The following is a 110,033-nucleotide window of genomic DNA, read 5'->3' as shown; positions in this document are numbered from 1 at the left end:
CCGCGTCGGCATCCGCGTCGGCATCCGCGTCGGCATCCGCGTCGGCATCCGCGTCGGCATCCGCGTCGGCATCCGCGTCGGCATCCGCGTCGGCATCCGCGTCTCCATCATCGTCAGGCGGCATTTTGCAGTCTTTCTCAATATCGATGTCAATATCTACATCAAGATTTATCTCGCAGTCTTTTCCGCAATGGTCCGGGTCGTGATTTATCACTTTCTCGAAGTCGATATCGATATCTATATCTATATCGTACCCGTGTAGCGCCAGGTCATATTCGAAGTGCCAATCACTATCATGATCCGCATCGGCATCTGCGTCGGCATCTGCGTCGGCGTCGGCGTCGGCATCTGCGTCATTGTCATCTGACTTGCAGTCAATATCGATATCCACATCTACGTCGACATTAATATCGCATCCGTGATGGCAGTGCTTGTCACAGTCGGCATCTGCGTCGGCATCTGCGTCGGCGTCGGCGTCGGCGTCGGCGTCGGCGTCGGCGTCGGCGTCGGCATCAGCATCGGCGTCCGCATCAGCATCGGCATCCGCGTCGGCATCCGCGTCGGCATCGGCGTCCGCATCGGCGTCCGCATCGGCATCGGCATCCGCGTCGGCATCGGCGTCCGCATCAGCATCGGCATCCGCGTCGGCATCCGCGTCGGCATCCGCGTCGGCATCGGCGTCCGCATCGGCGTCCGCATCGGCATCGGCATCCGCGTCGGCATCCGCGTCCGCATCGGCATCGGCATCGGCATCGGCATCGGCATCGGCATCGGCATCGGCATCGGCATCGGCATCGGCATCAGCGTCAGCATCCGCGTCGGCATCTGCGTCGGCATCCGCATCGGCGTCCGCATCCGCATCGGCATCGGCATCTGCGTCGGCATCCGCATCGGCGTCCGCATCGGCATCCGCATCGGCGTCCGCATCCGTATCCGCATCCGCATCGGCGTCGGCGTCGGCGTCGGCGTCGGCATCAGCGTCGGCATCTGCATCTGCATCGGCATCAGCGTCGGCATCGGCGTCGGCATCCGCATCGGCGTCGGCATCCGCATCGGCGTCGGCATCTGCATCGGCATCTGCATCTGCATCGGCATCTGCATCGGCATCGGCATCGGCATCGGCATCGGCATCGGCATCAGAATCCGCATCAGCATCACCATCCGGCGGGGGTGGCGGTGCGGGCGGAGGCTCCTCTCCGGTAGGATTAATAACCGGAGGCTCCTCAGCGGGCGGAGGAGCGGGCGGTGGTGCCGGTGGAGGGGCAGAAAATGGGGTAGGTCTCAGGAAAGGCTCGAATGTGCCGCGGTCATTGTCATTGTCATCGTCATCAACCGCATGAGCGATGGCCGCGATTCCCAATGCGGCCAGCCCCGCCCAAACCCAAGGGCAAACGACTTCGCCAGTGGGCGGGACAACACCCGCCAAGTCAGTACTACTACTAACTTGAGCCATGGAAAATATGGAACCGTCAACGCCCTTTTGCGCCAGCAAAACGTTGCCGGATTCCGGATCCTCCAGAAACAAATCACTTTGAGTATCTGCCGCATCCGCGAGATAGAAATTCTCAATCGTGATGATTTCGCCAGTTGCTAGCTGGACTATCAGATCGTCCCCGGCTCTTGAGAGCGACCGTATTTCATCCTGCGCTAGCTGGAGCTTCACGAACCCTGGTGCATCTAAAACCACATGGGTGGAATCGAATGAACTCAAGGCGCCGCTAGACTTGTCGACTACCTGGGTTTGCATCCTGCATACCTTCTTTTTTCCATCATCCTCTGATGGACCCCAAAGAATCTGATGACTGCCACACCTTGAGGCGATCACCACCTGCACAATATGTGCATTTTTTAATCACACATACATTGGTATGGCTGAGTTATTCAGATTTATCAAGCTAAAGGGCGATGACTGTAAAAATGAATATATGCTCGTTTCAAAAAATTATGCGCCAGAAGAGTACTTTCAGCGCCGACACTTTTGATGCTGTTCACATTTTGTGCGGAACAACATCAGTGGGCAGTCGAGAGGCCCGCCAACCAGTTGAGTTGAGTGCCCGCGACTCCCCATTGTCACTTAAATAGTTGGAAGTTGGCTCGGACGGAAGAAGCTTGACCTTTTTGAGCGAGGAGGAAGTTTGATGAAAAAAAACGGCTTTCATAAACGAAAGCCGTAAGGGATTGAGACGGGAAGAAAATTGACTACAAATCAACATGCCGTATTAACACTAACCTCATCGTCCACCTCACCTGGTGAACGAGCTTCGGCGGTTCCTGGAACCGACGCTTCGCTCGGCGGTATTACCGTCAATTTCTCGGCAAAAACATAAAGCAGTATTACCACAAGAGACAACGCGAACATCGACAGATACAACACTTGACCGCCCCAATACTGAATCATAAACCCGCCGACCAATGGCGCGCTCGACCAGCCAAATGCGTACAAGCTGGTCGCGCCAAAGTAACTCCCACGCAGATTTGCAGGAGCCATGCGATCTATTTGAACACTCATGTTAGGAAACAGGATCGCTTCGGCCACACTGATCAGAAACGTTGCCCCCAGCCACCCGTAAAACCAGTGAATCGGATTGAATGCAAACCAGATCTGCCCCAGTGCCAACACCGCAAGCCCGATAAAAACTCGATGATTGACATCCAGGGTACGCATCAGCCGCAGTAATGGAAACTGCAGAAATACAATGGTCGATGCATTCACCAGAATCATGCTGGAAATAAGCGAAACCACGCCAGGCGCATCATTAACCGTCAAGTACTGTACCAAGCTTGAGTCCATATGCGCGTAAATAAATAACGCGAGGATGTTCGCCGACACGGTTACCATGAATACCTTATCTTGGGCGAGCACACGTAAGGTCGCAGAAAACCCTCCATTCGCACACTCACCTTTCCGTTTTTCAGACTCAGGCCTTAATCGAATGAACGCCCACAGGAAAGCGACGAAAAGCCCGAGGTAACTCAGCGCGGTTATATTGAACGTTGCCTGCTGAGCACTGATTCCGACCCATACTCCAATCATTGGTCCCAGAGCACTTCCCACATTGATCAGGAAATAACGAAATTGCAGCGCAAGCTCGCGTACGCCGGTGTCAGAAATAAGGTCACCAAACATCGCCATCGCAGGCGGCTCCCATACTGAGCGCCCGATAGCACTGAAGGTAATTGCCAAAGCAAAAGCTTCAATGCTGTCTGCCACAGCAAGCAACGCAAAGGCAATGACGTTGGTAAATGTGCCCGCTAACAATAAGAATTTTCGGCCAAATCGATCGGACAAAGCACCGGTGTAAAAGCCAAGAATCGCTGCGCACATAGCAGAGATACTGAGTACCGCACCAATAGTACCGGGACTGAGTGAGAACTTTTCATGCAGCATGACAGCAAGAAAAGGCCACACCATAAAGTAGGTGCCTCGGCCAAAGAAACTGCCAATCAATACGATCCAAATCAAAGGCGGTAAGCCATAAAGTGATTGCCACCACTGCCTGTCCATGCCGGTTTCTCCCAAATTAGCGGCAAAAAAAAACCCGGAGGCCAAGATCCTCCGGGTTTTCCGTGGAGGGTCTTGGGAAAACCCTCCAGCACAATTCAATTCGACTGTCAGGTTAACAAGTAACGGGCCTTACGCACTTTGCGCGCTTTACACGCAATAGCAGCCCACGCATGAGCCACTACGGACCAGGTGGTGTGGGCAGATTTAGCACATAGCAGACCACACAAGGAAACACCTGGCATAGCGCATACGCCAGTTCCACATAGAGTACTCCCCTGATCATCAGACACAGCAGTACCCGCGGACATCAGAAGACTCCGCAAGCACATCGGGACAGTGCCTAAAACATTGATCAGCATCAGGAAAATACTCTAGTTAGAAACCTGGTTAGAAACCGATCGCTCGATGGCGTGTACGCAAACAGCGAAAGTAAACAGGACAGTAACCTTTTAATAGTATCTCAACGAGACATCGATGCAACCGAATTCGCGAAATAAAACCTGGAAACATTCCAGTCATAAACGGCACTGAAAACGCTCTGAATATGACAGCTTCTATACTGAGAGAAGTGGCTCTGAAAATGGCTGTATGGCGGCCTTGTTCAGGGTCGACTCGATAACTTCACCGACTGAATTCGACCAGGCTCTATTGATTAGGATGTGAGTTAGATGCAAAACACCGGGAACCAACGCTTATTAGTAGAAGCCCCCTGTGGAGCGATAAATGGCAAACTCGACAGGCATCATTCGGTAAAGCAGTTCCTGGGAATCCCCTATGCGCAACCACCAGTGGGCGAACTCCGCTGGCACCCACCACGCCCACTACCGAGATGGAAAGGTGTACACGAGGCAACCCGATACGGCATGCCCGCACCGCAAAACCCATCACACCTGTTTGAAATCCGCGGCCCGAATGGGGAGGATCCTGACAGCGAGGACTGCCTCTATCTGAATATCTATGCGCCGGCGGAGCCCCGTCAAGCCAAACTGCCAGTTATGGTCTGGGTTCACGGTGGAGCCTTTTATCTGGGCTCCGGCAGCCAGGCGCTTTACGATGGAAAGTATCTCGCCGCAAGCGGACGCGCCATTGTTGTGACCTTCAACTATCGATTGGGCGCCTTTGGCTTCTTGCGGTTATGCGATATCAGCGACCTTCCCGCCAGCGGAAACGAGGGGCTGATGGATCAACTGGCGGCCCTTCGCTGGGTACAGAAAAATATTGATGCATTTGGGGGAGATCCAGGCAACATCACCCTATTTGGCGAATCCGCCGGCGCAATGAGCATCGCGTCCCTATTTTCTGCCTGCCCGCAACAACGCGAGCCCATCTGCGGCAATCTCTTTCACAAGGCCATTGTTCAGAGCGGTAACCCAGGCGTTTTTCATCAACCAGCGCGCGCCAGCCTGCTGGCAGAAGAGTTCATGTCAAACTTACAGAGAGACACCCGCACACCTGTAAGCGAGACCTCAGTTGCGGAGATTTTGAAAGCGCAAGCGGCAGTGCTGGATAGTCCGCAGACCGATACTCGGTGGGGACACCTTCCATTCAAGCCCGTGCAAGACGGGCAATTTTTGCTGCAATCCCCTGTGAATGCGCTCAAAAATCCGGCCGCGGCTCAGGTAGCCATGATGGTTGGCAGTAACAGTGACGAGTGGAACCTGTTCAGCGCCGCGCGCCCGGAAAGCTACACGCTCGATGACCAGCAAATTCGCGGACATCTGGAAGCTATTATCCCCAGCCCGCTGATATCCCCCCTTCTCGATCACTATCGGAACCGTGCGGAATCGATGCAGGACAACCCGTGGCCAATTTGGAGCCGCACCTGGAACCTGATGCTGACCGATATGGTATTTACCGTTCCGGGGCTGAGACTACTGGGTGCACACCAGGGCAAGCGCTACCACTACCACTTTACCCACCCCCTAAGCGCGCAGCCCCTGTTAGGGGCATGCCACGCAGCAGAGCTGGGATATGTGTTCGGGACACACAGTGCAGAAGATCTCGCACACTTTTATGGCGGAGAGCCTGAACCTCATATTCTCAGCGAGACAATGCGAGACGCGTGGCTGAACTTTGCCGAATCCGGCGAGCCCGGCAAAGACTGGCCGGAATATGAGCAGGGGCTTAGCCGCCAATTCGGAGACCAGCGCGATAGAGCACTCGACCCGAAAGCCTTGCAGGCGCTTTGGGAGGGCCTCGATGACCTGCAATTACGCGGTTTTCTGTAAAAGACGTAAAATCGGGGCTCATATCGCTAAATGGAGCACCTGACTTTGCACGAAATCATTTTGATCCGCCACGGCGAGGCAGCCAAATCACCGACTGACAGCGACCCGGGTCTCACCAGACTGGGTCAGCAACAAGCTGCAAAACTGGCAGAAGTCCTCCAGCAGCAATTTCCAGATGGCACGGGGATTCGACTTATCAGCAGCCCGAAGGCTCGTGCCCTGCAGACCGCGATACCGGTTTCCACCCTTTGGCAAAAGCCGATTGAACAGTCAGAGGAAGTTATCGAAATCCCTTCTCCACAGGGGGTACCTCTGGAACAACGCGGAAAATGGATTCAAACATTTCTGGACAAGAGGTGGGATAGCATGACGCCAGCACAGGCTGTGTGGCGTAGCGGAGTTATCGATTTTCTACGGCAATTGGGGGCTGACAGAGAGGTATCGACCACTCTGGTGTTCTGCCACTTCATGGTTATCAATACCGTGGTGGCAGCTATCCGAAATGACGAACGTGTCACTCAGTTTCTTGCCGATTACACATCGCAGACTCGCCTGGGCCTAAACCCGGACAATAAATTGCTGAACATCATCACCCTGGGGCACGAGCGGACATCCCGGAACCAGATCCAGTAGCCACCCGTCGCCGCTCACCCTTCATATCATCCCGCGAGGCTTTTGCTAACCACTTCGTAAAGATCCCGGGAGAGCTCCCCGCTGTCGCGAACCCGCTCTAGGGCACGTTGAATCTGCGAGGACTCTTCCGCGCGATACTTGCGCCAGCGGGTGAGTGGAGTCACGATTCGCGCCGCCACCTGTGGGTTCAGTTTATCCAAAGTAATTACCTGATCCGCAAGAAACTCATACCCACTTCCATCTTCAGCGTGAAACTGGGAAAAGTTGCGCATAGCAAAACCGCCAATTACCGCGCGCACTTTATTTGGATTCTTAAACTCAAAGGCATCGTGCTCCATCAAAGCGCGAACGCGATCCAGTGTGCCAAAAGTGGGGCTACTGCTCTGCAGGCCAAACCAGGTCTCCACAACCTGTGTGTCCTGCTGCCATTGCTCATAGAATGTATCCAGATGGTTCTGCGCACTCTCTGTTGTGCCGAACTCGACCAGCGCCGCCAACGCAGCAGCACTGTCAGTCATATTGTCGTCGCGCGCAAGCTGCGCCTCCGCAAGTGCCAGTGCTTCTGATTCCCCGGATGCACAGATATAGAATAAACAGGTATTTTTCAGGCTTCGCTCGGCGATGTCGGCGGCCGCGGGACAATAGGACTTGGCATGATTCAGAGACTTATAGAGTGCGAGGAACTTGGATTTGAGAGCCTTGGCTAGCGTGTCTCGCACAAATTTCCGGGCGACGATAATCGCCTGGGCATCAATTTCACTACCTTGCTCCGCCAACTCCTGAGCGCTGGGAAGGGCCAGCATTTTCGCCACCAGCGCAGGATCCAGTTGGGTGTTATCCAAGACCGCCGAATAGCCCTGAATCAGAGAGTCGGGGGCATCCAGCGATCGTCCTTCACGGTATGCTCGCTGTAAGTCAGTCAGTGCATCGAACGCGAGACGCTGACCGGCGTCCCATTGATTGAACGGGTCCGTATCGTGCTGCATTAAAAACAGCAATTGCTCGGTGGTGTACCCATAGCGCAACTTCACCGGTGCAGAGAAGCCTCGCAGCAGCGATGGTAGTGGTCGCTCGGGAATGTTGTTAAAAACAAAATCCTGTTTGGCTTCAGTGAGGTGCAAAACACGCTCTGTATCTCGAGCCTCCCCCAGAATCAACGCGTTGCCATCCTGGTCAAGCAGGCTAATCGTCACCGGGATATGCAACGGTAGTTTGTTTGCCTGTCCCGGTGTATCCGGCGTGTGTTGGCGAATGGTCAGGCGATACTCCTGGGTTTCTGTATTGTAGGCGTCTTCCACGTCCAGTATCGGCGTACCGGCCTGACTGTACCAGCGACGGAATTGCTTCAGGTCGGCCCCGTTTGCATCCTCCATAGCCACCACGAAGTCTTCACAGGTCACCGCCTGACCGTCATGACGATCAAAATACAGGTCGCTACCGCGACGGAATCCCTCCGCTCCAAGAATGGTGTGAATCATCCGCACAACCTCCGCACCTTTTTCGTAGACAGTCAGGGTGTAGAAATTGGAGATTTCCATATAGGAGTCCGGACGCACCGGATGGGCCATAGGGCCCGCATCTTCGGCAAACTGTGCAGTGCGAAGCAGGGTAACGTCTTCTATCCGCTTTACCGCACGGGAATTCATATCTGCGGAGAACTCTGCATCACGGAAAACGGTAAAGCCTTCTTTCAGGCTTAACTGAAACCAGTCTCGGCAGGTGACACGATTGCCGGACCAGTTGTGGAAATATTCGTGCGCGACAATCGCTTCGATACGCTGAAATGCCGCGTCTGTCGCTGTCTCCGGGCTAGCCAGGACACAGGCGGAGTTGAAAATATTCAGTCCCTTGTTTTCCATTGCCCCCATATTGAAGTGATCCACAGCCACGATCATAAAAATATCCAGATCGTACTCACGGCCATACGTCTCTTCATCCCACTTCATGGAGTGCTTCAGCGAGGTCATGGCATGTTCGCACTTACCGATATTTTTTGGCTCGGTATACAGTTGCAAGGTGACCTCTCGGCCACTACACGTCGTAAACCGGTCCTCTATATACTGCAAGTCCCCGGCGACCAGGGCAAAAAGATACGAGGGTTTGGCGAAAGGGTCTTCCCAGGTCACCCTCAGGCGGCCATCCTCCGTAGTGCCACTGTCCATTTTATTCCCGTTCGATAACAGCACCGGATAAGTCGCTGGTGCCACGATCGTGGTGGTAAACACACTCATCACATCCGGGCGGTCCGGATAAAAGGTAATTTTACGGAACCCCTCGGCCTCGCACTGAGTGCAGTACATGCCATTGGACAGGTACAGCCCCTCCAGTGAAGTATTGCTTTCCGGTGCAATTCTTGTCTGGACTTCGAGTTCAAACACTTCCCTGTCGACACTCAGCAACAAGCCACCAGGCTTTTCCGTGTAGCGCTGCGCAGGAAGCAGCTCACCATCGATAGCAATCGAGAGAAGGTCCAGGTCGACACCATCGAGCCACAAGGCAGGTAGTACCTCGCCCGTTCCCGCCTCTGGATTGCGACGGACACTCAGGCGGGACTTCACCAGTGTGGCGTGCGGGTCCAGGTCAAAGGTAAGTTCTGTACGATCGATCAGATACTCGGGAGCCTGGTAGTCCTTCAGGTAAATGGTTCGCGGCTGCGTGTCTTTCATTCCAGTCAATCTCTTGTAAAACCTGCGGGCAAACCGGGAGTGCTATCGCGCACCGGCGCCCGACTTCCATTTAGTGTTTTGTGCGCTCAATTAGGCCAGGGGATTAATAGCCAGCTGCATGGCCGTCTTTACGACTCTCCGACGCGCCATGATATACACCATTACCCGCCTTCAAAATTCCCTGGTATCCGCCGTAGGGGCCACTTTCAAAGCGAATTTGGTGGCCCATTTGCACCAACTTGCGCCGAGTCTCCATTGGAAAGCCGTCTTCCAGGCTGAGGTAGCCGCCATCTTCCATCAATTCATCTGTGGGCTGGCTGGAACCACTATGCAATATTCGCGGTGCATCCCCGGCCTCTTGCACGTTCAGGCCGAAGTCCACCATATTGATGACAATCTGCGCGTGCATTTGAGGCTGAGTGGCGCCACCCATAACGCCAAAACTCAGCCATGGTTTACCGTCTTTGGTAACGAAGGCGGGAATAATTGTATGAAATGGACGTTTACCGGGCTCGTACTGATTAAAATGCCCCTCTTTCAGACTGAACATCTCTCCCCGGTCCTGCAGGATGAAGCCGAGCTCTCCGGGCGTCATCCCAGAGCCCATCCCCCGGTAGTTACTCTGAATGAGGGAGACCATGTTTCCGTCTTTGTCCGCGGTAGTGAGGTAGATGGTATCGCCGTGGCGCAAAGCTACATTACCTGCATCATAGCGTTTTGCCGCTTTATCGGGGTTGATCAGTGTGCGACGCTCGTCCGCATAGGACTTGGAGATCAGCTCTTTTACTGGAAGCCGGTTGAAATCGGGGTCGGCGTAATATTTTGCGCGGTCCTCAAAGGCCAGTTTCTTTGCTTCGGCAAACAGGTGCACATACTCCGGGCTGGTGCGCCCCATTTTCTTCAGGTCAAACCCTTCCAGAATATTCAGTATCTGCAGCGCAGCGATACCCTGTCCGTTTGGCGGCAGCTCCCACACATCGTACCCCCGATAATTCGTGGAAACGGGCTCGATCCAATCAGATGTATGGCTGGCCATATCCTCATATGAAAGGAAACCGCCATTCTGTTTCATATAGCGGTCAATCTCTCGCGCAATATCCCCTTTGTAAAATGCGTCGCGCCCACCTTCGGAGATTTTCTCTAGCGTACTGGCCAATCGCGGATTGCGGAACAGATCGCCCTCCGCCGGCGCTTTGCCATCAGGCATATAGGTATCGCGGAATCCGGGGAATTTTTCCAAGATGGGAACTGAGCGATTCCAATAGTAGGCAACCAGCTGGGTGACCGGAAAACCCTCATTGGCGTAGCGGATCGCCGGTGCCAGCAGTGTCTCCATTGGCAATTTTCCGAATTTCGCGTGCAGTTCAAACCAACCGTCTACGGCACCGGGTACGGAAACCGGCAAGGGACCGTGAGAAGGTATTTTGTCCAGATTATTGTCGGCAAAATAACTGAATGGCAGTGACTTTGGCGATCGCCCGCTGGCGTTCAGGCCGTACAACTTTTTGTCTTTCGCATTCCAGACAATGGCGAAAAGATCGCCGCCAATTCCATTTCCTGTAGGCTCCATCAGCCCTTGTACTGCGTTGGCGGCAATGGCGGCATCGACTGCGCTGCCCCCTTGCTTCAGGATATCCAGCGCCACCTGAGTCGCCAGTGGCTGACTGGTCGCAGCCATCCCCTGTGTAGCCAACACCGGAGAGCGGCTTGCGAACCCCTCACCGTTAACGCGGTCATAGGCGTACGTAGTTGCAGTGAAAGCCAGGGTGGCGACAAAAGCACCAGAAGCCTGTATCACACCGGCATTATGGACGCGGCGACATGCCGCTGATACTGCGTCCACACAGCGGGAGAAAAAATCTGTCATCTCGAATTTCACAATTACAGCCCCTATCGTTATTCTCAGAGCAAGTCTCTCCGTAATAGCCAGGTCGGTCAACCGAGGTGTTTGTGCGCTTTGTCTCCCGCTTCCTTAGTATTGCAGCCATTTCACTGGCCGCGTTGATCATATTGGCAGCGAGCGCCTGGACAACCCGGCATTTTTGGCTTCCCCAGGTTGTGAGCGCCCAATCGGATACGTTCGACCTGACAGAGATTAGCGGATTGAATGTGTCGCGATCCGAACAGGGAATTCGTGTAGATATTGATCAGCTCAGGCTTGAGTCAGGCACACAATTCGCCGTCGATCTGAAGCAAATCCGCATCACCGATCTGGTTTCCCTTGCCCGCGGACTATTCAGCTCCCTTGCAATAGTGATACCTATTGAGTCTGAGCTATATGTGGAACAGGTTGCCATCACCAGAATGGCGCCTTCGATTGACGTGTCGGCAAGTGATCAAGGTAATCCAGCACCAGCGGTGCAAAAGAACAACGAAGAGACGAGCTCAGCCGAATCGGATAAGCCTGCTGTAAGTGACTTGTCTGAGGGACATGGGCTGGCGATCGGGCAGTTGCTGGACCGGCTGCGCCAGCTGCCCGTGGGCAAGCTCACGCTTGCAGATATCCAGTGGCAAGACATATCGGCGAGCCGCTTTTCATTTTCCGCAGATCAGCCGGCTAAGGGGGTAATCACCGGCACATTTCAGAGCTCACAATGTGTTGAGTGCAGGCTGGAAATGCGCATTGAGAATACCGCTGCGCCGACAGTCTTTACACTGGATTTGCGGAAAAGCAGTGATTCCATTGTGCGATTGAACGCGAGCCTTCGCCCGGCTGAACAGCCAGAGTCTGAAAACCGCGAGGCCCGTTGGCAAGTCGCCAGTCACCTTGAAGTTACCGCGGAGCGACTGCCCGAGCTGTTGCAGGAAACCGGTATATACAGCAGGAACCTACCCAGTTGGATCGCATACCCACTGGTAGCGGAAGGTGACATTTCCGTTCAACTGGCCAGCGAGGTGCCAGATCAGTTCGCAGAGATACGTGATTTCGGCCAGATTCAAGCATCCATTAGATCTTCCGGACTGTCATTTGAACTACCACAGGAAACGCTGGGTCTGCCCAGTAGGGTGCGTATTTCAACCGAGCAGCCCGTAGAAGTACGACTACATTCCATAACCCCTCTTTCCGTCGCCTCGGTGGATGGCGGAATGCAATTTCGAGCTTACTCGCAGCCCAATCCCATCGCTACCACACTGCCAATGGTGGATGGCAGGCTTGCTCTATCCACCAAAGAGGGAATTCCTCTGGTTCAATTTGACGCAAAGATGCGATTGGCTGAAGTATCACGCCTGCTTGAAGCGGAAAAATGGAAGAAGTTTCGAGCGCAGGTATCGTTATCTGACGTTCACGGTGATCAAAGTATTACGGGTGGCTTTTCTCTTCCTGGTATGGATAGCTTGATCTCCCAGACCGAAAAGCTGGAAATCCGTAACTTTTTCGCTGACGTAGAGTTGGATAACCCCGTCACTTTTCGCCTAGACCTACCGGATAGCCAGAATCCACTTCAGTCCATCCATTGGGAAAGTGCCTGGATACGGGCTCTCAGCGAAAATGCCATAAAAATTACAGCGCTAAAAATCCCCGGGTCGGTCGATCTTTCCATTCCTACACTATCGCTGCACGCGCAGGAAACTCGCTTCACAGGCTCGCCCCCACCTCAGGCAGCGCTTGCGAGTCAACTCACGGATGTCCGTTGCACCGGGCTTCCTTTACTAAATTGCTCGCTAAAAGCTGAGGCATACATCGGGCATGTCGAGCTGGGCGAACCAATGAATGCATTGCAGAATGCCCGTTTGTCACTGGATGAGTTGCGAGTTGCCTCAACAAAGGACGACGCGCTCACCATCGAGGTCAAAGCCTTTAACTTCGGTGCAGATCAGGCTTCAGCGGGTGAGCTTTCTGTCCGAAAGCCGGAGCTTTTCACCCAGCAGGCCAAATGTGAGCGGAGCAATGGCTTAACGAAATGCGCGGTCCCACAAATCGCACTCAGCCTGGCCCCACTGCAAGCAGAGGACAACAAGCTGGAAGGCGTTGTGATTTTCGACAATCTAACTTTGACGCACAAGCAGGATAATCCCCATGAACTCCACATCGCGTCCGCCTTTAGCAGTGAAAGCCTGAACATCCGCGCCCAGAATCAATATCAAGGAAGCCTCGGGGCAAAAGGACAGCTCTCTTTTGAGAATCAAACGATATCTGGAAGTAGCCAAGTCACTGCGGGCCCCCTGGCCATCAGTGCCAGCTGGCATCACGATGTCGGCGATGGGCGAGGAAGCCTGCAAGTGACCGTGCCGGAAACCGAATTTTCCCCACAGAACACCTTATCTAAGGCGATAAAAGGAATACCCGCAGATCTGGTCGGGGGCACAGTGAAGGCCGACGGAGTGCTGCACTGGCCAAAATCCGACAGTGACCAAATCAATATCGCGCTGAAAAATACATCGTTGCAGTATGACAGCAGTTTCGTCGTGGGCATCGATTCCAGGATCGCGCTGAAATCCGTCAATGGCCAGTGGGTTACCTTGCATCCCAGCCCACTTTCCATCGAACAGGTGGACGCAGGGATTGCGATCAAAAATTTGAATTTCGATGTATCGCTTGCCGACAATGGCGATTTGAAGCTGCAAAACTTTTCAGCCGAGCTGCTGGAGGGAGCGCTGACGTCCGACAATCTGGTATGGAATATCAACGGAAAGGAACACCGTTCACACCTTCAATTTACAGGGCTGGCCATTGGCGCTCTCGCCCGTGAAATGGAGTCGACCAATTTCGCCGCTAGCGGACTGCTGGACGCGAAAATTCCGATTACCAGTGACAGCCAGGGCATAACCGTCGAGGGAGGCTCGGTTCAGTCTCGCCCTCCCGGTGGCCGCTTGCGCTACTACGGAGCATTTTCCCCGGCCATACTGGGCAGCAACCCGCAACTCAAACTCCTGGCTGGCGCACTGGAAGATTACAATTACCGCGACATTCGTGGCACCATAAACTACCCGTTAAGTGGTGACCTGATGCTAAACCTGAAACTTACAGGCCGCAGTAGTGCCATTGACGCCAACCGGGACCTGATCATCAACCTGAATCTCGAAAACAACGTGCCCTCGATGCTCCGGTCGCTTCAGGCGAGCCGGGACCTCACCGATGTACTTGAGCGCCAGGTTCAATAGTTCAAGGTACAGAATATCGAACAGGGAGTGTATTCTGCGCCGGTTTGAGTCGGTTTATCGACCCGTTCAGGTACGGTTAATCGGGCAATATCTATAGTAATCATCAACTGCTCCCAGGTGACTCGGTTCGGGCCGAATTGCGGTACAGAAGCCTGGCGACACTTAACCTGAGAGACACAGGAGTTCATCAGTGAAGCAATCGGGAATGTTCAAGAGGGTCACCGTGTGTGTGATGCTACTGTTTGGTGGTGTGACACTGGCCGCCTGTACACCAACGGTAGCGGTTCAGGCACCCAGTGAGCCGATAACCGTAAATCTGAACGTAAAGATCGAGCATGAAATCCGTGTCAGAGTGGATAAAGAGCTCGATGACCTGTTTGAAGACAAGGAAGGGATTTTCTGAAGCCGGCTGGCTATAGAATCACCTGTATCGAATGAGAGAAGGAGTTGAGAGCATGTCCGGAAGCATATCCATGAAGAAGCTATTCAGCGGCCTGATTGGCCTGACCCTGTTGATTGCCCTGCCCGCCTTAGCCATATCACTGAAGGAGGCCCAATCCAAGGGGCTCGTTGGCGAGGCAAACAGTGGTTATATCGCCGTTGTCCAGGGCGGCACACCCGAAATAGATAAACTGGTCGCGGAGGTGAACAATAAACGCAAACAGGAATACGCCGCGATTGCCAAGCGCAATAATATTGACATCAATCAAGTAGCTGCCCGCGCCGCGGAGAAACTGGAAGCACGCCTTTCCAAAGGTGAGTACTACCAGGACAACCTCGGGCGCTGGAAGCAAAAATAGTCCGTACGATTCAGCACCCGTTACCCACTATCCGTTGGTATTGGAAACAAAAAAACCCGCAAACTGGTTTGCGGGTTTTTTTAATGGAGGGGGGTCTAGATTAGCCGTTACAAGTTGGCAAACAGAGACATACCATCCAGCCCCTGCCCCTCCATGACTTCGCGCAGCCGCTTCAGTGCATCCACCTGAATCTGACGTACACGTTCGCGGGTGAGGCCAATTTCACGTCCTACCTCTTCAAGAGTGCTGGCTTCGTAACCACGGAGACCGAAGCGACGGGATACTACCTCACACTGCTTGTCAGGCAGCTCACCCAACCAGCGGTTAATGCTGTCGAACAGATCTGAGTCCTGAAGCAGCTCTGCCGGGTCAGACTCCTGTTGGTCCGGAATAGTATCTACCAGTGTTTTTTCCGACGACGGACCGATAGGAGTGTCTACCGAAGTAACGCGTTCATTCAGACCAAGCATCCGCTCAACATCTTCTACCGGCTTTTCCAGCAGGTTTGCAATTTCTTCTGCCGTTGGCTCGTGATCCAGTTTCTGGGCCAACTCTCGGGAAGCGCGCAGGTATACATTGAGCTCTTTAACCACATGAATGGGCAGACGGATGGTCCGCGTTTGATTCATGATGGCGCGCTCGATGGTCTGACGAATCCACCAGGTGGCGTATGTAGAGAAGCGGAATCCACGCTCCGGATCGAATTTTTCTACGGCACGAATCAGGCCGAGGTTACCCTCTTCGATCAGGTCCAGCAGCGCCAGGCCACGGCTAACATAGCGGCGGGCGATCTTTACAACCAGTCGCAGGTTGCTTTCAATCATGCGCTTACGCGCAGCCGCGTCACCGCGCAGCGCTTTGCGTGCGTAGTAAACTTCTTCTTCTGCAGTCAGCAGAGGGGAAAAACCGATTTCGTTGAGATACAGCTGAGTAGCATCCAGATTCTTCTGTCCGTGAGAATCTTCGAGCTTACGGGTGGATGTTTTCTGTGAGGCGCTTTTTGCTGTTGTAGACGTGGATGATTTATGAGAGATCGTTTCGGAGCTTTTTTTTGCCGTTTTGCTCCGGCTACGGCTTGTTTTGGTTTCTTTAATGGATTCTTCCTGATCCATTGCTTCGGGTGATAGTTCCGCTCTTGCACCAATGTCCAGGTGATCGTGACGTTGTGCTTCCATTTCCCCAACTCCTTGTACTTTGCCTGTATCAGCCGCATGACAACTCGCGATCGCTGAATCGGTCGCTGTCTGTGCGACAGCCTCCGTTCCCGGCAACTCACCGACGTTACCCTCGTTTGGCAACCTATCGGTGAGTAGGGTCACTGCAGGGCAGTTACTGCCGATCCCGGTGACTACCTCAAGTGGTTATAAATAAAAGTCCATTTTTATTACACAACAGCTTAAAGACAGGGAGCTCAATGCGCCGACCAAGCAGGACAGTAAGCTCGGGAGATCAAGGTAAATAAACCAGTGGATCTTCCGGCTGACCATTCTTGCGAATCTCGAAGTGGAGCATATCGCGGTCGGTACCACTCGAACCCAGTTCCGCTATCCGTTGCCCCGCTTTGATTTTCGCTCCCTCGCCAACAAGTAACTTGTCGTTGTGGGCGTAAGCACTGAGGAACTCCTCGCTGTGCTTGATGATCAAAAGCTTGCCGTAACCTCTCAGTGCGCTTCCGGCGTAAATCACTGTGCCATCCGCTGCTGCCTGAACAGATTCCCCCTTTTTCCCGGCGATATCAACACCCTTTCGCAAGGGGTTGTTTGCCTGGTAGCGGGAAAGGATCCGCCCCCGCACTGGCCACTGCCACTTTATGTCAAATTTGTTTCTGTCCGAAATTGACGATGTCCTGATAACCTTGGGTGGTGCTTTGGGAGGGACAACCGCAGTCTTGCGCGTGACTTTTTTCGGTACTTGCACTTGCCGGTCTTGCGGCCCGCTTAGTGGTGTAGGTACCCGCCCAGTCAGAACCAGGCGTTGCCCCGGAAAAATTCTGTAAGGAGCGGCGATACGATTGATAGCCGCTAAGTCCTTGAAATCTCTACCATATCGCCACGCAATGGAATAAAGGGTCTCGCCTTTACTCACGGTATGGTGCTGAATCTTTTGGCTGGGTGGCTGGTTGAGAGATGACGTGGGAGCCAGGTTAGTGGCGCAGGAAACGATCAAAAGAGTAGCGAAAAGCAAGGGCAGTTTGGCCCCCTGAAAAAACGGACAAAGGCGCAAAATTCTTCCGCATGGAGAGAAAAAACAGTGTTCAGGTTGTCGATTATTGCGCCGTCTCATTATTCTCTTTTTACATCAAAGGTGGGCATTTATGGAAAAAGTGTCTAAAGAAAACTGATATTTCGTCGCCGGTTGAAGGCCATTAAATCTGCCTTTTTCCGCATCACCGAATAATTGGCGATCTTTACCCATTTCCCGTTATTTTGACCCCGAAGTCCGGTGGCAATTCCCTGTAATCTGCGGCTGTTCCCACGGTAAGAAATTGCCACTTAGCCCTGTAAGCCTTTTCCTACATGGCGGTGATTGAACCACTCGATCGACAGCACGAGTACCACCGCGGTAAGCGCAGCCAGGGTACTGCCGGCCAGATATGCAGGCAGCCCACTGGCGGCAGCAAAGTCCCAGGGCAAAACATTGGAAAGTGTCGGCGCCAGTTTAGCGTTCCCGAGGCCTCCGGCGACACTGTCTGCGAGCTTCCAGGGCCATACGATTTTCAGGCTGCCCAGTAACACTCCTACAAGGAATGACAGGGTGACGGAGGGAAATCGGTGCATCAACCATGACAACAGGCGACTGAACAACAGGAGACCACAACCAGCGCCGGCAGCGAACCAGACCAGCGCATTGACCTGTAGCTGGTGCACCGCAGCGATGACCTGGGGGTAGATACCGATCATCAACAGAATAAAAGAACCAGAGATGCCCGGCAGAATCATGGCGCAGATCGCCAGGGCACCGGAAAAGAAAAGGGTATAGGGGGTTGCAGCAATCTCAGTAGGCCGCATTTCACTGACCAATACCGCAAGAGCAATACCAAGCGCCAAAGCAACCCAACTGGGCCAGTGCCAATCCGATACGCGGCGCGCAATGGGTACTGTTGAAGCGAGTATCAAACCAAAAAAGAACGCCCATACCATGATGGGATAATTTTCCAGCAGAAAACTGATCAGCTTGGCGAGGCTAAAGATACTGACGAGAATGCCGGCGAACAGCGCGAGCAGGAAGCTGCCATTCATTTGCCGCCAGGTCGCGGCGATTCCTTCCTTATATAGTGTGGCTACCGATTGGGGACCGATTTTGCTCAGGCTGTCGAGTAACTCCTGATAGATGCCCGTAATAAAGGCAATCGTGCCTCCAGAAACCCCGGGCACAACATCCGCAGCACCCATCGCAAGGCCTCGCGCACCAATACCCCAATAGCGGCTTTGCCAAATTGAGCCGCGATGATGAGTCTCGCTGCCCGGTTTCATATCTTGCGCATCTTCACGCATCAACGCACCACTCCACTCAATAACGGAACAAAGCGCACAGGCTCGGCCTTTTCGACGTCGTACCGGTCACCCTCTTCCCGACGGGTAACAATTGTGAGGTATTGGCTTTCACTACCGACGGGCATCACCAGTACACCACCGGGAGCGAGTTGCTCGCGCAGCTCATCGGGAACTGTTGCCGGAGCTGCAGCGCACAGAATGGCGTCAAACGGGCCCTGCTCCGGCCAGCCGAATCCACCACTACTCAGGCGCATCTCGACGTTAAAGATTCCCAGCTCGCGCATGCGCTGGCGGGCTTTAACCAGGAGAGGCTCAACCCGTTCCACGGAATAGAGCTTGTCCACCAGGCGCGCGAGAATGGCGGTCTGGTACCCCGAACCGGCCCCCACTTCCAATACCCGCGCCCTTGACGGCGCACGGCTCATCAGCAACTCGGTCATACGAGCGACGATATAGGGTTGGGAGATGGTCTGCCCGTACCCGATTGGTAGAGCGGTATCTTCGTAGGCGCGTATGGCCAGGGCCTCGTCCAGAAACAGATGACGGGGTGTGGATGCCATCACATCCAGCACTTCTTCGCTACTGATCCCCTCTTCCCGCAGACGCTGAATCAGGCGATTGCGGGTACGCTGGGATGTCATGCCCAGGCCTTCGTGTCTAAATCGATCCATAAGGACGGTAAGTCTCCCTACAAGCGGATCGCCGGCCCCCAAATACTGCTTTTTCCGGCGATTGACTGGTGAATGGCAAGCCAGACCCGGTCACTTTTGTTGTCGTTAAACTGTGTTTTATTTTATGGCCACGGCTACTTGATTGGCCAGATCCGCCAGTTCCCGCAGAAGAGCGGTGGCAAAGGTGCCAGGCGGTAGCGCGAAGGAGAGAACCAGATCCTTGCGCCCCTCCTGCTGCTGCCATTCCCACGTGAATCCCTGAGGCACGAGCACCAGCGAGCGCCGTTCCTGGCTTAGTCCGCCGTGTTCCAACCAATCCTGCCACGGCTTCCAGGGAAACATGGCGCCCTCTTCCAGTGCCAACTGCTCACCGGCGGCTGTATTTCGTCCCCGCCCCCACAGCGGGCCACTGGGTTCAGCCTCCGGCTCACCATCAATGGAATCGAGCCAGTTGCCCTGCCCGATTCTGGCCGCCAGCACCTGATTGAACAGCCAACTGCGTGCTGCAGACAATGCAAAGGCCTTCTGGTTGCGCGGCATGCGCCGGCGCTGGCCAGTTTGCTGATCGGCGACCGCCTTTTCTACCAGATCCAGGTTGCCGCCATTGTGGCCAAAGCGCTGCTCACCAAAATAGTTGGGCACGCCATTGGGAACCTGATTTAACACCTGCTCCGCGGCCGCGGTATCCCCGGTGACATTGCGCAGGCGAATCTGGAATCGGTTTCCCAGGTGCTCGCCGCGACGCAGTTTGCGGGCACCGCGAAAGTGATTCAGTACCTGGAACTCCTCGTTATCCAGTTGCTTCCAGTCTGGCTCCGGCTTTTGCGCAAGCCATACACTGAACCATTGGGTAGTGACCGCGTGGCGATCCTTGAGACCGAAGAATCCGACATCGTTACTCTGCACACCCGCCATTTGGGCGAGCTGTTGGGCGACAAAGCCAGTATTGGCGCCGCGTTTGCGGATATGTAGATAGACATGTTCACCCTCGCCGGCCTCAGGGGCGGCAAGCTCGTCCACTACGAAATCTTCTGGCTCTGTGCGGAATTCGGCCTGAATCGGAGTGCCGCCGAGAGCGCGGGGCCAGTTCAGGTCCCAGCTTTGTGGTAATTCAGTCACGACAAGGCTTCCAACAATACAACCGCCTGCGCGGCGATACCTTCTTTTCGACCGGTGAAACCCAGCTTTTCGCTGGTGGTGGCTTTGACACTGATGGCGTCGGCGCTCACCTGACAATCTTCCGCGATTCTTGTGCGCATGGCGTCGATATGGGGGGCCATTTTCGGGGCCTGGGCAATCAGGGTGGCGTCGGCGTTGACGAGCCGATACCCCTTCTCGTGGATCAGGTTGACCACGTGGCGCAACAGCACGCGGCTGTCGGCACCAGAGTAGGCTTCGTCAGTATCCGGAAAATGTTTGCCGATATCGCCCAACGCCAGGGCACCGAGCAATGCGTCTGCGAGAGCGTGTAACAGGACATCACCGTCGGAGTGGGCTACGAGGCCCTTCTCATGGGGGATGGTGACGCCGCCGAGGACGACGTGATCGCCGGGGCCGAAGGCGTGTACGTCGATGCCCTGGCCAATTCTGAGGCTCATAGTGTGTTTCCAGAGGTGGATTCAGTGGCCCTGTCCCGAAGTCGGTGCTTTAACAGGGCCTCCGCCAGAATCAGGTCGGCGGGATGGGTAACTTTAAAATTGCTGCGGCAGGCGGCTACCAGTTCGGGGGTGTGGCCTGCCAGTTCCAGTGCGCTGGCTTCGTCGGTGATGGCGCTGGGGTTTTCCTGCAGGCCACGCTGCAGGGCTTGCAGCAAAATGCCTAACGGCGCTTTTTGTGGTGTCTGCGCGAGCCAGATTTTCTCTCTGGGCAGGGTTTGCTGGACGGTGCTCTTTCCTTCGCATTGCGCGCCCTGCTTAACCGTATCGCTGGCGGGTTGCGCGAGCAGGGCCATGGGGGACGCGGCGAGAAGTTGCTGAATATCGTCAGTGCTTACTAACGGTCTGGCGGCGTCGTGGACTAATACGGGGGTTTCCGCGGGTTCACGCTCGCTCAGAAATTTAAGGGCGGCGAGTACCGAGTCTGCGCGTTCGGCGCCGCCGGTGACGGTGTGGATTCTTGGGTCTTGTGCGCAGTTCAGTGTTTTGAATTCTGTGTCGTCGGCGGCGATGGCGACGACGATGCCTTTCATGCCCGGCCATTGGAGGATATTTTCCAGGGTGTGGGCAATGAGGGGTTTGCCGTTTAATGGCAGGTATTGTTTGGGCTTTTCGGCGCCCATACGTTTGCCGGAACCGGCTGCGGGGACGATGACCCAGTAATTTGATTCAACTGGGTTACTGGCGGTGGTCATTCTTTTTCCCGTTGTGACTGCGCAGGATTTTTGTGCTTATCCTGGTCGAGAAAAATAAACAGGGTTTCGCCTTCTTTGATAAGGCCGAGATCATAGCGGGCTTTGGCTTCGACGCCGTCGGTGCCTTCTTTCAAGCTGCGGACTTCCCGCAGGAGGTGGCGGTTTTCCCGCTCCAGTGCAGCGTTTTTTTGCTGCTGGTCTTCGAGCTGGCGTTCAAGTCTGGTCACATCGGCAAAACTGCCCTCGCCCACCCATAATCGATATTGGGTGACCAGCAGCATTACGGTGAGGATTACCAGCAGCCATTTCATTTGTTTTGTTCTCTATCTGGCTTTCGGGGTTCGCACGAATGACCTTTCGTGGCGGCCCTGCTGCCGATGCCCCTTCCCGGGACACGCCGTGAACCCATCCGTGGGGGCTCTTCCGCGACGTCCCTGTCGCAGAAGGTCCCGAGAAGGGGCATCGGCATCAGTGCCTTCGCATCGAAGTTCAGTGTTAGAGCTCCGATACGACTTCTAGCCAGTTTACCGGGCTAACTGAATTACTTGAACTCAGCGATGCCGCGGTAAGGCGCCTTGCCTTCCAGCTCGGCTTCGATGCGCAGTAGGCGGTTGTACTTGGCTACGCGGTCGGAACGGCACAGGGAGCCGGTTTTGATCTGACCAGCAGCGGTGGCAACGGCCAGGTCGGCGATGGTGGTGTCTTCGGTTTCACCGGAGCGGTGAGAGATAACCGCGGTGAAGCCGGCGTCTTTGGCCATTTTGATCGCGTCCAGGGTTTCGCTCAGGGAGCCGATCTGGTTGAACTTGATCAGGATGGAGTTGCCCACGCCTTTTTCGATGCCTTCTTTGAGGATCTTGGTGTTGGTTACGAACAGGTCGTCGCCCACCAGCTGTACTTTCTCGCCGATTTTGTCGGTGAGGATTTTCCAGCCGTCCCAGTCGCTTTCGTCCATGCCGTCTTCGATAGAGATGATCGGGTAGTTTTCGGACAGTTGCTGCAGGTAGGAAGCAAAGCCTTCGCTGTCGAATTCTTTGCCTTCGCCAGACAGGTTGTACTTGCCGTCTTTGTAGAATTCGGAGGACGCGCAGTCCAGGGCCAGGGTGATGTCGTCGCCCAGTTTGTAGCCTGCGGCTTCAACGGCTTCGGCGATGACTTTCAGTGCACCTTCGTTGGACGGCAGATTGGGGGCGAAGCCACCTTCGTCACCGACGGCGGTGTTCAGGCCTTGGGAAGACAGTACTTTTTTCAGGGCGTGGAAGATTTCAGCACCCTGGCGCAGGGCTTCGGCGAAGGTTTTGGCTTTCACCGGCTGGATCATGAACTCCTGGATATCGACGTTGTTGTCGGCGTGCTCACCACCATTGATGATGTTCATCATCGGTACCGGCAGGGTGTATTCGCCGGCGGTGCCGTTGATTTCCGCAATGTGCTGATACAGTGGGATGCCCTTGGAGATGGCAGCAGCTTTGGCAGCAGCCAGGGAGACGGCGAGGATGGCGTTGGCACCCAGTTTGGCTTTGTTGTCGGTGCCGTCGGCGTCGATCATGATCTGGTCGAGGGCGCGCTGGTCGGTGGCGTCTTTGCCTACCAGCAGGCTGGCGATTTCTCCGTTGATGTTTTCAACGGCCTTCAGTACGCCTTTACCCAGGTAACGGCTTTTGTCGCCGTCGCGCAGTTCCAGGGCTTCGCGGGAGCCGGTGGAGGCGCCGGACGGTGCGCAGGCGGAACCTACCGCGCCGCATTCCAGAATCACGTCGGCGTTTACGGTGGGGTTACCGCGAGAATCCAATACTTCAAAAGCTTTAACAGCAACAATCTTGCTCATGTTTACAACGGGCTCCTTGTTAGTCGGAATTTATTTCTGTGAGGTTTGGGGTTGGCGGCCGCCTTCTCTGGGCCGCTCTTTGTAGTTATTCAGTCTTTACTTCGTATCCAGCGGCTCGAAGTTTTTCACCAGGTCGTCCACCGCTTTCATCTGCGCCAGGAACGGTTCCAGCTTTTCCAGCGGCAGGGCACTCGGGCCATCGCACAGGGCCTTGTCCGGATTCGGGTGCGACTCCAGGAACAGGCCGGCAATGCCGATGGCGAGGCCGGCGCGGCCCAGTTCGGTGACCTGGGAACGGCGACCGCCAGAGGCTGCGCCACCCGGGTCGCGCATCTGCAGCGAGTGGGTCACGTCAAAGATCAACGGGGCACCACCGGTGGAATCGATCATGGTGCGGAAGCCGAGCATGTCGACGACGAGGTTGTCGTAGCCAAAGCAGGCACCGCGCTCGCACAAAATAATATTTTCGTTACCACCTTCCGCGAACTTCTCCACCACATTTTTCATTTGCGGCGGGCTCATAAACTGCGGTTTTTTCACGTTGATCACCGCACCGGTAGCGGCCATGGCAGAAACCAGGTCGGTCTGGCGGGCGAGGAACGCGGGCAGCTGAATCACGTCCACCACCTCCGCAACCGGTGCAGCCTGATGAGGCTCGTGCACGTCGGTGATCAGCGGCACGCCGAAGGTCTTTTTGATTTCTTCAAAAACCTTCAGCCCCTCTTCCATCCCCGGACCACGGTAGCTGTGAATGGAGGAGCGGTTGGCCTTGTCAAAAGAGGCTTTGAAAACGTAAGGAATACCCAGCTTGTCCGTCACATTGACGTAGTGCTCGGCCACTTTCATGGCCATATCGCGGGATTCCAGAACGTTCATGCCACCGAAGAGGGTGAACGGTTTGTCGTTGGCAACCTGCAGGTTGCCCACAGCAATTGTCTTCATATTGTATTCAGCCTGCTTCCTTAGGCCCGCTTGTGCTTGAGCGCAGCGGCAACAAAGCTTTCAAACAACGGATGGCCGTCGCGGGGGGTGGAGGTGAACTCCGGGTGGAACTGACAGGCTACAAACCAGTTGTGCTCCGGCAGTTCAACCATTTCCACCAGGGTGTCATCCGCGGACCAGCCACCGATTTTCAGGCCGGCTTTCTGCAAACGGTCGACGTAGTTGTTGTTGACTTCGTAGCGGTGACGGTGACGCTCGACAATCACGTCTTTGCCGTAAATATCGCGGGCTTTGGAATCTTTCGCCAGGCGACACTCCTGGCCACCGAGGCGCATGGTACCGCCGAGGTCGGATTTCTCATCGCGCTTCTCGACTTTGCCTTCAGCGTCGATCCACTCGGTGATCAGGCCGATTACCGGGTGCGGGCTCTTGGCGTCGAACTCGGTGCTGTTGGCGCCTTCCAGGTTCAGCACATTGCGCGCGTATTCGATCACCACAGACTGCAGGCCGAGACAGATGCCGAGGAAGGGCACATTGTTTTCACGGGCGTAGCGCACAGATTCCAGCTTGCCTTCCAGGCCGCGCTCGCCAAAGCCGCCCGGCACCAGAATCGCGTCGGCACCCTTGATCAGATCGAGGCCGTTCTCGCCCTCTACATCTTCCGCGTTGATAAAGTCGATGTTGACCTTGGTGCGATTTTTAATCCCTGCATGCACCAGGGATTCGATCAGGGATTTGTAGGCGTCCAGCAGCTCCATGTATTTGCCGACCATGGCAATCTTGATTTCGTGCTGCGGATTCAGTTTTCCATCCACCACTTCGTCCCACTCGGACAGATCCGGGGCATCGGTTTCCAGCTGGAGTTTTTCCACCACAATCTCATCCAGACCGTATTCGTGCAGCATGCGCGGCACGCCGTAAATGGTCTTGGCGTCGGGCAATGGCACTACCGCGCGCTCTTCCACATTGGTGAACAGGGCGATTTTGCGGCGGGAGTCGTCGTCGATGGCGCGCTCGGAGCGGCACAGCAGGATATCCGGCTGCAGGCCGATAGAGCGGAGCTCTTTTACCGAGTGCTGGGTGGGTTTGGTTTTGGTTTCACCAGCGGTGGCGATGTAGGGCACGTAGCTCAGATGCATCAGCAGCGCGCGGTTGGTGCCCATTTCCACACGCAGCTGGCGCACAGATTCCAGGAATGGCTGGGATTCGATATCACCCACGGTACCGCCGATCTCGACAATGGCGACATCCACATCGCGGCCGCCTTCGATCACGCGGCGCTTGATCTCGTCGGTGATGTGCGGGATCACCTGTACGGTGCCACCCAGGTAGTCACCACGGCGCTCTTTGCGCAGTACGGTTTCGTACACACGGCCGGTGGTGAAGTTGTTGCGCTTGGACATGCGCGTGCGAATGAAGCGCTCGTAGTGCCCCAGATCCAGATCCGTCTCGGCGCCATCTTCGGTCACATAGACCTCGCCGTGCTGGAAGGGGCTCATGGTGCCCGGGTCAACGTTGATATAAGGGTCTAGCTTCAGGATGGTGACCTTGAGGCCACGGGCTTCGAGAATAGCAGCCAGAGAAGCGGAGGCGATACCTTTCCCCAATGAGGAAACCACGCCGCCAGTGACAAATATATAGCGCGTCATGCAAAACCTTGGTCAGTTGAATGCCCGACGGGTACGGGCGTGCGGGACTGGCTCTGGGGGCGCAGCTCGCGCAACCCGGTGCCTTTGAGATGGGACGCCAGACTACCAGAAAGGCCGTTTCTGCTCAATCTAAAAACCGCCAGATTGGCGGTTGCGGCGGCCCTTCCCCCGTGGCGAAAAGATCGCCCACGGACACCAGGGTCTCGCCCCGATAGACCAGCGGCACCCGATCTCGCAGCCACGGAGGAAGGCCATACTCCTGCAGCAGCTTTTTCAGGGTCTGGGAGTGATGGCGTTCTCGCGGTTTGGCCCTTTCGCCACCTACCCGGAAACGAACCCGATAGTCTGCCACTGGCCAGCCCGGGCTTGGCAGCAAGCTCCAGCTCCCCGGCAAGTTCAGCTCGCCAGATCCATCCCACGTGATCTCGCCCCCATCAGTACCACGGAAAGGTTGCAATTGTGGTGTGAGAAACAGGCGATCGCGATAGCGGCGCAGTACCCATTCACCAAGCACAACTTCTGGAGCGGCATCATCGACCGCCCCAACCTGTTGCAGTGCCTGAACCAGGTGCAAGGCTTCCGGCATTCTGGATCCCAGCAGTGCCAGCCAGCCCCGCAACAGGTTCTTGCGACGCACCTCGGTGAGTGAAGAGAAGCTAACCAGGTCGACACTGTGACCAAATGGCTCCTGGCGGTATCCACCCCGCTGCAAATCCTCATTTGCCAGGTCCTGTAAGAGATCTGCGGCCTCGCGCAGGTGTTCCGACGCCTGCGCCACACGGGCCTGAACGGGCCAGCGTTCATTAATAAAGGGAAGCACCCGGTTTCGAAGGTAATTTCGGTCGATTGCGAGGTCTGTATTACTCTCGTCCTCGATCCAGGTCAGCTCGTGCGCGCGGGCGTAAGATTCCAGTTCCGATCGCGTCGCCTTCAGTAGTGGCCGCAATAGGCTCTTCTCCGTCGACCGGTCACCAAAGACACGGTATTCCGGCATGGCACCCAGCCCCCGCACCCCGGCGCCGCGCAACAGGCGCAATAAAAAAGTTTCCGCTTGATCATCACTGTGGTGTGCCAGCAAAAGCTGATCACCCGCGCCCATCAACTGGTCAAATGCGCGGTAGCGGGCATTCCGTGCACCCTGCTCCAGCCCACCGTCTCCGTGATCCACCTCCACATGGTGGGCAACAAATGGCACCCCCAGTTGGGCCGCCACAGCCTGGCAATGATTTTGCCAGGCACCCGCCTCCGGACTCAGGCCGTGATGAATGTACACCGCCGTCACCGGCACCTGTGCTCCTGCCAGCAGGTGCAGCAATACGGACGAATCCAGGCCACCGGAATATCCCAGCCACAACTGCCCCGAAGCGGGATATCGCTTCAGGGAGCGGTTCAGCAGGTCGTTCAATCGCTCAGAGGGCGGTGTCACTCAAGGATTCCAGACGAGATTTGCGGCAATTATACCCAGCCAAACCACACCTTGCCCGCACCCGTCTGGCACCGCCAGTACTGCCAGGAAAAGATACCGCAGGCGACCAATCAGAGATCTGGTGCACAAAACCGGTACCGCGGGCGGCCCGAGCCACGTTATTCACACGTCACCAGCATGTGTCCAGCGTTCCCGGGCACAGCCAATCAACCGGCTAAATCGAGATCGACAATACCGAGAGAACACCAAGAGAAAACCAAGAGAACAGAATAGCGATGCAGATACATAAAGAAGCAGGCAGCGTGCGTAACACCTCCCAACCGGGTCGCCATCGCCATACCCACCGGATCCGGCGGCTTGCGCCACTGTTGCTGGCGGTTTGCACCAGCGCAGCGGGCAATGCGTTTGCGGGCTGTGAATACAGCGTCAGCAACGACTGGGGATCCGGCTTTGTCGCACATGTGCGTGTCACCAACGATTCCTCCGTTCCAGTGCAGGACTGGCAGGTGCAGTGGCAGTACTCTGGAGACAATCGAGTGACCAATGCCTGGAATGCCGAAGTCCAGGGTGACAACCCCTATACCGCCAGCAATGTCTCGTGGAACGGCAGCCTGCAGCCGGGGCAGACGGTGGAATTCGGCTTTCAGGGAACCTCTAGCAGTTTCGCTGAAACCCCTGCGGTGAGTGGCGCCCTGTGCGATGGCGGTTCGTCATCGGGCGGTTCTTCCAGCAGCTCTTCGTCCAGCTCCGGCGGCTCGTCCAGCTCCGGCGGTTCTTCCAGTTCCAGTGGCTCATCCAGCTCGGGCGGGTCGTCCAGCTCCAGTAGCTCGTCCAGTTCCGGCGGCACCACGGAACACCTGTACAGCCTGGCGTCTTTTCCGATCGGCGTCGCGGTCGCCGCCGGCGACAGTGCGCGCAGCTTTCTGAAAATCCCTCAGCAAGAAATCACCATTCGCCAGCACTTCAGCCAGATCACTGCGGAAAACATCATGAAAATGCGTTTTCTGCACCCGGCGGAAAATACCTACGACTTTACCGATGCCGATCAGATGGTGGACTGGGCACTCACCAATGGTCTGAGCGTGCACGGTCATACATTCATCTGGCATCACGAGTACCAGGTACCCGGCTGGATGAAAAGCTACAGCGGCGATTTCCAGTCCATGCTCAATACCCACGTGGCCACCATTGCCGACCATTTCGCGGGCCGCGTGGTGAGCTGGGACGTGGTAAATGAAGTACTGGATGAGACCCAGTCCAATTGCTACCGGGATACGCTGTTTTACCAGCGGCTGGGGCGGGACTACGTCAGTGAGGCATTTATTGCTGCAGAGAGTGCAGACCCGGCTGCGGATCTCTACTACAACGATTACAGCATTTCCGGTGGCAACAGCGCCAAGTTCAACTGCCTGCTGACCATGCTGGACGAATTGCAGGCAGATGGTGCACCCATCGACGGAGTCGGCCTGCAGATGCATATACAGATCGACTGGCCCACCACCGATCATTTACGCAGTGCCTTCCAGGCTATCGTGGAACGTGGACTCAAGGTCAAAATCACCGAACTGGATGTACCAGTGAACAATCCTTACTCCTCCGCGCCATTCCCGCAACATACCGAGTTCACGCCGGAAGTCGCGGCCTTACAGAAAGCCCGTTACAAGGCCATCGTACAGACCTACCTCGAGGAAGTGCCGCCGGCATTGCGTGGGGGCATCTCTGTCTGGGGGCTCTGGGACGGTGACAGCTGGATACTGGACTTCGAAAACTGGCAGGGTGCGGATGATTGGCCACTGCTATTCAGCGGCCCCGCCAATGGCCCCTATGAAGAAAAACCCGCACTGGAGGGAGTTGCGGAAGCACTGCTGGGGCAATAGCCGGGGGCAGCGCAGCACAACACCCATAAAAGTGGGCAGGGTAAGATTCCCTGCTCGCTTTCCCGGCTCCAGTCCCACCTCCGGTGTTAAAACTGGGACACTCGCTCAGGCATCTCGGCGTCCAACTTTAGGTATTTTCCTAAAGTAGGACGCTTTTACGCCACCCACACGTCACTATTAAGACTGCCCCCTTGCGGGTGCATCGATTACAAGAAGAACCACTTACTCACAGACTCGGGCGGATACCCGCTACCCGATCACCGAAAATAAAAAATGCAGGAAGTAACTATGCAAGCGATTGAGAACTCCGTCGATGGCATTCAGGGCGCCGCCCAGAGCCGTCAAGACGCACCTCCCCTACCCTTTATCGTGCTGATCTGTGGTGTCGCCACAATCGGTGGTTTTCTGTTCGGTTTCGACAGTGGCGTGATCAACGGCACCGTCACCGGACTGCAGCAGGCATTCAACTCCAATACCGCTGGGACCGGCTTCAATGTGGCATCCATGCTGCTCGGCTGCGCGGTGGGTGCCTTTTTTGCCGGTCGCCTGGCGGACCGCTGGGGGCGCAAAACCCTGCTGCTGATTTCCGCGGTATTTTTTATTTTAAGCGCCTGGGGTTCTGGTATCGCCACCAGTTCGCAGGAGTTCGTGGTTTATCGCATTCTGGGCGGCCTGGCGGTGGGCGCCGCGAGCGTTATGTCGCCGGCCTATATCAGTGAGATAGCCCCGGCGGCGATTCGTGGACGCCTGATCACTATCAACCAGATCGCCATTATTTCCGGGTTGTTCGCTGCATTTGTCAGCAACTACTGGCTGGCCAATACTGCCGGTTCAGCCGTGAACGAGTGGTGGATGGGCTTTACCGCCTGGCGCTGGATGTTCTGGATCGAAATCGCCCCCGCCACCCTGTTCTTCCTCGCGCTTCTGATGATTCCGGAAAGCCCGCGCTACCTGGTGCTGTCGAAGCAGACGGCCCGTGCCCGCGAGGTACTGAGCAAACTGTATGGCGAAGCCGCTGTGAACGAAAAGCTGGAGAGTATTCGCCAGTCTGTCGCAGCGGATCACCGCCCGCGTATGTCTGATCTGCTGGAAAGTGCCGGTCAACGGGTCGGCAAGGTCCGCAAAATCGTCTGGGTGGGTATTGGCCTGGCGGTATTCCAGCAGCTGGTGGGCATCAACGTGGTGTTCTACTACGGCGCCGTGCTGTGGCAGGCGGTGGGCTTCTCCGAGTCCGACGCACTGCTGATCAATATCATTTCCGGCGGCGTGAGTATCGCGGCCTGCCTGATCACCATGGCACTGATCGACAGAATCGGCCGCAAACCGCTGCTGCTGGTGGGCTCCATCGGTATGGCGGTTACCCTCGGACTGGTGGCCTTTGCTTTCGCCAACTCTTCCCTGGTGGACGGCAAATTGCAGCTTTCCCAGAGTATGGGCCTGCTGGCACTGATCGCGGCCAACGCCTACGTGTTCTTCTTCAACGGTTCCTGGGGCCCAGCCATGTGGACCATGCTCGGTGAAATGTTCCCCAACCAGATTCGCGGTTCCGGCCTGGCGGTTTCCGGTCTGGCGCAGTGGGTGGCCAACTTTGCCATCACCATGAGCTTCCCGATTATGCTGACCGGCATCGGCCTTGCGGGCGCCTACGGCATCTACACCCTGTTCGCCCTGCTTTCGGTGGCCTTTGTACTGTATATGGTGCACGAGACCAAAGGTTTGGAACTGGAACAGATGCGCGGCTAACCCGCATCGCAAAAAACCCGCTGCACGGGTATCCGGGCAGCGGGTCTCTGATTACGCAATCGACAGCTTTATCTCCCTCCATCCGACACTGGATGACACCTTGGCTGAATCGGCAGGGAAGCCGCCTTACTCACTGCACGGATGCAGTTTTTTCCGGCAGGCTCTGCCCGCGGAGCGCGTTCTTCCGATATTCCGTCGGCGTCATACCCACCAACTTCTTGAAGAAAGCATTGAATGTGGCCTTGGTGTTGAAGCCACTGTCCAGCAGGATATCCATGACTGTGAGATCCGCGCAGTCCGGATCACCCAGCTTGTTTTTGGCCTCTTCGATCCGATACTGATTCACGAACTCAAAGAAATTCCGCTCAAAATGGCGGTTGATGGTGCTGGATACGCTGCGTTTGGGCACGTCCAGCTTGCTGGCCAACTGCTCCAGAGTCAGCGAAGGTTCCAGGTAAGGCTTTTCTGACTCCATAAATCCGGCGATACGATTTGCCAACGCGGTGTCCACCGCCGGCTTGACCTCTTCCGCTATCTCCCCGGCATCGTTGTCTGGAACAGGTGCCTCGCTCCCGTCCTGCTTGCGATCGATCCCCTCGAACATGGACGCGTAGCTGAGGCTGAAGAAGATCATCGCGCTGATCAGGATAAATACCGTGTAATTGCTGGCCAGCCCCATGATCCGGAAGTCCACCGGCAGGTCAGTTTGTGCAGCCAGAGTCAGGGCAACATTGACCAGCACCGCCCAACCACGCAGCAGCACAAAGCCCCACACCAGAATCAGCAGCCATTTGAAGTCGATGCGCTCCACATTGGAGTAAGTATCGCGCATCTGGCGTCGGCAGTTGCGAATCTCGATCAGGCAGAAGACCCCGAACAGCAGGCGCAAAGACTCGCGGCCAAAGCCGATTATCAGGTTCACCAGGGTTTCGCCGTAGGGGGTATATCCCTCCAGCATGGCAATTTTGGTGGCGCTATCGAAGCGGAAGTAGGTGCAGTACTCGTACAGGGCGTAGCCGAGAAACGGAAGCAGATACACCAGGTCCGAACGGGCCAGACGGTAGTCCTTATAGATCAGCGAGCGGGTGTACCACAGCAGTACCGGCCCCTCCAGCCAGTAGGCGAAGCCGAACACGTAAAACAGGTTTGGCGAGGTATCGATCGCCCATTGACGCACACCGGCCCCATAGCTGATCAGCGTATCCATCGGAATCATGGCCTGGGTCACCAGAAACGCGGCCAACAGCAGGAAGCTGAATTTTTGCTCACTGCGCACCGCCGTTAGCAGCAATGCGAAAAGCAGGCACTGGTAACTCGTCATCATCAGGACGATGTCGTGGACATTAAACAGGAGGATATCCATGGGAGGGGCGCTTCTCTCGGTATTGTTATTGTCTGCTTTGAACGCAGAAGCGATTGTCCCATAAGCCCAGGAGACAGCCGCAGTATTTTAAGGGGAGACTACCAGAATGTTTAAATAACAGCCAGAATGGCGCCATAACCAACGTATGACTTTATGCACACCCGATATCTGGACGTTCAATTTTGTGCAAATGTCTTAAGTGAGACGACTCGCAGTGCGCTCGGCAGTCAGTATTCTCGGGAGACTGAGAAGTACTCAATCTGACGACCAAGAAATAATCACAAACATAAAAAGGAGTGCCAGCGATGGTGCGATTCAAGCGAGATCAACTGGCTGCGGCTGTGACCGCAGTTCTGGCTGGGTTTATCAGCAACGGGGTTTTAGCCCAATCCGACGAAGAAGCCACCACGTCACAAGTGCTGGAGGAAGTGGTAGTCACCGTTGAACGCCGCGAGCAGACCTTGCAAAGCGTCGCCGGTGTCGCGCAGTCCTTCGATCAGGACAGCCTCGACCGTCTCGGTGTAGGTACCAACTTCCAGAACCTGCAAAACGTGGTTCCCGGCCTCAATATTGCCGATCAGGAAGGCAATATGGAGATCTACATCCGCGGTGTAGGTTCCAGTAACAATACCGAGCTGGGTGATCCGGCCGCCGCCACTCACCTCAACGGCGTGTACATCCCCCGCCCCCGCGGTGTTGGCGCCATGTTCTACGATATTGCACGGGTCGAAGTGAAAAAAGGCCCTCAGGGCACCCTGCGCGGACGCAACGCCACCGCTGGTACCCTCAACATTGTGGCCAACCGTCCGGACCTGGATGGCACCAGTGCAGACCTGGAAGTCTCCGCTGGCAACTTCAACAACTTCGGCGCTCGCGGTGCCGTGAACCTGCCGGTCACCGATACCTTCGCCCTGCGCTTTGCCGGCTACACCGAGCAACACGACCCCTACTTCAGCAATGCCAGCGCCAACAGCACATTGGATGCCGCCGGCAGTGAAGACGTCCAGTCCTTCCGTCTCTCCGCCCTGTGGGAAGTGAGCGAAGACACCACCCTTTACGTGGTGGCAGACCAGACCCAGGAAGCTGGCACCGGCTACCCAGGCGCCCAGATCAAGCAGGCGCTGCAGTCCGGCTACGATTTCGATGACCTGGACGATCCGCGTGCGGTGCTCTATCGCGGCACCGAGGGCGACCTGGATTCCACCCACACCGGTATCATGGCGGTGCTGACCCACAACTTTGACGGCTTCTCCGTAGAACTGTCGAGCAGCTACCGGGATCTGGATTTCAAACAGACCAATGCGTCCAACGACGGTGTCTACTTCCCGGGTCACAATGAAGTGAACCAGGAGAACTACAGCAGCCAGTACTGGAACACCCAGTCGGAGTCCATGGTGAACGAGCTGCGCCTTTTCTCCAACGGCGACGGCCCCCTGTCCTGGACCACCGGTATTTTCCAGTTTGAGGAAGACCAGCAGGCCGCGCTGTTCAGCCTGACCGACGGCGGCACCTGGTACACCGGCACCGAGTGGGTAATGCCCGATGTGGACGGTGCTTCTGTGGCCGGGTACGTGGATGTTTCCTATGACTTCACCGACAAACTGACCGCTTTTGCGGGCTACCGTCACACCAGTGAAGAAAAAGCGCGCTTCGGTACCGGTGGCAACTGGGCCTTTGCTTTCTTTGAAGCCGGCGACGAATGGGGCACCGCACTCCCCTCCCGCATCGGTACCCCGGGCTTCAAATACGATGGTCTCGGCCGCAGCAATTACGATATCGTCGGCGCCACTCCCGAGCAGCTATACGCTTACCTGCTGGACGGCATCGGCAGCTGGGGTGTGGATGACAACCTCGACGATCAGATTGCGTGCGTGACCAGTCCCGACTGCACCGACATCACCATGCCCTGGACGGTCGGCGCGCCGGTACAACAAAAGGGTGACTACGAAGATACCTACAGCGACTTCCGTATCGGCGGTACTTACCAGCTGACCGAAGACAATATGCTGTTTGCCAGTATCGCCACCGGCCATAAATCCGGTGGTTTCAACGACACCCTCGTCGATCCAGATGGGAACCTTGTTGCAGCGCCGTACGCACCGGAAAAACTGGTGATGTATGAAGTGGGCAGCAAGAACGAACTCACCCTCGGCAATGTCCCCACTCGCCTCAACGCCTCCGCCTTTTTCTACGACTACACCGATCAGGTGTTCCAGATGATTGTGGCCACTGGTGAAGACGACAGCGCGAGCTCCCTGCAGAACCGCAATATTGCCGACAGTGCCATTACCGGCCTGGAGCTGGAAAGCAAATTCCTGCTGCCCGCAGACCTGATGCTGGATATGACCGCTCTGTGGCTCAACGCGGAAATTGAAGAAGGGACCATGGCGGATACCCGCCAGGGCTGGGGCACTGACCTGCCGATTGTGGATATCTCCGGTAAGCAGCTGCCGCTTTCTTCTGATTTCACCATGACCATGGCTCTGTCTCAGCAGCTGGATACCTCTGCGGGTACTTTCGACTGGTCTGTTTCCGCCATGTACCGCAGCGATTACTACCTGAGCATCTGGAACAACACCGACTACGACCTGGTAGATGGTGAAACCGTCATTGGTAGCGATCCGGATTACGCCGATCAGGTAGACGGCTATGTGAACGTCGACGCGGGTATCGGCTTCACCGACAACTCAGGCAAGTACCGCGTCGAACTTTATGGGGCGAATTTGACCGACGTAACCGTCTCTAATAAGGGAATCATTGATCACGGCAACAACTTGCGGTTTACCAACCTGCCGCGCACCTACGGCGCGCGCTTCAAGGTGAACTTCTAAGCGGTTGCTGTAAGCCGGGCACGCTTTCATTGCGCGGCGGGCCCGGTAAATGACTCCCCTGCTCTCTCGACGTGTAAGAAACACACGTTTCACATGTAGTGATTGCGGGGGCCTTGATCACCCTTTCTCAAGGCCCCCGCCTTTTTTGAATTAGCGACGTTCCGCACCGGACCCGTTACGGAGTGCCCATGTCTTACCTGAAATCCCTGTCAGCAAGCATCATGCTGGCAACGGCCCTTACTGCCTGCAGCGAGCCTGAAAACAGCTCCGATAACGCCACCCATTCACCGCAGGCAACGGAAAATCAGCCGATACAAACCGAACAGTATTCCCTGGAAAACTGGCCCAAACTGGCGCCGGCGTTCCCCAAAGACGAAAAACTCGAAGCCCGTATTGCCGACCTGCTGTCTCAGATGACACTGGAAGAAAAAGTCGGCCAGATGATGCAGGCAGAAATCAAATCCATCACGCCGGAAGAAGTCAAAAAATACCATATCGGCTCCATTCTCAACGGCGGTGGTACCTTTCCGAACAATGACAAGTTCGCCACACCCGACGATTGGCGACAGCTGGCCGACGCCTACTTTGCCGCATCCATGGACACCTCTGACGGCGGCGTTGCGATTCCGATCATCTGGGGCAGTGACGCGGTCCACGGCCACAACAATGTGATCGGCGCAACCCTGTTCCCGCACAATATCGGCCTCGGCGCCGCGCGCGATCCAGAACTGATCCGCCGCATAGGTGAAGCCACCGCCCGCGAAGTGGCGGTCACCGGTGTCGACTGGACCTTTGCGCCCACCATTGCCGTGGTGCGCGACGACCGCTGGGGGCGCACCTTTGAAAGCTACTCCGAAGACCCGGAAATCGTCGCCGCTTACGCCCGGGAGATGATCAAGGGAATCCAGGGAGATAAAAACACCGAAGAATTTCTCGACGGCCGCCACCTGGTTTCCGCCGCCAAACATTTTGTTGGCGACGGCGGCACCACCCGCGGAATTGACCGGGGCGATACCCAGGTCAGTGAAAAAGAACTGGCCGAGATCCACGCCGCCGGTTACTTCACCGCACTGGAATCCGGCGTGCAATCGGTGATGGCCTCCTTCAACAGCTGGAACGGCAAACGTCTGCACGGACATAAATACCTACTCACCGACGTACTCAAAGAGCGCCTCGGGTTTGACGGCTTTGTGGTGGGCGACTGGAACGGCCACCGCTTCGTGGATGGCTGCTCCATCGACAGCTGTGCCGCGGCGGTCAATGCCGGTCTGGATATGTTCATGATCACTTCCGAGTGGAAGGCGCTGTTGGAAAACACCCTCGCCCAGGTCAAGAGTGGGGAGATTCCCATGAGCCGCATCGACGATGCGGTCAGCCGTATCCTGCGGGTAAAAATCCGCGCGGGGCTGTTTGAGCGGGATCGCCCGCTGGCGGGTAAAAACGGTATTCTCGGCAGTCCGGAGCACCGTGCCATCGCCCGCGAGGCCGTGCGCAAGTCCCTGGTATTGCTCAAAAACAATGATCAACTGCTGCCGGTGGATGCGCGTCAGAAAATTCTGGTGGCCGGTGACGGTGCCGACAACATCTCCAAACAGAGCGGCGGCTGGACCATCTCCTGGCAGGGAACCGGCAACACCGCCGAAGACTTCCCCGGTGCCACCTCCATTTATACCGGTATCAAACAGGCGGTGGATGCCGCCGGTGGCCAGGTTGTCTTGAGAGAAAATGGCGCGCTGGCACCAGAAGACTTTGCGGGCGAGAAGCCCGACGTGGCCATCGTGGTATTTGGCGAAGATCCCTACGCCGAGTGGCACGGGGACCTGGCCAGCATCGAATTCCAGCTGGGCAGTAAACAGGATCAGGAATTGCTGCAGAAAATCAAAGCGCAAAATATTCCGGTCATCAGTGTATTCCTATCCGGCCGCCCCCTGTGGGTCAACAAGGAGCTGAACCTGTCGGATGCCTTCGTGGCGGCCTGGCTGCCGGGCTCGGAAGGCGCCGGGGTTGCCGATGTGCTGCTGACCGATGCCGAGGGCAACAAGCGCTACGACTTCACCGGCCGCCTCTCGTTCAGCTGGCCGGACCTGGTACACCAGACCGTTATCAACCGTGACGACGATGAATATGCGCCGCTGTTCAGCTATGGCTACGGTCTCGACTACGCCAGCGATGTGCAACTGGCCAACAATCTCAACGAAGATGGTGAGTCCTACGTAGATGGTGCACTGGAAGACGCCTGGCTGATGGTCTCGCGCCCACAGGCACCGTGGAAACTGTTTATTGCCGACGGCGAACAGGATCCGGTCTGGGTCAGCGGCAACCTCGCCAGCAGCGCCGATGACAATATCACCGTGGCCTCCATCGATATGCTGTCTCAGGAAGATGCCCGCGCCCTCACCTGGAAAGGACTGCGCGCCGGTAGCGTGGTACTGGAAACCCAGAAGCCCCAGGACCTCAGCCGTTACCTGAATGAAGGCGCCGCACTGACCATGGATATCCGTATGGACCAGGCTCCAGATGCCCCGGTCTTCGCACAGATTTCCTGCGCCGGCGAGGAGTGCAATGGTGCCTTGCCTCTGCAAAGTACGCTTCAGGCCCTGCCACAGGGCGACTGGTCCCAGGTCACCATCGACCTGCAATGCTTTGCCAAGGCCGGAGCGGATTTCTCGAAAGTTTCCCAGGGCCTGTCTTTGCACAGTGAGGGCAAACTGGCCATGGCTGTGGCCAACATCAAGTTTGTGCCCGGCGCGGCGGAACAGGCACAGATTCGCTGCGGGAGCTGACAACCATGTCGTTGAACAGTCTGAAAAAAACGTCGGCAATTCTCGGCTTCGGTGCTCTGCTGGCCAGTGCCAGCAGTAGCGCCGCAGATGACGGCGGCATTCGGTTCACTAAAGACAAACTCAAGTTAACACTGAATCCGAGTTACGGAGGCCGGATTACCGAGCTGCGCTACGGCGATAGCGACCTCCTGTCGTTGCCTCAACCCAGTGGCAATAATTTTGGTTCCACATTTTGGCTCAGCCCTCAATCTCTCTGGCATTGGCCGCCTGTTCCGGAGCATGATCACGCACCGTACGCGGTAACAGCCCGGGACACGGACTCCATCACTATGTCCAGTGCCTTCGGCGCTGGCGCCAGGGTGAGCAAAACCATCTCGATCGAAAGCGCCCATCGTGTCGCGATGCACTACCGCATTGAGGCACAAAAAGATTTCCCGGAGGTCGCTGCCTGGGAAATCACCCGGGTTCCCAACCGCGGGCTGGCGTTTGCACCGGTCAATGCGGAAACCGTCGAAACCGTGCGCGGAAAAATTTCCTACACCCTGGGCCAAAGTGCAATTTGGCTACCATTGGATGACTCCACGCCCCTGGTGGAAGGCAAGGTTATTGCCAACGGCAGTGAAGGATGGCTGGCCTACGCGGTGGATCAGCTTCTGTACCTGAAGGTTTACCCCCCCGTCGCAGCTGAACAGATGGCCACTAACGAGGGGGATATCGAACTCTATTTAAGTGGTGAGTCTCCCTACCTGGAACTGGAAGTGCAAAGTGCGGCCCGCCCCCTGCGCCAAGGGGAGCAGCTCCAATGGGGCGTTGACTGGCTGATTATCCCGATCCCGAGCACTATTGATGTTAAAGCGGAATCAGCGGCGCTGCTGGCCTTTGCCCGCGACCAGTTGAATGCGTTCACCAGCGACTGATCCCTTCGGCGATTCGATTTGAATGGCTAATTTGTTCACCTCGTCTACACATCCTGAGTAACATTTCGCCGCGGTCTTCTGCGGCGTTTTTCTGCCAGCTGTCTACTAGTGGTCCATGCGGAAAGTTGTGTAACTGTTCGCTTCGCCAAAGTGCCCAGCTCTGCGTTGAGAAAGCTTGAAATAGAACCACTATTCCTGCGCTTTCTCGCCTTGATCTGAACACTTTGGCTGTGCTCCTTAGTTACCGAACTTTCCGCATGGACCACTAGCGGCACTTCTTCCGCACACCCCACCTGAAACTAAATAGTCACAAATAGTCAGGTGATTTGTAGTGAGTAAAACTGTGCGAACTTGTGACAAAGTGCTAGATTTGGCGGCCAATTGCCCTCGGCAGTGGACCAGACAATAAGAGGTACCCCATCATGGTTCAGTTAGTCGTCGATTCCGGCTGCGATTTACCCGATGAATTTCTGCGCAAATACAATGTTCCGGTTCTGCCGCACAGCGTAAGCGTGGGCAAAGACTCCTTTGGTGACCAGCGCAACCCAGCGCAAATGAGCCACTTTTACTCCCGCTCACTGGTAGACCGATCCCGCATCGTGAATTCCGGGCCCGCCGGAGAGCATGAAATCGAGCAGGTGATCGCCAAACTGGTCCGTCAGGGTAAGACAGACATTGTGGTGCAGACTATCAACGGCGCCAACAGCCCCACCTATGCCAATGCCCTCAAGGTCGCGCGCAAATTGAGTGGCGACACTGTCCAGGTCCACACCGTGGACTCCCACACCCTGTTCTCCGGGCAGGGGCTGCTGGCACTCTACACACTGTCGCTGATCCAGAAAGGTCTTACCGGCGCACAGGTCAAATCCCGCACCGAAGAGTTCGGGCGCAAAATTGTCGGCTACGCCGCCATTCAGGATGTTTACTATCTGCGCGAACGCGGCCGTCAGAAAAATGAAAAGAGTGTGAGCTGGCTGAAGGCCTTTATGGCGCGCTCGCTGAATCTGCACCCCATCATTTCCATGACGTATCAGGGCTCCGCCGTGGCCGACACGGTAAAAACCTACGATGGTTGTACCCGCCGCCTTTTCCAGCTGGCAGAAGAAAAGATGGCCGACAATGCACTGCTGATGCCCGCCGTGGTGGTCAGTATTGCCGGTCCATTGAGCGATCTGGAAAAAGTCCCCGGATTCAAGGCGTTTATCGAAACAGCGACCAGGCACAAAGTAAAAGTGTACCGCTCGGTGATGAGCCTCTCCGGCGGCATCAATCTCGGACCCGGCACTGTCGCACTGGCGGTGGCAGCCAAATAGACTCCAGTATCAACCTTCGATATCAATCTGCACGGGCGGCGCTTATTTCACGATAAGCGCCGCCCGAGTGCATTGAAACATCACCTTTTTCTTGCCGGGGTGGTCCCTCACGACCCAACAAAACAAATATCGCCAGGTGCATCTAGACTGAGGAAAGCTGTTTTACAACTGACCTGAATTGGTGAAAAAGATGTACCGCTGTTTCGTCCCCTTACTAGCGCTTATCCTAACGCCTTTTGTATCCCTCAATAGCAGCGATGCCCGAGGTGACACCGAGCTCGCCAAAAAGTTGAGCAATCCAATCTCCAGTCTGATCAGCGTTCCCTTCCAGAACAACTGGGATAACCAAGTTGGTCCGGTAGATGGCGGTCGGAAATACACTTTGAACATACAACCGGTAATCCCAATCTCCATCAGTGATGACTGGAACCTGATCAGTCGCACCATTCTACCGGTAATGAATCAGGAAAATATTTTTCCAGGTAGTGGTGACCAAAGTGGACTCGGCGACACCACGCAAAGCCTGTTTTTCTCGCCAAAGAAACCAACCGCGAGCGGCGTCACCTGGGGGGTTGGACCTGTTTTCCTACTTCCTACCGGTACGGAGCCTTTACTCGGCACCGAAAAATGGGGAGCCGGCCCAACGGCCGTGGTTCTGAGACAAACCGGGCCCTGGACCATCGGAACTCTCGCGAATCAAATCTGGTCCTTTGCCGGCAGCGACAATCGCGCAGATGTAAATAGCTCTTTCATTCAGCCATTTCTCGCCTATAACACGCCCAAAGCCTGGACTTTCACACTGCAGTCAGAGTCCACCTATGACTGGGAAACGGAACAATGGAATGTGCCAATCCATTTCCTGGTCGCCAAAGTTTTCAAAGTTGGAAAGCAGTCATACCAGATACAGGCAGGTCCGCGCTATTACGCTGATAGCCCTGCAGGTGGCGGTCACAATTGGGGCTTCCGCCTTAACTGGGTGATGCTATTCCCTGAAAAAGGCAAGTGAGCACTGAGTGCTGCCCCACCCGTTGATAACTTCTGCCTCGTGACACCGAGAGGAACCCGGTCATGAAGTGCCAGTGTGCGCACACCAAATACCTCACGCTAAAAATTTTACCAATACTGATCGTAGTGATGTCCCCTCTGGTGCGGGCGGGAGGGCTCTTGGTATCTGAAATTGGCACACCTGCGCTAGGTACCGCAGGTGCAGGCTGGGCAGCTATGCCCGAAGATGCATCCACTGCGTTCACCAATCCTGCGGGCACAGTATGGCGGGACACCCCCGAGCTGCGCGTAGCCGGCCAGGTACTCTACGGCGACATTGGATTCTCCAATGGGGGAGAAAGCAATGTGCCCGGTAACGATGGCGGCAACCCGGTGGAATGGTTTCCGGGCGCCGGGGCCCACGCCGCTGGTGTTTTTTCCGATCAACTTGGCTGGGGAGTAGCCATGACTGGCAACTTCGGCCTTGGGCTGGACTACGACGACGACTGGGCCGGTCGGCGTTTCGTACAGGAAACCGACCTGATCGGGATGAGTATCATCCCTTCCCTCAGCTGGAAAGTGAACGATTGCCTTTCGATTGGTGCGGGCGTCAATATTATGGGCACATATTTCAAATATGTTTCCGCACCGAGAGCGGGAATCAATCCCGACGACGCGCGCCTCAAGTACAAAGATATCGACGTGGGATACGGCGGTAATGTAGGTATTATCTACCGCCCGGTAGAAACCACAACCTTTGGCATTTCCTACACCTCTAAAGTGGATCTGACATTCACAGACAATTTACGCCTGAATGGATTTGGCCCCTTTTTTGAACCAGCAGTCGAAAGACTCAATGGCGCTCGCACAAAAATAGACATGACAGTGCCAGCAACGATGACCGCGAGTCTACAGCAAAGACTAAGCCCGGCTACGACGCTATACGCGAATCTGGGCTGGCAGGACTGGTCTGAGTTTGCCGGAATGAGACTGGCCCTGGATAACCCAAATCAGATATCCGTATTTGTCGATCAGGGGTATAAGGATACTGGCCATTTCGCCCTCGGTATAAGGCATACCTTTTCACAGGGGGTTTTGCAGGGGTGGAGTCTTTCTACAGGTTTAGCATTTGACAGTTCAATGCAAAATGAATCCAACCTCACTGCCAATCTGGTAACCGGAAAAGCCTACCGGTTCGGTCTCGGGGCCGGAAAGACATTGTGCCCCGGTGTGACCATGGATGTCGGCTATACACTGCTATGGTCTGGCGACATTGATATCGACCAGACCGGGCGCCCGCCCTTCAGCCCGCGGCTCGAAGGCAGTTACAAGGATACCAACCTGCAATTCCTCGGCGGCTCCGTACAGTTTGAGTTTTGAGCTCTAAAGTCATCCCGGTCCAGCGGACGCGACAGCGGAACACAGGGAAGTAAAAGGGAATATCATGAAACTGAATCAGCCATTTATCGTGTTTATCAGCGCCTGTACTATTGCGCTCGCGACACCATCTGCACTGTCACAGAACGCAGCGACGGACACAACCAGGAAGTCCAATGCTGCGGTAAAGTCGCAGTTACCCTTTAACGACAAGCAGGACTTTCAAGACGTCAAAAAAGGCTTTATTGCTCCGCTTCCGGACAACGGTATCATCAAGAATGACAAAGGTGAGCCAGTATGGGATCTGGGTGCCTACGGCTTTGCCAAAGGCAAGGAAGCACCCGATACCGTCAACCCAAGCCTATGGCGGCAATTACAGCTGCTCTCAGAGGGTGGCCTCTACGAGGTATCCCCTCGCATTTATCAGGTGCGCAGTGCCGACCTGTCCAACATCACCTTTATTGAAGGTGATAACGGCATCATCGTGATGGACCCGCTTATTTCTGCGGAGACCGCCAAAGCTTCACTGGATTTGTACCGCAAGCACCGAGGTGATAAACCAGTAGTCGCAGTGATCTATACCCACAGCCACGTGGATCACTACGGTGGTGTCCGCGGTGTGGTGGACGAGAGAGATGTCAAATCCGGCAAGGTGAAGATTATTGCGCCGGAAGGATTTCTCGAGGAGGCGGTCAGTGAGAACGTGTTCGCCGGAAACACCATGGGCCGCCGGGCATCGTATATGTATGGCAACCTGTTACCCAAAGATCCTAAGGGCACCCTAGGTACCGGCCTCGGTCTCGGCACTTCGCCGGGCACCGTCACTATCATTCCCCCTACTGATGTCGTCACCAAAACCGGCCAGCAGATCAAAGTGGACGGGCTTACGTTTGAATTCCTGATGGCACCAGGCTCCGAAGCACCCGCCGAAATGCATTTTTATATCCCGGAACTGAAAGCGCTTACCGCAGCGGAAAATGCATCGCACACACTGCACAACCTGTATACCCTACGCGGTGCTAAAGTGCGCAATGCCAAGGCTTGGGCAAATTATCTGCACGAGACCCTGCAACGCTGGGGCGACAAATCAGAAGTTTTATATGGACCCCACCACTGGCCGACCTGGGGCAACGAAAATGTTGTCAACCACCTGAAAAAGCAACGCGACCTGTACAAATACCTGAATGACCAGACCCTGCGCATGGCCAATCAGGGTTACAACATGGTCGAGACTGCGGAGATGATGGAACTCCCGGAGGAACTGGACCAGTACTGGGCCAACCGCGGCTACTACGGCAGCGTCAGCCACGATACCCGCGCAGTGTGGAATTATTACCTGGGTTTTTTCGATGGAAACCCCGCCCGTCTTTATCCACTCCCCCCCACCGAAGCCGGTAAAAAATTTGTGGAGTATATGGGCGGCGCAGATAGCCTTCTCCAAAAAGCCCAGAAAGACTACGAAGCAGGGAACTACCGTTGGGTGGCGCAGGTACTGGACAATCTGGTATCCGCCCAGCCGGACAACCAGAAAGCCAAAAACCTGCTGGCCAATGCGCTGGAGCAATTGGGCTATCAGCAGGAAAACGGCCCCTGGCGCAACTTCTTTCTGAGCGGCGCAAAAGAACTGCGTGAAGGGGTGAAGAAGTTACCCGTGCCGGTTACCGCCAGCCCGGACACCATTGCCAATATGCCCATCGAGATGTTCTTCGATTTTTTGGGGATTCGACTGAATGGTCCCAAGGCCGCCGGCAAGAAAATGGCTTTCAATATTTCGCTACCTGACATCAAGGGCAATTACTCGCTGGTTCTTGAAAACGGCGTACTGAATTATGGCCCGCCGGTAGACAAACCCGACGCTACCATTTCGGTCAATCGCAGTGCGCTGGATGATGTGATCATGGGCACCGCGAAATTCGATGAAAAAGTAAAAGACGGTTCGGCCAAGATCGATGGTAACGGAGACAAGTTCAACGAATTGCTGGGAATGCTGGATACTTTCGAGTTCTGGTGGAATATCTCCACCCCCAATCCACGTCCATCGAAGTAGCGATTAACAAATTATATGGCTGCAGCGGACAGGCAAAGATACTTGAGAACTACTTGAGAACTATTTAAGAGACTCTCGAGAGTACATTGAGAACTGCTCGCGGCCTTTATTTTCTATATCTGCGACTCGATGGGCAGCCAGGACAAGAGCCAGCTCAGAGTACGTTGCCAACAGGTGGTTTCCGGATCGGTGGCGGTCTCTATTGGGTTTCCGTCGGTGTCCCGCGCCCTCCAGCGCAACTTCCCCTGCTCGTTCAATGCCAGTTGCCAGGCGGAGTCCGGAGCCACCCATTCATCAAACAGCGCTCGCAGCTGTGCATTGATTTCAACGTGCTCCATTAGCAGGCCAATCTCGGTGTTCTGGATAATGGAGCGGCTGTCGAGATTGATAGAGCCGACAAATCCCAGCTCCCGGTCAATGACAAAGGTCTTGGCATGTAACGTGGCCCGGGAATCGCCGTGAAACCAGTGGCGACGCTTTTCCTGCCCCGCTTCCGTGCGCAGTTCAAACAGATTCACACCACTTTGCAGTAAGCGTTTCCGGTAGCGGGAGTAGGCGCCGTGCACGATTGCCACGTCGTTACTTGAAAGCGAGTTGGTCAGAATATTCACATCAACACCGCTCTGTTGCACTCCGGTGAACAATTCCGTACCGACGCTACCGGGAATAAAATAGGCCGCAGTGATACACAGCCGCTCGCGAGCGCCGCGAATAATCTTTTCCAGTTGATAGCCGGGATACTCGCTCACCGGCACCCGGTCTCTGTGCAACGCTTTATCCGGTGGGTCTGCATACAGTGTCGCGGGCCCCCAGTGAAAAGGTATGTCCCCGGCCAGGAGTTCTCCGGCCAACTTCGAATGCCTGAGCGCCTCGGTAAATTCCGACTTGGCCTCGAAGGCGAGAAACTCACTGACCTCACTGCGCAATTGATCCAGTGACTGATCTTCGCTCGCACTTAGGGGCAGTTCAACGACGGGCACCGAGGCTTTGTTGTTCCAGTATTCATCAAATATTCTGGTGGCATCCGACAACACCGCTCCAATTGCCAGAACATCGACATCCAGAAATTCCACATCCGCGCGGGAAAAATAACCATCTCCGATGTTGCGTCCACCGGTGATCATAGCCAGGCCATCGGCCACAAACAATTTATTGTGCATGCGGTGATTGATACGACCGAAGTTCAACGCCTGCTCCAATGCCCGACCGATACCCGAGCGCCCTTCCACCGGGTTGAAAACACGAATGGCAATTTTCGGATGTTGGTCCAGGGTCGCAATCCAGGGATTTTCCAATCGCGTTCCCAGATCATCGACCAGCAGACGTACTCGTACACCGCGATCTGCCGCCTGTAAAAGTAGACTGGTAAGGATGCGACCTACGGTATCGCCTTCGAAGATGTAGTACTGCAGATCCAGCGATACCCGGGCTTCCTCGATCAGTGCCGCGCGTGCAACAAATGCGGAGAGGCCATCCTCCAGTAAATGGAATCCCGTATCCGCTGGATTGTGCTGTGCTGAATCCCGATGCACGGCGTGCGCCAGACGGGATTCGGTGGCCGGAGGCAGGCTTTTGGATATGCTGGGTGCTTGCATATACGAGTGTTGGGTATCCCCCATCATGGCTTCCCAAAGAATCACCAGGGCGATGGCGAGAACCGCGCACAACAGAAATGGGCGAACGGTGCGCGCATCGGGCATTGTGACGTCATCTCACGGTACATTGATGACTACTAGACTAGTCGATGTCCGACAACTCCAGAATTCCGTCTTCGATCGGCGCCTCTGTCATTATTTTGCGGTCTTTGGGATAGTCGTTCAGAAGCTTCCATGGGTACCGTGTACCCTGCCGCGGCAACAGTGCATCAGCCCGTGCCACATAACCGGATTGCAGGGCCGCCATCACCGATTCCTCTGCCACGCTATTGTGCTTGTCGAGAGCAATAAACTGCCGCAGCCCACGCTCCCGCAGATGGTTCAGCAAGCGACAGATATACATTGCCGCAAGATCCGCCTTCAGTGTCCAGGCCGCATTGGTATAGCCGAACACCCAGGCCATATTCGGCACACCCTCCATTAACACCCCCTTATACGTCAGGCGGTTGCGGGTATCGACAGGTTCGCCATCCATTTTAAGGGTCAGACCGCCGAGTATTTGCAGCTTCAGGCCGGTGGCGGACACAATGATATCCGCTTCCAGCTGATCTCCGGACTTCAGTGTAACGCCCCGTTCATTTATCTCCGCAATTTCACCGGTAACCACCGAAGCGCTTCCCTCATTGATGGCATTGAACAGGTCTCCATCGGGAATGGCACACAGCCGCTGATCCCAGGGATTGTAGGTCGGTGTAAAGTGCGGCATGACCTCGGCACTAGCCAGGGATTTGCGCGCGCCGCGCAACATCAATTTGCGCATCAGCCCCGGCCAACGTTTGGAGGCCTTGAACATCCAGCGGTGTAACGTAACGTTGCGGCGTCGGGCCAGGCCGTACGCGACTCTTTCGGGAATCCAACGTTTCAACCAGTTGGTCAGTTTGTCTTCCGCGGGTACCGACAGAACATAGGTGGGCGAGCGCTGCAGCATGGTGACATGGGCGGCCTTCTGAGCCATGGCCGGCACCAGGGTTACCGCGGTGGCCCCGCTGCCAATCACCACAACAGTCTTGCCTTGATAGTCCAGATCCCGAGGCCAGTGTTGCGGGTGAATCCATTGCCCGTGGAAACGCGCCCTGCCGGGAAAATCAGGCTGGTAACCCTCGGCATAGTCGTAATACCCGGTGCAGGAGATCAACACATTGCAGGTGTAGGACACCGGCTTGCACCCCTGGTCATCGGTGTATTCGCCCTGCAGTTGCCACACTCCGCGCGCGCTGTCCCAATTGGCTTCCTGGAGATCGACACCGAACTGTACCCGGTCGCTGACCTGATACTCCGCAGCAGTTTCCTGAATATATTGCCGAATCGACTCCCCGTCCGCCATTGTCTTGAGTCCGTTCCACGGGCGAAAACGAAAACCAAAGCTGAACATGTCTGAGTCCGAACGGACGCCGGGATAGCGGAACAGGTCCCAGGTGCCACCGATGCGCTGACGACGCTCGAGAATCGCGAAATCGGCATGCGGACACTCCCGTACAAGATGACAGGCGGTACCAATACCGGACAGCCCCGCGCCGATAATCAGGGTGTGAAAATGCTGGTTGCTCATAGCCGCTGACTGCTGTTTTTATTGTTGAAGGCACAGTGTACCGGTATTGCCCCGGGGAAGGGCCAGAACTTTCAGGACAGCATTCGAGGAAACCTCAAACGCTAGCGCTCCGTAGGGCTGTCACGCCACTTCCCCCGTGGATCACTAGTGCATCATCCCCTGGTACTGCTCCGCAATTTCCGTATTGCCCGCCTCCCGGTGCAGAGATACCAGAGCAGACAGAATTTCCCGGTCACCGGGGTAGCGCTTCAGTGCCTGCTCGAGATAGGCGATGGCACCCGCACTATCGCCATGGGAATTGAGCGCAATACCGTAGACGTACGCGTAGCGCGGGGGCGCCCCCTGGGAATCGGCGGCGGCCTGCAGCAGGGGCATGGCCTCGGGAAGCTTCTGCTGACGCACCAGCGACAGCCCCAGGGCATGCTGAAGCGGCCCCTTCTCAAATGCGTTGTCCAGTGCATTGCGCAATACGGCCTCGCTTTCGCGCTCGCGATTGGAGCTGCGGTAAAGATCTGCCAGATTGATGGTTGCGGGTAAATAGTGTGGCGCCAGCCGCTGTGCCTGCTTCAACAGAGACTCTGCCTCTTGCGGCTTGCCTTCACGCAAGCGAACACCGGCCAGGTTTACCAGCGATTCGGGACGGTCTGCGTTAAAGCGCGCCGTCTCTTCATATTCCTGCAGTCCCTGCCGGAAGCGCTGCCCCACTTCTGCCGGGTAGGCATCCATGGGCGCGCCCACCATCGCATTGGCGGCGAGCGCGCGAATTACGCGGTCGTCTTCGTACAACAGCGGTATGGCCAGCGCCGGTCGCACCTGCTGCGGTATGCTATCGAGGTTTTGCGCAAGGCCGAGATGCAGGAGCGCGTCATCCCCCTGGGCAATTACCTGTAACATTTGCGCAGAGGCGCGAGAAAGGTAGCGAGGCAATAGCGACACCGCCGTGGCCCGTACGATTGCCGGCTGCGAATCATCCAGGGCCAGTGCCTGCAGTGGCCGATCTGCGCCGGGGTAGCCCTGGCGGGCAGCAAAAATAATTTCGCCGTAGTGGGGATCCGGTTCGTCAAACTTCTTCAGCAGAGTATCCGCGGCCCATTGATTGGACTTATCCGTGTGGCAGCCCACACAGGCGTTGGGCGAGCCAATCTTGTCGGACAGGTCCGGCCGCGGAACCCGGAAACTGTGATCGCGGCGGGCGTCCACCTGCATATAGGTTTTGCTGGGCATATGGCAACTGACACACTGGGCGCCCTCACTGCCCTCGGGATGCAGGTGATGCTCTGCCGTATCGAATTTCGAGGGCAAGTGACACTGGGCACAGAGCCCATTCCCCTCAATACGCGTCTCCAGGCTGTGGGGATTGTGGCAGTTACTGCAGGTGACGCCGGCACCGTGCATCTTGCTCTGAACAAAGGAGCCCCACACATACACCTCGTCATCGATCTGACCGTCCGCGTGGTACAGGTTTTCATCCAGCAGTGCCGGGTGGAAAAAGTCCAGGAAATTACTGTCAGGCTGCGCCCCCGGAAACTGGGTGCCACGACGCGAGTGGCACTGGGCACAGGTAGAAATTTCCTGCTGGGTGTTTACCGCCTTGTTCTCGAGGTACGCGATACCCGTGTCCGCATCCATCTTCCAGTGGGCCTGTAAACGCTCACCATAGCGCACTTCAAAGCCGCTATTTTTCCAGGCGGATTTTTCACCTTCCGCCAAGTTCGCCCACTGTACATGCTTAGCCCCCGGTCCGTGGCAGGCTTCGCATCCCACGTTGATTTCCGACCATTGTGTGGCAAAGGTCCGGGATTCCGGATCGTAATTTTTGTGCAGATTGGTGGAGTGACAATCGGCGCACTGAAAATTCCAGTTTTGATTGATTCCGGTCCAGTGCAGCGGGTCACCCGCTTTGATTTCCTCGTCCGGGTACAGGTGGAACCAGCGTTGTCCGCCCTCTTCTTGCGGACGGGAATCCCAGGACAGGCTCAGCGCCTGCAGGCGGCCACCGGGTAACTCCACCAGATACTGTTGCAGCGGATAGACACCAAAGGTGTAGGCAATTGGGAACTCCTGTAACTCGCCCTCCGCGTTGTCGGTGCGCACGACATATTTGTCGTCGCGCCGGTAAAAACTGGACTCGGTACCGAAATAGTCGAAAGTGGCATTATCGAAATTTCCGACCACCGTATCAGCGCCCGGGGTCTTCATGGCGAGATCGTGGTGGGACTTGTGCCAGTCGTCATATTCCTGCTGGTGGCAACCGGCACAGGTTTCAGCACCCACATAATTCTTACTGTCATCGGCTGCCGGTGTATGGCCAGATTTTTTCTGTACCTGGCCTTCAACGGCTTCGGAAGACCCCACAGATGACAGTTCCACGTCCGTACCTCCACCGGAGGAAGACGCCGCGCCTTTTACGGATTCAGCACCCTTTTCTCTCTCGCTATTACCACAGCCGCTGAGCCCGCTGGTCAGCAGGACAATCAACAGAGGGATGATCAGGGTTCGCATGGTTGCTCCGGATTATGCTTGTAATTGGCACCGAGTATAGCTTTTCACGCGTTCTTCCTCAGCCTCGAATCTGCTAGCGTTATTAGAGCAGTAATAATTCGGGGCACCTATGTCGGCACGGGAACAGATCAACGCACTGGAGCAGGGCATGGGCCGTGCCATTGTCGGCCAGCGAGAAGTAATCCGGCGCCTGATTATCGGTTTGCTGGCCAACGGCAATTTGCTTGTGGAAGGGTTGCCCGGGCTTGCGAAAACCCGCGCCATTAAAGCCTTGGCGAAAAATCTGGAGGCGGACTTCAGTCGCATCCAGTTCACCCCGGATCTGCTGCCCGCGGACGTCACCGGCACCGATATGCTGTATCGCGACGAACAACAATCGGAGTTCCGTTTTCACCCGGGTCCTATCTTCGCCAATATTGTCCTGGCCGATGAGATCAACCGCGCGCCCGCCAAGGTACAGTCGGCACTGCTGGAGGCGATGGAGGAGCGTCAGGTCACCGTAGCCGGCAAGACCCACAAGATGCCACCGCTGTTTATGGTGATGGCCACCCAGAACCCCATCGAACAGGAAGGCACTTATCCACTGCCGGAAGCACAGATGGACCGCTTCCTGATGCATGTACTGATCACCTACCCTCCGGTGGAGGATGAGGTGGAAGTGATTGAAATGGTACGCGGCGAGGAAATTGCTGCGGCCGAGGCTACCGTTGCAGAACCGACCCCCTCAGCGCCGCAACAGTCGATAGAGGTTATTCCTCAGCAGGCGGTATTCGACGCCCGCCGGGAGATCGCTGCCATTCACGTTTCCGATGCAATGGCGCGCTATATGGCTGACCTGATCGACGCCAGCCGCCATCCGGCAAAACTATCCGAAGAACTTGCGCGCTGGATCGAGATTGGCGCAAGTCCACGGGGCTCCATTGCACTGGACAAGGCCGGACGCGCCAACGCATGGCTGGAAGGACGCGACTATGTGGATCCGCAGGATATCCACGCGATCATTCACGACTGCCTGCGCCACCGGCTGGGTCTGAGTTTTGAGGCCCAGGGCGAGGGCATCAGTGCCAACCAGGTCATCGACCTGCTACTGAAAAACGTCGCCCTGCCGTGATTCACCACTGACACGCCATGTTCAATTTCTTCACACGCCGCCGCAACCGAAGCCGGGCAGACGTCAGTGACAAAAGCGCACCCACAACCAGCGTTGACTCGCGTATTCACGTGGACCTCGCTCACCTGCAATCCCTGGAAGGTCCCGCGCAAACCCTGAACCTGCTGCCGCGACAGCCGGCCCGCAGTGTGCTGGCTGGACATCACGCCTCGCGCCTGCGTGGGCGCGGGCTCAATTTTGAAGAGCTGCGAGAATACCGGCCGTCCGATGACGTTCGCGCAATCGATTGGAAGGTCACCGCACGAACCGGTGAGCCTCACGTGCGCGTCTACACCGAGGAGCGCGACCGCCCCACACTGATTGTGGTGGACCAGCGCATGTCGATGTTCTTCGGTACCCGGTATTCAATGAAATCCGTCACCGCCGCCGAGGTGGCTGCCCTCGCCGCCTTTGCGGTGCTGAATCAGGATGACCGCGTGGGCGGTATAGTGATAAAAGATGACGGACTCTATACCCAGCGCCCAAAGCGCAGTCGCCAGGCACTGACCCGGTTTCTCACCGAAGTTGCCCGCGCAAACTGCGCACTGCACGCGGATGCTCCCCCTACCGCCCCCACCTCACTGGATAAAGTGCTACAGGCCGTGGCAAATATCGCGCGTCGCGATCACCTGATTCTGCTGATCAGCGATTTTGACGTGATTGGCCCGTCCTCTGACCGCCTGCTGGCCGGCCTTGCCCGCCACAATGATGTGATCCTGATGCCGGTGACAGATCCCAGCGGCGTCGTTATGCCCAAAGGATTTGTCAGCGCAATTTCCGATGGCGACCAGCAGGCAACCCTCGATACGGGAATTGGCGAAATTCACACCGCGCTCAATCATTTCAATCGTGAACGACGCGAGGCCATTGAGCGCTGGCACCGCCGCTACGGCATTCCCCTCGCGCCACTCTCGGCAAGTGCGCCCGCACTGTCGCAAGTGTGCCGGCTGCTGGGACTCGCCGCTCCCGCCAAAGAGGCGACACTCGATGCAGACTGAGAACTCGCCCCAGACGGAAACCACACTGCCAGGCCTGATTGCAGAACTGGTACCACCGCCGGTGCCGGAGGCCGTGTCCCTTTGGCCGCAGACACCACTGGCAAAAGCGCTCCTCTCCCTGTTTTTTTTGCTGCTGTTGTTCATTGCATGGCGTGCCTACCGTCACTATCGGGCAAATGCCTATCGGCGCGCCGCACTCAAGGCGCTGGCCAAGGCAGACGGCGACCCTGGCGCGATTGCCGAGATCATTCGACGCACAGCATTGGCCGTATATCCGCGCGCTCAGGCGGCGGGGCTCACAGGCAAAGACTGGTTGGCATTTCTCAATCATCAGTATGGCGGCGACGAATTCCACGGTGACACCGGCGAACGGCTACTGCGCGGCGCCTACCAAAATTGCCAGGGGAGCGCCGCGCTGACCCGCGCCGCAAACAACTGGATTCGCCGTCACCGCCGCGAACTCCTTCCGCACGAATCCGGGCCGGAAAAAGCAGAGGCCACATCATGAGCGACCTGCTCACCGGCCTTAGTTTCGCGGCGCCCTGGGCGTTTATTCTGCTTCCGCTGCCACTACTTGTGTGGTGGCTGGCCCCGCCCCACCGCGAGAGGGTGTCCGCCATTCGCGTGCCCTTCTTCCGGCGCATCAGCGAGCGCCTGGGGCTGACGCCAGGTGCGGGCTCGATCGTGCGCAGTCGCCACTTGTGGCAACTGATTATCGGTGCGTTCACCTGGATTATGCTGACTACCGCACTAGCACGGCCCGAACTTGAAGGCGAAGCCGTGACCATTCAGAAGCCGGCGCGGGATCTGATCCTCGCGGTGGACATCTCCGGGTCCATGGAGCAGGAAGACTTTGTAGATGGCACGGGTGCACGAACCCAGCGACTGGCCGGCGTAAAAAGCGTGCTCGCTCAGTTTCTCGAAGGTCGCGAAGGTGAACGGGTCGCAGTGATTGTGTTCGGCTCCAAGGCATTTGTGCAGGCGCCACTAACCACCGATCTGGATACCGTACTGGAGTTACTGCAACAGACAGAAGTTGGTATGGCCGGCCCCCATACTGCACTCGGCGATGCCATCGGCCTTGCAATCCGCCAGTTCGAAAGCAGTGACATACAGCAGCGGCTGCTGATCCTGTTGAGCGACGGCAGCGATACTGCCAGCCGCATGAGCCCGATCAACGCGGCAGCCATTGCCGCGCAACAACAGGTCAAAATACTTACCGTTGGCGTTGGCGACCCACAAGGGGAATCGGAAAACAGGTTGGACGAAGAAACCCTGACGGCAATTGCGACACGTACTGGTGGAGAATTTTTCTTCGCAAACGACCAACCGGCTCTGTCGCGGGTTTACCGGCAGATTGACGCACTGGCACCAAAGAAAGTGGACAGCGAAACCTACCGCCCACATCGCAGCCTCGCCCACTGGCCGCTGGCGCTGGCATTACTGTCCGCGCTGGTGGGGCTCGGCCTACAACTGCTGCGCCACAGTGCCCGGGGATCGGAGGTGACCTTGTGAACGGACTCACTAGCGAAATCTCCGGCTTTCTTTCTGCTTTCCACTTTCTGCGCCCGCTGTGGCTCTTGCTACTACCTGTTACTCTGCTGGCCTGGTGGTGGCTGCGGCGCCCCGTCGATCGGGGCCTGCACTCTGTTTCAGATTACATAGCACCGCACCTCGCCCGAGCACTCAGTGTGGGTACCCGACACAGTGCAGATGAAACACGTATTTTGCCCATCGACACCCTCGCCGTGCTGTTGGCCCTGCTTACCCTGGGGACCGCAGGGCCCACCTGGACACGCCTGCCGGATCCACTGATGGCACGCACCGCCCCGCTGGTTATTGTCATGCAGGTAAATCAGAGCATGACGGAAAGAGACGTTGCCCCCAGCCGCCTGGAGCGCGCAAAACAGAAGGTCTACGATCTGCTGGAGCGCCGCGATGGTACCCCAACCGCGCTGATTGCCTACGCCGGTACCGCCCACCGTGTGGTCCCCCTTACCGACGACCAGAATCTGCTGCGCCCCTACGTGGAAGGACTGGAAGCAGAGGTGATGCCCCGGGACGGCAACAACGCCGCCGCGGCGCTGACACTGGCCAGCGATATTCTGAAAAAGGAAGAATCCGCTGGCGGCATCCTGTTTCTCACCGACGGCATCGAGTCCCGGGATCTCCCGGCATTTGACCGGCGCCCCCAGGGCAATGGACTCGGCTTTCTGATACTGCTGCCAGGCAACACCGCAATTCCCGGCACGCAGCAAATCAGCGGTGCCCGCGTTACTCGGGTTACCCCGGACACCCGCGATGTCGACGGGTTTATCCGCTACTTCGACAGCCGCTTCCGCCACGCGCAGGCCCGGGACAAGAACCTGCAGTGGGACGACCGCGGCTGGTGGCTCGCCTGGCCGGCGGCGCTACTTGCCCTGCTGTGGTTTCGCCGCGGCTGGGTACTGCCGTCGGCAAGTGCAGCGCGCGCTCAGCATATTCAGGCCAAGCGTGCCGCGAATGCGCTGCTCATACTGTCCGGCTTTGCCTGCTTGCTGCATTTCACCGGGCCAGTCGCCATCGCACAGTCACCCACATCTGCCGTGGCCCACGAGGACCCGGCCCCGGATAACCCTGTTCTCAGAAACCTCTTCACCCCGGACCAGCTGGGGCAATGGCGAATGGGACGCAAACAGTACGCCCGCGCAGCAGACGCCTTTACCGACACCTACCGACGAGGCTACGCCCAGTATCAGGCCGGGTTCTATGAGGATGCCGCCAATACCCTGGCGCCCATGGACAGCCCGGAAGCGGTGTTTACCCGCGCGATGGCACAGGTAAAAAGCGGCCAGTATCAGGATGCTATCGGCGGCTTCGAACAGGTATTGCAGATGGCCCCCAGTTTCCCGGGGGCAGAAAAGAACCTGCAGCTCGCGCGAGAGATTCTCGCCTACATGGAAAAGTCCCGCGGTGACGAGGAGGAGAAAGACGAGCAAACACAAAGTGATGAGGACAGTTACGACAAAGAGCAGCAAAAGGAAGTGCAGGCGCCGGACAGGCCCACCAATCAACAACCGGTGAATCCGGATCAGTGGATGTCTACCCTCGACACCAGCACCGGGGAGTTTATGAAACAGCGATTTGCCGTGGAGGCCGCGACGGAAAATGCCGGGAGCGATGCGCCGTGAAAACCTGGATCAAGCGTGTTTTTTGCCCGCTCTGCGCATTATTCTGGTTAGCCGCTGCAGGCGCTGCCAACCCGCAGAGTGCAGACGATCGGGAGTTAGTTTCCCGGGCACAAGAATCACCGTCATTCAATACCACCCCGCCTGCGGGTCAGTCCAACAGGCCAAAGGTAGAGGTGAAGCTGTCTCAAACCGAAGTCGTTCCCGGTGAAGCAGTCACCTTGCAGATTACCGTACTGGCACCCACCTGGCTTACCAAACCAGTAGAGTTGCCTTCACTCGACCACCCCAACCTCTCGGTCACACAAGCCGAAAGATCCACCGTTTCCACAAGCCAGACCATTAATGGCAGCACATGGTCCGGGGTAATCCGCGAGTATCAGTTGGTTCCGCTTACCCCAGGCATATTCCGGCTTCCCTCCGCAAAACTGGAAATACACTACCGCGACCCCAACGGCAGTGACGACCTGGCAACCGAAGTCGCACTTGCAACGGAACCTCTCGCGCTCACGGCCACCGCACCCAAAGGCGCGGAAAATCTGACCCCCTATATCGCCGCGCGCGACCTGACCCTGGAGCAGAAAATTGACGGCGATTCCGAGAACCTCAATCCCGGCGACAGCTTCAGCCGCACCGTGACCGCCCGAATTCAGGGGTCCACTGTCATGTTCGTGCCACAGATACTGAACACCAGTACACCGAACGGGCTCGCGGCCTACGCGGACACCGCCGAAGCCGAAGACAGTGGGGAAGAGTCCGGCACCAGGGTGGAGAAAATCACGTATGTTGCAGAAGCAGCAACCAGAGGTGAATTGCCCGGCGTGACACTGCAGTGGTACGACCTGGATGAGGGCAGCATTCGAACGGCCACACTGGACCCCGTCAAGGTGCGCGTGAAAGGCGCTGCGGCACTCCGCCGCCTTTCTCCCGAGTATTGGCTGGCGACGGTGGCGCTGCTCGGCGCTCTTGTCTGGCTCGCCTGGCAGTACCTGCCGGCTGCTGGCAGGCGTATGCATCAGCGCTACACAGAAAAGCGAAAAGCGAGTGGCACCGAAGCCCTGCGGCGACTTCAGTCCGCGATCAAACAGCAGCAGTACTCCTCGGCTCTCAGTGCAGCCATGGAATTACGCCCGCAGGCAGACTATGCGCACTCCGACATACCAAAGGCTCTGCTCGCTCTGGGGCAGGCCCAGTACGGCAATACACCGGCCGCCGCGAGTGCCGCGCCGCTCTGGCAAGCGCTTGAGCTGGCAGCAGACGCCTACGCCGCTTCCCGCAAGCGCGAAAAGCACCGACGGTCGCTGCCGCCGCTCAACCCGACCGGCACTCCGTGAGTCCCGGGAAGAGCCGACCTGAACGTCAGGTGAACCAAAACCGGGGAGTCTTGCTCCAACCCGCCCCGATATGAAAAAAAATTATCGCGCGCCAGCGGCCCCGATGAAAAACACGAACTAAGGTTTAGGGAGCACCAATTTCAGAGTGGAACTTCACTGCAGTACTTTGGGAAGGTCTATGAAATTTCTGAACAGGCTTCGCAATCTGGCCGCGACCGCGGTTCTTGTGTTTTGCGCGCCTACCCTGGGGCTTGCCGATCCACTCCCCTCGTGGAATGACGGTGAGACCAAAACCGCCATCGTCGATTTCGTGGAAAAGGTGACCCGAAAAGGCTCCTCGGACTTTGTCGAGGTAAACCAGCGAATCGCCACCTTTGATAACGATGGCAATCTCTGGGCAGAACAACCGGCCTATTTCCAGCTGATTTACGCGTTGGACCAGGTCAAGAAGATGGCCTCCCAACATCCGGAGTGGAAAACGCAGGAACCCTTTGCCTCCGTTGGGAACTCCGACGGAGACTACCAGATACTGGAGTGGGCCACCGCCGGTAGCGGCCCTCGCTTCGGCCTGCTGCTGCATCACACCGATGCAAAGGGGGAGTGGGCCTATGATCGCAAATCCCATATCGGCCAGCTGAACAAGGCCCTGGACGACGCCAGCAAAAAGGGCTGGACCGTCATCGACATGAAGAGTGACTGGAACAAGGTATTCCCTTTTGACCAACCGTGAGAGCCGATTCCGCGGGCTTACGCGCTCTAAAACACTATCCCACACCCGGAGGGAATCATGAGAAAACTTGGTTTACGAAGCTTACTGAAAGTGCCTATTTCCGTAGCTGCGGCTGCACTCCTCTGTGTCTGTCACTCCGCCGTACAGGCCCAGGACAAACCAAATATTCTGGTGATCTGGGGCGATGATATTGGTGTATGGAACATCAGTGCGAACAGTCGCGGCATGATGGGGTACATGACGCCCAATATTGACCGGATTGCGAAAGAGGGGCTGTCGTTTACCGACTACTACGGACAGCAATCCTGTACTGCCGGGCGCGCGGCCTTTATCGGCGGTAGTGTGCCTGTGCGTACCGGCATGACGAAAGTAGGCTTGCCCGGCGCTAAAGAAGGCTGGCAGAAAACCGATGTCACAATCGCTACCGTAATGAAAAGCCAGGGGTACGCAACTGGGCAATTCGGCAAGAACCACCAGGGCGACCGCGACGAGCACCTGCCAATCAATCACGGCTTTGATGTGTTCTTTGGCAACCTGTATCACCTCAATGCCGAGGAAGAGCCGGAGAACCGGGACTACCCGAAAGATCCGGAATTCCGCAAGAAATATGGTCCTCGCGGTGTCATCAAAGCGAGTGCCGACGGCAAGATCGAAGACACCGGTCCGCTTACCAAAAAACGGATGGAGACCGTGGACGAGGAAACCCTTGCCGCGGCCATGGACTTCATCAAACAACAGGTACAGGCCGGCAAGCCCTTCTTTGTATGGTGGAACGCAACCCGGATGCACTTCCGGACCCACGTAAAAGAAGAGCACAAAGGCCTATCTGGCCCTACCGGGAACAATTATCAGGACGGGATGGTCGAGCACGATCAACATGTCGGGCAGCTACTTAATTTGCTCGATCAATTGAAAATTGCCGACAACACCATCGTGTTCTACTCAACCGACAACGGCCCACACTTTAATACCTGGCCCGATGCCGGCACTACCATCTTCCGCAGTGAGAAAAACTCCAACTGGGAAGGCGCCTATCGCGTGCCCGCGTTTGTGCGCTGGCCCAACAAATTCCCCGCCGGAAAAATGCTCAACGGCATCGTTTCCCACGAGGACTGGCTGCCAACCCTCGCTGCCGTAGCTGGTGCCCCGGACATCAAAAACAAGTTGCTCAAAGGTGTCACTCTCAATGGTCGCAGCTATAAAAACCATATCGATGGTTACAATATGCTGGACTACTTTACCGGTAAAACGGAAGAGTCCCCCCGTCGTGAATTCATCTATGTAAATGACGATGGCCAGATTGTGGCAATGCGCTACGATGCGTGGAAAGCGGTGTTTCTCGAAAACCGCGGACAGGCCTTCGAAGTATGGCGCGAGCCGTTTACCGAGTTGCGTGTACCCCTGTTATTCAATCTGCGCCGCGACCCTTTCGAGCGTGCCCAACACAACTCCAACACCTATAATGACTGGTTCCTGGACAGAGCCTTTGTACTGGTACCCATGCAGGGCATGGCGGCGCGCTTCCTCAAATCCATGGAGGAATACCCACCCAGCCAAACACCGGGCTCATTCAATCTCAAGAAGATCGAGGAACAGTTGAAGGCCGGTGCGGGCGGCAGTAACTGACTTTTCTCGGCTCCAACGAAGAGGGCCCATACCTTACGGTATGGGCCCTTTTTTCTGCCGTATCAGCGACTAATTTGGCGAATTCCAGATAGGTGACGCAGAAGATTCTGTTCCCGGAGCGTCGAAGCCCTCCTCCGGCTTCTATAATCTTCCCGTTCGTCAGTGTGAATAATCTGCCACACACACAGCACCGCACCATCCGCACACCACTACCGTTTTATGGGGGTAACATGGCCCAGGGCTCGAGAAAGGCTGTTCTATACGCCATCTGTGTAAACGCCATCATCACCGTTCTGAAGGGAGTGGCGGCTCTCGCGACTCATTCCGCCGCAATGATGAATGAAGCAGTACACAGCCTGATGGATACCCTGAACCAGATTTTTCTGCTGATCGGGCTGAAACGCGGTGGCCGACCGGCCGACAGTCACTATGCATTCGGTCACGGGCAAAAGAAGTACCTGTGGAACCTGTGGAGTGCCATCGGCCTGTTCTCCATCGGCTGTGGCCTCGGCCTTGCACATGCCTGGCACGCCTGGCAAAACCTCGGTCATGTGGACCGCCCGGAGGCCATTTCGATTCTCGGATTTGATATCGCGCCGATCTGGGTATCCGGTGTGGTGCTGTTTATCGCCCTCGTTCTCGAGGGCTATGTACTGATGGTCGCGGGAAAAGAATTTTTTTCACGCATGCGTGCAGAAGGTAAGAAAAACCCGTTCCGCTATCTGGCGGATGCAGATGACCCCACACTTATTGCCGTACTGCTTGAGGACAGCATCGCGGTAACTGGCGTAATCCTCGCCGCCACAGGCATTGGCTTGACCCAGACTACGGGCAACCCCATGTGGGATATCGGCTTCTCGGTCTCAATTGCCGTCATGCTGGGATTGACCGCGATTTTCCTCGGCAAGATCAATATGCGCTACCTGACAAATATCCGCGACAAGGACGCCGAGCGGGCATTTCACGACATCGTCAAGCATCACCGGGAGGTAGAGCGGTACCACGACCTGAGGTCGGTAATTGTGGATGACACCCACACGGTCGTCGTTGCGGAAATTGAAGTGCGCGAGGAGGTCCTGATGCGGGGCATGAACGAACGCATAGACCGACATGAGCAACAACTGCTTGACCGAGTCGCCGAACACCGCAGAACCGACGCCGTACTCGAGTATGCCGAGACGCGGGCCATCGTACAGGCAACCCTGGAAGCAACCGAAGAGTTAATCGATGAGCTCGAGGCGGAACTAAAGCAGCGCTGCACGCGGTTATTTCATCTGACCATCGAGATCAATGGTATAGCGGCACCATCGAAGCTGGATGTACCGGAGCGGTTGAGAGAGAAGCCGCTCTAAAATACGGCTTCATATACACACAACACATTGGATATCCAACAGCTGTAAAACCGCAGTGCCTCAAATAGTTGACGTACTGCGGTTTCCGGCTTCACTTGGGTGGGAGCGTTCCCGCAAATTCGACACCGCGGGTCACCCATCCGTCCAGGTCGGCGGCGATTGCATCCTCCTCAACGTAAACCATACCTTTCAGCGGGCGACCGGTGAAATCCATGGGCCGGGTGTAACGCTCGCCGAGCGCTGCCTGATAATTGTCCGGCCCCACGCGCACCATCAATTCCTCACCCACCACGCCACAGGCCATATTGCCATTTAACATAAAGGCCAGCCCACCAAACATCTGCTTCTCACTCAGTCCATCTTCCTCTTGCAGTACTCCGCGGACTTTTTCTACCAGCTCTTCACTGTACGACATGGTTAACTCCTTGCTCTTTATATCAATTCCTTACCCCAATCACTTCACCGGGGTACGCTTCTGCAGGGCAGAGGCTATTACCGGCCTCAGGTCTTCAAACACAATATCGTCGCTATCGCGAAAGTTCAGGCAACCGGTGCCGCATTTCGCCGAGGGGTGCTTCTCCAGATATGGCTGTATGTGCTCCCGCGCACAGGTATACAGCGACAGGTAGCTCTTCTGGCTCGCCAGCGCCACCCAACCATCGCCAAGCGCATAGGTAGGCATTTTGTATTTCATTGAGAGGGTGACGTCGGGGAAGTTGGCAATCACCAGATTGTGGAGCTTTTGCACGCGCTCGCTACGCTTGGTCGAAAGCTCGCTGACGTACTCGGCCAGAAGCTGCGGGATGGAATCTGACGTGGTTTGCGATGGTGTGTCCATGCGTAAAATGTTATTGCGCTTATTGATTACAGTGTAGCAAAGAAATCAAAAAGTGCCCGGTCAGTCAGGGACTATTATTCCAACCGGCCCACTACCGCCCGCGCTGCCGAGGAAAAAACAAGCGCCAGGGTATCAGGCCAACATCTCCAGCCGGCCGCCATTCAAGTGGTACATGGCGCCAACGATCTTGATCTTGCCCTCCTTCTCCATCTTCGACAGAACCCCGCTTTCATCGCGAATCTCCTCCATCGCCCGGCGCACATTGTTCGCCGCCACCAGGTCGACAAACTCGGCGTTCTTGCTCGAGCGATCACCGTCATACCTGGTCGCTTCTACTGCCGGCTTGATCTCATCCAGAAGCTCGGTCAACTTGCCCAGCTTCACGTCATCAATGGCACCTTTAACCGCACCGCAGGCAGTATGCCCCATCACCAGAATCACCTTGGCACCCGCGGCAGCACAGGCAAACTCCAGGCTGCCCACAATATCGTCATTACAGATATTGCCGGCCACCCGTGTATTGAAAGACTCACCCAGCCCCATATCCAGCAGAATTTCCGCCGGCGTACGTGAGTCAATACAACTCAGGATCGCCGCCGCCGGGAACTGCCCCGCGGCACTCGCGCGCTTCTGCGCCAGGTAATCGTGCTGTTGCATCTTACCCGAGCGAAAACGCTCATTGCCCTGCTGCATCATCGCAATCACATCATCCGGGCTCATCGCATCCCTCTGCTCCTTGGACAAGGCCGCAGCAAAACTGACACCCGAAAAACTCATCAACCCCGCCCCAGCCGCCATACCGGCAAGCCCCGCCGTCAGCGCGCCTTTCAGCGCCTGCCGACGGCTGGCCCCGGCGCGATAGCCGGGATGCGAGGAAGTTTTTTTGTGGATGCTCGAGCGATTCGGTTCATTGCACATAATCGAGTCCGCTGAAAAAAATGTGCCGGCGTGGTTATTACCATCGGACGGCATTGGCGTGAAAGGCCACCCTGTGAGGAGCTAATTTCAGTCTAGACGAATTTGGCGACATGCAAGAGCCAAGACCGAAGTGCAACACGTAGATGCGAAGGCCCGGTGGCGGGCCGCCACGGAAGAAGTTCGGAGCACCATAAAAAAAGCCCCGGGGATACCGGGGCTTTGGGGCTACCTGCAAGCAGGCTCCTAAACGGATTCCGCAGCGTTTTAGTCCACGAAGACACGCGCGTTGCGGAACAGGCGCATCCAGCCGGAATCCTCTTCCCAATCGTCCGGGCGCCAGCTGTTGCTGACCGCGCGGGCTACACGCTCCGGGTGCGGCATCATGATGGTCACGCGGCCGTCCTCAGAACACAGAGAAGTGATACCGTTGACCGAACCGTTCGGGTTGGCCGGGTAAGTCTCGGTAATCTGCTGGTTGTTGTTCAGGTAACGCATCGCAATGGTGCCGGACTGCTCGCAAGTCTCCAGCGCCTGCTGATCCGCAAACTCCACACGCCCCTCACCGTGGGCAACCGCCACCGGCATATAGGAACCCGCCATCCCCTTGAACAGTACAGACGGAGAGTCTTCCACGCCCACCAGCGCAAAGCGCGCCTCATACTGCTCAGACAGGTTGCGGACAAAACGCGGCCAGTGGTCGGCACCAGGAATCAGCTCCTTGATCACCGAGAACATCTGACACCCGTTACACACACCAAGGCCAAAAGTGTCCTTGCGGTTAAAGAAGCCTTCAAACTGATCGCGCGCGCGGTCATTGAACAGAATGGTCTTCGCCCAACCCTCACCGGCACCGAGCACGTCACCGTAAGAGAAGCCACCACAGCCCACCAGGCCCTTGAACTGATCCAGTTCCACACGGCCGGCAAGAATATCGCTCATATGTACGTCGACAGCATTGAAGCCCGCGCGGTGGAAGGAGTGCGCCATTTCCACCTGGCTGTTGACGCCCTGCTCCCGCAGGATGGCAATCTTCGGACGCACACCTTTCTTGATGTAGGGAGCCGCAATGTCTTCGTTCACGTCGTAGCTCAGGCTCACGGACAGACCCGGATCCTGCTCTGCTGTCTTGGCAATAGCGTCGAATTCCTGCTTCGCGCAATCGGCGTTGTCACGCAGGGACTGGATTTGATAGCTGGTTTCACTCCAGATCTGCTGCAGTTCCGCGCGGCTGTGATTGAAAATCACCTGGTCTTCACGGGTGATACGCAGGTGTTCATTTTCATTCAGCTCACCAATGCGGTGCGCAGGTACGCCCACGGACGCAAAGCGCATCGCCAGCATATCCGCGTCGGCACTGGGCACCTGCAGGACTGCACCCAACTCCTCACTGAACAGTGCGGCAATGGAGTCGTCGCCCAGATCATAAATTTCCACATCGACACCCACACGGCCGGCGAAACTCATCTCCGCCAGGGTCGCAAACAGACCACCGTCGGCGCGGTCGTGGTAGGCGATGACTTTTTCTTCTTCCAGCAATTCCTGCATCACATCGAAGAAGCCTTTCAGACGCTTGGCGTCGTCCAGGTCGGCGGGCTTGTCACCCAGCTGGCTGTACACCTGAGCCAGACAGGAACCACCGAGGCGGTTTTTGCCAGCACCCAGATCGACCAGGAGCAGTTCGCTCTCGCCTTTTTTCATCTTACGCAGCTGCGGGGTAACCACTTTGCGTACATCGCTTACCGGGCTGAAGGCGGAAATCACCAGGGACAGAGGCGCGGTAACCGCCTTGTCTTCACCGCCATCGTTCCAGGCGGTGCGCATGGACATGGAGTCCTTGCCCACCGGGATAGTGATATTCAGCTCCGGGCACAGCTCCATACCCACCGCTTCCACGGTGCGGTACAGCTTTTCTTCCTCACCCGGGTGGCCTGCGGCACACATCCAGTTGGCGGAGAGCTTGATGTCGGAAAGCTGTTTGATCGGCGCACAGGCAATGTTGGTAATCGCCTCACCTACCGCCAGGCGACCGGAGGCCGGCGCGTCCAGCAGCGCCACCGGGGTGCGCTCGCCCATGGACATGGCCTCCCCTTTGGTGCTGTCGTAGGCCACGGTAGTGACCGCGCAATCGGCAACCGGCACCTGCCAGGGGCCGACCATCTGATCGCGGGAAACCTGGCCGGTAACGGTGCGGTCGCCGATGGTGATCAGGAAGTTCTTGCTGGCGACGGTGGGCAGGCGCAGTACGCGCTCGGCGGCTTCTTCCAGTTTGATATTGCTGGTATCGAAGGCGGTGGTTTTTGCTTCCACCTTCTCCGCAGTACGGTGCATCTTCGGCGGCTTGCCGAACAGCACGGACATGGGCAGGTCGACCGGCTTGGCGTCGAACTGGGTGTCGTTCAGGGTCAGGTGCTTTTCGCTGGTGGCTTCACCCACTACCGCGAAAGGTGCGCGCTCGCGCTCGCAGATTTTCTCGAAGCGCGCCAGGTCTTCCGGCATCACCGCCAGTACGTAACGCTCCTGGGATTCGTTACACCAGATTTCCAGCGGGCTCATGCCCGGCTCGTCGGAGGGCACGTTGCGCAGCTGGAAATTGCCGCCGGTACCGCCGTCTTTCACCAGTTCCGGGAAGGCGTTGGACAGGCCGCCGGCACCCACATCGTGGATAAATGCAATGGGGTTCTTATCACCCAGCTGCCAGCACTGGTCGATCACTTCCTGGCAGCGACGCTCGATTTCCGGGTTCTGGCGCTGTACGGAGGCGAAGTCCAGGTCTTCGGAGCTGGAACCGCTCGCCATACTGGACGCCGCGCCGCCACCGAGGCCAATCAACATGGCCGGGCCGCCCAGGGCAATCAGCTTGGCGCCGGGTTTGAATTCCGGCTTGTCCACGTGCTCTTCGCGGATGTTGCCGTAGCCACCGGCCAGCATGATCGGCTTATGGTAGCCGCGGCGCTCGCCGTTGAAGTCTTCTTCAAAGGTACGGAAATAACCGCAGATGTTCGGGCGGCCGAATTCGTTATTGAAGGCAGCGCCGCCGATCGGCCCTTCGATCATGATGTCCAGGGCGGTAACGATGCGCTCGGGCTTGCCGTAATTTACTTCCCACGGCTGCAGGTGTCCGGGGATCTGCAGGTTGGAAACGGTAAAGCCGGTGAGGCCCACTTTCGGCTTGGAGCCACGGCCCACGGCGCCCTCGTCGCGGATCTCGCCACCGGCGCCAGTGCCGGCACCAGAGAATGGCGCAATCGCGGTGGGGTGGTTGTGGGTCTCCACCTTCATCAGCAGGTGAATGGCTTCCTGGCTGAAACCGTATTCCTTGGTTTCCGGGTCCGGATAAAAACGACCGGCCTTGTGGCCCACCACTACCGCGGCGTTATCCGCGTAGGCAGACAGCACGTCTTCGCCGCCCTTGCGGTAGGTGTTCTTGATCATGCCGAACAGGGAGTTGGGCATGTCTTCGCCGTCGATGGTCCAGCTGGCATTGAAGATCTTGTGGCGGCAGTGCTCGGAGTTCGCCTGGGCGAACATCATCAGCTCCACATCAGTGGGGTTGCGTTCCAGCTCTTCAAAGCTAGTGAGCAGGTAATCGATCTCGTCTTCCGCCAGGGCCAGGCCCAGGGTGACGTTGGCTTCGGCCAGCGCGCCGCGGCCGCCCTTCAACACGTCCACGCTGCCCATGGGGCGCGGCTTTTCGACCTGGAACAGCGCTTCGGCCTGCGCCAGCTCGGTGTAGACGCTCTCGACCATACGGTCGTGGAGCTCTGCTGCCAGCAGCTTGCGTTCAGCGTCGGTTAATTTGACACCGGTAAGGTAGTAGGCAACTCCCCGCTCAAGGCGGTGGATCTCGGTCAGGCCCGCATTGTGGGCGATGTCGGTCGCCTTGGAGGACCAGGGCGAGATGGTGCCCGGGCGCGGGACGACCAACAGCAACTCGCCTTCCGGCTGGTGCTTCTCTTCGGTGGGGCCGTACTGCAGCAGACGCTCCAGCAGCGCCTGATCCTTTTTGCCGAGCTTTTTGCTGTCGGCAAAGTGCACAAACTCGGCGTAGACATCCTCTACTGCGGGCAGCAGGGCGCGGAGTTGGGTGAGCAGTTTTTGATGGCGGAATTTCGACAGTGCGGGAGCACCACGCAGAACTAGCATCGCGGGAGTTGGCCTCTTGTCTGGATTTGAGCGCCTGCGGGCGGAAGCATCAGATCGGTTAGGACGTGCCACGCAGGTACACCGGGAATCGGAGCGCGCGCATTGTACCCGAAGCATCGCCGCTCCAACACTGTCAAGCGGGCATCCGGCGGTGAAACACTGTCAGTACCCTCGATCGCAAAGCGAATGTGGCCGGATTGGCGCTGGCGGCAACCCCAAATTAACGAGTACCGCAACCAATCCGACACCGTCCACTACACTGAAAAGTGGATCGAAACAACCCGATCAATCACAAACTCAGAGGGCAACTCTGGTCACAATTGGTCAGACTCCCCATATATGAGGTAAAATTGCCGCGCTTTCGCCTGACTCTGTTCAAATAATAGGCAAAGCCCGGCAGCACGTGCGGTTTTCAGGAAGGGTGGCAAGTCGATACGCCACGAATGAAGACCACAGAGGAAAGTCGCGAGGCGCAGCGGATCGCGCCCGCAGCAGAGCAAGGATACCGGCCCAGGACCAACCGGATGAAGGGGCTCCGCTCTGCGTATCAATAATGCTAACGAAAGGATTCGAGGGGACCGCCTATGATCATGAAAAGCCGACTGTTGCGATACAGCCGCCGCCTGTTGAAGGGGGTGGCCTTGGCCTGTTGTGCTTCTCTTTTGGTGGCAAGCAAAGCGCCCAGCCTGCTGGAGCGGGTAAAGACGTCCGGCAAGCTGGTTGTACTGTCCCAGAACGGACCCACCACCTATTACGAAGATGCCAACGGTCACTACACCGGTTTTGAATACGGCATGCTGCGCGAATTCGCGCGCGAGCTGGGCGTCGAGCTGGAAATCCGCGACGTACACGACCTGAGTCACCTGTTCAGCGAACTGGAAAATCCGGAGTCCGGCGCGCACCTGGCTGCGGCGGGCCTTACCGTCACCTCCGAGCGCCGCGAACAGGTCCGCTTCGCCCCGTCCTATTTTGAGATCCGCCAGCAGATCATCTACCGCCTGGGCGAACGGCGCCCGCGCAGTGTCGCCGACCTGGAGGGCAAGAACATTGCCGTTATCGCCGGTAGCGCCCACGCCGAGCAGCTGCGCAAGCTCTCCCATCGCTATGAAGGCCTGAGCTGGGAAGAGATTTCCGACGTGGACGCCATGGAACTGGTGGAAATGGTCAACGAGGGCAAGTACCACTACGCCGTAGTGGACTCCAACGCTTACGCGGTGCACCGCGGCCTCTACCCGAATACCCATATCGCCTTTAACCTGACCCAGTTCCAACCGGTTTCCTGGGCCTTCCCCAAGGGCGAAGACGACACCCTATACCGCGCCGCGCGCAACTTTATGCTGCGTGCCAATACCAGTGGCCTGGTGGCGGAACTGCGTGAACTCTACTTCGGCCACGTAAGCAAAATGAACGTGGGCGGCGCCAAGACCTTCGCCCAGCTCACCCGCGACCGCCTGCCGAAATGGCGGGAAGAACTGCAGAAGGCCGCCGATAAATACGAGCTGGACTGGGAGCTGCTGGCGGCACTGAGTTACCAGGAATCCCACTGGAACCCCCGCGCCAAATCCCCCACCGGGGTGCGCGGCCTGATGATGCTGACACGTGCCACCGCCCGCGAGATGGGCGTAAACCGCCTGGACCCGCTGGAGAGTATTGATGGCGGTGCCCGCTACTTCCTGCAGGTGCGGGACAAGATCCCCAAGCGCATCCGCGAGCCGGACCGCACCTGGATGGCGCTCGCCGCTTACAACGTCGGTTACGGCCATCTCGAAGATGCGCGCGTGCTCACGCAACAACTGGGTGGCAACCCGGACCGCTGGTCCGACGTGCGCGACCACTTACCTCTGCTTGCCAAACGCCAGTACTACAAGAACCTGAAGCACGGTTATGCGCGCGGCTGGGAGCCGGTCACCTATGTGCAGAACATCCGTCACTACCAGGCTCTGTTGACCTGGACCAGCCGCATCGAAGAGCAGCGCCTGGCAGCTGCCGCCGCCAATGACGACGGCGAAACACTGGCAGACATTCCGGCTGCCGAGGCCGCGGCATCCCAGTCCGCGCTGTAAAAGCTCCGCGGTTTGCAACCAAAACAGGCGACCACAGGTCGCCTGTTTTGGTATTCGGCTGAGCTCCGGATCACAAAACCCACTGCCTCACCGTGCAAGTCACCATTTTCCTCCTATGCTTATCTCCAGTGGCCCGATCATTTCGGCGCCAGCCATAGATCACTACGAGGAACCTCTATGATTCGTCACCTGTTGCTCGCCAGCCTGATGGCTACCATTGCGATCACCGGTTGTAGTCGCAAGTCGGACACCCATGAGCCCGACGCTTCAGCCAAACCAGAAACCGAGGTCGTGGAAGAGACGACTGTTGTCGAGGAAGATACCAGCGCGCCGGATTATGACTCTCCGTCATCGACCGGTGACGCGGCTGCCGACAACAACGGCGACAGCGCTACCCCTGCAGAAAGCCCCAATAGCGAGGGCCAGTTGATCTGCAACGCCGAGTGGTTTGAATGGGTCAACAAACAGGTCATGGCAACCCAGACCGAAGCCATAGCCGAGCACTATCCTTCGGGACTGCCGCTTGTGGGCTCCAAAGACTGGTTTACCGCCATGGATAAACTCACCGGCGGCGATGGCGCACACGGCCCAGACGGCGGTAGTGACGAGTGGTGCTTTATGATGCAACAACGCCTCGGCAACACCGACTAAAACACTTCTACAGCAGTTAGCGCCGTCTCAGTTACACACGGGAGCTCAAATGAAGAATGTAAAAAACTCTCTCCTTGCGGTCACCCTGGGTGGCATCGCCGCGGTAGCCGCAGCACAGGCCAGTGCCAAAGAAGAAATGCCGCCTCCGGGGGCCATGGCACTGTCGAGTCTCATCACCAAACTCGAACAACAGGGTTATACCCCCGTCGTCGATGTCTCCCTCGATAGGGGCCGCTGGGAAGTAGAAGCCTACAAAGAAGGGCGGAAGTGGGATCTCGAGGTGGATCCCAATAGTGGCGAAATTCTGGAAGTGAAAGAGGACAGAGACTGACGACGCCTTACCTCAGTAACGTGAAAACAGCCTCCAGGGATTCTGTCGAAAGCCGGGCACTGCTCCAACAACTGGAGCAGTTGCTTGGCCGTGAACGCGTTTTGACAGACCCGCAACGCAATGAGCACTATCGCAAGGGATTTCGCTCCGGAGAAGGCGCGGCACTCGCGGTGGTGTTTCCCGGCAAACTGCTGGAGCTGTGGGAGATTCTACAGACCTGCGTGGACGCTGGGGCCATTATCATTCTGCAGGCCGCGAACACTGGCCTTACGGAAGGCTCCACCCCCAGTGGCAATGACTATGATCGCCCGGTTGTTGTTATCAATACCCTGCAGATGAACCGCATTCACCTGCTCGGTGACGGCGCACAAACCGGTGAACAGATTGTCGCCCTCCCCGGCGCGACCCTGCATAGCCTGACCAAACTACTCTCGCCCCTGCAACGCTCGCCCCACTCGGAAATAGGCTCTTCCTGTCTCGGAGCCTCCATTGTCGGCGGTATCGCCAACAACTCCGGCGGCGCACTGTGCCAGCGCGGCCCCGCCTATACCGAGCTGGCGCTGTACGCCCAAGTCAGTGCGCAAGGCCAATTGCAGCTGATCAACCACCTGGGTATTGAACTCGGGGAAACCCCACAGGAAATACTAACCAATCTCGAGAACGGCACCTTTATTCAGGTACGAGAGCTTCCCCACCCGGACAACCTCGAACGGCCGCGTATGGCCTCGGACCGGGAATACGTGGAGCGGGTGCGGGACGTGGATGCGGACAGCCCCGCCAGGTTTAATGCCGACCCCCGGCGCCTGTTCGAAACCAGCGGCTGCGCCGGCAAGGTCGCGGTCTTTGCGGTGCGCCTGGACACTTTCCCCATCCCCCAGCACACCCAGACGTTTTACATCGGCAGTAACGACGCCAACGTCTTCGCGCGGCTGCGTCGAGGTTTATTGAGCGAACTGCCCAGCATTCCGGTACTCGGTGAATACCTGCACCGGGATATGTTTGACCTGGCAGCGGATTACGGCAAAGACAGCTTTTATACCATCGAAAAGCTCGGCACCGGCCGCATGCCCCACTTCTTCGCCCTCAAGGGTCGCGTGGACGCCTGGCTCGAAAAGCAGGCCTGGCTGCCCCGTTTTTTCAGCGACCGGCTATTGCAGAAGATCAGCACACTACTCCCCCAGCACCTGCCCAAGCGCATGCTGGAGTACCGGGAGAAGTACCAGCACCACCTGATCGTGAAAATGGCTGACGAGGGCGTAGAGCCCGCACATCAGTGGCTGCAGACATTCTTTGCGAACGAAAAAAACTCGGGAGAGTTTTTTGCCTGCGACGCGGCCGAAGCCAGCAAGGCCATGCTGCATCGTTTTGTCTCCGCCGGCGCCGCCATGCGCTATCAGGCCGTGCACAGTAAAAAAGTCGGGGAGCTGCTGCCGCTGGATATCGCGCTCAGGCGCAACGACATGGATTGGGAAGAAAAGCTGCCGGCAGAAATCGCGGACCAGCTGGAATACAGGCTCTACTACGGCCATTTCCTGTGCAATGTGTTCCATCAGGACTACATCCTGAAGAAAGACGCCGACCCGGATGCGGTCAAGAAAGCCATGTTACAACTGCTCGACCAGAGAGGCGCCTGCTATCCAGCGGAACACAATGTCGGCCATCTCTACCAGGCCCCCGATACACAGAAAGCCTTCTTCGAAAAACTCGACCCCACCAATACCTTCAACCCGGGCATCGGTAAAACCGACAAGCACCGGCGCTGCTGTAATTGCGGCTGAGCGCCCGCCGCCGTAGCCGCAAGTATTCCTTTGAATTGGACGCTCCCCACATTACCAATAAGCGGATAAAGGTAATTTGGGGAACGCCATGCAGTATGCCGCCGCCCGCGTCAGAGTCGTCGCCTGCGCTTCACTTGTAGCCGCGCTGACACTGTTCACCGCAACGCCACTTTACGCCCAGCAGCCAGGTCCATTCACGGCCAATGACTTCCAGTTTTCCGGACCTTCCTCAGGTCCGCAGATACCACCAAACCTGTACGGCCCGGATCTGGATGGAAGCACTCCGTCGGAAATCGATCTGAGCGCCGGTGCAGTGCGGGTGCGTCTGCAACGGCTCGGATTTCACTCGTTCGATCGCGTACAGTTCCGCAATGGATACTGGAATGTGGTGGCCTATCACGGCAATAAAAAACGCCAGCTGACGGTGCACCCGGCAACTGGCGTGATTCGTTCGGACAGGCCTTACTGCAACAACCGCTGCAACCGCTACCAGGCAAGTGAAGAGTTCTAAAGGCCCCCGGATCAGTCGTCTGCGGCAATCGCAAACAGCAGATCGCTGAAGGCGCTGTTGGCCGCCAGGGAAGCGGACTCCTCCATGGTGTGATAACCCGTGGTGGGAATCTGTAACGTGGTGCCCTGCACAAAGCCCGACGACGCACTCACAATCCTCCCAAGCTCGGTACTGCCGAAGGACTGGGGTTCCTGTCCTTCGGCCACCGCCTTATTGTTTTGCGCTTCGATATAGCTGTCTTTGTAGCTATAGCTAATACCCTGGGTATCGCATAGCGCCGCCAACCGCTCGGTCGTCCCCGCGTGAAACTGCGCGTTCGCATCCCGCCTGCGCAATACCACTTGCTGTGCATCGGCACTGGTGCGGTCCGGGTAGGGGCTGGTGTCCACCACAATCAGCTTGTCAGTACCGCCATTGAAGCGGCGGAACCACTCCAGCAAATAGCGCCAGCTACTGCCAGACTCTTCCTGCGCGGTAAAAAAAGCGGTGCCTTGAAAGCCGAGGCTGTAAAGGTGGACCAGGTGTGCTGCGGTGAGTACGTTATCCAGCTGCGCACTCAGAATGCCGTCATTGATTTCCAGACGATCGGTGAAAGCCACCGGAGTACCGGCAACCACATGTTCGAGGCCAGCGACCTCGAATATCAGGTTGTTCCGGTAACCGCAGACGTAGGCTCGACGGATGACACCGGACCCGAAATAGGAACCGGACCAAGGTTCGTAAGCGGTGACGGTAACTCCCTGGAAACGATCGACGATCTTGGTCATCAGCTTTTCGGAAACAGAGTTCCCCAGTAAATCGGAGCGGCGACCGGAGACAAAGGCGGCGTACTGAAACTCATTGGGTCCGGTGCAAATCAATCCATGGCGGTCAATATGCGCGGAAAACTTGGCACTATTGGGACGCTGCCCCTGGGCTACCAGCAGGCCCTCGTACCAGGTAACGTGCGCGCCCCGCTCTTCAAGCTCGCGCTGCAATACCCGGAAAAAGGAATGCTCCGCACCTACCACACTGGGGCTGCGCACCAACAGTTTGAGCAGGTCGATAAATTGTTCGGTCTGTTGCATTGGCTGCAGGCTCCGCTCGCTGGCGTGGGATATTTGCGGAGTATATCCAGCAATTTCGCCAATGAGCGATCGTTTTTTAACGCTACTGCATTACCCGGGTCAGAAACCCGTAAACCCGCTCCGCAGTCGGCGTAAACCAGGGCTCAAATAGCCAGTAAGGGTGCGGCGCATCCACGTGGGTCATTACTTCCGTAACAACACCGGCACCACTCAAGCGCGCTATATATTGATCCCGCCCGGCGTGAAAGCGCGGGTGGCTGCTGTTGACGAACAGCGTGGGGGGAGCGCCAGCACCCGCGTACTCAAGTGGAGAAGCCTGTTGCCAGAGATCCGGCACATTCTCGTAACGACCACCGAACCAGGCGCCCGCCGCCGAAGGGATTTTGCGCGGATCATTTTCATGTCGCAATGCCATAGGCGTAGTGAAACTGACAATGCCGTCCAGATTGACAATGGCCTGAACCGAGTCTTTACCAGCGGACTGTACCGTTTCAAATATGGACAAGCCCGGGGTTACCCCCACGAGCGTGGCCATTTGCGCGCCCGAAGAGGCACCGATAACGGCGAGGCGCTCAGGGTCAATGCCGTAAAGACCCGCCTGCGCCCGCAACCAGCCAAGCGCAGACTTAACATCCTGTACACCCGCCGGGTAGCGGGCTTCCGGCGACAGGCGGTACTCTACCGTCGCGGTGACAAATCCCCGGTTGGCGAGATACCTTGCCATGGGTTCCTGCAGAGTGCGGTTACCAGAGCGCCAGCCGCCGCCGTGAACGAGCAGTACAGCCGGTCGGTCGGACCCGGGCTGCCGCCCCTCAGGAAGGAAGAGATCCAGATGCAGAGCGCGCGACCCGACACGGCGATACACCACATCCCGTAGGATTTCAGTACCCTGCCCAGGCGCCACCCGTGCAACTTGAATGTCTGGATAAGTCTTGCGGGCTTTGTTAAAGGCGGATTGAACGTTAAACGAGTCGACGAGCGAAATTCTGACAGCCGGCTCGGCTTGCTCGAGCAACTCGCGCGATAACCTCGACAGCCAGGCATCCACATCTTCCGGTACCGCCAAGGAACGGAATACCGGCACCTGCCTGGGGTATCCCTCAACCGAATCCTGACTATCAATAATACGCCCCTGTCCCGCCATTACCTGCGCGATAATTCGTTGATCCACGGCATCCCGCTCGGCGGGCCGGGCACCGACGGTTTTCAATAGCTCGCGAGAGAGCATCTCGGCAGGTAGCGTGCGCAAGCCCTCAGGCCAAAGTGGTTTCTCCTCCAGCCGCCGAATATCCCCCTGTACGATATTCATCGGCTCGCCATCGAGGTTCCACACCAGGTTATCCTCTAGATAAACATCCCCCTGATAGGACACCAGCGCGAGATCACTGTAAGTGTCGCGCCCGTACTGCAGGACATTGCCCACAACCGCAACCCGCGGATTCACCGGCGCCGCGTCAACATCCCGCCATTCGTTTTCGATATAACCAAGCTGAATGGCCGCAGAGCCCGGGTTGTAAATCAAATTGTTCACAACCACACCGGTGGTATGCGCCTTGAAATACGGATTGCGGCGATCATTGTTGGCAAACAGATTGCCGACCACCGCAACGTCACGCACAAAATCGTGTACCAGCAGCCCTTTAGAATGCCTGCCTTTTCGGTGGGTTGAGTAATCCAATCCCTCGGCGATGATTGAGTTGCTGATCGTAATTTGTCGGCTGGTGGCGTCAGGCCCATCCGTGCGTGCCCCAGAAGCCGACATATTCTCGTCAACGGCCCAACTGGTGGAGCAATGATCGATATGGATTCGATAGGCATCTTTGCCCGAAATACCAATGCCATCCGGAGCCCAGCCACTGCGGGCCGGTCGCCCGACATCGCCAGGGCGCACGCGGAGGTGTTGTACTCGCACATCGTGTGTGCGGATACTCAGGCCGCCCCGAATCAAGGTAATACCCGGGTTTGGCGCAGTCTGCCCGGCCAGGGTAAGAAACGGCTCGGTGACCACAATATTTTCCCGGTCGAGGTCGATGACACCACCCACTTCAAACACCACGATACGGGGGCCAGACTGCCCCAATGCCCACCGCAATGAGCCCTCCCCGCGATTCTGCAGGTTTGTCACCCGAATGACCTTACCGCCACTGCCCCCGGGGGTATCCATCCCGAAGCCAGTAACCCCCTCCAAGTCGATACCGGCCAACGCTTGTGAACAACCCATCAGAAACAGCACGATCAGCGCCCAGAGATCGAAATTCCGTCTAACTATTTTCATCATCACCTCGATTTATTTTCATTATCAAAAGGCTGACCAATCACCCAGAACCCAAGAAATTTGGACTTACCAAAATAGCTCATTCAGAACCTAACTTTCAAGACACCCTCTCCCTATTCATATTCCGAGGCCAATTTTGGCCTTACCGAAATATCAAAGCTCCCACCGGCAAGCTGCCGGATAGAGGGATAACACCAGGGACTTGCGGGGAGAAGGGATACAGGGTGATAAGGAACCGGTAAAGGAGAGCCGGAGAGGAGTGATAGAAAGGAAGACGGTGCGGCAAAAACGACAGTAGCGAAGAAACCTCGCGAGAAATAAAAGCCGATCGACTCGTCACGTAGCTCACTGATTGGTTAGGCGAGGATCAATCGGAAACGGGAGTTGGTAAATGGGGGCGGGAACGCACTGCTGTCGTCCCTGCCCCCACAAACTCAGGGCAGTTTTTTCTCACCCTGCTGAATATCCTCGGGCTTTTCCACATGGTGCCCGGCAGTTTGCGTGGACTCCTCGATGGGCGCACGGCGCAAGATCAGAAAGCCCGAAACCCCCGCGATAAGCGACGCCAGCAACACCCCGGCCTTCGCCTGAATCAGCATTTCGGTTTGCCCGGCAAAGGCCAGCTCGGCAATAAATATCGACATGGTAAAGCCGATGCCCCCCAGCAGCGCCACCCCGGTAATATGGTGGAATGTTGAGGATTTCGGCAGCTCACCCCACCCCAGCTTCCAGCCAATCCAGGTAGCACCAACAATACCGATCAACTTGCCAAAGACCAGACCGCAGATAACACCCAGCGTCAGCGGATTGAACACGGCTTCTGTACTGGTAAAACTGTCGACAGGGATACCGGCGTTCGCCAGCGCAAAAATCGGCACCACAATAAAAGCCACCGGTGTATGCAGGCGGGTTTCCATCCGCTGTAGTGGCGACTGCACCAGGTGAATACCATTGTCCAGCGCGGTTACCCGCGCACGCAGTGCATCGTTGGCAATAATTTTATCGCCGGGGCGGAAGCAGCGATCAAAACTGCGAATAATATCCTTCACGAAAGTACTGAAAGCCACCGGGTCGTATTTTGGCTTGGCCGGAATCGCCATCGCGGTAATCACCCCGGCGAGGGTTGCGTGCACGCCGGTAACGTACAGCGCGTACCACAACAGAATGCCCACAAAGATATAGCCCGCAGAGCGGCGCACACCGGCAAACTTCAGCAGCCACAACACACCCACCAAGGCGCAGGCCGCCATCAGCGCAGTGGTATTGACGCTTTCGGTATACCAAATGGCAATCACCAGGATTGCTCCCAGGTCATCCACGATCGCCAGTGCCACCAGGAAGGTCACTACGGCGCGCGGTACACGATTCCCGAGTATGGCTATACACCCTACGGCAAAGGCAATGTCCGTGGCCATGGGGATACCCCAGCCGCGCTCGGATGGGGTGCCGCCGTTAAGGAGAAAGAAGATAAACGCCGGCACTACCATTCCGCCAATCGCGGCCATTATCGGCAGTACAGCGTGTTTTAGTTCCGATAACTCGCCGACCAGAAACTCGCGTTTGAGCTCCAGTCCCACCAGCAGGAAGAAGATGGCCATCAAGCCATCGTTGATCCAGTGGTGGAAGCTCATGGACAGGGACCAGTCGCCGAAGTTGTAGCTGACCGGCAAATGCAACAGGTGCTTGTACGCCTCCTGCCATGGAGAATTGGCGATGATCAACGCCACTACTGCACAGAGCATCAACAGTACGCCACTGCTACTCTGGCGGTGGATAAACTCTTCGAATGGCGTAACCAGGCGCCCGAACGCACTTTCCAGTGGCGCCTCAAAAACTTTGCCCTTGCGAACCCTGAACTTGCTCAGCACATTGTTTGCCATCTAACGCCAACTCCTAATATTCAGTTTCGCTATGTCAATTGGCTGGGCACAGGCTTCACGCGCCTTCCCAGTCGTGGGGGCAGAGGTTAGCATGGCAGTCATTTCCTCCTCCAGAATTTCAAAACTATAGTGCGATCCATGATCCGTCTCGACATATTGTTGGTACAGCAGGGCCTGGCCAGCTCCCGAACCCATGCGCGCAAATTGATTGATGCCGGCCGGGTACAAGTGGCCGATGCGGGAGGCCAGCGATGGCAACCGGTCAAAAAGCCCAGCCACACCCTGCGAGAGGACTCACTAATCCTCGTTGAGCCGCTACCGGAAGACCAGTATGTTTCCAGAGCTGGCCTGAAACTGGCCGGCATTCTCGATCATACTGGCCTGGATCCCAGCGGGTGGCACGCCCTGGATGTGGGCTGCTCCACCGGTGGCTTCAGCGATTGCCTGCTGCAACGGGGGGCAGAGCTGGTGGTAGGCGTGGATGTCGGCCACGACCAACTGGCCCCCGCCCTCCTCCAGGACCCGCGCATGAAATTGTTTGAGGGGCTGAATGCCCGCCACCTGACCAGCGAGCAGGTATCGCCCTGGGGGAACAACGGATTTGACGCCATCGTCATGGACGTGTCATTTATCTCTCAAACCCTGATACTGCCCCAATTGCCCCCGATGCTGAAACCGGGCGGTGAGCTGCTCAGTCTCGTAAAACCGCAGTTTGAGGTAGGCCCTGAAGGCATTGGCAAAGGTGGCCTTGTAAAGGACTCCAGTTTATATCGCGGTGTTCAGGAAAAAATATACGCCCTGTGTACGCAACTGGATTTACAGGTAAGGGATTACATTGAAAGCCCGATCACGGGTGGAGATGGAAATCGGGAGTTTCTGCTCTGGGCAACCCGCTAATGCAGCCTATCCTGCCACTCTGCTAGCGCAAAATGGCTTCCAGCTTGGCCTTGAAGCCGGGTCGGGGCACTTCCGTTGGTGAAGTGCGGCGCGGCGGGCGTAGTACGAGGTTGCCCTGGCAGTTCGGACACTCTTCATTCAACGCTGCCATGCACTCGGGGCAAAATGTGCATTCGTATGAACAGATATAGGCTAGGTCAGAAAGGCCCAGAGGCGCACTGCATCGTTCACAGCTTGCTTTCATTTTCAGCATCGTATTCCTTCAGACTCGCAATTCATAGCCCGCTGCCAGGGTTGTGACGGGGTGACGTCAAAGCGGTACCCGGCCCACGCCATCACGGTGAGCCGAGTTATCCCGGACACGGGCCAACTACTTCATCGGCAGGCAGCGCCGGCAAGTCTGTGGCACGAAATAGATTACTCCGCCTCCAGCTGCTTGTCCGTGCGGGCCGCCATAATAAAATCATTCTTGTGCAGACCACCGGCTTCATGACTCCACCAGGTCACAGTCACCTTGCCCCACTCTGTGAGTAACGCAGGGTGGTGGCCAACCTCTTCCGCAATCGCGCCCACACGGTTAGTAAACGCTAACGCCTGCTTGAAGTTCCGAAACTTGAAAACCCGCTCCAGTTGCATCACATCGTCGCGAACCATAGGGGTCCAATCCGGGATTTCACGGATCAGGGTTGCCAACTCCTCATCGGATACCAGGGGGGCATCCGCCCGGCAGGCCTCACAGGCCTGCGCTGCCAGCTCGGTCATATCTGACTCCTCTGTGCACAGTACTTTATTGGTAGGGTCGAATCGTGGCACTCCGCCACAAATTCGCGATCTGCCACTTTAGCCGCCGCCCGGATATGGCACAAGGCGACCTGGATCACACAAAATAGTGTGTGGATAAAAAGTTACTCACAAGACGACTGTGCTAGGTTTTCAACAGATTCCATCAGAAATTCGAGAACATTATGAAACGACTGACCACAGCCCTAGTTCTGGCCACCTTCATTCACGGCTGTGGACAAAAAGACGCTCCCGACACAGAGGGAGAATCTGTTACCGGGAGCGCTATTCCGCTATTCGAACAACAGGGAAGCGAGAAAATTGATGCCAGCAAGGCACCCACGCGCAAATCCGCCATCAATGAAGAGACTTTCGAGCGGCTCCGCAACCAACTGATTGAGCGTATGTGGCACCTGTTCCCATCGTGGGCGATCAGCAACGGATACTACAAGGTTGCATCCGAACTTGAGGTACCGGATACACATTACCGACGCGAAGTCCTGAGCTTTGCCAGAAGCTCACTTAACCAATTTTCCGGCATCGATACCGAAAAGCTTAGCCCGGGTGCCCGCACAGACCTGGCTCTGATCATCAACTTCCTGAATGAGACCATCTGGAAACTTACAGAGTTCAAGTCCCATGAGTGGAACCCCGCGGATTACAATGTTTCCCACGGGTTCGCACTGATCCTGAATACCGATTACGCACCACTGGACGAGCGCCTTCGAACCTTCAGTGAACGCCTGTTAAAAGTACCGGCCTACTATGCCGCCGCCGAAAAAACCCTCAGCAACCCAGCCTCTCCACAGCTCATCCTCGCTATTCAGCAAAATGAAGGTGCGCAATCTGTATTTGGTGAGGATCTCGAGAAAAAACTGACGCAAAGCGGTCTCAGCGATCGTGAAAAAGAACAGTTTACCTCTCGCCTACAGGCCGCTCGCCAGGCCATCGATGAATATGTCGTCTATCTGCAAACTCTGCACGCGCAGATGGAACAAGCGGACAGCTTCCGCGATTTTCGTATCGGAAAAGAGCGCTACGAGAAAAAGTTCAAATTCGATATCCAAATCAGCATGAGTGGTGAAGAACTCTATAACCGTGCCATGAAGGAAAAAGACCGGCTACACCTGAAAATGGACGAACTGGCAGACCAACTGTGGCCCAAATATTTCCCAAATGAAAAGCGTCCGGACGACATACTTGAGAAAATTCACAAGGTGCTGGAAAAGCTTTCGCTGAATCACGCAACCAAGGAAACTTTCAAATCAGAAGTAGAAAAACAGATTCCGGAACTTGTAGCCTTCGTCAACGAGAATGACCTCCTTTCCTTGGACCCTGAAAAGCCACTGGTGGTGCGCACAACACCGGCGTATATGCGTGGATTTTCAGTGGCATCAATCAATGCCCCAGGTCCTTACGACAAGAATGCCAACACCTATTACAACGTGATGCCTGTGGAGGAGCTCCCGGATGATCGGGCAGAGAGCTTCCTCAGAGAGTACAACACCTACTTGATGCAAATTCTGAACATCCACGAGGCGATACCCGGGCACTACACCCAGCTTGTATATGCCAACCAGTCTCCCAGCCTCATTAAAAACATCCTCGGCAACGGCGCAATGATCGAAGGATGGGCCGTGTATACCGAACGTATGATGCTGGAAGCCGGCTATGGGGATTTTCAGCCCGAGCTGTGGATGATGTACTACAAATGGAACCTGCGCACAGTGGTCAACACTATCCTGGACTACTCAATTCAGGTCAAAGGCATGACGGAAGATCAGGCAATGGAATTAATGATGAAACAGGCATTCCAGCAAGAAACAGAGGCACTGGGGAAATGGCGCCGTGCAACATTAAGTCAGGTTCAGCTCACCAGCTACTTCGCGGGATATATGGACATCATGGCGTTACGGGATGAAATAAAGCAAAAACTGGGAGAAAAATTCAATCTTAAGCAATTTCACGAAAAATTCCTGAGCTACGGAAACGCACCTGTTCCAGTGATCCGGGAACTGATGCTGGCGGATATCGAACCGTAGATTCTCCGTCGATCAATTTTCGAGCCAGCGGCGCGCTTGAGACTGTAAATTACATTGTTCAACCTTAATACAGGGCACTGGCCAAATTCAGTGTGCCACTACAGTAGGCTTAGCGCCCAGCGCAGGCGCAGCCAGCGCGGAGTACATTTTGTCTTAATGTTTGAGCGCCAGCGAGTAACACAAAATGTGCGTAGCGTTGGCTGTCGCTCTGCCGCTGCTTGTTAAGCGTGCCGCTGGCACTACCTAGGACCACAACTTCCCACACCTAATATTTGCTCGCCCACCCCAGCTTGCAGCACCTCAAACGAACTGGCGCGACGCTTAGACGAGTCACAGAATGAACACACTCCGTACTCGCCTACATTGTTCTTAAACCATAGTAGGGAAGCAGTTTCTGTATACGAGCCAAACTGCTCAGACACTCCAGAGCTTGGCTTGTCGGCTAATGTCCAATCTCCTTTCGGAGCCAGCTTGATGCAGCTGTCTACATTTGTGGCGCATGCTTGGAGCACGATACTTGCAATTATTGACGAAAATTTGATTGCTCGGTTCATACGCTTAACGCCGCCGGCAGGGGCAGCTTACCTTGTGCGCATTTTGCGCAAAAATGGGAGCGTAGCGACTTGCGCAAAAGGTGCACAAGGTAAGCTGTCCCACGGAGGGCCGAAGGCCCGGAGTATATTGCCCGGCCTTGTATGGTTGTTCTTATCTTATTTGGGCGTTGTACGCCCTCCTCGCTAACGGGTAAATTGAGACCCACCTTCGGCGGCCACCGAAGGCCTTGTTTATCACAGTTCGCTGCCCGGCCGGTTCATAAAGACCGATAACAAGTATGAACGTGACAAACACTCACTAGGCATAACTCGAATAGTCATGTGGGCCTCGAGCCCGAATAGCAAGGCGGAGATAGCTTATCTTATGGAATATAAAGAGATCAATGTCGGTATCGATACTAGTAGCACCCAACTCGATATCTATGTGAGACCTACTGGCCAATTCTTTAGCGTCAGGAATGATAAGGACGGCATCAAACAGGCTGTAGATGAAATACTGGCACTCGAACCTACCAGGGTATTGATTGAATCTACTGGGCGACTCGAAATGGATTTTGTGTGCGCTGCCGATAAGCGTGGGCTACCCATCGTCGTCTGCAACCCTTCACAAATCCGAAACTTTGCAAAATCATCAGGACGGATCGCTAAAACCGACAAGCTAGATGCCATGGACATAGCCCATTTTGGCGAAGCCATGAAACCAGCGCTAACAACCATTAAGCCCGAAAAACTACGGGAAATCAGTGACTTACTTGCTGTTCGCAGCCAATGTCTTGAGATGAGCACCATGCAAAAGAATCGTCTCAAGAGGATGCCAAAGTCAGTCCACGATCCTATCCGGCAAATTCTTACTGCTATCAAGACCGAACTATTAAAAATCGACAAGCAGCTCGACAAGTTAATCAGCAGCGTAACGGAGTGGAAGGAAAAGCGAGACTTGCTGCTGAGTGCAAAAGGTGTAGGTAATGTCGTGGCCTACACCCTCATGAGCGAGCTTCCTGAACTTGGAAAACTTAATCGTAAGGAAATCGCTGCGCTTGTTGGTATCGCACCGATGAACCGCGACAGCGGGCGCTTTCAAGGAAAGCGGTTTATTCGAGGTGGGCGCCACCGTGTAAGAACCGTCCTATTTGTTTCGATGATGTCTGCGATCCAGTGTCACCCAAAGCTGAAGCCAATGTATGAGCGCATGGTGGCCGCTGGGAAACCTAAGAAAGTCGCTATCGTTGCGTGTATGCGCAAGCAGCTCACGATCCTCAATACCATGGTTAAGCACAACACTCATTGGGATGAAAAAATGGCTTAATTACTTGACGGAGAACCATAGTCACTTGTTAAGGCGGACACTCCAGAAAGTACTCTGAAACACTCTCTACACCAGGCTCACAGAATCCTTTCTTATCACCACAATTATGCTTCTCTATAAACTCCAGATGATAACCAGACGAGCATACGCGATTCGCATAATTTTCAACAACCTCGCTGATAGAAGATGCTCTATCCGTTTTACAAACGGAAACATATACTTTTTCTGAGTGCTCACTTACTAAGTCAACACTTATTCTGGCCTTCCCATTCGAATCTAAATCGCAATCCGAAAGCGCAAAAACTTGCGTGCTAGCAAGAATATTTAGTGCTAAAAGAGCTAGTTTTCTCATTGCCTTAACGCCCAGCGCAGGCGCAGCCAGCGTGGAGCGCCTTTTGTGTTAATGTTTGAGCGACAGCGAGTAACACAAAAGGTGTGCAGCGTTGGCTGTCGCTCTGCCGCTGATTGTTATGGTACGAGAATTGATAATACCTCCATAAGTAATTTAGCAAAATTGGTAAAGTCATACAAAAAAACCCCGCAAGGCGGGGTTTTTTACGATCGAAAAATAATAACTACATTTCACTTACTTCGGATCGCAATATACACCTTCTGGATCACACATGGGGTCATGAGGCCCAGCAAATACTGAAATACTACCTAAAGAAAACACAATTGCGATAAGAGAAATAACTGCTGATTTTTTCATCGTTCTTCCTTATTTAATTTGTGCCCGCTAGATCAGGCATTTCCAGACTTTCATTTAGCAGAGAGCATGTCAATTATAAATATAAAAATATTGAACGAAGTGGCGTTTCTACTGCGAACCAATCACCATAACGCCCGCAACAGGGGCGACCAATGCTATGCACGTTTTGTGCGAAACTGGGAGCGCAGCGACCCGCACAAAACGTGCATAGCGGTGGGCGTCCCGCGGAGGCCCAAGGGGCCGGAGGGGACTTAACCCGCTTGGGACTTAACCCGCTTTTGCACACACCATATTGTTAGCAATTGATTTTACACTCAAATTCTTGTGGTGAAATATATCCAATAGAAGAATGTGATCTCTGAGTGTTGTAGTAGCGCATATATTCGGTCACCGTAGACCGTAACTGTTTAGCTGATTCCACAACCTGTCGCTTAATCCGCTCTGTCTTGAACTGGTGAAAAAACGACTCCATGAATGTATTATCATTCATATTCTTGAATCGGTTCATACTCTGATTGATCCCGTACCGTCGCAATCGCTCGCGGTATTGACCCGATAGGTACTCACTGCCGCGGTCAGAGTGAAAGATCAGCTCCGGATGATGCCCGCGGTTGCGTACCGCCCTATCGATACTGGATAGCGTCAGAGAAACATCTCTGCGATTACTCAGCGACCAGGAAACCACCTTTCTGCTGTAGCGATCCATGACTACTGATAAATACTGCCAGCTACCATCCTTAAGCTTTATGTAAGTAACATCACCCACCCAGAGCTGATTCGGGCGCGTCAGCTTTATGCCCTCTATCTGGCACTTGATTCCATAGACATGCTTGTAAGTACCGGGCCGAGCCGTATAGATCCTCGCTTTTACCGCCCTAAGACCATGATTTCGCATGATTCTAGCGACCCGCTTCTGGCCGACCCTAATCCCCCTTTTTTTTAGCTCTTCCGTGATTTTAGGGCTGCCATAGCAACCGTCGTGCCGGTCAAAAATCAATCGTATATGCTCAAATAACTCACTGTCCTCCCGCTCGCGGACAGATGTACCACGGCGACGCCAGGAATTGTACCCGTCACGGGTAGCGCCATAGAGTCGACACATCATTGCAATGCTGTGCTTCTCTCGGTGCTGGTCTATGAATTCGAAGATTTCCCTTTTTGTTGTAAAGAGAATTGGATGGCTTTTTTTAAAAGGGAATGCTCTTCCCGGAGCAGGTTATGGGCCCGCTCCAGCTTTCTGAGCCGCTTCAGCTCAGACTTGATCTCTGGATCAATTTGTATGTTTTTCTTTTTGGCCATGATCTGTCCCCGTCGCATTTCCATACGCCAACGATAAAGCATGACTTCATGGATATCGAGTGCTTCCGCCACATGCTTGGCGACTACACCAGGGATTTCGGTTAACGAAACCGCAGTAGCCTTAAAATCGTCGTCGTAGTAGTTGTAGTGCTTTCTGCGTGCCATTTGACACCTCCAGGTCAGTTAGATGGAGGTGTGTGCAAAAGCGGGTTAGATTCCGAGCATACTGCCTGCGATTGTTAGCATTGTTACTCGTGATCCCAATGCACCCTAGATACTTTCCCCGATGTAGGGTTTACCAAAATATAGCCTGCACTACTATGGGACTCTTGACATGTTGAGAATCGAACTAACCAAGTACTTTCATCTTTCTTTGCTGCAGCCCAGACCGGTAAGTGGACACCATCATACCGGGGCATAAGCTTGTTAAAAGCGATTTCAGTTGCATGCATTGCAACCTTACTCTCCTTTTTTTCCGGCACTAGCGAGTAATAATTTCTGATTTCATCTTTTACGCATACGTGAGTAGGAATCTCATATCCATATGAAAAGCTACTCATCAAAATTCCAGAAAGTGCGATTTTGTTCATGTTGATGCTAACGCCCACGGCAGGGGCGGCTTACCTTACGCGCGTTTTACGCGAAAATGGGAGCGAAGCGACCCGCGTGAAACGTGCGTAAGGTAAGCCGTCCCGCGGAGGCCCGAAGGGCCGGAGCTTCACTGCCCGTGATTGTTATACGTTGCCGCCACTGCTCTGCCCAGGCAACACACTTACATAAAACTGGGCAGGTAGACGCATTGCACTAACCTGAACTTTACTATCATTGTAAACTTTCTGATACTAAACCTACTCAACCGCAAATATTCGTGTTCCATCTCCGGCACAATACTTCGATTTGAGAGCTGGCAATCTCAGAAACCACACCATCAAATGAAATGGTTAATGCTGTCCCTACTCCTTTTACCTCTTTGAAATCAGGAAGGTTATAAATGCAGAGGAAAAAGATATTTTCATCTTCCTCTCCATAAAATAATGGACTTTCAATTTTAACCTGATTCATGACTTCCTGACGTATAACGCCCAGCGCAGGCGCAGCCAGCGCGGAGCACTTTTTGTGTTAATGTGTGAGCGCCAGCGAGTAACACAAAAGGTGCGTAGCGTTGGCTGTCGCTCTGCCGCTGTTTGTTATGTTGGATTTCGCTCGGAGTGGACCATGCGCTCCGTACGGACTCTATAGCTCTCTTCAAACGCGATGAGCACCGCAAGCACTCCAGCTAGTAAATACCCCCCAAATGGGTAAATCAAAAATGACAGCACATACATTTGGCTGATACCAGCAAACATCGCAGGAACAATACTTAGCGGTATTAGCACGAACAGCGCAATTGAAACTGCGTGAATTACTTTTACGAAGACTAAAAGCGGATTCAAATTTTCGCTTCTAAGATTTATGTATCCGTACATTTGACCTCTCCTTAGTCATTTTATTGCTCTACAACATAACGCCGCGAGCAGCGGCAGCTTACTTTGTGCGCTTTATTGCGCGAAAATGGGAGCGTAGCGACCGCGCAATAAAGTGGACAAAGTAAGCTGTCCGGTGGAGGCCCGCAGGGCTGGAACGAATTGCCTCGCCTTGTTAATGTTTGATGACCTGAAAGCAATTTAATACTGCACAAGACCACCAAGCCCAACGCCCCGAATAACTAACATACTACGAGTGGCACGGTTGGCTGTACCATACCACGCTTTCCCTCGAGCGGCTTACACGCCCAAAAGGAAAAACCCACTCAACTTTTTCCGCCGCCAGTGAACACCCTAACGAAGGGAAGCCACCGAAGGATCTTTATATCAACCGTCAATCCCTGCTAGCGATGCCGTATCTACAACGCTGGAGGCCGCCGAATCGCTCATCAAGCACACTGCAATTTTCAGGCGGCGGCATGATGAACCTGAACATTAACGCCCACAGCAGGGGCGGCCTACTTTATGCGCGTTTTGCGCGAAAATGGGAGCGTAGCGACCGCGCAAAACGTGCATAAAGTAGGACGTCCCGCGGAGGCCCAAAGGGCCGGAGCCTTGCTGCCTGTGATTGTTAAGTACCGAGCGCCAATTTGGCTCCGTAAGTCAGGCCTAACTTCACTGTCGTTAGCGCAGATTCTTTACCTAAAGTCTGTATACCTTTGCTTAGCCGCTCACCAATTGACATCTTGGATTGCAGCCCCTCTGGAACTGAATTTAATACTTCTAACCCCTTGGGAGTCAACGTAACGCCTTCATAGGAAATTGCTTTATCGGGATTTGAGCACCATAGGTACCCTGCCTTTATCAACCAATCAATTGCTTCATCAGCAATCTGATACTCAAGTTCAGCAAGATTAAAGTATCCCTCAGGATCGTCCCCGAGAGATTTCTTTATGGCAACACCTATTTCCATTTTTGAAATGGAAACTTTTAAAGGAAATTCGCTGTAGCAACGGCCGAAAATTTCTGCTACGGCGATATTAAATGCTTCGATATTCTTCATAGGTACTTAACGCCGTGCGCAGCGGCGGCTTACTTTGTGTATTTTTTGCGCAAAAATAGGAGCGTAGCGACTGCGCAAAAAGTGCGCAAAGTAAGACGTCGGTCTGCCGCACCTTGTTAACTGTTGCGCTCACTCAACCGCTGAGCGACCTCAACAGGCTCCACTTCCATACCGAAAAAGTGAGCGTCCCAATTAGGACCGACCAAGTGTCCATCACCATGCATTCCCTTGAGCCAATTATCAATAAAGCTATCCAGCTCAATCATAGTCGGATTGGAATCCATCCAGATTTCCCTGCAATGTCTTTTTGCATAAGATTTGTCTGACCAAAATACATAAATGAGAGTTTCATCATACTCATTCGACTGGCTAGTAGCCCAAGTGCCATCTGGATGCTGAATCCCCCATACTTCACCCGACACTCTCACTCTCTTGATAAATCTTTCGTAATTTTCTTTTGTTGTAGCTGAATCTTGGAACATAAATTAATTACTAGTTACAGTTAACGCCCAGCGCAGGCGCAGCCAGCGCGGAGCACCTTTTGTGTTAATGTTTGAGCGCCAGCGAGTAACACAAAAGGTGCGTAGCGTTGGCTGTCGCTCTGCCGCTGATTGTTATGTGTTACCTGTATCGCTTCGCCCACGCCTTCATTCCAACGGCCGGATCATAGCCTCCGATAACACAGACGATAAAATAGGAGACAAGATAGGCCGCGCCAGCCCCTAGCCCGCCACCAATTACCAGCAGCCAGATTTCGCCGTCAACCCCTTTGGCATCCAAAGGAATCTCATTAAATTTACGAAATAAATAAAGTGGGCCAAGCATGAAAGTCAAAAGAGCTAAAAAAGAACACAATCCGCCGAAAATCTGAATGGCTCTTAATTTCATTCTCTCAGACCGGCCCATATACCAGCTCATAATTGCTCCGACACATAACGCCGCGCACAGGGGCGGCTTACTTTATGCGCGTTTTGCGCGAAAATAGGAGCGCAGCGACTAGCGCAAGACGTGCATAAAGTAAGCCGTCCCTTTGCTGCGCTTTGTTAAGCATTTACCTCGCTCCACACTACGCTAGTGATTTCTGGCTGCTTGGACAGAACTTGTTCTAGTGCCTTTAGCAACGGTTTGGCGTAATCAACGGGAGCCTTGTTGCGGCCAAAGATACTCTTAGCCTTGCAGTCCAGGTAAACACGCCATTGATTATTTGAGTCAGCGACATTGCCGCAACAGAGCCAATACTCATTATCATCCACGAAATATTCCAAAAACCATCCCCAATCTTCAAAATTTGGGTAAGTAGTCTCTATACCTTCCGATGCTAGCTCGCTAGACAACCACCAAGCCAACTCAGCTCCATAAACATTCGGATTTACCTGAGCTTCATCGGACAGAAATGGTTTAAAGAGTTCTGATTTGAAATCTACACATGTATTCATGGTTTTGTGCTTAACGCCGCGCTCAGCCGCAGCTTACTTTGTGCGCCTTTTGCGCGAAAATGGGAGCGTAGCGACCGCGCAAAAGGTGCGCAAAGTAAGCTGTCGGCCTGCAGCGCCTTGTTAAGAGCGGAAGTACGCACGGACTCCACCATTGAAAAAGAGATAGCCAAGAATCACCGCTGTGAGAGCAGCACCAAAGATGATGGACGGAACTTGCTGCATTAAACCGAATGGAATTATCATAACAGCGGCCAACAATACAGAATAGACCTGCCTTGAATATTGCCAACGCCTTAAGAATAACACCGCAGTAACAGGCATAAGTAGACCTACTGTTGCTGTTGGGATTGCCAACCCGGACTCCCAAAGTTCCGCAGCGCCCATAGTAACGCCATTAAAATTTATCGGGATACCTGGAACAGCTACTGCTAATAATAGGTAAATACAAAAAAGTGCATGCGCTGTCAAAAATTTTAACAATGTCGGCATATCATTAAATGCTTGATACATGGCTTTGCTCTTAACGCCCACGGCAGGGGCGGCTTACCTTATGCGCGTTTTGCGCGAAAATGGGAGCGTAGTGACCCGCGTGAAACGTGCATAAGGTAAGCCGTCCCGCGGAGGCCCGGAGGGCCGTAGCATTACTGCCCGTGTTTGTTAGGCATTTGTACCTCGGTGTACATTTCTTGGAGCTCAGTAGGAATTTCTCCATAAATCTTTGCCCGCCGAAACGCCTCACTTGCACCAAGATAATCCCCTTCTTTGAAAAGCCTTTCAGCATCCTCTAAGTGCTGCTTATAACGCTCTTCTCTCAAGCCAGCACTCTCACCTCCTTTGACCAGCATACCGATCCCAGTAAAAAGAAAGAGGACCAGTAGCCCGCCAATTATGAATGCTGGATTTGCGAAAAATATTGTTGCGAAAACACTCGCGACGAAGAGATAAAAACCAATTTTGGCGATTTTATTATTTCCGCTATCGTTGCCACCACCAAATTTTCCGCCATATCTCTTTATCTGCATGCTGGTTTGCCTAACGCCCAGCGCAGGCGCAGCCAACGCGGAGCGCATTTTGTGTTAATGTTTGAGCGCCAGCGAGTAACACAAAAGGTGCGTAGCGTTGGATGTCGCTCTGCCGCTGTTTGTTATGCATTTTGCTGCTTTGCGAGTTCTTTTTTGTAAGAGCGCTCAGTTGACGTCCATACAAAATAGCCAAAAGCTAAACCTCCCAGAGACCAGAGGACAGCACTAAAAGCTATAAAAATTGGCGACCACTGCCCATCATCAGGCTTATTAGCTATGAATGTCATGACCAAAAACATTGGCAAACCCCAAGCCAACAATCCATTGATAAGAATAAATTTTTTCCTTCCCTTTTCTCTTGTCTTGGACCAATTTTCAAAATGCTTTTTCTTCACGGCCTAGTTTCCCTCTAAATTCGTTCTGAACTTCCGGATGCATAACGCCCAGCGCAGGCGCAGCCAACGCGGAGCGCCTTTTGTGTTAATGTTTGAGCGGCAGCGAGTAACACAAAAGGCGCGTAGTGTTGGCTGTCGCTCTGCCGCTGATTGTTATACGGCACCCGCGCTGGCGTCATGTATCGGAGCAACAAGTTCAGAGGGATCTTCATAAAGAACTATTTCTTGCTGATCCGAGTTAGTCTCAATTTTTACAACCCATTTAGCGCCCATAAACGCCAATTTCCACCAGAAACTCAATTTTTCTACTTTTACGGATTTGATAATTTCAAGTGGAATCTCGATTTTTATTTCCTTTTCAAACATTGCCGCTGGGCAATCACTTGGGCTATATGACCAATGAACGAGCGCTTCTCGATCTACATACAATGCACCTGGTCTCGAACGAAAGCATAAACCGTAATAAGCTCTACTCGTACCGAAGCTAACATCTTCCGGAATATTTCGCTCAGCTTTCCATTGCCTAAATTTTTCTTTCCCCATTAGTTTCAACGGAACTACTCCTTTACTTCATTGACGTATAACGCCCAGCGCAGGCGCAGCCAGCGCGGAGCACCTTTTGTGTTAATGTTTGAGCGCCAGCGAGTAACACAAAAGGTGCGTAGCGTTGGCTGTCGCTCTGCCGCTGATTGTTATGTGTTATCTGTATCGCTTCGCCCACGCCTTCATTCCAACGGCCGGATCATAGCCACCGATAACACAGACGATAAAATAGGAGACAAGATAGGCCGCGCCAGCCCCTAGCCCGCCACCAATTACCAGCAGCCAGATTTCGCCGTCAACCCCTTTGGCATCCAAAGGAATCTCATTAAATTTACGAAATAAATAAAGTGGGCCAAGCATGAAAGTCAAAAGAGCTAAAAAAGAACACAATCCGCCGAAAATCTGAATGGCTCTTAATTTCATTCTCTCAGACCGGCCCATATACCAGCTCATAATTGCTCCGACACATAACGCCCACAGCAGGGGCGGCTTACCTTAAGCGCGTTTTGCGCGAAACTAGGAGCGAAGCGACCGCGCAAAACGTGCTTAGGGTAAGCCGTCCCGCGGAGGCCCGAAGGGCCGGAGCTTTACTGCCTGTGATTGTTAAGTGGGGGGTTAGCACCCGCCGTCTCCTCCACCGCCGCAGTCACCGCCACCACCATTACCACCACCATTACCACCGACATCCCCACCAAAATATGTAGCGCCATTAGAACGTTGGTTCACACCGAATTTTACAATGAACCAAAGAACGCTCGATATGAGAAACGCGGTAAAAACAATTGGTGCTAAGACTGAATTGAGCGGACTATTTGAAGAAAGCTCAATGAATTGCCAAGAGCCAAGAAGCCCCGCCAGATTAAATAAAAATGATTTCATCGGTACTCCTTTACTCACTTAACGCCGCGAGCAGCGGCAGCTTACTTTGTGCGCTTTATTGCGCGAAAATGGGAGCGAAGCGACCGCGCAATAAAGTGGACAAAGTAAGCTGTCCGGTGGAGGCCCGCAGGGCCGGAACGAACTGCCTCGCCTTGTTAATGTTTGATGACCTGAAAGCAATTTAATACCGAACAAGACCACCAAACTCAACGCCACACAATTACTAACATACTGCGAGCGGCACGGTTATCTTTAACATACCACGCTTTCCCTCGAGCGGCTTACATGCCCAAAAGGAAGCCCCCTCTGAACTCTTTCCGCCGCCAGCGCTAACCTTAACGAAGGGAAGCCACTGAAGCCTCTAAAAATCAACCGTCAATCCCTGCTAGCGATACTGCTTCTACAACGCTAGAGGCCGCCGAATCGCTCATCAAGCACGCTGGAATTTTTTAGGCGGCGGCTTGATGAACCTGAACATTAACGCCCAGCGCAGGCGCAGCCAGCGCGGAGCACTTTTTGTGTTAATGTTTGAGCGTCAGCGAGTAACACAAAAAGTGCGTAGTGTTGGCTGTCGCTCTGCCGCTGCTTGTTAAGGCTGGAGCCCTGCCTTGGCAATAGCCTTGTTTACACTACGGTCAATAAAGTAACTTGTTACAACAGGCAAGATAATTACAACACCAACGAGATCAGAGACAATCCCTGGCACTATGACCAGACCTAGGGCAATAGCATACCGTGCTACGAAGAATAACGGTGGCAACTTCTTAAGCTGATCTGAAGAAAGTGAATGATCTTTGCCCGAAATTTTATTTTTAAATTTCCTGCCTAAATTTTTGGAAGCCTTCATAGAGCGCTTGAACTCAGGATAGCGCAGGAAAAGTAAAACTCCGCCTATGGCGGTAGTAATCATATAAAGTCCGATAAGCTTATAAAGCCCAAGCATGGAATGAAGTTGGCCTGTAACTGCAACCTCACTTATTCCAAGAATTATCAGAAAAATTACCGACTTCATATGATTCTGGTTGCCTTAACGCCCAGCGCAGGCGCAGCCAACGCGGAGCGCCTTTTGTGTTAATGTTTGAGCGACAGCGAGTAACACAAAAGGTGCGTAGCGTTGGCTGTCGCTCTGCCGCTGTTTGTTAAGCATTGCCGGACTCCGAAGCAGGGACCAAGGCTAGCAACCACGCTCCCATTGCCACAGTAGCAGTTAGTTCTGGATACAGCGCATACGTAGCAAAACCAGTAGAAATTGTTGCGGAAGCCAATGATGCCGGGCCTAGCGTGTTTGAGGTTGCTCTCTGCTTCTTTCGAGTGTTAGCAACAACACCAAAAATATACAAGAAAGCACCAACTACCAACACCACCAAAATAGAAAAATGTTTTAGCGCAGCTTCTGCTATGTGTACGTAGTAGAGCCTAAATCCTAGAACCCCAATAAATAGCAGCAACCACAATTTCAAGTAACTTGATCTAGCCATGCGTTCCGATGCTTAACGCCCAGCGCAGGCGCAGCCAGCGCGGAGCTCCTTTTGTGTTAATGTTTGAGCGACAGCGAGTAACACAAAAGGTGCGTAGCGTTGGCTGTCGCTCTGCCGCTGATTGTTATGAGTTTCGCTAGTTGCGGAGGTCAAAGAGTACTTCATACTCACCTTTACAAGGTATCCTGGAAGCAGAAAAATTGGTTTTTCTAATGGCTTCTTTAGCGGACCTCTCAAAATACTTTTGATACGCTGAACTTGGCTCTGAATTTGACTCGACGACAGAAATATTATCTACAACTCCACCATCTCGAAGTATAAAACTCAACACGACACGACCTTTATGAAGCGGACGCGCCTTAATTCTTGGGTAATGTGCTTCAACTTTGTCGAGTGCTTTCAGGCTCTCCCCGCAATATTCATATGCAAATGCGTTCGTGCAATAAAGCAAAGAAACAAGGAGTAGTACTCTCATTCAGGTCTCGACTCATAACGCCGCGAGCAGCGGCAGCTTACTTTGTGCGCTTTATTGCGCGAAAATGGGAGCGTAGCGACCGCGCAATAAAGTGGACAAAGTAAGCTGTCCGGTGGAGGCCCGCAGGGCTGGAACGAATTGCCTCGCCTTGTTAATGTTTGATGACCTGAAAGCAATTTAATACTGCACAAGACCACCAAGCCCAACGCCCCGAATAACTAACATACTACGAGTGGCACGGTTGGCTGTACCATACCACGCTTTCCCTCGAGCGGCTTACACGCCCAAAAGGAAAAACCCACTCAACTTTTTCCGCCGCCAGTGAACACCCTAACGAAGGGAAGCCACCGAAGGATCTTTATATCAACCGTCAATCCCTGCTAGCGATGCCGTATCTACAACGCTGGAGGCCGCCGAATCGCTCATCAAGCACACTGCAATTTTCAGGCGGCGGCATGATGAACCTGAACATTAACGCCCAGCGCAGGCGCAGCCAGCGCGGAGCGCCTTTTGTGTTAATGTTTGAGCGCCAGCGAGTAGCACAAAAGGTGCGTAGCGTTGGCTGTCGCTCTGCCGCTGCTTGTTATGCGTGACGGACCCAACCGACACTCAAGACGTAACGCGTACCTGACATTACCCGTGAAACAGAATGTTCAGCAAGGTCTGGGCGAAAGTACTTTACTCTCGTATTTTCGAAAATTGGTGAACTGCATAGAAACTCACCACCAGATTTTGCTTTCTTTAGAACAATATTTAAACGGTAATGTTCTCCGGCGCTCACGGTATCCGTATGAGGTGGAATCTCCGCACCCTCTTTAAATCGAAGAATATAAAAATCGAAAGGGATTGGCCATTTTGATCCGAGAACAAAAAATTTTTCATACCCGCTGTTTTGCCTACCCTTTTCCCATCTCCAAAGCTTCAAATTTTGCGATCTCAATCTTTCAGCTACTCAGACGCATAACGCCGCGAGCAGCGGCAGATTACTTTGTGCGCTTTATTGCGCGAAAATAGGAGCGAAGCGACCGCGCGATAAAGTGGACAAAGTAAGCTGTCCGGTGGAGGCCCGCAGGGCCGGAACGAACTGCCTCGCCTTGTTAATGTTTGATGACCTGAAAGTACTTTAACACTGAACAAGACCACCAAGCCCAACGCCCCGAAAAACTAACATACTACGAGCGGCACGGTTGGCTGTACCATGCCACGCTTTCCCTGGAGCGGCTAAAACGTCCAAAAGGAAAACCCCACTCAACCTCTTCCGCCGCCAGTAAAAACCCTTAACGAAGGGAAGCCACTGAAGACTCTATAGATCAACCGTCAATCCCTGCTAGCGATACTGCTTCTACAACGCTAAAGGCCGCCGAATCGCTCATCAAGCACACTGCAATTTTCAGGCGGCGGCATGATGAACCTGAACATTAACGCCCAGCGCAGGCGCAGCCAGCGCGGAGTACCTTTTGTGTTAATGTTTGAGCGACAGCGAGTAACACAAAAGGTGCGTAGCGTTGGCTGTCGCTCTGCCGCTGATTGTTATGCACTTCGGAGTATTTTGTTAGCGTAGAGGTCCTCTACAGGGAAAATCATTGTGTAATCATCCCAATTTAGGTTCCCATCCACTATCTCATACTCAAGAAACTTTCTTTCAGACTTATACTGTTCATAGTCTGGATGACCCACAGAAAATATAAATGGTGCAAAATCTACGATCTGCTTGTGGCCGTCATTGAAAGTTATTTCAAGAATGTGAGATTTTAGGTGACGGACAGACTCAACCAAAATTTCTGACATTTTTAACTCTCTGCGTGATTACTTTAGGAGCAATAGGCTGCTTTCTCACGAAGTATGAAACCCACTTCTCAACGATTTCATCAGCATATACGTTGACAAATTCTTCAAACTCTTTTCTCTTCTTAGGATCTAAACCCTGCCCTTTATCCTTGATGATAATCTTGCTGATTTTTCCGTGGAAGAAATGAATTTCCGCCTTACTTTCTTTTCCTTCATATTTTGCATGGACGTGAATAGGTTCATGCTCATTGCTATAGAAGAAAAGAGTAATTCCGAGGTATTGATATAGTTTTGGCATCACATTCTCCTTGTGAAGTTTCTCCTTGATTGCATAACGCCGCCGGCAGGGGCAGCTTACCTTGTGCGCGTTTTGCGCGAAAATGGGAGCGCAGCGACCCGCGCAAAACGTGCGCAAGGTAAGCTGTCCCGCGGAGGGCCGAAGGCCCGGAGCAAACTGCCCGGCCTTGTTAACAGGCTTGGGGCCTGACCGCTACCACCGTGACTTCAACGAGGGTATCCCCCTCTAGCTCAACACCCAAACATGCTCTTTGTGGCCAGTTAGCTTGATCTCGGCCGATCCAGGAACACCATGCTTCATCCATTTGCGATTTTTCATTCATTTTTGCAATAAATACTTGCGCCGAAAGGATGTGTTGTTTGCTCGAACCAAGTTCTTCCAAATTTTTGGAGATTACCTCAAGGGCGTTTCTGGTTTGCTCTTTTGTACCTACGCTCGTGTCCGGCGAAGTCGCTACGGAGAAAACAAGATCTTTGTATGCAGAGGATTTATTTCTTCCTGTATATATTCCAGCTACTCGCTCAATCATGGCACTACTTTCTTCGGATAATTCTGACTGTTAACGCCCACGGCAGGGGCGGCTTACCCTATGCTCATTTTGCGCAATAATGGGAGCGAAGCGACCGCGCAAAACGTGCATAGGGTAAGCCGTCCCGCGGAGGCCCGAAGGGCCGGAGCATCACTGCCCGTGATTGTTAATGTTGGAGGCCTGGAAGTGACTTACCAATTTTAAAACCTCCGAGCCTGAACTCGCTAATTACTAGCATACTGCGAGCGGCACGATTGGCTGTACCGTACCACGCTTTCCCTGGAGCGGCTCACAAGCCAAACAGGAAACCACCACTCAACCTCTTCCGCCGTCAGCGCGATCCATAAAGAATGGAAGCCACTGCAGCCATTTAAAATCAACCGTCAGTCGCTGCTAGCGATACGGTTTCTACAAAGCTAGAGGCCGCCGAATAGCTCATCAAGCACACTGTAACTTTCAGGCGGGGGCATGATGAACCTGAACATTAACGCCCAGCGCAGGCGCAGCCAACGCGGAGCGCCTTTTGTGTTAATGTTTGAGCGACAGCGAGTAACACAAAAGGCGCGTAGTGTTGGCTGTCGCTCTGCCGCTGCTTGTTATGTGTTTCTGGCTACTCGTAAATAGTTGCGGCTTGTAACGCATCCGCAAATAGTTGCCAGGAAGGTGCATCTGCGTCGGTGCTTAACTTAAAGTTCTTATAAAAGTGTTCAGAACTTTCTAGCCATGAACGCAAAGCGTCTAAGTATCTTTCTGTGGTTGGATTTTCCCAGTGATCAGGATTTTCCTTAGATAGCTGAGAAATTAACTCAAGAAGATCCTCTTTACTCTCAACCTTTTTATATTCAAGTTCCATGTTCAACTCGTCACTCGGACACATAACGCCGCGAGCAGCGGCAGCTTACTTTGTGCGCTTTATTGCGCAAAAATGGGAGCGAAGCGACCGCGCAATAAAGTGGACAAAGTAAGCTGTCCGGTAGAGGCCCGCAGGGCCGGAACGAACTGCCTCGCCTTGTTAATGTTTGATGACCTGAAAGCAATTTAATACCGAACAGGGCCACCAAACTCAACGCCACAAAATTGCCAACATACTGCGAGCGGCAAAATTGGCTGTACCATACCACGCTTTCCCTGGAGCGGCTTACACGCCCAAAAGGAACACCCCACTCAACCTCTTCCGCCGCCAGTGAAAACCTTAACGAAGGGAAGCCACTGAAGGCTTTTTGGATCAACCGTCAATCCCTGCTAGCGATACTGTTTTCTACAACGCTAGAGGCCGCCGAATCGCTCATCAAGCACGCTGAACCTTTTAGGCGGCGGCATGATGGACCTGAACATTAACGCCCGCAACAGGGGCGACCAATGCTATGCATGTTTTGTGCGAAACTGGGAGCGCAGCGACCCGCACAAAACGTGCATAGCGTTGGGCGTCCCGCGGAGGGCCGAAGGCCCGGAGCATACTGCTTGCGCTTGTTAAGCATTTTCTCCACCGGAGCCACAGTAGATATCAAAATCCAGGGCCAATTTTAATTCCGATATAGATTGAATAGTCTGTGAGCTAAACGCGAATCCCGGATTCACTTCCTCACAGATTGAAACACAAGTTATTCCCAGAGTGTATCTTGGATCTAGGCTCGCAAGCTGATCTTTTAAATCCATGACTTGAGAGAGAACATCTTTCACGTGTATATCTAAACCATCATATATTGAGACGTCCCGTTTTAAGCGACTGTAAAGACACCATTTTGTACAGTCATATGCACCTATTCGCTCCTTTGGGTCTCCTTTTGAATAGGCTGTTGTAGGAGTACGCCCAAGCGCTGCTGAGATTAACTCATGGCGCCCTTCTCCTGTGACATGAAAATATGCGTAAGTGTCATTCATTACTGATGCTTAACGCCGCCGGCAGGGGCAGCTTACCTTGTGCGCGTTTTGCGCAAAAATGGGAGCGCAGCGACCTGCGAAAAACGTGCACAAGGTAAGCTGTCCCGCGGAGGGCCGAAGGCCCGGAGCAAACTGCCCGGCCTTGTTATAGCCCTCACTCTCTGAGCTCCTCCTTCTTAAGGAGATAGATCTTTTCAGCCACGTCAAAGAATTTTGAAATTGCTTCCTCAATTTTACTTAGGTGTCCAACAAATTCATCACTCTGGATACCAACTATTTGCCGAGTAAGTTCATCTATAAGACCTTGCTCATAGGCTGGATTTTTTCCTAGCTCCAAATTAAGAGAGTTAACCTTGTGCATTAAAGAGATTTGATTGAACATCTCCTCTGAGTATCTACCGTGGTGGACAATTTTATTCCTTTCTATTCGATATTCCGTACACAGCTTTCTTACTTTTTTCAGCTGCTTTTCCAGACCATACTTCTTTACATGCTCATTAGTAACTATTAATTCGTGATTGATAGATTCATTTGAGACGCCCAGGTTGAGCAGTCTATTTGTAAATATAAGGCATCTGTCATATATAGCCCCGCTTCTAATGAAATAGTTTTCTATAGCAAACTCTATAAATTCATCAGGCGTGAATTCTGAATTTTTAGGAGCGCTTTCATAAGAGGATATAAGACAGTCAATTGCCAATTTAGACTTATCTACCGAAGCAGAAAGTAATGCCAAACTTTGGGCGCAACAAAGTATATAACCTTCTAGATCATTCGCTATAGGCACTTCACGCGTTTTAACATCCACTCTCTTAAGTGGATTTTCTTCATCTAGTGTTATTGTTTTGGAGATACTGTGCACTTTACTTCCTTGAAGCTATAACGCCGCCGGCAGGGGCAGCTTACCTTGTGCGCGTTTTGCGCGAAAATGGGAGCGCAGCGACCCGCGCAAAACGTGCGCAAGGTAAGCTGTCCCGCGGAGGGCCCCAGGCCCGGAGCGAATTGCCCGGCCTTGTTAATGTTTGATGACCTGAAAGCAATTTACTACTGAACAAGGCCACCAAACCCAACGCCCCGAAAAACTAACATACCGCGAGCGGCACGATTGGCTGTACCATGCCACGCTTTCCCTGGAGCGGCTTACACGCCCAAAAGGAACAACCCTCTGAACTCCTTCCGCCGCCAGCGCTAACCTTAACGAAGGGAAGCCACTGATGCCTCTAAAAATCAACCGTCAATCCCTGCTAGCGATACCGCTTCTACAACGCTAGAGGTCGCCGAATCGCTCATCAAGCACGCTGGAATTTTTAGGCGGCGGCTTGATGAACCTGAACATTAACGCCCAGCGCAGGCGCAGCCAGCGCGGAGCGCATTTTGTGTTAATGTTTGAGCGCCAGCGAGTAACACAAAAGGTGCGTAGCGTTGGCTGTCGCTCTGCCGCTGATTGTTATGCGTTGGAGGCACGGAAGAACCACCAACTTCCATGTAAATCAATTAACCTTGTTCAGAAATTTGGTAGTGACGCTCAACGTTTTTTGTGATTTCACCCCAATACGAACTTTTAACTCGACTCTGATGAAGACTGAATGCTTCTTTGCTTGAGAATTCTTCGTATACGTTGAAGCGACAACTATCACTCTGGTCTTGATTCACGATGAACTTTAGGCACCCAGCCTCCTCTCTTGTAAATTTGATGTGGCTGGCCAGTTCATTCTTAATACTCTCAAGATCTGGCTCGGGAACAACAATGTATCCCTCTAAAATCACCTTGCTCAATGTTCGATCCTTGATGACGCATAACAGTTTTATTCATACGCCATAGGCTTCTGTTGCAGTAGTAATTATTCTTTGGCGCAATACTCATCCACTTGAAAATTCAATTTAGAATCAACCACCTACAAGCTAGAGTGCCGCTCCCCTACCATCTAAAGATGCCCATGGCTTTTGTTCTTAATTTAAAAAGTGGCTTGTTCGCGAAAACCAATTCTTATATTTATCAAAGGGTTAGCCTATCCCATTCCTTGCACACAAGCCATAGGCTGCTGATCTCGGCATTTCTCGAGAAAAGGGCTTGAGTTCCGGGAAAAACCTGCAGGCAGTAAAAAAGCCGGCTCCAAAATTGGAGCCGGCTTATTGCATTCAACCAAAAGATGCGGGCTTGTTACACCGCGCCCTCTTCTATCTTGTGCTTCCAGATCACCGGGCCAGTGTTGTGCACGGATTCGCCATTACTGTCCACGGCGACGGTTACCGGCATATCTTCCACTTCAAATTCGTAGATCGCTTCCATACCCAGTTCCGGGAAGGCGATGACCTTGGCATCTTTAATCGCCTGGGCAACCAGGTAAGCAGCACCACCAACGGCCATCAGGTATACCGCTTTGTTATCGCGAATGGCCTCAATCGCGGTTGGGCCGCGCTCGGCTTTACCGATCATGCCCAGCAGGCCGGTTTCTTCCAGCATGGTGCGGGTAAACTTGTCCATACGGGTGGCAGTGGTAGGACCAGCGGGGCCAACCACTTCTTCCCGCACCGGATCTACCGGGCCCACGTAATAGATGAAGCGACCGGTCAGGTCTACCGGCAGTTTTTCACCCTTGGCAAGGATGTCGACCATCTTCTTGTGGGCGGCGTCGCGGCCGGTGAGCATTTTGCCATTCAGCAACAGAGTGTCACCGGGCTGCCAGTTCAGTACATCTTCTGCGGTCACTTCATCGAGGTTCACGCGACGGGTGTTGCCACCGGCTTCACGGGTGATTTCCGGCCAGTCTTCCAGCTTCGGCGGAGTCTGGCGCGCAGCGCCGGATCCGTCGAGGGTGAAGTGAGTATGTCGGGTCGCGGCACAATTGGGAATAATGGCTACGGCTTTGTTGGCGGCGTGGGTTGGGAAGTCTTTGACTTTCACATCCAGCACGGTGGTGAGGCCGCCCAGGCCCTGGGCACCGATACCCAGTTTGTTGACCTTGTCGAACAGTTCCAGGCGCAGCTCTTCGGCACGGTTGGAGGCGCCGCGCTCCTGCAGATCCTGGATATCGATCGGGTCGAGTAGGGATTCCTTGGCCAAAAGCATCGCTTTCTCGGCGGTACCACCCACACCGATGCCCAGCATGCCAGGTGGGCACCAGCCGGCGCCCATTTTAGGTACCATTTCCAGAACCCAGTCCACGACGGAGTCGGAAGGGTTCAGCATGGCGAATTTGCTCTTCGCTTCAGAGCCGCCGCCTTTCGCCGCAACATACACATCGACGTTGTCGCCTGGCACGATTTCGTAGTGGATCACTGCCGGGGTATTGTCGCCGGTGTTCTTACGGGCACCATCCGGGTCCGCCAGAATGGACGCGCGCAGCACGTTGTCCGGGTTGTTGTAGGCGCGGCGGACACCTTCGTTGACCATATCGGTCACGCTCATTTCCGCATCCCACTGCACATTCATGCCCACTTTCAGTTTCACGGTCACAATGCCGGTGTCCTGACAGATGGGGCGGTGGCCCTGTGCACACATGCGGGAGTTGATCAGGATCTGTGCCATGGCGTCTTTCGCCGCCGGATTGGCTTCCTTCTCGTAGGCCTTGTTGAGGGCCTGGATAAAGTCCTGAGGGTGGTAGTAAGAAATGAACTGCAGCGCGTCGGCCACGCTGTCGATCAGGTCGTCCTGGCGGATTGTCGTCATTGCCGGCTCCGGTTGTCTCTCGTCTCGAAGGCGGCGATTTTACACGAATTGACAGGAGGTGTAGGGCTCGGCGACAGGAAGGGCAGTGAGAATTTACTCGAGGGAGCCGGTAATCATTAATGAGAATTATTAGCGGCGACATTGGTCGCCGCTAATCGAGCTTCCTTTAAAGCGCCCCTTTTTAGGGCGCGGAAGCGGTGGCAGAACTGGACTGCAAGCTGCGAATCGCGTCGCGCAGCTGGACCAGGTCCTTGTTCACCGTGCGGCGATAGCTGTCGATAGACTGCACGGCTTCTTCGTTCGCTCCCACGCGCGCGGTCAGGTCTGCTCGCACTGAATTCAGCTGACGCTCCAGGCTCGCCACCTTGTCTTTGGTTTCGCGGGACGCGCTCGCGGTGGACTCTTTCAGTTTGGTGATGTCGCTCTCTAGCGCGGCAACCTTTTTGAGGCTGCTCTCAAAGCCCTTCACTTTACTGGTAAGTGCGGCCACCTCTTTCTTGGCAGCCTCTGCCGTAGCCTTGTTCGCAGCGATGCTCTTGCGGTTGGTGTCATAAGACACGCCCCACAATTTGCGGATCTCAGAGGAGTTCTCTTTCACTTTTGCGTTGAGAACCTCTACCGAAGCCGCTGACTCCTCACCAGACATTTCAAAGCGCTTCTCCAGCTGGACGATGCGAGCATCCGCGTCTTTCAGCTGAGCTGCGGTTTCCTGCCACTGGGTATACAGGAAACCCGCCCCCCCCAGACCGGCCAGTGCCAGCATGAGTGCGACGATTGCCAGAAAAGAGGAACCACCACTACTCGGCTCCACCACGGGTGCAGGCGCCGACGGCTGGGCTGGCGCGTGGCGGCGGCCACCGATGGGGCCATTGGGGATCTGAGGGTCCATAGAAGATGAACTGCTGCCATCGAATGTGGGCTCTCTGCGTTGCATGCTGATGTCCTGCGTTGGCTCGCTGCCGGTGACCTGCTGGGCACCCGGCGTGAATGAGCGAAAAATAAGGATGAAAACTGCGGCAGTTATACCAAAAATTGACGAAAAAGTAAGCGGGTCCAGTTATCAGAATAGGACACTGACAGCCCGCGACCGTTCCGGCATTGATAATCATTCGCGAAACATGGCGAACGATACCCGCAGCTTTACGACATTTGAATCGTTTTTGGTCTGTCCAGTGGCTTAATAATGACATCAAGCGGGTGTAGAATGCGTGCCACCAATAACTGACCTGCTACTGTACTTGGGTCGGTACAGGTCCCGGACAAAGGAAGGAATATCACATGGCACATGTTCTCCCCGAACTCCCCTATGCTATGGACGCGCTGCAGCCGCACATCTCCAAAGAGACTCTGGAATTCCACTACGGCAAGCACCACAAAACCTACGTGGACAAGCTGAACGGCCTGCTGGACGGTACCCCGGAAGCGGACAAGACTCTGGAAGAAGTGATCAAGTCTTCCTCCGGTGGCGTTTTCAATAACGCTGCACAAATCTGGAACCACACCTTCTACTGGAACTGCCTGAGCCCCAACGGCGGCGGCGCAGCCACCGGTGCAGTAGCCGAAGCGATCAATGCGGCTTTCGGTTCTTTCGACAAGTTCAAAGAAGAGTTCACCGCTAGTGCTGTGAACAACTTCGGTTCTGGCTGGACCTGGCTGGTCAAGAAATCCGACGGCTCTGTCGCCATCGTAAACACCTCCAATGCCGAAACCCCGCTGACCGACGACAGCGTCACTCCGCTGCTGACCTGTGACGTTTGGGAGCACGCCTACTACATCGACTACCGCAACGCGCGTCCGAAGTACATGGAAGCTTTCTGGGCACTGCTGAACTGGGACTTCGTGAACCAGAACTTTGCCTGATCACTGAATCTTCTCAGTGCATCGAAAGCGGGCCCCGGTGGCCCGCTTTTTTGTGCCCGTCGCTTCTTCCCCCCTTCCCCTGCGCCGAAAAAATGACCGCCTCGCCGTAAAATTTGCAACCGCAGCCGCTTCTGGTTACAACACTGGGCCCAAGCCCTTATTATTCACTGACGCTGAGATAACACCATGAAGCTCAAGTTGACTCTGCTGGCAGCCGCCATAAGCGCGCTGGCCATGACAGGTTGTGACCAAAAACAATCCGCTGAAACGCCAGAGACCCAGTCCACTGCAACGACGGAAGCAGCCCCAGCCACGAATAAGTCCACCGATACTCAATCCGGCGTCAATGGAACAGAAGGCAATGCTGAAGTCATTGCCAAGACCAATGAGCTATTTGAAGAGCAATTCCAGACCCACCTCAAACGCAGCCCGGAATTCAAGACATTCCTCGGTATGAAAGAGGATTACGGCAAGTGGGACGACATTTCCCCGCGCTTTGAAAAAGAAACCCACGAGATCAACAAGCGACAACTGGAAACGCTGAAGAAAATTGACCCGAACCAGCTCGACGACGCCACCCGCCTGTCTCTTGAGCTGGCCGTTCGCAACCTGGAGCAGGACATTGAAAGCTGGAAGTGGCGCCTGCACACCTACCCGGTCAATCAGATGTACGCCGCTCACACCAGCGTGGCATCGCTGCTGATCAACCAACACCGGATTAGCGATGTCTCCGATGCGGAGGCCTACATCTCCCGCCTGAACGGCTTGCCCGCTTATTTCGATCAGCTCATCGAAAACCTGAAAGAGCGCGCCGACAAAGGTGTGATCGTTCCCAAATTCGTATTCCCCTACATTATCAGTGACGGGGAAAACCTGATTACCGGTGCACCGTATGACGACGGTAAAGACAGCACCCTCTACGCCGACTTTAAAGGCAAAGTGGACAAGCTGGAAATCAGCGATGAGGAGAAATCCGCGCTGATTGAAACGGCGAAGTCCGCCATGCTGGAGAGCGTCAAACCCGCCTACGAAAACCTGATCAGCTACCTCGGTGAGCTCGAGAAAAAAGCCACCACCGACGACGGTGCCTGGAAACTGCCTGATGGCGACAAGTTTTATCAGCACCGCCTGAACGTCTACACCACCACCGATATGACCGCCGATGAAATTCACCAGAAAGGTCTGGAGGAAGTGGAGCGTATTCACAATGAAATGCGCGAGATCATGAAAAAGGTGAAGTTTGAAGGCAACCTGCAGGAATTCTTCGAATTCATGCGTACCGACGAACAGTTCTATTACCCGGAAACCGAAGAAGGCAAGCAACGCTATCTGAATGAAGCCACAGCTCTGATCGACACCATGAAGGGGCGCCTGGACGAGCTGTTTATCACCAAGCCCAAAGCAGATCTGATCGTGAAGGCGGTAGAGCCGTTCCGCGAAAAATCCGCCGGTAAAGCTTTCTACCAGCGCCCCGCACCGGATGGATCACGCCCGGGTATCTACTACGCCAACCTGTACAAAATGAGCAGCATGCCGGTGTATCAGATGGAGGCGCTGGCCTACCACGAAGGGATTCCCGGCCACCATATGCAGCTGTCCATTATGCAGGAACTGGAGAATGTACCCAGCTTCCGCAAGTTCGGTGGTTACACCGCCTACACCGAAGGCTGGGGACTCTACTCCGAGCTGGTACCCAAGGAGATCGGTTTCTACCAGGACCCCTACTCCGACTTCGGACGCCTCGCCATGGAACTGTGGCGCGCCTGCCGCTTGGTCGTGGATACCGGCATGCACAGCAAGAAGTGGACACGCGAAGAAACCATTGACTGGCTGGCTGAAAATAGCCCCAACCCCCACGGGGACGTGGTAAAAGCCATCGAGCGTTATATCGTGATGCCGGGACAGGCCACCGCGTACAAGATCGGTATGATGAAGATTGTGGAGCTGCGCGAAAATGCCAAGCAGGCCCTGGGCGACGACTTCGATATCCGTGAATTCCACGATGTGGTACTGGCGAACGGGGCTGTGCCGCTGGATGTACTGGAGGAACTGGTAAACAACTGGGTGGCAGAGAAAAAAGGAAACTGACCCCAAGTCTGAAACCAAGAACTTCTAAAGCCGAGACAAGCCGGGACGGTAACGCCCCGGCTTTTCTTTTATGCGCTCTTTTAATTCACCGAGCGCAATTTACAATAGTGCCGCGCCTGCAAGCGGGAATAGCTGGCGATAACAACAAGAACTGGATCTGACTGGAATACGCAAATGGATTTTCGGCTTTTCAAACTCCCCCTGTGGTTGCTTGCCGGTGGCGGGCTGGTACTGACCGGTTGCACGCTCGCGCACAAGCTGTTCGAACCTAATATCACCAGCGAAGAAATCGTCGAGGTGCGCTATCTGGACCAGGGTTGGTCAGCTGAAGATCGCCAGCTTTTTTACAATACCCCCCAGGGTACAGAACTGCAGGGGCTGCATTTCGCCTGGCTGCAGGCACTGGAGCTTCCCTTTTCCAAAGAAAAACTGGCGAGCGCAGACAACATGCGCGGCTGGGGTTTTATCATCGACCCTACACATAGCCCCAGGTCCGATGCCGGCGCAGTCTACCCGGTGGGAATGGGCAGCCACAGGAACCCCGAGGACAATTCTCAGCGTCTGGACCTGGGCTGCGCTCTCTGCCATACCGGCGAACTGCACTACCGGGGCACCGCCCTGCGTATTGACGGCGGCCAGGCTATTCACGGCATGTCTACCAGCGACTTCGGTGAATTTATCCACTCCCTCGGTGCTACTACTGCTGAAATGCAGGTCAACCTGTTGAAGTGGAACCGCTTCGCCGATGAGGTCGCCGGCGAGGATAAAGACGCGCGCGCGCAGCTGCGAAGAGATTTCGCCGCATTCCGAGAACGCTTTTTCGAATTCGCCAAAGGACCGGGCCGGGATAAAAACTTCCCGGTTGCAGAAGGTCGCGGCCGCACCGATGCGGTGGGCCGAATCGGCAACGTGGTCTTCGGCTACAACCTGGGAATTGAACAGAACTATCAAGAGGCCAACGCCCCGGTCAGCTACCCCTTTTTGTGGGACATCTGGCGCTTCGACTGGGTGCAATACACCGGGTTTACCAATCAGGCCATGGCCCGCAACGTAGGAGAGGCCCTGGGCGTTATGGCCCCGGTCAAACTGATCGACGAAGCCGGGGCACTGTTACCGGAAGGGGAATTCGGTCAGTCGACGATTGATGTGCAGGGAATGCAGTGTATTGAAACTACCCTGCGCAAGTTGCGGCCACCCAAGTGGCCCGAAGATGTGCTTGGGGAAATTGATATCGCCCGCGCCCGCGAAGGTAAAGACCTGTTTGCCGATCAGTGCGCCCACTGCCATGGCCCCCACATCTCCCAGCCCTATCAATGGGCGCTGGCCGCAGGCCCCGACGACAATCCGGCCAGCCAGCGCGACGTAAACTGGCAATGGGATATGTCCGGACAGGTGGACTACGGAGCAGATAACCGCCCGGTACGCCAGGATTGGCGGGAGTCCATCTGGGCCATCCCCTGGATTGATGTCAGCGTGATCGGCACTGACCCGACCGCAGCGAACAACTTTGTTGAACACACTTTCGATCCTGGCCCCTTGGTCCCACGCGACCCGACAGATCCGAACGATGCCAGCAACCGTCGCGTAAACGCGGGAGATGGCTTGCAGCTACTGATCAATAAGCTGGTGCCGGTACTGTACGAAAACCGCGAAATTTCCAGTGACGGCAACGCAATCGCCGACTACGACGGGTTAAACGTACCCTTCCGCATCGTCAACAAAGCGGCGTACAAAGCACGTCCACTGCACGGGGTCTGGGCCACGCCACCCTTTTTACACAATGGATCGGTTCCCAGCATATACGACCTGCTATCTCCCAAAGAAGCGCGACCGGTGCGATTTGGCGTTGGCCACCGGGAATTCAATCCACAGAAACTGGGTTACGTTACCGACATGCGCCCGGGTAACTTTGAATTTGATACAAGCGAAACCGGCAACAGCAACAGCGGACATCAGTTCACCGATGCAGATGTACCTGGGCGTATCGGCAGGCGCTTTAAAGAGAGCGAACGCCTGGCGCTCATCGAGTACCTGAAGATTATGGGTAACCCGGATTATTCCGAGCGTCTCGGGGGAGATCCGCAGAATTGGGCCCAATACCCCGAGCCACCGGCCAGTGCAATTGGTGAGCAGGCGTGCAAGCCCTACCGCCACAGTAGCAAACCGCTACTGGCCGACCGTGTCCACAGTGGGGAGGCGGGCCAGTGAAGCCGTATAAGATTTTGATCGCCGCGGTGGCACTGTGCGCGCAGCCACTTCTCGCAAGTGAACCAACCGCGAATACCGGGCTCCCGGTTACCGATCCCCCGACACTGGAACTGGATACCCTCGGAATGAACATCTCCGCAGACGAACGAGCGGCCATTGCCTCTGCGATCCAGTCGGCCCGTGAAATTTCCGCAGCCGCTCACAAGCTCAACAGTCCCGCGCACGGAAATCACTACCGCCGCGATGCCCACGCCAAGGCAACCGGTTGCCTGCGCGCCGAATTTGAGATTAACGGCGATATCCCTGCGCGCTTTCAGCACTCTGTATTTTCTACGCCCGGACGCAGTTACCGGGCCTGGATCCGTTTCTCTAATGGGGATATGCAGGTGCAGCCCGACGGCCAGGGGGACGCCCGGGGAATGGCGATAAAGGTGATGAATGCCGACGGCGCACCAATCGCTCCGGAGTTACGACGGGATGAAACCCTGAACCAGGATTTCATCATGACCAACACCCCGGCGTTTTTTAATCGCAACATTTTCGACTACGCCGAAAACATGCAGTACCTGGCAAAGCTGGACCGGAGCGGTTGGTTTTTCGGACTTTGGCCGCCGCGCCTGCGCCCGACAGAAATGTGGCGGGCCTACCAGACGGTATCATCCACCATCGATACCCCATTGGCCGAGCAGTACTTTTCCATGCTGCCCTACCGCCTGGGCCAAACACCGTTAAAGTTTTCCACACGCCCCTGTGCTGGCAGCGATTTTTCGCGGGCACGCGCCAACGAACACAGAGGGGGAAATTACCTTACCGAACAAATGGGCCGCGCCCTCGAAGCCGGAAGTGCCTGTTTCGACTTTCTAGTACAGCCGCGAGTGAAGGGTGCCACAGAGTCAGAAATGCCCCTGGATGACGGCACGGCAATCTGGGAAGAATCGGCATCACCGTTTATTCCTGTTGCGCGCATACATATTCCGCCACAGGAATTCACCCACGCGACGCAACAGGCCTTTTGCGAAAACCTGTCGATGAACCCCTGGCGGGGAGTGGGGGAATGGGAACCACTGGGCAGCCTGAATCGCGCACGCCGACTGGTATATCACGCAGTATCGGATTTTCGACACAGCCGCAATAACGCGCCGCAGCGGGAACCCGATAGTTGGTGTATCCCGGAGTCCGGAGCGCCGTGCCCCGCCGCTCAGGGACTCAATATCCAAAAACCGCGCTGGCCACTGCCGCGCTGTTTCGACAGGCATTTTTCCCCCGAAAATGGCGCTGTAGACAGCCAGTGCGATGGATACGGTGCACTCAGATATTGAGCACCTGTTTGACAAAGGGAATGGTGATTTTGCGCTGAGCCTGGAGCGAAGCGCGATCGAGCTGCTCAAGCAGCGTGAACAGGGCGCGCGTATTGCGCGGCGCGCGGTGCAGAATGTATTGCGCCACATCCTCCGGCAGATCAAATCCGCGCAGCTTGCTGCGACGCACCAGTGCCGCAATCTTGTCGCTATCACTCAGGGGATGTAACTGAAAGGTAAGTCCCCACTGCAGGCGGGATTTCAGGTCGGCCAGGGTCAGCGGCAATCCCCGGGGGGACTGCCGCGCTCCCAGCAGCAGCTGTTTGCCGCTGTCTCGCAGGCGGTTGTAGAGGTGAAACAGGGCGGTTTGCCAGTCGGTACGCCCTTCGATCTGCTGCAGGTCGTCGATACAGACCAAATCCAGGCACTCCAGCCCCTCGACGATGGCTTCCGGGTCGTTGTCGATCAGGTCCACCAGGGGGAGATACTGGAAACTTCGGCCGCTCGCCTCAGCGACCTGGCATGCAGACTGCAGCAGGTGCGTTACGCCACTTCCGGGCTCGCCCCACAGATACACCACCTGCTCGGGGCTCTGCCCGCACGCAAAGGTATGCAGCATACCCACGACCTGGCGGTTGCCGTCATCGGGGGACTGGAAAAAATTGGCGAAGGTCGCGTCGTCCCTCAGGGAAACACCCAGGGGTAACTGCTGAGGAACTCCGCCGGATTGGCTACTACCAGACACAGTTTGTTACTGCCAGCTGTAACGCAGAGGGTTCTGGGCGCTGCCGAGCGGCGCGCGATAACCGTTCAGGTCAACCAGTCCCTCATCGCGCGCCAGTTGCAGATTGCGGTTCAGTGCCAGCACATTCTGCAGGGTCTGCAGCTGGGTGCTGGAAGTCAGAGCCAGCATTAGGCGATCACCGTCCACCGCCAGTACCTCGGCACTACTGACCTGGGCCAGCCCCTGAAGATATTTGGTCGCATCGGAATACTGGGCGAAGCTGCGAACGCCGGAAATCTC

General features: G+C 55.1%; 94 protein-coding genes (1 of these 94 only partly in view). 35 read left to right on the top strand and 59 right to left on the bottom strand.

Annotation, left to right across the window (positions count from 1 at the left end):
• Positions 1-1,747 (bottom strand): BapA/Bap/LapF family prefix-like domain-containing protein (locus tag ACXAG1_RS15180; RefSeq protein WP_475120166.1); only part of this gene is annotated, 1,747 nt, incomplete at its 3' end.
• A 459-nt stretch (positions 1,748-2,206) separates the two neighbouring features.
• The gene (locus ACXAG1_RS15175) at positions 2,207-3,550 is read right to left on the bottom strand and encodes an MDR family MFS transporter (RefSeq protein ID WP_475120165.1); all 1,344 of its coding nucleotides are present in this window, start codon (positions 3,548-3,550) and stop codon (positions 2,207-2,209) included.
• Positions 3,551-4,173: 623 nt separating this feature from the next.
• Between ACXAG1_RS15175 and ACXAG1_RS15170 the strand changes: the two genes are divergently transcribed.
• Both ACXAG1_RS15170 and ACXAG1_RS15165 read left to right on the top strand, forming a co-directional pair.
• Positions 4,174-5,733, top strand: a complete 1,560-nt coding sequence (locus ACXAG1_RS15170; protein ID WP_475093460.1) for a carboxylesterase/lipase family protein — start codon at positions 4,174-4,176, stop codon at positions 5,731-5,733.
• Positions 5,734-5,763: 30 nt separating this feature from the next.
• Positions 5,764-6,366, top strand: coding sequence for a histidine phosphatase family protein (locus tag ACXAG1_RS15165; protein ID WP_475120164.1), 603 nt, complete (start codon positions 5,764-5,766; stop codon positions 6,364-6,366).
• A 26-nt stretch (positions 6,367-6,392) separates the two neighbouring features.
• Here ACXAG1_RS15165 and pepN read toward each other — a convergent pair whose 3' ends face one another.
• A complete protein-coding gene (pepN, locus tag ACXAG1_RS15160) occupies positions 6,393-9,032 on the bottom strand; it encodes an aminopeptidase N (RefSeq protein WP_475120163.1) in 2,640 nt (879 codons plus the stop codon).
• A 103-nt stretch (positions 9,033-9,135) separates the two neighbouring features.
• Positions 9,136-10,899 (bottom strand): gamma-glutamyltransferase, encoded by a 1,764-nt coding sequence (gene ggt, locus ACXAG1_RS15155; RefSeq protein WP_475093463.1) that lies wholly within the window; start codon positions 10,897-10,899, stop codon positions 9,136-9,138.
• A gap of 83 nt (positions 10,900-10,982) precedes the next feature.
• On the opposite strand from ggt, the gene ACXAG1_RS15150 reads away from it, so the two are divergent.
• From ACXAG1_RS15150 to ACXAG1_RS15140, 3 genes are all read left to right on the top strand, one after another.
• Positions 10,983-14,135 carry an intermembrane phospholipid transport protein YdbH family protein gene (locus ACXAG1_RS15150; RefSeq protein WP_475120162.1) on the top strand — a complete coding sequence of 1,051 codons (3,153 nt, stop codon included), beginning with the start codon at positions 10,983-10,985 and terminating at the stop codon, positions 14,133-14,135.
• 205 nt (positions 14,136-14,340) lie between these two features.
• Positions 14,341-14,538, top strand: a complete 198-nt coding sequence (locus ACXAG1_RS15145; RefSeq protein ID WP_475120161.1) for a YnbE family lipoprotein — start codon at positions 14,341-14,343, stop codon at positions 14,536-14,538.
• Positions 14,539-14,590: 52 nt separating this feature from the next.
• Positions 14,591-14,935: a YdbL family probable chaperone protein gene (locus tag ACXAG1_RS15140; protein WP_475120160.1), complete on the top strand. Its 345-nt coding sequence runs from the start codon at positions 14,591-14,593 to the stop codon at positions 14,933-14,935.
• 107 nt (positions 14,936-15,042) lie between these two features.
• On the opposite strand, the gene rpoS is transcribed toward ACXAG1_RS15140, so the two are convergent.
• The 12 genes from rpoS to tilS all read right to left on the bottom strand — a co-directional run bounded on the left by rpoS (position 15,043) and on the right by tilS (position 27,295).
• On the bottom strand, positions 15,043-16,110 hold the full coding sequence (gene rpoS, locus ACXAG1_RS15135; protein WP_475093467.1) for an RNA polymerase sigma factor RpoS: 1,068 nt from the start codon (positions 16,108-16,110) through the stop codon (positions 15,043-15,045).
• 274 nt (positions 16,111-16,384) lie between these two features.
• Positions 16,385-16,687 (bottom strand): peptidoglycan DD-metalloendopeptidase family protein, encoded by a 303-nt coding sequence (locus tag ACXAG1_RS15130; protein WP_475120159.1) that lies wholly within the window; start codon positions 16,685-16,687, stop codon positions 16,385-16,387.
• Positions 16,688-17,427: 740 nt separating this feature from the next.
• On the bottom strand, positions 17,428-18,429 hold the full coding sequence (locus ACXAG1_RS15125; RefSeq protein WP_475120158.1) for a DUF368 domain-containing protein: 1,002 nt from the start codon (positions 18,427-18,429) through the stop codon (positions 17,428-17,430).
• On the bottom strand, positions 18,429-19,100 hold the full coding sequence (locus ACXAG1_RS15120) for a protein-L-isoaspartate(D-aspartate) O-methyltransferase (protein ID WP_231756863.1): 672 nt from the start codon (positions 19,098-19,100) through the stop codon (positions 18,429-18,431). Before ACXAG1_RS15120 ends, ACXAG1_RS15125 begins: the two co-directional genes overlap by 1 nt.
• Before the next feature lie 117 nt (positions 19,101-19,217).
• Positions 19,218-20,219, bottom strand: coding sequence for a tRNA pseudouridine(13) synthase TruD (gene truD / locus ACXAG1_RS15115; protein ID WP_475093470.1), 1,002 nt, complete (start codon positions 20,217-20,219; stop codon positions 19,218-19,220).
• Entirely contained in the window at positions 20,216-20,698 is a 483-nt protein-coding gene (gene ispF / locus ACXAG1_RS15110) for a 2-C-methyl-D-erythritol 2,4-cyclodiphosphate synthase (protein ID WP_475093471.1), read from the bottom strand. Before ispF ends, truD begins: the two co-directional genes overlap by 4 nt.
• Positions 20,695-21,450 (bottom strand): 2-C-methyl-D-erythritol 4-phosphate cytidylyltransferase, encoded by a 756-nt coding sequence (ispD, locus tag ACXAG1_RS15105; RefSeq protein WP_475093472.1) that lies wholly within the window; start codon positions 21,448-21,450, stop codon positions 20,695-20,697. The genes ispF and ispD overlap by 4 nt, the downstream gene beginning before the upstream one ends.
• On the bottom strand, positions 21,447-21,761 hold the full coding sequence (locus ACXAG1_RS15100) for a septum formation initiator family protein (RefSeq protein WP_475093473.1): 315 nt from the start codon (positions 21,759-21,761) through the stop codon (positions 21,447-21,449). The genes ispD and ACXAG1_RS15100 overlap by 4 nt, the downstream gene beginning before the upstream one ends.
• A gap of 230 nt (positions 21,762-21,991) precedes the next feature.
• On the bottom strand, positions 21,992-23,278 hold the full coding sequence (gene eno / locus ACXAG1_RS15095; protein WP_475093474.1) for a phosphopyruvate hydratase: 1,287 nt from the start codon (positions 23,276-23,278) through the stop codon (positions 21,992-21,994).
• 96 nt (positions 23,279-23,374) lie between these two features.
• Complete coding sequence (gene kdsA / locus ACXAG1_RS15090; RefSeq protein ID WP_475093475.1) at positions 23,375-24,220, bottom strand: 3-deoxy-8-phosphooctulonate synthase; 846 nt, start codon at positions 24,218-24,220, stop codon at positions 23,375-23,377.
• 20 nt (positions 24,221-24,240) lie between these two features.
• Positions 24,241-25,869: a CTP synthase gene (locus ACXAG1_RS15085; protein WP_475093476.1), complete on the bottom strand. Its 1,629-nt coding sequence runs from the start codon at positions 25,867-25,869 to the stop codon at positions 24,241-24,243.
• A 124-nt stretch (positions 25,870-25,993) separates the two neighbouring features.
• Entirely contained in the window at positions 25,994-27,295 is a 1,302-nt protein-coding gene (tilS, locus tag ACXAG1_RS15080; protein ID WP_475120157.1) for a tRNA lysidine(34) synthetase TilS, read from the bottom strand.
• Positions 27,296-27,570: 275 nt separating this feature from the next.
• On the opposite strand from tilS, the gene ACXAG1_RS15075 reads away from it, so the two are divergent.
• Both ACXAG1_RS15075 and ACXAG1_RS15070 read left to right on the top strand, forming a co-directional pair.
• Complete coding sequence (locus tag ACXAG1_RS15075) at positions 27,571-29,172, top strand: endo-1,4-beta-xylanase (RefSeq protein ID WP_475120156.1); 1,602 nt, start codon at positions 27,571-27,573, stop codon at positions 29,170-29,172.
• 288 nt (positions 29,173-29,460) lie between these two features.
• Positions 29,461-30,915: a sugar porter family MFS transporter gene (locus ACXAG1_RS15070; protein WP_475093479.1), complete on the top strand. Its 1,455-nt coding sequence runs from the start codon at positions 29,461-29,463 to the stop codon at positions 30,913-30,915.
• Positions 30,916-31,045: 130 nt separating this feature from the next.
• On the opposite strand, the gene ACXAG1_RS15065 is transcribed toward ACXAG1_RS15070, so the two are convergent.
• Positions 31,046-32,278, bottom strand: coding sequence for a helix-turn-helix domain-containing protein (locus ACXAG1_RS15065; RefSeq protein WP_475120155.1), 1,233 nt, complete (start codon positions 32,276-32,278; stop codon positions 31,046-31,048).
• A 305-nt stretch (positions 32,279-32,583) separates the two neighbouring features.
• On the opposite strand from ACXAG1_RS15065, the gene ACXAG1_RS15060 reads away from it, so the two are divergent.
• The 7 genes from ACXAG1_RS15060 (at position 32,584) to ACXAG1_RS15030 (ending at position 44,530) form a co-directional block, all read left to right on the top strand.
• Complete coding sequence (locus ACXAG1_RS15060) at positions 32,584-35,109, top strand: TonB-dependent receptor (RefSeq protein ID WP_475093481.1); 2,526 nt, start codon at positions 32,584-32,586, stop codon at positions 35,107-35,109.
• Between the two features lie 188 nt (positions 35,110-35,297).
• Complete coding sequence (locus ACXAG1_RS15055; protein ID WP_475120154.1) at positions 35,298-37,892, top strand: glycoside hydrolase family 3 protein; 2,595 nt, start codon at positions 35,298-35,300, stop codon at positions 37,890-37,892.
• A 5-nt stretch (positions 37,893-37,897) separates the two neighbouring features.
• Positions 37,898-38,809, top strand: coding sequence for a DUF4380 domain-containing protein (locus ACXAG1_RS15050; protein ID WP_475120153.1), 912 nt, complete (start codon positions 37,898-37,900; stop codon positions 38,807-38,809).
• A 422-nt stretch (positions 38,810-39,231) separates the two neighbouring features.
• Positions 39,232-40,122, top strand: coding sequence for a DegV family protein (locus ACXAG1_RS15045; protein WP_475120152.1), 891 nt, complete (start codon positions 39,232-39,234; stop codon positions 40,120-40,122).
• Positions 40,123-40,411: 289 nt separating this feature from the next.
• On the top strand, positions 40,412-41,128 hold the full coding sequence (locus ACXAG1_RS15040; RefSeq protein WP_475120151.1) for a transporter: 717 nt from the start codon (positions 40,412-40,414) through the stop codon (positions 41,126-41,128).
• Positions 41,129-41,190: 62 nt separating this feature from the next.
• Positions 41,191-42,486: an OmpP1/FadL family transporter gene (locus tag ACXAG1_RS15035; protein ID WP_475120150.1), complete on the top strand. Its 1,296-nt coding sequence runs from the start codon at positions 41,191-41,193 to the stop codon at positions 42,484-42,486.
• 64 nt (positions 42,487-42,550) lie between these two features.
• Positions 42,551-44,530, top strand: coding sequence for an alkyl/aryl-sulfatase (locus ACXAG1_RS15030; protein ID WP_475120149.1), 1,980 nt, complete (start codon positions 42,551-42,553; stop codon positions 44,528-44,530).
• Positions 44,531-44,643: 113 nt separating this feature from the next.
• On the opposite strand, the gene ACXAG1_RS15025 is transcribed toward ACXAG1_RS15030, so the two are convergent.
• From ACXAG1_RS15025 to ACXAG1_RS15015, 3 genes are all read right to left on the bottom strand, one after another.
• A complete protein-coding gene (locus ACXAG1_RS15025) occupies positions 44,644-46,230 on the bottom strand; it encodes a phospholipase D-like domain-containing protein (protein ID WP_475120148.1) in 1,587 nt (528 codons plus the stop codon).
• A 37-nt stretch (positions 46,231-46,267) separates the two neighbouring features.
• Complete coding sequence (locus ACXAG1_RS15020; RefSeq protein WP_475120147.1) at positions 46,268-47,734, bottom strand: flavin-containing monooxygenase; 1,467 nt, start codon at positions 47,732-47,734, stop codon at positions 46,268-46,270.
• 144 nt (positions 47,735-47,878) lie between these two features.
• The gene (locus ACXAG1_RS15015; RefSeq protein WP_475120146.1) at positions 47,879-50,236 is read right to left on the bottom strand and encodes a tetratricopeptide repeat protein; all 2,358 of its coding nucleotides are present in this window, start codon (positions 50,234-50,236) and stop codon (positions 47,879-47,881) included.
• Between the two features lie 109 nt (positions 50,237-50,345).
• Between ACXAG1_RS15015 and ACXAG1_RS15010 the strand changes: the two genes are divergently transcribed.
• The 9 genes from ACXAG1_RS15010 (at position 50,346) to ACXAG1_RS14970 (ending at position 60,593) form a co-directional block, all read left to right on the top strand.
• Complete coding sequence (locus ACXAG1_RS15010) at positions 50,346-51,347, top strand: AAA family ATPase (RefSeq protein ID WP_475093489.1); 1,002 nt, start codon at positions 50,346-50,348, stop codon at positions 51,345-51,347.
• Positions 51,348-51,364: 17 nt separating this feature from the next.
• Positions 51,365-52,384: a DUF58 domain-containing protein gene (locus ACXAG1_RS15005; protein WP_475093490.1), complete on the top strand. Its 1,020-nt coding sequence runs from the start codon at positions 51,365-51,367 to the stop codon at positions 52,382-52,384.
• The gene (locus tag ACXAG1_RS15000) at positions 52,374-52,892 is read left to right on the top strand and encodes a DUF4381 domain-containing protein (protein ID WP_475120145.1); all 519 of its coding nucleotides are present in this window, start codon (positions 52,374-52,376) and stop codon (positions 52,890-52,892) included. The genes ACXAG1_RS15005 and ACXAG1_RS15000 overlap by 11 nt, the downstream gene beginning before the upstream one ends.
• Positions 52,889-53,899 carry a VWA domain-containing protein gene (locus ACXAG1_RS14995; RefSeq protein ID WP_475093492.1) on the top strand — a complete coding sequence of 337 codons (1,011 nt, stop codon included), beginning with the start codon at positions 52,889-52,891 and terminating at the stop codon, positions 53,897-53,899. Before ACXAG1_RS15000 ends, ACXAG1_RS14995 begins: the two co-directional genes overlap by 4 nt.
• The gene (locus tag ACXAG1_RS14990) at positions 53,896-55,554 is read left to right on the top strand and encodes a VWA domain-containing protein (RefSeq protein WP_475120144.1); all 1,659 of its coding nucleotides are present in this window, start codon (positions 53,896-53,898) and stop codon (positions 55,552-55,554) included. Before ACXAG1_RS14995 ends, ACXAG1_RS14990 begins: the two co-directional genes overlap by 4 nt.
• A 173-nt stretch (positions 55,555-55,727) precedes the next feature.
• Entirely contained in the window at positions 55,728-56,885 is a 1,158-nt protein-coding gene (locus ACXAG1_RS14985) for a BatD family protein (RefSeq protein WP_475120143.1), read from the top strand.
• 178 nt (positions 56,886-57,063) lie between these two features.
• Complete coding sequence (locus ACXAG1_RS14980) at positions 57,064-57,615, top strand: hypothetical protein (RefSeq protein WP_475093495.1); 552 nt, start codon at positions 57,064-57,066, stop codon at positions 57,613-57,615.
• A 57-nt stretch (positions 57,616-57,672) separates the two neighbouring features.
• Positions 57,673-59,241: an arylsulfatase gene (locus tag ACXAG1_RS14975; RefSeq protein ID WP_475120142.1), complete on the top strand. Its 1,569-nt coding sequence runs from the start codon at positions 57,673-57,675 to the stop codon at positions 59,239-59,241.
• 230 nt (positions 59,242-59,471) lie between these two features.
• Positions 59,472-60,593 carry a cation diffusion facilitator family transporter gene (locus ACXAG1_RS14970; RefSeq protein WP_475120141.1) on the top strand — a complete coding sequence of 374 codons (1,122 nt, stop codon included), beginning with the start codon at positions 59,472-59,474 and terminating at the stop codon, positions 60,591-60,593.
• A gap of 91 nt (positions 60,594-60,684) precedes the next feature.
• Here the strand turns inward: ACXAG1_RS14970 and ACXAG1_RS14965 are convergent, their stop codons facing one another.
• The 4 genes from ACXAG1_RS14965 to purL form a co-directional block, all read right to left on the bottom strand.
• Positions 60,685-61,008, bottom strand: a complete 324-nt coding sequence (locus ACXAG1_RS14965; RefSeq protein WP_475093498.1) for a TfoX/Sxy family protein — start codon at positions 61,006-61,008, stop codon at positions 60,685-60,687.
• A 39-nt stretch (positions 61,009-61,047) separates the two neighbouring features.
• Positions 61,048-61,431: an iron chaperone gene (locus tag ACXAG1_RS14960; protein ID WP_475093499.1), complete on the bottom strand. Its 384-nt coding sequence runs from the start codon at positions 61,429-61,431 to the stop codon at positions 61,048-61,050.
• A gap of 132 nt (positions 61,432-61,563) precedes the next feature.
• Complete coding sequence (locus tag ACXAG1_RS14955) at positions 61,564-62,349, bottom strand: carbonic anhydrase family protein (protein ID WP_475093500.1); 786 nt, start codon at positions 62,347-62,349, stop codon at positions 61,564-61,566.
• A gap of 264 nt (positions 62,350-62,613) precedes the next feature.
• Complete coding sequence (gene purL, locus ACXAG1_RS14950) at positions 62,614-66,492, bottom strand: phosphoribosylformylglycinamidine synthase (RefSeq protein WP_475120140.1); 3,879 nt, start codon at positions 66,490-66,492, stop codon at positions 62,614-62,616.
• A gap of 584 nt (positions 66,493-67,076) precedes the next feature.
• Between purL and mltF the strand changes: the two genes are divergently transcribed.
• The 5 genes from mltF (at position 67,077) to ACXAG1_RS14925 (ending at position 71,826) form a co-directional block, all read left to right on the top strand.
• The gene (gene mltF / locus ACXAG1_RS14945; protein ID WP_475120139.1) at positions 67,077-68,555 is read left to right on the top strand and encodes a membrane-bound lytic murein transglycosylase MltF; all 1,479 of its coding nucleotides are present in this window, start codon (positions 67,077-67,079) and stop codon (positions 68,553-68,555) included.
• A gap of 177 nt (positions 68,556-68,732) precedes the next feature.
• Positions 68,733-69,206: a hypothetical protein gene (locus ACXAG1_RS14940; protein ID WP_475093503.1), complete on the top strand. Its 474-nt coding sequence runs from the start codon at positions 68,733-68,735 to the stop codon at positions 69,204-69,206.
• 49 nt (positions 69,207-69,255) lie between these two features.
• The gene (locus ACXAG1_RS14935; RefSeq protein WP_475093504.1) at positions 69,256-69,537 is read left to right on the top strand and encodes a PepSY domain-containing protein; all 282 of its coding nucleotides are present in this window, start codon (positions 69,256-69,258) and stop codon (positions 69,535-69,537) included.
• 20 nt (positions 69,538-69,557) lie between these two features.
• Entirely contained in the window at positions 69,558-71,315 is a 1,758-nt protein-coding gene (gene dld, locus ACXAG1_RS14930) for a D-lactate dehydrogenase (protein WP_475120138.1), read from the top strand.
• A gap of 88 nt (positions 71,316-71,403) precedes the next feature.
• Positions 71,404-71,826, top strand: a complete 423-nt coding sequence (locus ACXAG1_RS14925) for a hypothetical protein (protein WP_475093506.1) — start codon at positions 71,404-71,406, stop codon at positions 71,824-71,826.
• An 11-nt stretch (positions 71,827-71,837) separates the two neighbouring features.
• On the opposite strand, the gene ACXAG1_RS14920 is transcribed toward ACXAG1_RS14925, so the two are convergent.
• The 3 genes from ACXAG1_RS14920 to nhaA all read right to left on the bottom strand — a co-directional run bounded on the left by ACXAG1_RS14920 (position 71,838) and on the right by nhaA (position 77,048).
• Entirely contained in the window at positions 71,838-72,893 is a 1,056-nt protein-coding gene (locus tag ACXAG1_RS14920) for a peptidase M42 (protein WP_475120137.1), read from the bottom strand.
• A gap of 82 nt (positions 72,894-72,975) precedes the next feature.
• Positions 72,976-75,168 (bottom strand): alpha/beta hydrolase fold domain-containing protein, encoded by a 2,193-nt coding sequence (locus tag ACXAG1_RS14915; protein WP_475120136.1) that lies wholly within the window; start codon positions 75,166-75,168, stop codon positions 72,976-72,978.
• Positions 75,169-75,602: 434 nt separating this feature from the next.
• Complete coding sequence (gene nhaA, locus ACXAG1_RS14910) at positions 75,603-77,048, bottom strand: Na+/H+ antiporter NhaA (protein WP_475093509.1); 1,446 nt, start codon at positions 77,046-77,048, stop codon at positions 75,603-75,605.
• Between the two features lie 138 nt (positions 77,049-77,186).
• On the opposite strand from nhaA, the gene ACXAG1_RS14905 reads away from it, so the two are divergent.
• The gene (locus ACXAG1_RS14905) at positions 77,187-77,945 is read left to right on the top strand and encodes a TlyA family RNA methyltransferase (protein ID WP_475120135.1); all 759 of its coding nucleotides are present in this window, start codon (positions 77,187-77,189) and stop codon (positions 77,943-77,945) included.
• Between the two features lie 22 nt (positions 77,946-77,967).
• Here ACXAG1_RS14905 and ACXAG1_RS14900 read toward each other — a convergent pair whose 3' ends face one another.
• Together ACXAG1_RS14900 and ACXAG1_RS14895 are read right to left on the bottom strand one after the other, a co-directional pair.
• Positions 77,968-78,189 (bottom strand): DUF1272 domain-containing protein, encoded by a 222-nt coding sequence (locus ACXAG1_RS14900; RefSeq protein ID WP_475120169.1) that lies wholly within the window; start codon positions 78,187-78,189, stop codon positions 77,968-77,970.
• 173 nt (positions 78,190-78,362) lie between these two features.
• Positions 78,363-78,707 (bottom strand): 4a-hydroxytetrahydrobiopterin dehydratase, encoded by a 345-nt coding sequence (locus ACXAG1_RS14895; protein WP_475120134.1) that lies wholly within the window; start codon positions 78,705-78,707, stop codon positions 78,363-78,365.
• 203 nt (positions 78,708-78,910) lie between these two features.
• Here ACXAG1_RS14895 and ACXAG1_RS14890 point away from each other — a divergent pair, with 203 nt between their 5' ends.
• The gene (locus ACXAG1_RS14890; RefSeq protein ID WP_475120133.1) at positions 78,911-80,767 is read left to right on the top strand and encodes a DUF885 domain-containing protein; all 1,857 of its coding nucleotides are present in this window, start codon (positions 78,911-78,913) and stop codon (positions 80,765-80,767) included.
• Positions 80,768-81,685: 918 nt separating this feature from the next.
• A complete protein-coding gene (locus tag ACXAG1_RS14885) occupies positions 81,686-82,627 on the top strand; it encodes an IS110 family RNA-guided transposase (RefSeq protein WP_475120132.1) in 942 nt (313 codons plus the stop codon).
• 586 nt (positions 82,628-83,213) lie between these two features.
• Here ACXAG1_RS14885 and ACXAG1_RS14880 read toward each other — a convergent pair.
• From ACXAG1_RS14880 to ACXAG1_RS14745, 28 genes are all read right to left on the bottom strand, one after another.
• Positions 83,214-83,336 (bottom strand): hypothetical protein, encoded by a 123-nt coding sequence (locus tag ACXAG1_RS14880; protein ID WP_475120131.1) that lies wholly within the window; start codon positions 83,334-83,336, stop codon positions 83,214-83,216.
• Between the two features lie 295 nt (positions 83,337-83,631).
• A complete protein-coding gene (locus ACXAG1_RS14875; RefSeq protein ID WP_475120168.1) occupies positions 83,632-84,474 on the bottom strand; it encodes an IS3 family transposase in 843 nt (280 codons plus the stop codon).
• Positions 84,471-84,800 (bottom strand): transposase, encoded by a 330-nt coding sequence (locus ACXAG1_RS14870; RefSeq protein ID WP_475120130.1) that lies wholly within the window; start codon positions 84,798-84,800, stop codon positions 84,471-84,473. Before ACXAG1_RS14870 ends, ACXAG1_RS14875 begins: the two co-directional genes overlap by 4 nt.
• An 83-nt stretch (positions 84,801-84,883) precedes the next feature.
• Positions 84,884-85,225 (bottom strand): hypothetical protein, encoded by a 342-nt coding sequence (locus ACXAG1_RS14865; RefSeq protein WP_475092361.1) that lies wholly within the window; start codon positions 85,223-85,225, stop codon positions 84,884-84,886.
• Positions 85,226-85,487: 262 nt separating this feature from the next.
• A complete protein-coding gene (locus ACXAG1_RS14860) occupies positions 85,488-85,697 on the bottom strand; it encodes a hypothetical protein (RefSeq protein WP_475120129.1) in 210 nt (69 codons plus the stop codon).
• 125 nt (positions 85,698-85,822) lie between these two features.
• Positions 85,823-86,101, bottom strand: a complete 279-nt coding sequence (locus tag ACXAG1_RS14855; RefSeq protein ID WP_475092252.1) for a hypothetical protein — start codon at positions 86,099-86,101, stop codon at positions 85,823-85,825.
• A gap of 628 nt (positions 86,102-86,729) precedes the next feature.
• Positions 86,730-87,161: a hypothetical protein gene (locus ACXAG1_RS14850; RefSeq protein WP_475120128.1), complete on the bottom strand. Its 432-nt coding sequence runs from the start codon at positions 87,159-87,161 to the stop codon at positions 86,730-86,732.
• Between the two features lie 116 nt (positions 87,162-87,277).
• On the bottom strand, positions 87,278-87,643 hold the full coding sequence (locus ACXAG1_RS14845) for a DUF2750 domain-containing protein (protein ID WP_475120127.1): 366 nt from the start codon (positions 87,641-87,643) through the stop codon (positions 87,278-87,280).
• Positions 87,644-87,782: 139 nt separating this feature from the next.
• Positions 87,783-88,079 (bottom strand): hypothetical protein, encoded by a 297-nt coding sequence (locus tag ACXAG1_RS14840; protein WP_475119792.1) that lies wholly within the window; start codon positions 88,077-88,079, stop codon positions 87,783-87,785.
• A gap of 125 nt (positions 88,080-88,204) precedes the next feature.
• Positions 88,205-88,597 (bottom strand): hypothetical protein, encoded by a 393-nt coding sequence (locus tag ACXAG1_RS14835; RefSeq protein WP_475120126.1) that lies wholly within the window; start codon positions 88,595-88,597, stop codon positions 88,205-88,207.
• 120 nt (positions 88,598-88,717) lie between these two features.
• Positions 88,718-89,107 (bottom strand): hypothetical protein, encoded by a 390-nt coding sequence (locus tag ACXAG1_RS14830; RefSeq protein ID WP_475093518.1) that lies wholly within the window; start codon positions 89,105-89,107, stop codon positions 88,718-88,720.
• Positions 89,108-89,238: 131 nt separating this feature from the next.
• Entirely contained in the window at positions 89,239-89,619 is a 381-nt protein-coding gene (locus ACXAG1_RS14825; RefSeq protein ID WP_475120125.1) for a hypothetical protein, read from the bottom strand.
• A 122-nt stretch (positions 89,620-89,741) separates the two neighbouring features.
• On the bottom strand, positions 89,742-90,014 hold the full coding sequence (locus ACXAG1_RS14820; protein WP_475120124.1) for a hypothetical protein: 273 nt from the start codon (positions 90,012-90,014) through the stop codon (positions 89,742-89,744).
• 153 nt (positions 90,015-90,167) lie between these two features.
• Positions 90,168-90,566, bottom strand: coding sequence for a hypothetical protein (locus ACXAG1_RS14815; protein ID WP_475120123.1), 399 nt, complete (start codon positions 90,564-90,566; stop codon positions 90,168-90,170).
• Positions 90,567-90,713: 147 nt separating this feature from the next.
• Complete coding sequence (locus ACXAG1_RS14810; protein ID WP_475119792.1) at positions 90,714-91,010, bottom strand: hypothetical protein; 297 nt, start codon at positions 91,008-91,010, stop codon at positions 90,714-90,716.
• 162 nt (positions 91,011-91,172) lie between these two features.
• Positions 91,173-91,436 (bottom strand): hypothetical protein, encoded by a 264-nt coding sequence (locus ACXAG1_RS14805; protein WP_475120122.1) that lies wholly within the window; start codon positions 91,434-91,436, stop codon positions 91,173-91,175.
• A 589-nt stretch (positions 91,437-92,025) separates the two neighbouring features.
• Positions 92,026-92,448 carry an FxsA family protein gene (locus tag ACXAG1_RS14800; RefSeq protein ID WP_475120121.1) on the bottom strand — a complete coding sequence of 141 codons (423 nt, stop codon included), beginning with the start codon at positions 92,446-92,448 and terminating at the stop codon, positions 92,026-92,028.
• 127 nt (positions 92,449-92,575) lie between these two features.
• Positions 92,576-92,914, bottom strand: a complete 339-nt coding sequence (locus ACXAG1_RS14795) for a hypothetical protein (protein ID WP_475120120.1) — start codon at positions 92,912-92,914, stop codon at positions 92,576-92,578.
• Positions 92,915-93,050: 136 nt separating this feature from the next.
• Complete coding sequence (locus tag ACXAG1_RS14790; RefSeq protein ID WP_475120119.1) at positions 93,051-93,389, bottom strand: energy transducer TonB family protein; 339 nt, start codon at positions 93,387-93,389, stop codon at positions 93,051-93,053.
• Between the two features lie 1,530 nt (positions 93,390-94,919).
• The gene (locus tag ACXAG1_RS14785) at positions 94,920-95,177 is read right to left on the bottom strand and encodes a DUF2442 domain-containing protein (RefSeq protein WP_043319731.1); all 258 of its coding nucleotides are present in this window, start codon (positions 95,175-95,177) and stop codon (positions 94,920-94,922) included.
• Positions 95,158-95,475 carry a DUF4160 domain-containing protein gene (locus ACXAG1_RS14780; RefSeq protein ID WP_043319732.1) on the bottom strand — a complete coding sequence of 106 codons (318 nt, stop codon included), beginning with the start codon at positions 95,473-95,475 and terminating at the stop codon, positions 95,158-95,160. Before ACXAG1_RS14780 ends, ACXAG1_RS14785 begins: the two co-directional genes overlap by 20 nt.
• Before the next feature lie 169 nt (positions 95,476-95,644).
• The gene (locus ACXAG1_RS14775; RefSeq protein WP_475120118.1) at positions 95,645-96,004 is read right to left on the bottom strand and encodes a Rid family hydrolase; all 360 of its coding nucleotides are present in this window, start codon (positions 96,002-96,004) and stop codon (positions 95,645-95,647) included.
• A gap of 610 nt (positions 96,005-96,614) precedes the next feature.
• Complete coding sequence (locus ACXAG1_RS14770) at positions 96,615-96,857, bottom strand: DUF7660 family protein (RefSeq protein ID WP_475120117.1); 243 nt, start codon at positions 96,855-96,857, stop codon at positions 96,615-96,617.
• A 617-nt stretch (positions 96,858-97,474) separates the two neighbouring features.
• Positions 97,475-97,885 carry a DUF4279 domain-containing protein gene (locus ACXAG1_RS14765; RefSeq protein WP_475120116.1) on the bottom strand — a complete coding sequence of 137 codons (411 nt, stop codon included), beginning with the start codon at positions 97,883-97,885 and terminating at the stop codon, positions 97,475-97,477.
• Between the two features lie 154 nt (positions 97,886-98,039).
• On the bottom strand, positions 98,040-98,747 hold the full coding sequence (locus tag ACXAG1_RS14760; RefSeq protein ID WP_475120115.1) for a Cthe_2314 family HEPN domain-containing protein: 708 nt from the start codon (positions 98,745-98,747) through the stop codon (positions 98,040-98,042).
• A gap of 632 nt (positions 98,748-99,379) precedes the next feature.
• Positions 99,380-99,652: a putative quinol monooxygenase gene (locus ACXAG1_RS14755; protein ID WP_475120167.1), complete on the bottom strand. Its 273-nt coding sequence runs from the start codon at positions 99,650-99,652 to the stop codon at positions 99,380-99,382.
• Between the two features lie 394 nt (positions 99,653-100,046).
• Positions 100,047-101,555, bottom strand: coding sequence for a fumarate hydratase (locus ACXAG1_RS14750; protein ID WP_475093526.1), 1,509 nt, complete (start codon positions 101,553-101,555; stop codon positions 100,047-100,049).
• A gap of 181 nt (positions 101,556-101,736) precedes the next feature.
• The gene (locus ACXAG1_RS14745) at positions 101,737-102,489 is read right to left on the bottom strand and encodes a hypothetical protein (protein ID WP_475093527.1); all 753 of its coding nucleotides are present in this window, start codon (positions 102,487-102,489) and stop codon (positions 101,737-101,739) included.
• 344 nt (positions 102,490-102,833) lie between these two features.
• Between ACXAG1_RS14745 and ACXAG1_RS14740 the strand changes: the two genes are divergently transcribed.
• The 4 genes from ACXAG1_RS14740 to ACXAG1_RS14725 all read left to right on the top strand — a co-directional run bounded on the left by ACXAG1_RS14740 (position 102,834) and on the right by ACXAG1_RS14725 (position 109,030).
• Positions 102,834-103,415 carry a superoxide dismutase gene (locus ACXAG1_RS14740; protein ID WP_475093528.1) on the top strand — a complete coding sequence of 194 codons (582 nt, stop codon included), beginning with the start codon at positions 102,834-102,836 and terminating at the stop codon, positions 103,413-103,415.
• Positions 103,416-103,601: 186 nt separating this feature from the next.
• Positions 103,602-105,503 carry a DUF885 domain-containing protein gene (locus tag ACXAG1_RS14735; protein ID WP_475093529.1) on the top strand — a complete coding sequence of 634 codons (1,902 nt, stop codon included), beginning with the start codon at positions 103,602-103,604 and terminating at the stop codon, positions 105,501-105,503.
• Between the two features lie 174 nt (positions 105,504-105,677).
• A complete protein-coding gene (locus tag ACXAG1_RS14730) occupies positions 105,678-107,711 on the top strand; it encodes a di-heme-cytochrome C peroxidase (protein WP_475120114.1) in 2,034 nt (677 codons plus the stop codon).
• Positions 107,708-109,030 carry a catalase family protein gene (locus tag ACXAG1_RS14725; protein ID WP_475093531.1) on the top strand — a complete coding sequence of 441 codons (1,323 nt, stop codon included), beginning with the start codon at positions 107,708-107,710 and terminating at the stop codon, positions 109,028-109,030. The genes ACXAG1_RS14730 and ACXAG1_RS14725 overlap by 4 nt, the downstream gene beginning before the upstream one ends.
• On the opposite strand, the gene hda is transcribed toward ACXAG1_RS14725, so the two are convergent.
• Positions 109,020-109,754, bottom strand: coding sequence for a DnaA regulatory inactivator Hda (gene hda / locus ACXAG1_RS14720; RefSeq protein ID WP_475093532.1), 735 nt, complete (start codon positions 109,752-109,754; stop codon positions 109,020-109,022). The two genes, ACXAG1_RS14725 and hda, sit on opposite strands and share 11 nt — an antisense overlap.
• 6 nt (positions 109,755-109,760) lie before the next feature.
• Positions 109,761-110,033, bottom strand: partial view of a DUF2066 domain-containing protein gene (locus ACXAG1_RS14715; protein ID WP_475120113.1) — the 3' portion only. It continues 834 nt past the right edge of the window; only the last 273 of its 1,107 coding nucleotides appear in the window; the start codon falls outside the window, past its right edge; it ends in the stop codon at positions 109,761-109,763.

The organism is Microbulbifer sp. ABE4_465, from assembly GCF_056160765.1.
The sequence above is the reverse complement of the archived record's forward strand: the minus strand, read 5'-3'. Positions and strand labels throughout refer to the sequence as shown.

Coding starts and splice junctions, on each gene's coding strand:
- ACXAG1_RS15170 (WP_475093460.1), top strand. CDS start 4,174: ATGCAAAACACCGGGAACCAACGCTTATTAGTAGAAGCCCCCTGTGGA.
- ACXAG1_RS15165 (WP_475120164.1), top strand. CDS start 5,764: ATGGAGCACCTGACTTTGCACGAAATCATTTTGATCCGCCACGGCGAG.
- pepN (WP_475120163.1), bottom strand. CDS start 9,032: ATGAAAGACACGCAGCCGCGAACCATTTACCTGAAGGACTACCAGGCT.
- ggt (WP_475093463.1), bottom strand. CDS start 10,899: ATGACAGATTTTTTCTCCCGCTGTGTGGACGCAGTATCAGCGGCATGT.
- ACXAG1_RS15145 (WP_475120161.1), top strand. CDS start 14,341: ATGTTCAAGAGGGTCACCGTGTGTGTGATGCTACTGTTTGGTGGTGTG.
- ACXAG1_RS15140 (WP_475120160.1), top strand. CDS start 14,591: ATGTCCGGAAGCATATCCATGAAGAAGCTATTCAGCGGCCTGATTGGC.
- rpoS (WP_475093467.1), bottom strand. CDS start 16,110: ATGGAAGCACAACGTCACGATCACCTGGACATTGGTGCAAGAGCGGAA.
- ACXAG1_RS15125 (WP_475120158.1), bottom strand. CDS start 18,429: ATGCGTGAAGATGCGCAAGATATGAAACCGGGCAGCGAGACTCATCAT.
- ACXAG1_RS15120 (WP_231756863.1), bottom strand. CDS start 19,100: ATGGATCGATTTAGACACGAAGGCCTGGGCATGACATCCCAGCGTACC.
- ispF (WP_475093471.1), bottom strand. CDS start 20,698: ATGAGCCTCAGAATTGGCCAGGGCATCGACGTACACGCCTTCGGCCCC.
- ispD (WP_475093472.1), bottom strand. CDS start 21,450: ATGACCACCGCCAGTAACCCAGTTGAATCAAATTACTGGGTCATCGTC.
- ACXAG1_RS15100 (WP_475093473.1), bottom strand. CDS start 21,761: ATGAAATGGCTGCTGGTAATCCTCACCGTAATGCTGCTGGTCACCCAA.
- eno (WP_475093474.1), bottom strand. CDS start 23,278: ATGAGCAAGATTGTTGCTGTTAAAGCTTTTGAAGTATTGGATTCTCGC.
- kdsA (WP_475093475.1), bottom strand. CDS start 24,220: ATGAAGACAATTGCTGTGGGCAACCTGCAGGTTGCCAACGACAAACCG.
- ACXAG1_RS15085 (WP_475093476.1), bottom strand. CDS start 25,869: ATGACGCGCTATATATTTGTCACTGGCGGCGTGGTTTCCTCATTGGGG.
- ACXAG1_RS15075 (WP_475120156.1), top strand. CDS start 27,571: ATGCAGATACATAAAGAAGCAGGCAGCGTGCGTAACACCTCCCAACCG.
- ACXAG1_RS15070 (WP_475093479.1), top strand. CDS start 29,461: ATGCAAGCGATTGAGAACTCCGTCGATGGCATTCAGGGCGCCGCCCAG.
- ACXAG1_RS15065 (WP_475120155.1), bottom strand. CDS start 32,278: ATGGATATCCTCCTGTTTAATGTCCACGACATCGTCCTGATGATGACG.
- ACXAG1_RS15060 (WP_475093481.1), top strand. CDS start 32,584: ATGGTGCGATTCAAGCGAGATCAACTGGCTGCGGCTGTGACCGCAGTT.
- ACXAG1_RS15055 (WP_475120154.1), top strand. CDS start 35,298: ATGTCTTACCTGAAATCCCTGTCAGCAAGCATCATGCTGGCAACGGCC.
- ACXAG1_RS15050 (WP_475120153.1), top strand. CDS start 37,898: ATGTCGTTGAACAGTCTGAAAAAAACGTCGGCAATTCTCGGCTTCGGT.
- ACXAG1_RS15045 (WP_475120152.1), top strand. CDS start 39,232: ATGGTTCAGTTAGTCGTCGATTCCGGCTGCGATTTACCCGATGAATTT.
- ACXAG1_RS15035 (WP_475120150.1), top strand. CDS start 41,191: ATGAAGTGCCAGTGTGCGCACACCAAATACCTCACGCTAAAAATTTTA.
- ACXAG1_RS15030 (WP_475120149.1), top strand. CDS start 42,551: ATGAAACTGAATCAGCCATTTATCGTGTTTATCAGCGCCTGTACTATT.
- ACXAG1_RS15025 (WP_475120148.1), bottom strand. CDS start 46,230: ATGCCCGATGCGCGCACCGTTCGCCCATTTCTGTTGTGCGCGGTTCTC.
- ACXAG1_RS15020 (WP_475120147.1), bottom strand. CDS start 47,734: ATGAGCAACCAGCATTTTCACACCCTGATTATCGGCGCGGGGCTGTCC.
- ACXAG1_RS15015 (WP_475120146.1), bottom strand. CDS start 50,236: ATGCGAACCCTGATCATCCCTCTGTTGATTGTCCTGCTGACCAGCGGG.
- ACXAG1_RS15010 (WP_475093489.1), top strand. CDS start 50,346: ATGTCGGCACGGGAACAGATCAACGCACTGGAGCAGGGCATGGGCCGT.
- ACXAG1_RS15005 (WP_475093490.1), top strand. CDS start 51,365: ATGTTCAATTTCTTCACACGCCGCCGCAACCGAAGCCGGGCAGACGTC.
- ACXAG1_RS15000 (WP_475120145.1), top strand. CDS start 52,374: ATGCAGACTGAGAACTCGCCCCAGACGGAAACCACACTGCCAGGCCTG.
- ACXAG1_RS14995 (WP_475093492.1), top strand. CDS start 52,889: ATGAGCGACCTGCTCACCGGCCTTAGTTTCGCGGCGCCCTGGGCGTTT.
- ACXAG1_RS14980 (WP_475093495.1), top strand. CDS start 57,064: ATGAAATTTCTGAACAGGCTTCGCAATCTGGCCGCGACCGCGGTTCTT.
- ACXAG1_RS14975 (WP_475120142.1), top strand. CDS start 57,673: ATGAGAAAACTTGGTTTACGAAGCTTACTGAAAGTGCCTATTTCCGTA.
- ACXAG1_RS14970 (WP_475120141.1), top strand. CDS start 59,472: ATGGCCCAGGGCTCGAGAAAGGCTGTTCTATACGCCATCTGTGTAAAC.
- ACXAG1_RS14965 (WP_475093498.1), bottom strand. CDS start 61,008: ATGTCGTACAGTGAAGAGCTGGTAGAAAAAGTCCGCGGAGTACTGCAA.
- ACXAG1_RS14960 (WP_475093499.1), bottom strand. CDS start 61,431: ATGGACACACCATCGCAAACCACGTCAGATTCCATCCCGCAGCTTCTG.
- ACXAG1_RS14955 (WP_475093500.1), bottom strand. CDS start 62,349: ATGTGCAATGAACCGAATCGCTCGAGCATCCACAAAAAAACTTCCTCG.
- purL (WP_475120140.1), bottom strand. CDS start 66,492: ATGCTAGTTCTGCGTGGTGCTCCCGCACTGTCGAAATTCCGCCATCAA.
- mltF (WP_475120139.1), top strand. CDS start 67,077: ATGATCATGAAAAGCCGACTGTTGCGATACAGCCGCCGCCTGTTGAAG.
- ACXAG1_RS14940 (WP_475093503.1), top strand. CDS start 68,733: ATGATTCGTCACCTGTTGCTCGCCAGCCTGATGGCTACCATTGCGATC.
- ACXAG1_RS14935 (WP_475093504.1), top strand. CDS start 69,256: ATGAAGAATGTAAAAAACTCTCTCCTTGCGGTCACCCTGGGTGGCATC.
- ACXAG1_RS14925 (WP_475093506.1), top strand. CDS start 71,404: ATGCAGTATGCCGCCGCCCGCGTCAGAGTCGTCGCCTGCGCTTCACTT.
- ACXAG1_RS14920 (WP_475120137.1), bottom strand. CDS start 72,893: ATGCAACAGACCGAACAATTTATCGACCTGCTCAAACTGTTGGTGCGC.
- ACXAG1_RS14915 (WP_475120136.1), bottom strand. CDS start 75,168: ATGAAAATAGTTAGACGGAATTTCGATCTCTGGGCGCTGATCGTGCTG.
- nhaA (WP_475093509.1), bottom strand. CDS start 77,048: ATGGCAAACAATGTGCTGAGCAAGTTCAGGGTTCGCAAGGGCAAAGTT.
- ACXAG1_RS14905 (WP_475120135.1), top strand. CDS start 77,187: ATGATCCGTCTCGACATATTGTTGGTACAGCAGGGCCTGGCCAGCTCC.
- ACXAG1_RS14900 (WP_475120169.1), bottom strand. CDS start 78,189: ATGAAAGCAAGCTGTGAACGATGCAGTGCGCCTCTGGGCCTTTCTGAC.
- ACXAG1_RS14895 (WP_475120134.1), bottom strand. CDS start 78,707: ATGACCGAGCTGGCAGCGCAGGCCTGTGAGGCCTGCCGGGCGGATGCC.
- ACXAG1_RS14890 (WP_475120133.1), top strand. CDS start 78,911: ATGAAACGACTGACCACAGCCCTAGTTCTGGCCACCTTCATTCACGGC.
- ACXAG1_RS14885 (WP_475120132.1), top strand. CDS start 81,686: ATGGAATATAAAGAGATCAATGTCGGTATCGATACTAGTAGCACCCAA.
- ACXAG1_RS14880 (WP_475120131.1), bottom strand. CDS start 83,336: ATGAAAAAATCAGCAGTTATTTCTCTTATCGCAATTGTGTTTTCTTTA.
- ACXAG1_RS14870 (WP_475120130.1), bottom strand. CDS start 84,800: ATGGCACGCAGAAAGCACTACAACTACTACGACGACGATTTTAAGGCT.
- ACXAG1_RS14865 (WP_475092361.1), bottom strand. CDS start 85,225: ATGAACAAAATCGCACTTTCTGGAATTTTGATGAGTAGCTTTTCATAT.
- ACXAG1_RS14860 (WP_475120129.1), bottom strand. CDS start 85,697: ATGAATCAGGTTAAAATTGAAAGTCCATTATTTTATGGAGAGGAAGAT.
- ACXAG1_RS14855 (WP_475092252.1), bottom strand. CDS start 86,101: ATGTACGGATACATAAATCTTAGAAGCGAAAATTTGAATCCGCTTTTA.
- ACXAG1_RS14850 (WP_475120128.1), bottom strand. CDS start 87,161: ATGAAGAATATCGAAGCATTTAATATCGCCGTAGCAGAAATTTTCGGC.
- ACXAG1_RS14845 (WP_475120127.1), bottom strand. CDS start 87,643: ATGTTCCAAGATTCAGCTACAACAAAAGAAAATTACGAAAGATTTATC.
- ACXAG1_RS14840 (WP_475119792.1), bottom strand. CDS start 88,079: ATGAGCTGGTATATGGGCCGGTCTGAGAGAATGAAATTAAGAGCCATT.
- ACXAG1_RS14835 (WP_475120126.1), bottom strand. CDS start 88,597: ATGAATACATGTGTAGATTTCAAATCAGAACTCTTTAAACCATTTCTG.
- ACXAG1_RS14830 (WP_475093518.1), bottom strand. CDS start 89,107: ATGTATCAAGCATTTAATGATATGCCGACATTGTTAAAATTTTTGACA.
- ACXAG1_RS14825 (WP_475120125.1), bottom strand. CDS start 89,619: ATGCAGATAAAGAGATATGGCGGAAAATTTGGTGGTGGCAACGATAGC.
- ACXAG1_RS14810 (WP_475119792.1), bottom strand. CDS start 91,010: ATGAGCTGGTATATGGGCCGGTCTGAGAGAATGAAATTAAGAGCCATT.
- ACXAG1_RS14805 (WP_475120122.1), bottom strand. CDS start 91,436: ATGAAATCATTTTTATTTAATCTGGCGGGGCTTCTTGGCTCTTGGCAA.
- ACXAG1_RS14800 (WP_475120121.1), bottom strand. CDS start 92,448: ATGAAGTCGGTAATTTTTCTGATAATTCTTGGAATAAGTGAGGTTGCA.
- ACXAG1_RS14795 (WP_475120120.1), bottom strand. CDS start 92,914: ATGGCTAGATCAAGTTACTTGAAATTGTGGTTGCTGCTATTTATTGGG.
- ACXAG1_RS14790 (WP_475120119.1), bottom strand. CDS start 93,389: ATGAGAGTACTACTCCTTGTTTCTTTGCTTTATTGCACGAACGCATTT.
- ACXAG1_RS14785 (WP_043319731.1), bottom strand. CDS start 95,177: ATGTCAGAAATTTTGGTTGAGTCTGTCCGTCACCTAAAATCTCACATT.
- ACXAG1_RS14780 (WP_043319732.1), bottom strand. CDS start 95,475: ATGCCAAAACTATATCAATACCTCGGAATTACTCTTTTCTTCTATAGC.
- ACXAG1_RS14775 (WP_475120118.1), bottom strand. CDS start 96,004: ATGATTGAGCGAGTAGCTGGAATATATACAGGAAGAAATAAATCCTCT.
- ACXAG1_RS14770 (WP_475120117.1), bottom strand. CDS start 96,857: ATGGAACTTGAATATAAAAAGGTTGAGAGTAAAGAGGATCTTCTTGAG.
- ACXAG1_RS14765 (WP_475120116.1), bottom strand. CDS start 97,885: ATGAATGACACTTACGCATATTTTCATGTCACAGGAGAAGGGCGCCAT.
- ACXAG1_RS14750 (WP_475093526.1), bottom strand. CDS start 101,555: ATGACGACAATCCGCCAGGACGACCTGATCGACAGCGTGGCCGACGCG.
- ACXAG1_RS14745 (WP_475093527.1), bottom strand. CDS start 102,489: ATGCAACGCAGAGAGCCCACATTCGATGGCAGCAGTTCATCTTCTATG.
- ACXAG1_RS14740 (WP_475093528.1), top strand. CDS start 102,834: ATGGCACATGTTCTCCCCGAACTCCCCTATGCTATGGACGCGCTGCAG.
- ACXAG1_RS14735 (WP_475093529.1), top strand. CDS start 103,602: ATGAAGCTCAAGTTGACTCTGCTGGCAGCCGCCATAAGCGCGCTGGCC.
- ACXAG1_RS14730 (WP_475120114.1), top strand. CDS start 105,678: ATGGATTTTCGGCTTTTCAAACTCCCCCTGTGGTTGCTTGCCGGTGGC.